The following is a 115,343-nucleotide window of genomic DNA, read 5'->3' on the forward strand; positions in this document are numbered from 1 at the left end:
GCGAGATTGCGCCGGTAGAACGCGTTGGACTCCTCGGCGGTCGAGAAGCCCGCGTACTGACGGATCGTCCACGGCTGATTGACGTACATCGTCGGATAAGGACCCCGAAGATACGGCGCGATCCCCGGATACGTCCCGAGGAAGTCCACGCCCGCCAGGTCCTGCGGCGTGTAGAGCGGTTTGACGTCGATGCCCTCGGGAGTGTTCCAGACGAGGTCGGCGTCGCTCCTGCCGGTGCTCTCCTTGACGGCGGCGCGCCACTGTTCCTCGTGTCCGCCGGTGGCCGTGGCGGGCCCCAGGTCGATGCCGGTGAAGTCGGGGACGGTCATCGCTCCACTCCCAGGTGGTCGAGGGCGACCGAGAGTACGGCGACGGCGTCGACGCCCACGGCGACGAACTCGTCGACTCCGGCCCGGATGAGGGTCTCGCGCTGTTCGCCGGGGCGGCCCGCGAGATAGACGCGGGTGGCGCCCGCCGCCTTGAGTGCGGCGGCGACCTGTTCGGCCTGCTCGGCGTAGAGCGGGTCGCTGGAGCAGAGACAGGCGAGGGTCGCGCCCGAGGCGGTGAGGGCGTCGGCCACCGTGGTGGCGTCGACGGTGACCGGGTCGTGGACCGGTTCGATGCCGCCGGACTGGAAGAGGTTGGACGCGAAGGTCACGCGCGCCGTGTGCGCGGCTGCCGGGCCCAGTGCGGCGAGCAGGACGCGGGGGCGGGCGCCGGTCGACGCGAGGTGCGCGTCGGAGCGGGCCCGCAGGGTCTCGAAGGCGTCGTCGCGGTGGACGGTGGGCAGTCCGCCGGTCGCGGCCGGGGGCGGTGCGTCGCGTACGACGGGTGTCTCGGCCAGTTGGGGGAACTCGCTGACGCCGGTGACCGGTTCACGTCGGCGGGCCAGCTTCTCGGAGCGGGTGGCCCAGGTCGCCGCGAGGCGTTCGGCGATCAGACCGTCGCGCAGCGCGGCGCGCTGGCCGCCGGCCCGTTCGATATCCTGGAACCAGGCCCAGGCGGCGTGCGCGAGGTCGTCGGTGAGGCGTTCGACGTACCAGGAGCCGCCGGCCGGGTCGATGACACGGCCGAGGTGGGACTCCTCGATGAGGATGGTCGAGGTGTTGCGGGCGATGCGGCGGGCGAAGCCGTCGGGGAGCCCGAGGGTGTGGTCGAAGGGCAGCACGGTCACGGCGTCGGCGCCGCCGACCCCGGCGGCCAGCGAGGCGACCGTGGTGCGCAGCATGTTCACCCACGGGTCCCGACGGGTCATCATCACCGAGGAGGTCACGGCGTGTTGGCGCTGGGCGGCGCCGGCCGATCCCGCTCCGCTGACCTCGGCGACCCGCGCCCACAGCCGGCGCGCGGCACGGAGTTTGGCGATGGTGAGGAACTGGTCGGCGGTGGCGGCGTATCTGAACTCCAGCTGGCCGCAGGCCGCTTCGACGGAGAGTCCGGCGGCGGTCAGGTCGCGCAGCGCGGCGACGCCCGCGGCGAGCGAGCAGCCGAGTTCCTGTGCGGGTGAGCCGCCGGCGTCGTGGTAGGGCAGGGCGTCGACGACCAGGGCGCGCAGCCCGGGGTACTCCCGGTGGCACAGCCCGGCGAGTTCGGCGGCGGCGTCCTGGAGTCCGGGGGTCTCGTCGCCGGTGCGGGCGAGGCGGCCGATCGGGTCGGCGCCGAGGGTGCCGCGCACCTCGCCGCGCGGGACGTCCCGTTCGTCGTACAGGCGCAGCAACTCGGCCGCCGCGCCGGGGAATTCGTCGCCCGCGTCGAGCGCGATCGGGGCGAGGTCGAGATAGACGCCGTCGAGTGCTTCGGCGAGTGCGGCGACGGGCACGCCCGCCGCGCCGACCGCGAGCCACAGCGAGGTGGCGCCGCCCGCCAGGTCGTCCAGGACGGCCTCGTTGGTGCGCGCGGGGTCGGTGCGCGCGTGGCGCTGGCGTACGTCCCAGCCGCCCGGCGCCGGGCCGCCGGGGGTGCCGCCCCGGGTGAAGGGCGCGAAGCCCGGCAGGCCGCCGTCGCCCGGGTCGTCGGTGGCGGTGTAGAGGGGACGGGTCGTCAGCCCGTCCTCAAGTGATGTCGAGAGTGCGTCCTCGGCGGCGGCCCCCGAGACGTCCCGACCGGATTTCCGGAGTACCCCGGCCACCAGACCCTGCCACTGCTCATGGGTCGGTGCGGGGAACTCGGCTGCCAGCGATAGCCCGCTGTCGGGCAGGAGCGTCATGCCGCGATGTTAGGACAGCGCGTTCGGCGGTCATCAGGTTGAACCGATGTGACCTTGCCCTCTCCCTCGTACGCCCCCTGACTGCCCCCCTATGCGCTCCCCCGCCGACCCCTCACCCCCCTAGGGGCGCCTTCGGTTCCGGGTCTCCCACGCCTGGGCAGGGGGTTGGCGCCGGAGCGTAATCCGCAGCGGCTACGCTGCCCCAGACCGGCGCGTGATGCCCCCTCCACACACCCGTACGGATGAGCGATTTCCGCGCGCCGATTTTTCAGTCCGAAACCCGCCACTGCCCCGTGTTCACACCGGCCGGTGCACGATCTTTTCTTGGATGGCGTAGCACCCAATGTCTTGGTTCGAATCACTCATCCTCGGACTCGTCCAGGGGCTGACCGAGTTCCTGCCCATCTCCTCCAGCGCGCACCTGCGGCTGACGGCCGCCTTCGCCGGCTGGCACGACCCGGGTGCGGCGTTCACCGCGATCACACAGATCGGCACGGAGGCGGCGGTCCTCATCTACTTCCGCAAGGACATCGCCCGGATCGTGTCGGCCTGGTTCCGGTCGCTGACGAACAAGGCGATGCGCTCCGACCATGACGCGAAGATGGGCTGGTTGGTCATCGTCGGCTCGATCCCGATCGGTGTGCTCGGGCTGGCGTTCAAGGACCAGATCGAGGGGCCGTTCCGTGATCTGCGGCTGATCGCGACGACGTTGATCGTGATGGGCATCATCCTCGGCATCGCGGACCGGCTGGCGGCGCGCGACGAGTCCGGCGGCAAGCACCGCGCCGTGAAGGAGCGCAAGTCGCTGAAGGAACTGGGCGTCAAGGACGGTCTGATCTTCGGTTTCTGCCAGGCCCTGGCGCTGGTTCCGGGTGTCTCGCGGTCGGGTGCGACGATCAGTGGTGGTCTGCTGATGGGCTACACCCGTGAGGCGGCGGCGCGTTACTCGTTCCTGCTGGCCGTCCCGGCCGTACTGGCCTCGGGGGCCTTCGAGTTGAAGGACGCGGGCGAGGGGCATGTCTCGTGGGGGCCGACGATCTTCGCGACGATCGTCGCCTTCTTCGTCGGATACGCCGTTATCGCGTGGTTCATGAAGTTCATCACCACGAAGAGCTTCATGCCGTTCGTGATCTACCGGATTCTGCTCGGCATCGCGCTGTTCGTCCTTGTCGGTACGGACACCCTGAGCCCGCACGCGGGCGAATCCGGCGGCTGACCGCACGTCCGGGGCCGTGCGGAGGGCCCGTACGAAAGGGGCGGTTGGCCGCCCGGTGTGCCGAAGGACACGTTTGCGTGACGCCCGGTCCAGGACGGCCGGGCGGTGGCCGAAACCCTTGGCGGGACTGGGATCGGAGCTGACACTCCGTGGGGTTGCCCTGTCGGCGTGTGAGGTATGACGCTCCCCGAACGGCCCGGGAGGTGCGCGGCGGCCCGTACGGTTGCCATATGTCCACCACTTCCTCCTCCGCTTCCGCGGCGTCCGGCGCCGTCGCGGCCAACGAGCGCATCCGCGCCCTGGTCGACGCGGCCGACGGCACCTGGCCGGCCGAGGAGTACGAAGTCCTGCTGCTGGAATGGGCGGCGGCCTTGCACGACTCGGTCGACGAAGCCGCCTAGCCCGGGAGCCCGTACGGCCCACGCGGGCCACGCGCGAAGGCGCGCGTATCGAACGTCAGACGTCAGGCCCGGTTACGCGGTGACACCGCGTGACCGGGCCTTCCGCATGGCTGGGTCCCTTTCCGTGACCGGGCCTCTCTCCGTGACCGGGCCCTTCTCCGTGGCCGGTGCCGCCGTCCTCGTACATGCACGGGGCGTGAACGCCGGGCGATATCCGGCCGATCTCATGGACCGGATGATCGACAGATCCGCTCAGCCCTTGGCCTGGGGCCTCCGCTGCCGGAGACTGACCCGATGACGCAGCGTGTGGATCTCGCGACCGTGATGGACCAACTGGCCATCGACGAGGTGATCAGCGGTTACGCGACAGCCGTTGACGACTCCGACTGGCCCGGCCTCCGTGCCCTCTTCACGCCCGACGGGCGCGCCGACCACCGGGCCGCCGGTGGCATCGAGGGACCGGCCGCCGAGGTCGCCGACTGGCTCGCGGGTGTGCTGGGCCGCTTTCCCGTACGCCAGCACCTGATCGGCAACCGGCGGCTCACCTTCCAGGACGGCGGCGGCTACCCGGGTGATCGCGCCGAGGTACGGGCCGACTGCCTGACCACGATGTTCCCGGAGTCCGGCGAGGTGACCTGCGCCATCAGCCGCTACACATTCGGCCTGTCCCGCACGGACGACGGCTGGCGGCTCCACCAGGTCGTGGCCCGGGAGCAGGCCCGGCGTGGTGCCGGTGCCACCGCGGAGGGCTGACACGGCGCGGCGCCGACGCGCCGTGGCCGCCCTGTTGCCGTCCGTCCCGTCTGCCGCAGACTGATCGGAAAGCGCCACCCGCCGGTGGGACGGGTGTACGGGCGCGGCAGGCGGACAGACTCCACGGCGGACGGGCGGCACGAGGAGGCGCGGCATGCGGGTTCCGGCCGACCGGGAGAGCTGGGTCCGCCGCTCCACCTCACCGGTGTGGCGGGGCGCCGCGGCCGTGACGGCCGGCGCGCTGCCCGCGCTCTCCTTCCCCGAACCGGGCCTCTGGTGGTTCGCGTACGGCGCGCTCGTCCCATGGATGCTGCTCATGCGTACGGCTCCGACGGGCCGCCGCGCAGCCCTGGACGGCTGGCTCGGCGGGCTGGGCTTCATGCTCGCCGTCCATCACTGGCTGATGCCGAGTCTGCATGTGTTCACTGTGTTGCTGGCCGGGCTGCTGGGGCTGCTGTGGGCGCCGTGGGGCTGGCTGGTGCGCCGGATGCTCGGCGGGCGCCCGTCAGCGCGCCGTACTGCCGCCGCGCTCGCCGTGCTGCCGTCGGGCTGGCTGCTGATCGAGACGGCGCGGTCCTTCGAGGGCCTGGGCGGTCCGTGGGGGCTGCTGGGCGCCAGTCAGTGGGAGGTCGCCCCCGCGCTGCGGCTCGCCTCGGTGGGCGGTGTGTGGCTGGTGACTCTTCTGGTGGTCGCGGTGAACACCGCCCTGACCGTGCTGCTGACGGTGTCCACGGCCCGTACGGCCGCCGTCGCGGGGCTCGTGGGGTCCGCCGTCGCCGTGACGTCCGCTTGGCTGTGGGCGCCGCGCCCGGAGCACTCGGGGCAGGCGCGTGTCGCCGTCGTCCAGCCGGGTGTCTTCGGCGGCCACGACAGCGTCGAGCGACGCTTCGACCACAGCGAGGAGCTGACCCGCTCGCTGGCCGGCCGGGATGTCGATCTCGTGGTGTGGGGCGAGAGCAGTGTGGGTCACGACCTGGCCACCCGGCCCGATCTGGCCGCGCGTATCGCCGTGCTCTCCCGCCGGGTCGGCGCCGAGATCCTGGTCAACGTGGACGCGTCCGGCTCGGACGCGGCGGGACGCACGGGGATCTTCAAGAGTGCGGTGCTGGTGGGTCCGAACGGTCCGACGGGCGACCGCTACGACAAGATGCGGCTGGTGCCCTTCGGCGAGTACGTCCCGGCGCGCTCGGCGCTCGGCTGGGCGACATCGGTGGGCAAGGCGGCGGGCGAGGACCGCAGGCGCGGCACCCGCCAGGTGGTCATGGTGCTGCCGGGCGAGGGGCGGGGCGGGCTGCGGCTCGGCCCGCTGATCTGCTTCGAGTCGGCCTTCCCCGACATGAGCCGGCGCCTCGCCAGGGACGGCGCGCAGTTGCTCGTCGCGCAGTCGTCGACATCGTCCTTCCAGCGGAGCTGGGCACCGGAGCAGCACGCGTCGCTGGCCGCGCTGCGGGCGGCCGAGACAGGCCGGCCCACCGTGCACGCCACCCTCACGGGCATGAGCGCGGTGTACGGCCCCGAGGGCGAGCGGGTCGGCAGCCCGCTCGGCACGGGCGGCGACGCGAGCGCCGTGTACGAGCTGCCGCTGGCGGGCGGCACCACCGCGTACGTCCGGTACGGCGACTGGCCGGTGTACGGCGCGCTGGCCGTGCTGGCGGCCCTGTGCGCCGCCGAGGGCGCCCGCGCGCTCAGGCGGCCTGTGCCCGTACCGCCAGAACCACCCGTTCACACAGCTCGTGCGTCAGCAGAGCATCCCGGGCGCTGAGCGTCTTCCCGGCGCGTACGGCGTCCAGGAACGTCAGCACGCACTGCTCGATGCCGCGCTGCCGGGCCACCGGCACCCAGTCGCCGCGCCTGCGGACACTGGGCTGGCCCTTGTGGTCGATGATCTCGGCGAGGTTGTGGACGGCCCGCTTGGTGTCCTGGCCGGAGACTTCGAGGATCTCCTCGGTCGAGCCGTTCATCCGGTTCATCATGCCGATGGCGGTGAAGCCGTCGCCGGAGAGCTGGAGCACGACGTGGTGGGCCAGGCCCTCGCGGGTCCGGGCGCGGACGTCGATGTGCTCGACGGGGCCGGGGAGCAGGAAGCGCAGGGTGTCGACGACATGGATGAAGTCGTCCAGGACGAGGGTGCGGGCGTCCTCGGGCAGGCCGACGCGGTTCTTCTGCATGAGGATCAGGTCGCGCGGATGTTCCAGGCACTGCGCGTAGCCGGGCGCGAAACGCCGGTTGAAACCGACGGCCAGGCTCGTCCCGCGCTCCTCGGCGAGGGCCACCAGCCGCTCGGAGTCCGCCAGTTCGTACGCGAGGGGCTTGTCGACGAAGGTCGGTACGCCCGCTTCGAGCAGCCGGGTGACGATCTCGGCGTGGGCGGACGTCGGCGCGTGCACGAACGCGGCGTCCAGGTCCTGGGCGAGCAGGGCGTCGAGGTCGGCGTGGCGCCGCTCGGCGGGGATGTGGTGGGTGTCGCCGACCCGCGTGAGGGTGGCCGGGGTCCGCGTCTGTAGATGCAGCTCGGTCCCGGGCAGCGTGGTGAGCACCGGCAGATACGCCTTCTGGGCGATGTCGCCGAGCCCTATGCAGCCGACCTTCACGTGGGTCTCCCTGTCGCCTTGCCGCGGTCCTGAGTTCCCGCGCGCCCGTGCGCGAGGGCCTCACCTGCGGACCCTTCCTCGCAGCATACGGGCGTGGCGGGGGCCGCCGGTCGGCAACACCTGGGTCCGCCGCGTCACCCGTGCGGGTCACACCCCCGCGGTTACCGCCCCGGCACGACGTGCGGTCAGCAGAGTTGACCGGGTGACGCGGCGGAGAAGAGCGACAGCGGTGGTCCTGTTCGGTGTGGCCGTCGGCGGGGTGTCGGCCTGTGTGGCGGTGGAGCCTCCGGTTGGCAGCGGCTCCGGCGCGTCCGGGTCGGGTGTCGGCGCCGTACGGGGGGCTCCGGCGCGGGCCGCCGTGGCGCCGCGCATCGTGCAGCCGCAGGCGCGCGAGGTGCTGGAGGCCGCGTCCCCGCCCCGTCGTACGCCCGCGCCGCGCCCGTCGCGCCAGGCCGGGACCGACGCCGTACGGCCACCGGCGGAGTCGCCCCGCCGTGTCACGGCCGTACGCCCGCCGGCGCCGCCCGAGCCGGCCGCGCCGACCGTCCCGGCGGTGCCGACCGCGCTGCCGGACCTGGGCGCCGGGCTGTGCGCGCTCGGTACGGGGTACGGGTCCTGGGCGCCGGGCGGTCCGGAGAGCCGTATCTGCCGGGAGGTGTACGGCGGCTGACGGTGCCTCTCGTCGCCACTCGGTGGCCGCTCAGTCGCCGCTCAGTCGTCCAGCAGGCGGCTCTCCAGCCGGCCGATGGCGGTCCGGACGCCGTTCCCGTAACCGTCGTCCCCCAGCACGTTCACCGCGGCGCGTGCCTGGGAGAGATGGAGCCGTGCGGCGTCGGGGCGCTGGAGCTTCAGATAGTCGGCGGCGAGGTTGAGATGGAGCGAGGGGTAGAACGCCCGTACCGCCGACGCCGTGCGGGCCGGGGCCGGACCCGGGTCCTGCGCCGCGGTCAGTGCGCGCAGGTCCCAGGCCAGTTCGTCACCGGGGTCGTCCTGGGTGTCCGCCATGTAGTGCGCCAGTGTGCAGCGGTGGAGCGGGTCGCCCGACTCGCCGATCTCGGTCCACAGCTCGCCGAACCGGTTGCGCGCCTCCTCGCGGTCACCGCCGTGGAGCAGCATGACCGCCTGGCCGATCCTGGTCAGGACGGCGTCCTCCGACACTTCGCGCTGCTCCATCGTCTGCCGCCTCCCGCGCCCGTACGGTCGATCCCGTCCGGCCCGACGCTAACCGCAGCGACCGGCAATCCGGCACAGGCTCACCCGCCCGGCGCGGACCGCCGGGCGCGGGCGGGGTCCGGTCAGCCCAGGTCGGGGATGCGCCAGTCGATCGCCTTGTGTCCCTGCGCGGCGATGGCCTCGTTGATCTGGGTGAACGGGCGCGAGCCGAAGAACTTCTTCGCCGACAGCGGCGACGGGTGCGCGCCCTTCACCACCACGTGCCGTGTCTCGTCGATCAGCGGCAGCTTCTTCTGCGCGTAGGCACCCCAGAGCACGAAGACCGCGGGATCCGGCCGGGCGTCCACGGCGCGGATCACCGCGTCCGTCACCTGCTCCCAGCCCTTGCCCTTGTGCGAGTTGGCCTCGCCCGCCCGCACCGTCAGGACCGCGTTGAGCAGCAGCACACCCTGCTCGGCCCACGGCATCAGATATCCGTTGTCCGGGATCGGGTGGCCCAGCTCCTCCTTCATCTCCTTGTAGATGTTCCGCAAGGAAGGGGGCGTGCGCACACCGGGCCGCACCGAGAAGCAGAGACCGTGTCCCTGGCCCTCGCCGTGGTACGGATCCTGGCCGAGGACCAGCACCTTCACCTGGTCGTACGGCGTGGCGTCGAGCGCGGCGAACACCTCGTCGCGCGGAGGGTAGACCGGTCCCTTCGCGCGCTCGTCCTCGACGAACTCGGTGAGCTCCTTGAAATAGGGCTTCTGCAGCTCGTCGCCGAGGACGCCGCGCCAGGACGCGGGCAGCATGTCGGTGTCGGTCACGTCAACAACCTCCGGTAAGCGATCAGTTGGTCCACTCCTGAACCTACCGGTGACCACTGACAATCGCCGTCGCGGGACGGCTACCAGCTGGCCTTGCGGCTGAACTCCCACAGCTGCATGACCGTCTGCGGGTCGAGCGCCCGCTCGCCGCCGCTGATCTCCTCGGACGCCGCCACGTAGAGCTTGCCCTGCCACAGGGGCAGCAGCCGGACGTCCTCGACGAGGATCTCCTGGGCCCGTTCGAACTGCTCGATCACCGCGCCGCGGTCGCTCTCGCGCCGCGACTGCGGCAGCAGTTCGTCGGTGATCTCGGAGCTCTCGTAGGGGGTGCTGAGCGCGTTGTTCTTGCCGACGAAGGGGGCCACGAAGTTGTCCGGGTCCGGGAAGTCGGGGAACCAGCCTCGGCCGAAGACCGGGTACTCGCCCTTCTGGAAGCCCGCCTGGAAGTCCTTCCAGGGCTTGCTCTTCAGTGTGATCTTGAAGAGGCCGGAGGCTTCGAGCTGGCGCTTGAGTTCCGCGAACTCGGCCACCGTGCCGGAGCCGTAGCGGTCGGTCGTGAACCACAGGGTCAGCGGCACGGGTGTGTCGATGCCGGCGTCCTGGAGGATCCCGCGCGCCTTGTCGACGTCCGGGTCGCCGTACTCGTCGAAGAAGCTCGTGGCGTGCCCGGAGATGCCCTTGGGGACCATCGAGTACAGCGGCTCCGCCGTGCCCTGGTAGACCTTGGCCACCAGCGCGTCGCGGTCGACCACCTGGGCCACCGCCTGCCGTACCGGCAGCTTCGCCGCCGACTCGTCCTTGGGGTTGAACACCAGGTAGCGGATGTCGGCGCCGACGGTCTCGATCAGCTGAAGGTGGTCGTTCTCCTCCTTCTTCTGTTCCAGCTCGACGACTTCCTCCGAGGTCAGACCTCGGTAGATGACATCGATCTCCTTCTTCTTCAGGGCTCCGAACATCTTGTCAGAGTCCTGGAAGTACTGGATCGTGACGGCCTTGTTCTTGCGGTCGGCGAAGCCCTTGTAGCTGGTGTTCTCGGCGAGTTCGGCGTCGCTGCCCGGTGTGTACGACTGGAGCGTGTACGGGCCGGAGCCGGTGAGTTCGCCGTCGTCGCGGAGCTTGCCGGCCGGGTACTCCGCCGGGTCGACGATGGACATCGCGGGGGCGGCGAGGACGAACGGGAACGTGGCGTCGGGCTTGTTCAGATTGAACGTGACGATCAGATCGCCGTCCGTGGTGACGCTGTCGAGGGACGCGAGGAGTCCGTTGGGACCACCGTTCGCGTTGATCTTCACGATGCGGTCGAACGAGTGCTTGACGGCGTCGGCGTCGAGCTTGTGCCCGTTGGAGAACGTCAGGCCCTCGCGGAGCTCGCAGCGGTAGACCTTGTTGGTCGAGTCCGTGAACTTGCAGTCGTCGGCGGCGTCGGGCTGGGGAGTCGTGCTGCCGGTGGGGAAGGCGACGAGGGTCTGGAAAACGTTGCGGTACAGCTCCCAGGAGTTGTCCCACGCGGCGGCCGGATCGAGCGTGCTCGGCTCACTGGTGGTACCGATCGTGATCTTCTGATCCCCTTCGGCGCTGTCCGCCGAGAACAAGCCACATCCGGCCAGCAGGGATATGGACGCGAGGGCTGCAGCCGCCTGCAGACTGGTCCGGTTGAACACGTGCACGCTCCTTGTTCAGCCACGAGTCGGCCGACCATACCGCAGCGCCCCATCGGTTCAATATGCATGTCCGATGGGGCACTTAAAGCCATTTACCGACAAAGCGTGTCAGTGCACACCGGCATTGAGGAAAATTCCGCCGTCGACGACCAGTGTCTGCCCGGTGATCCAGTCCGACTGGTCGGACGTGAGGAACGCCGCCGCGCCGCCGACGTCCTCCGGCACCCCGAGGCGGCCCAGCGGGTAGGCGCCCGCGGCCTCGGCCTCCCGGCCCTCGTAGATCGCCTGCGCGAACTTCGTCTTCACCACGGCCGGCGCGATGGCGTTGACCCGCACGCCGGGCGCGAACTCGTGAGCCAGCTGGAGGGTCAGATTGACCATCGCGGCCTTGCTCATCCCGTACGCGCCGATGAACGGCGACGCGGACACCCCGGCGATCGACGCGATGTTCACAATCGCACCGCCGTGGTCCTTCTGCCAGGCGTGCCAGGTCCGCTGGGCGAAGCCCAGGGCCGAGATGACGTTGGTCTCGTAGACCTTGCGCGCCACGCCCAGGTCCAGCTCGGCCATCGGGCCGAACACCGGGTTCGTCCCGGCGTTGTTCACCAGATGGTCGACGCGGCCGAACTCCTCCATGACCCGGTCGACCGCGGCGGCCTGGTGGGCCTCGTCGTGGGCCTTGCCGGGGAAGCCGATGGCGCGGTCCGCGCCCAGACGCTCGACCGCCTCCTTGAGAGCGTCCTCGTTCCGTCCGGTGATGCACACCCGGTCGCCGCGGGCGACGAACGCCTCGGCGATGCCGTACCCGATGCCGCGGCTCGCACCGGTGATCAGTGCGACCTTGCCGCTGTCGGGCCAGCCGCCGTCGTTCGACTGCTGCGTCATGTCGCTCACTCTCCGCTTCAGTTGAGGGGTCCGCCGGCGACGTACAGCACCTGGCCGGAGACGAATCCGGCGTCCTCGCCCGTGAAGAAGGCGATCGCATTCGCGATGTCGTCGGGGACGCCGACCCGCTGGACGGGGATCTGGGTGGCCGCCGCCGCCTGGAAATCCTCGAAGCCCATGCCGACGCGGGCGGCGGTCTGGGCGGTCATCTCGGTGACGATGAACCCGGGGGCGACGGCGTTGGCGGTGACGCCGAACTTGCCCAGCTCCTTCGCCAGTGTCTTGGTGAAGCCCTGGAGTCCCGCCTTGACCGCGGCGTAGTTGGCCTGGCCGCGGTTGCCCAGCGCAGAGCTGGAGGACAGATTGACGATACGGCCGAACTTCGCGTCCACCATGTGCGCCTGGCACGCCCGCGCCATCAGGAAGGCGCCCTTGAGATGCACGTCCATCACGGTGTCCCAGTCGGACTCGCTCATCTTGAAGAGGAGGTTGTCCCGCAGCACGCCGGCGTTGTTGACGAGGACGGTGGGCGCGCCCAGCTCGGCCGCGACGCGCGCCACGGCGGCCTCCACCTGGGCGGCGTCGGAGACGTCGCAGCCGACGGCGAGGGCCTTGCCGCCGGCGGCGGTGATGGCGCCGACGGTCTCCGCGCAGGCCGCCTCGTCCAGGTCGAGTACGGCGACGGCCCGGCCCTCGGCCGCGAGACGTACCGCGGTCGCGGCGCCAATGCCCCGCGCCGCCCCGGTCACGACGGCGACACGCTGCTCGGTGGTGGACATGCTGCTTCTCCTCGTCCTTGGATCGCGGCGTCCGGCGCGAGCGCGCTGAGCGACCGCTTAGTATTCAGCTGCCGTGACGCTAGAAGCCCGGCCACCCGGTGTCAACGGCCCACGGGGGCGGCGAAGATATGTCACACCGCGAGGCGCTACCGCACCAGCAGGTCGAGCAGCCGCTCCACCTCGGCCGACGGGTCGAGAGTCAGACCCGTGTGTACGGGGCCGGGCTGGACGACCGTCGAGCGGGGCGCGATCAGCCAGCGGAACCGGCGCCCCGCGTCGTCGCGCGCCGCCGGCCCGGCGGGATCCCCGCCCGCGCAGACACCCTCGACGGCCCGCAGCGCGGCCCGTACGCCCGCCACGTCGGCGTCCGGCGCCAGCGCCGTGAGGCGGGACTCGTCCAGGTGCGTACGGGCGGCGACGAAGGACTTGGCGCGGCAGTAGACGAGCACACCCGCGTTGATGAACTCCCCGCGCTCGACCCTCGGCACCACGCGCAGCGGCGCGTACTCGAACACATCGCGTCCGTTCACCGGGCGTCGCCTCCGCTGTTCTTCTTCGTGGGATGCGGCCAGGGCGTGGCGTGTTCGGTCAGCCAGCCGGGGGCCTGGGAGGGGCGCTTCCCGGTGGGCGCGTCGAGCGTGAGGCGTTCGTGGATGGTGGCGGCGCGCGGCAGCAGCGCCTCGACGTAGGCGCGGCGCACCGCGTCGGTGGACTCGAACCCCGGCTCGTCGACGAGCCATTCGTCCGGCACATCGGCGGCGACCTCGGTCAGCAGCTCCTCGGTGACCAGCGGCGCGAGGTCCGCGGCGGCCGAGGCGATGTCGGGCCGGAACGGCGCGAGGACATGGTCGGACGCGTCGTACCCCTTCGCGGCCGACGCCTCGGCCCCCGGCCAGTTGTGGTGCCAGATCATGGTGGCGCCGTGGTCGATGAGCCAGACATCCCCGTGCCACACCAGCATGTTGGGGTTGCGCCAGGACCGGTCGACATTGTTGATGAGCGCGTCGAACCACACGATCCGCCCGGCCTCCGCCGGACCCACCTCGTACGCGAGCGGATCGAACCCGAGCGACCCGGGCAGAAAGTCCATCCCGAGGTTCAGCCCACCACTCGCCTTCAGCAGCTCCTGCACCTCCTGGTCGGGCTCCCCGAGACCGATCACGGGGTCGAGCTGCATGGTCACCAACTCCGGCACCCGCAGCCCGATCCGGCGCCCGAGCTGCCCGCAGATGACCTCGGCGACGAGCGTCTTGCGGCCCTGCCCGGCGCCGGTGAACTTCATGACATACGTTCCGAGATCGTCGGCCTCGACGATCCCCGGCAGCGAACCGCCCTCACGCAGCGGTGTGACATAGCGGGTCGCGATGACCTCACTCAGCATTCTCCCAGGCCACCCATCTCATCAACCTTGGAACCCACGGATGCCGTCCGGGACGGCAGCGGCCAGGAGTCCCCGTCGGCCCGTCGATCGCGCCGTGCCCCTGGTTCCGGCCTTGCTCCCGGCCTCCGGCATGAAGTGAGCATAGTAACCGAGGGTGACCGTGGGCGAGGAATGCCGCAGCGGCAGCGGCTGACGAGCCGTCACGCGAGCCCTGATGTGACGGCCGCCACATTGCCTCTGATCCAACAGTTGCCCTAGGGAAATTTTCGCCTTGTCACCTGCGGAAATACGCAGGTGGGGACCGGTGGGGGCAGGCCGCTGCGGTCGACGCCGGAATTCATTCTGGGCGGCAGGGTGTGTGAGGACCGGATCGTCGGGCACTCGCTGAGTCAGGGAAAGCGTTCGCCGTTGAACGGACGGAGCGCGAATTCCGCCCAGCTGTCAGTTTTTAGTGCTGGGAAAGCATTTCTATGTGTGAGGGAGACGTTTCATGAGTGACAACATCTGGGGTTACAAGCCGACCGCCGGCCACACCGCGGGCACCGACCTGATCGGTTACAAGGTCGAGGCGACCGACGGCAGCATCGGCAAGGTCGACAAGCACTCCGACGACGTCAGCTCCTCGTACCTCGTGGTCGACACGGGCGTCTGGATCTTCGGCAAGCACGTTCTGCTGCCGGCCGGCGTCGTACGCACGGTGGACCAGGCCGCGCGCACGGTTCTTGTCGATCTCACCAAGGACCAGATCAAGGACTCCCCGGAGTTCGACAAGGACAAGCACGTCGGCGACACGGGATATCACCAGCAGGTGGGCGGTTACTACGAGGGCCACCGCCCCCGCTGACGCGGAGCACCACATTCCGAGTGTGGGCGGACCGGGTACTTTCCGGTCCGCCCCACTCGTGTGTCCTCCAAAAGGAATTTCGCGGATCGACAGCGGGGAGCGGATTGACCATTTACTCAATTTCGAATTGGTTCAACAGCCGGTGCCCGGATTCGCGCGGAAGGCGCCCGTCGGTGGACCGGCCGGGCTTCGGTGGGGTGAATCTCGCTTCAACGCGCGGGCTTGGGGCACCCGCAGGACAGAGTGATCTTCGGGTTGTGAGCCCCGGCAGCTTCTCTTGGCCGTGCGCGGGCATCTCCCTCGCTGCGGGCTCTCAGCGATCGGCGGCGAAAGGGCAGTGATGGTGCGGAGTGTGGGTGTCGAGGAGGAACTTCTCCTGGTGGACGGGGAGAGTGGTGAGCCACGCGCGCTGGCGACGGCCGTGCTGGCAGCCGCCTCACGTGAGGCCGGCGGCGAGGAGGAGGTGTTCGAGGCCGAACTCCACCGCCAGCAGCTGGAGTTCGCCACCCGGCCCCAGACCGACATGGGCGAACTGGCGGAGGAGATCGACCGCTGCCGGGCCGAGGCCGCCCGGCACGCAGAAGGGCTGGGCGCGACGGTCGCCGCGCTCGCCACCTCACCGCTCCCCGTCAGCCCCTCCATCGGCTTCGGCGAAAGGCACCGCTGGCTGGCGGAGCACTTCGGACTGACCACCCAGGAGCAGCTCACCTGCGGCTGCCACGTTCATGTGTCGGTCGAGTCCGACGAGGAGGGCGTGGCGGTCCTCGACCGGATCCGCCCCTGGCTGGCCGTACTGCTCGCGGTCAGCTCGAACTCGCCCTTCTGGCAGGGCCAGGACAGCAAATACAGCAGCTACCGCAGCCGGGTGTGGGGAAGGTGGCCGTCGGCGGGACCGGTCGAACCCTTCGGCTCGGCCGACCGCTACCACCAGCAGGTACGCGAGATGATCGGCACCGGGGCCCTGCTGGACGAGGGAATGATCTACTTCGACGCGCGGCTCTCCCACTCCTTTCCGACCGTCGAGGTCCGGGTCGCCGACGTCTGCCTGGACTCCTCCACCACTGTGCTCCTGGCCACGTTGGTCCGCGCCCTGGTGGAGACGGCCTCCCGGCAGTGGAAAGCGGGCGAACCGCCGCCCCGGCACCGGGTGGAGCTGCTCCGGCTCGCCTCCTGGCGCTCCGCGCGGTCGGGGCTGGAGGACCAGCTGATCCACCCCCTCACCATGGAGCCCGCCCCCGCCGAAGCCGTCCTGCGCGCCCTGTTCGAACACGTACGGAGCGCGCTGGAGGACAGCAACGACACCCTGGCCGCGCAGGAAGCGCTGGCCACACTCCTGAAGACCGGCAGCGGGGCACGGGTCCAGCGCGAACTCCTGGCTCGGACGGGTGATCTGCGCTCCATGGTCACCGCCTGCGCCCGACGCACCCTTGGGGAGAGGTGAGCGGCTGACCGCGACCAGGCGGGCCGATTCCGCCAACTGTCGGCACGCCTGGTAGCGCGGGTCTTACGATGGGTGACCCGCGTCTCTGGAGTTCGTATGGCCGCCGAGCACCACCCGGACCATTCGCCCAAGACCCCGCCCCCGCCGGAACGTCCTGTTGAGCCGCCGCGACCAACACCGGGAGAACCGGTGAAGGCACGCGGTCGGCTACGAATGAGCATGGCGAACCGGCGAGCGGCGAACTGGGGTCTGGAGTCCGCCCTTTGGGCCCCCTCGAAGGCCCGCGGCCATGTGGTTGACCAGCTCCACGCATGGGGATTTGGGGAAGCCGACGACACGGCCGGGAGCATCGCCGAACTGCTCGTGTCGACGGCCGTGCACGACGGCGGCCGGCGAGTCAGTCTGCACCTGGCCGACCAGGACCGTCAGGCACTGATCGTGGTGCTCTCACACCGGGCCGGCCTCGCGGTGGCCGATGAACAGATCCTGCCCGCCGTCGCCGCGCTCGGCGCGTCGAGCTGCGGCGCCGACACGGCGGAAGACGGCCGTCGGCTCTGGGCCGTACTCGACCTGTAGGACCGGGCCACCACCACCGCCCCGCCGCGCCGCGTCACACCGCGCTGCACCCGCCGTCCACCGGCATCGCCGCTCCCGTGACGAAGGAGGAGCGCTCGCTGCACAGCCACAGGGCGGCCTGGGCCACCTCGTCCGGGTCGGCCAGTCTCGGCTGGATCGCGCGCGTGGTCATCGCCTCCACCGAGGTCTTGTCGATCACCGGGGCGAGGAGGTCGGTGTCCGTGCTGCCCGCCACGAGCGCGTTCACGCGGATGCTGTCAGGGCCGTACTCGGCAGCCGCGGCGCGGGTCAGACCGATGACCGCGTGCTTCGCGGCCACGTACGGCGCGGCGGCGCCGGTCGCGAACAGGCCCGCCGTGCTCGACATGTTGACTATCGCTCCGCCGGAGCCGCCGCTGAGCATCGCGGGGACTTGCAGACGCAGACAGTTCCAGACTCCGCGAACGTTGACGTCCATGATCGCGTCATAGGCGGAGTCGTCGAGTTCGTGCAGGCGGTCCCCGAACGTCCCCCAGCCGGCGTTGTTGAACGCGGCGTCCAGACCGCCGAATTCCCGCACGGTCGTGTCGACGGCCCGCCGCACGTCCTCCGCCACGGTGACATCGGCCGTCACCGCCAGCGCCACACCGCCCGCGGCCCGGATCCCGTCGGCGACTTCCTCCAGCCGGTCGCCCCGGCGGGCCACCAGGGTCACCGCGGCGCCCTCGGCCGCGAAGAGCCGTGCCGCCGCGGCGCCGATCCCGCTCGACGCGCCGGTGACCATCGCTGTTCTGCCGTGCAACATCCCCCGTGTTGTCATGCACCTCACTCAACACCAAGCGGCGGCGCGGGCGGAAGGCGTCTCTTCCGCCCGCGGAGGCATCCACCCAAGCCGTCCCCGCACGTCGGGTGTCAGAGCGCGGAACTCTCCCTGTCGCCGCTCCACCGGATGCCGGATCCGGCCTCGGGGGTGGCCACCAGTGGCAGCATCAGCCGCCACATCTCCTCTATTCGCTCGGGCAAGTCCTGTCGGCGAGTGGCGAGTTGGGCATGCATCTGGGCTCCGGTGCACGCGTTCACTATCACTCGCGCCAGCGCGTCCACATCGATGCCGGGCAGCAACTCACCGTCGTCGCAGGCGCGTCGCAGGGCGACCGCGATCAACTCGCCCCACTGGTGGTACGAGTTCTCCTGCTCGTCGCTGACGAAGTACTCCTGGTCCATCACCAGCCGTGCGCCCGCCAGCAGAATCGGGTCGTCCAGCAGATTCTGGGCCCAGGTCAGCGTGGTGTCGACGGCGCTTTGCAGACCGGTCGAGTCCCCGGCGAGCTTGAGCTGAGCCGGCTGCTGCCGCACTATCTCCCGCGCCAGCTCCTCCTTCGACGGGAAGTGCCAGTACAGCGCGCCGAGGGTCACCCCGGCGTGTTTGGTGATCCGGTGCACGCTCGATCCCGCGAACCCGCGAGCCGCGAACACTTCCGCCGCCGCCCGGAGAAGAGCTGTGCGTGTACGCATCCCGCGATCCTGTGGCACTTCAGTATCACTCCGCCTCTTAAGAAACACTCGACAAGCATTTGGGGCGCTCTTTACCTTGTGCTCGACGGGGAACCCACGCCTTCGACCCAACAGTCCCAGCTCAACACCCGCCCCCGGATTCCGCTGCGCACAATGCTGTCCAAGAAAGAGGACGCACCATGGCAACGACCGCAGGATCCACCATCGAACCGCGCCCGACCAGCGCGGTCCTCTTGAAGTACACACGGAAGACCGTCCGGGAGGAGATGCTCCTGGAGGACTGGCGGCATCTCGCCGGAACTACCCACACCGTCAACTCGCGGTGGCCCGACACCCATTCCTTCTACACCTCCGGCCCGGATTCCTACAATCCTCTGATCTTCGCCGAGACCATCCGGCAAGCTCTGTCTCTGCTGTCCCACACGGCCCATGACATACCCCTCAGCCACCGGCTGAGCTGGGAGTACTTCCACACGTCCCTGGCGCCCGCGGCGCTGCGCGGTGACCCTGAGGGCGCCGCGGTGGAGTTGACCGTCACACACACCGAGCCCGTGCGCCGCCGTCTCGGGTCCACCCACCTCACGGCGCACATCGCGGCCACGCGCGACGGCGAGCCGCTGGGCGCGGCGAAGGTCCACTACACCGCCCACCCGCCGGCGATCTACGATCGGCTGCGCGGCACCTACGCGAACGCGCTGGAGGCGACGTCCCGTGCGCTGCCTCCCGGCGCGCCGCTGTCCCCGCCGACGACCGTCGGCTGCCTCCGCCCGGCGGACGTACTGCTCTCGCCCACCGAACTCACGCGCCGCTGGCGGTTACGGGCGGACACCTCTCACCCGGTTCTCTTCGACCACCCGCACGACCACATGCCCGGGATGGTGCTGCTGGGGGCCTCTGCCCAGGCCCTGCGCGGTCTCGTGGACTCCGGACCCGCCGTGATCACCGGGCTGGACGCCGGCTTCAAGCGCTACACCGAGCTGGACGAGCCCTGCTGGATCGAGGCGTCCCCACTGACCCGCGTACGGCCGGGGGTGGTGTCCACCGAAGTCTCCGCCCGGCAGCACGACCGCACGGTCTTCACCTGCCTGGTGAGCGCGCACGTCCCGCGGCAATGACGAGTGCGGCCGGTCACCACCACCGTGTGGTGGTGACCGGCCGAACGCACGCCCCTCAGCGCACCAGCGCCTCCAGCGCCGGGACCACGGCAGGCGGCGGGGTGAGCCGGGCGATCTCCGCGGCGAGGAGTCCGGCGCGCTCCCGGTATCGGGGCTGTCCCAGCAGTTCCGCACAGGCGTCCCGGACGACGTCGGCGGACGCGGCGGACCGTGCGATGTTCAGTGCGGCACCGAAGTCCGCGACGCGCTGGCCCAGTTCGAACGTGGCGTCCTCCTCGGGGAGGATCAGCTGCGGCAACGCGGCATCGAGCGAGGTCAGTGACGTCATGCCGCCCGCGTGGTGCACGATCGCGTCACAGGTCGGGGCCACCACGTCCAGGGGCGTCCATCCGACGTGCGCGCCGGGGAAGTCCGCACGCAGCGCGTCCGCCATCGAGTCGGGGACGGCGAGGACGAGTTCGACGTCCAGCGCGCCGACGGCCTCGGCCAGATAGCGCACGTACGCGAGGTGGTTCTCGGGTGTGGCCCGGCTCCCCGGAGTCACACAGACCCGTGGCCGCGGGCCGGCGGTGTACATCCACCGCTTCACCTCGCGCTGACCGCCTCCGGGGCGCCAGCGCATCAGCGTCGCGGGCGAGGCGTTCTGGGGGCGGAGGCTGGGCGGGTAGATCTCGATCGGCAGATCGGGGGCGGGGAACCCGTCCAGCCCGGCGTCCTTCAGCTCGACCCGCAGCTCTTCGGCGGCGCCCTCGTCGACCTCGCTCCACTCCCCCATGTCGACGGCCTGCCGTACGAAGGGGACGCCCAGCCGGGTGGCGAGGATCGGCGCCGCGTAGTCGAGCCTGCCGCCCACCACCAGGTCAGGACGCCAGTCGTCGGCCAGCTCGAAGAGCCGGTCGAGACTTGAGGCCGCGAGCCTCCCGTACCAGCCGCCCGCGAACAGCCGCTGTTCGCGGGCGCCTTGGGCGGGGAAGGTCAACGGACCGCCGAACCGGTCGTGTTCACCGAAGTGGTCTTCGGTGAAGGGGGAGACTCCGACTCCCGGCAGACCGACGGACGCGACGACCGGTGTCATGGTCTCGGTCGAGGTCATCAGGACCACGTGCCCGGCGTTCCTGGCGGATGTCGCCAGCGGAACGAGCCCGAATATGGAGGCCGGATTGCCTCGGGCGATGAACAGAATTCGCACGTCTTCTCCTCGTTCGGGCACCGCGGTCAGCCGGCCTTCGGAAATATCTCCATGATCTTGAAGGTGACGTCGTGCCCCACCAGTCGCCTGGTCGCGCTGTCGAGCGGCTTGAGGGTGGTGCCGGCCTGCTCGGCCACCTCACGCAGCCGGTCGCTGTCGCCGAGGGAGTTGAACGTGACGAGTGCCCTGCCGTTCGGCGTCAGCCATGAGTGCACCTCGCTCAGATAGCGGCCCAGCGCCCCGTAACCACGGTCGAATATGGCCCATTCGACGTCCCGGGTGAATTCGAATTCCTGTGGCGCCTCGATGACGCTGCAATTCCAGAAGACGGTGTCGAACCGTTCGCCCTCGTCGAGGCCGGAGAAGACGTCGCTGCGCAGCACTCTGACGCGGTCGCTCACGCCGTGCCGAACGGCGTTGCGGGCGGCGTTCTCCACCGCGGATTCCGTGATGTCCGTGGCGGTGACGTGCGCGCACCCGTGCCGCGCGGCCCACACCGCGGTGACGCCGGCGCCGCAGCCGATCTCCAGGAAGCGGCCGTTCCTCGGATACGGGATGGTCCCGGTGTACCACTCCGTGCCCGTACCGGGACGCGGGGCGTACGCGCCGGGCAGCAGCTCCCACTCCATGCCCAGCAGTTCGAACGTGGACGACTCCCCTGTCGTGCCCAGCTCGTCGGCGAGCCGGCGGCCGAGTCGGTAGCGCTCTTCCGCCACATCGATTTTCTCCACCTTGGACACCTCTCATGTGTCGTCGACGCTGTGACTCGGCCTTGTTCCGAAGACGGCTGAGCCTGTTGCCGGAGAGAAAATCTCTCAGCCAGAGGTGCCACTGTGACCTTCGCGTATCGGCCCGTCAAAGAGAAGCCGGGAGGCCGGCGCCAAATCCCTTACGCGGCGCCGCTTTCCGCAATTGGGAGAGCATCCCGCGGTTGATGCCGGGCAGTTCTGAGCCACCGCCCGTATCCGAATTCGGGCGGGTACGCGAAGAGGTCCGGCGGCCTTGTACGGCTGCCGGACCCCGGGTGACGCGGTGTCAGTACTTGGCGGACACGCCCTCCGTGTCTCCGGAGGACTCCACCCGGATCTGCCCGGTGGTCTTGTCCATGCCGCCGTCTCGGCCGCCGTCCCCCTTCCCGTCGCCGTCGCCCTCGCCGTCGCCTTCGTCCGACGGTGGTGCCTCCGGTGCGTCCTTGGTGGCGGGCAGCGCACGAAGGAACAGTCCCGCGAGCAGCGCCGCGCCGGCCAGGCCCACCGCGCTGAGCAGGGTGGCGGCCTGGAGTCCTCCGGCGAACGCGTTCTGCGCGGCCTCCCGCAGCGCTGACCCGACCCCCTCGGGCAGCCGCTCGGCCGCGGCCAGGGCACCACCCACGGTCTCCCGTGCCTGGTCCCGCGCCGCGGCGGCCACTCCGTCCGGCATGCTGTCGGAGAGCCCGCCCTGATAGGTCACCATGGAGACGGTGCCGAAGAACGCCATCCCGCCCGCCAGCCCCAACTCGGCGCCGCTCTGGGAGATTCCGGAGGCCAGGCCCGCCTGTTCGGTGGGGGCGGAGCCCACGATCGCGTCCGTTGTCAGCGCCAGCGTCGGCGTCACGCCCGTGTACAGAATCGTGAAGCTGACCACCGTCCAGGCCAGACTGCTCTGCCCCGCGGTCACGCTGATCATCGCCGCTCCCACGGCGGCCATGCCGAGCCCCGCACCGATCACGACGGCCGGCCGCACCCGGCGTACCAGCCTCGGCGCCAGCAGCGTCGCACCGATACCGAACAGCACCGACGGCACCGTCCACAGTCCGGCGGCCAACGGGGACAGACCGATCACCGCCTGCAAGTACTGCATCACCAGCAGCTGCGAGCCCGCCATCGCCGCGACCGCGAGGGTCTGCGTGGCCAGTCCCGCGCTGAACGCGGACCGCCGGAACAGCCCGAGATCCACCAGGGGGTTCTCGATCCGGCGCTGACGGCGCAGGAACAGCGCGCCCACCACCAGACCGCCCAGCAGGAACGCCCCGGCCTGCACCGACAGCCCCGAGGACGCCGCGTGCTTGGCGCCGTAGACGACGCCCAGCACGGCCGCCAGGGACAGCGCGGCACCGGCCACGTCGAATCGCCCGGTCGCCTTCTCCCGCTGCTCCGGGAGCAGTACGGGACCGGTGACCAGCAGGAGCACCATGACCGGCACACCGATCAGGAACACCGAGCCCCACCAGAAGTACTGGAGCAGTGCCCCGCCCACGAGCGGGCCGATGGCCTCACCCGCGGTGAAGCACGTCATCCAGACCGCGAAGGCGAACGTCCGCTGGCCCGAATCGCGGAACATGCCCGACAGCAGCGCCAGCGTCGACGGCATCACCGTGGATCCGGCGATCCCCAGCAAGGCGCGGGCCACGATCAGCAGTTCGGCCGTCGGGGCGAACGCGGCCACCGCGGAGGCGACAGCGAACGCCGCCGCGCCAAGGAGCAGCAGCCTGCGCCGGCCGATCCGGTCGCCCAGCGTGCCCATGGTCATCAGGAATCCCGCGACGAGGAATCCGTAGATGTCCAGGATCCACAGCAACTGGCCGCCGGTCGGCGCGAGATCGGCGCTGAGGCTGGGCGCCGCCAGGTGCAGCACCGTCAGATCCATCGACAGCACCATGGTCGGCAGGGCCAGCACTCCCAGGCCGATCCACTCCCGCCGTCCGGCCCGAGCCGGAGCCTCTCTGGACACGTCGCATTCCTCCTCCGACCTTCCGGTCGTCACATAGTCAAATGACGTACGTGAGCCCCGCGTCGCGCTGCGGGACGTCGCACAGCGCGCGCCCGCACGGGACCTCTCCCGGTCCGTGACGGGGCGTCACACACCGGTGACGCTAGACCTTCTCATCAATGTGAGAGTCAACTCGCGACGATGACGGGAGGGCCGCGCGTGCCGGCGTACGCACGCCGCGCGTGCCCGGGTTACGCGCACAGGTACGCGGCACCCGAAAGCGACGCGTCCACCGCGCAGGAGCCTCGGCGCGGGCCGCGTTCCGCACAAGGGGAAGTGCGGAACTCTTCAGCAACCTACGACCCGTTTGGCGAATTCCGCATTTCCCGGCCACCCTCCGGGCCGCGTTTGACGCTGCCATGACCCTCTGAAAGGTTGGCCGACAGCCGTTCGATCCAGCTCCCCGGGCCAGCTTTTCACGTAATTCCTTTCTCTCCACGGCAGACCCCCGAGAGGTGATCCACATATGCGTGTCCTGGTTACCGGAGGTGCCGGCTTCATCGGATCGCATTTCGTACGCGAGGTGCTGAACGACACCTATCCGGCGCTGACGGGTGCCCGGGTGACGGTGCTGGACAAGCTGACCTATGCGGGAAACCTCGCGAACCTGGCCCCTGTGGCCGACAGCCCACGCCATGAATTCGTCCTCGGGGACATCTGCGACGCCCCACTGGTCCACCGACTCGTGGGCGCGGCGGACCTGGTGGTGCATTTCGCCGCCGAGTCCCATGTGGACCGGTCGATCGACGCCTCCGGCGACTTCGTCAGGACCAACGTGCTGGGCACGGACACCCTGCTGACCGCCGCGGTCGCCGCGGGCTCCGTCCGGTTCGTCCATGTGTCGACGGACGAGGTGTACGGCTCCATCGACGAGGGGTCCTGGCCCGAGGACCATCCGCTGAGCCCCAATTCCCCCTACTCCGCCTCCAAGGCGTCGTCGGATCTGCTGGCACTGGCCTATCACCGCACGCACGGTGTCGATGTGCGGGTGACGCGGTGTTCCAACAACTACGGGCCCTATCAGCATCCCGAGAAAGCGATACCCCTCTTCACCACCAACCTGATGAGCGGCCTCGACATCCCCCTCTACGGGGACGGAAAGAACTCACGCGACTGGCTGTATGTGGACGACCACTGCCGTGCCGTCGCGCTGGCGGCGGAGAAGGGGCGCCCCGGTCAGATCTACAACATCGGCGGCGGCACCGAGATGACCAACTCCGAACTGGTCTCCCACATTCTCCGGCTGTCAGGAAAGGGATGGGACGCGGTCCAGCGGGTGACGGACCGCAAGGCTCACGACCGCCGCTATTCGGTCGACCCGCGCAAGGCCCTTACGGAACTCGGTTACGAGCCCCGGATCCCCTTCGAGGAGGGAATAGCCCGGACGGTTCGCTGGTACCACGACAATCCCGACTGGTGGCGGCCCCTGCGATTCTCCCGATCCGCGGCGCAGACGCCTTCGTGACATCCGCTTCAGGAGGAAGCATGGAAGATGCTCTGTCATACATCTCCCAGAAGCCCGCCGCCCAGCAGCCCTCATGGGAAGGAGCCGCCGAACTCGCCATGGCCCGGGAGCAGTTGGCCCGCCGGCCCCCGCTCGTCACGCCCGGTCAGATCCGCGATCTGCGGACGCAGCTCGCGAGTGTCGCGGACGACGGTGCCCGCGTGGTCCAGGCGGGCGACTGCGCCGAGGATCCCGCCGAGAGCACCCGGGCCCATGTGGTGCGCAAGGCCGCGCTGCTGGACCTGCTGGCGGGCACGCTCTCCCTGGCGACGCACCGCCCGGTGATCAGGGTCGGCCGGATGGCGGGACAGTACGGCAAGCCGCGCTCCAGCCCCGTGGAGTACGTCGACGGCGTGGAACTGCCCGTCTTCCGCGGCCATTTGGTGAACGGCCCGGAGCCCGATCCCCTCAGCCGAAGGGCCGACCCCCGGCGCCTGTTGACGGCCTTCCGGGCCGCGGGCAGCGTCATGGGCCACCTCGGCTGGCTCCCCGGGGCCCCGGGACCACGGGTCGGCGCCCCGGTCTGGACGAGCCACGAAGCCCTGGTCCTCGACTACGAGATCCCGCAGGTCCGCAGGGACGTCGACGGCCGGCACTATCTGTCGTCCACCCACTGGCCGTGGGTCGGCAAGAGAACCGCCCAACCCGACGGTGCCCACATCGATCTGCTGTCGGCCGTCGCGAACCCGGTCTCCGTGAAGATCGGCCCGGATCTCACCGCCGACGAGCTGCTCACCCTGTGCCGACGGCTCGATCCCCGACGCGAGCCCGGACGGCTCACGCTCATAGCCCGGATGGGCGCGGACCTCGCGCTGGACCGCCTTCCGCCCCTGGTGACCGCCGTCCGCTCGGCGGGCCACCCCGCCATCTGGCTCTGCGACCCCATGCACGGCAACACCGTCCCGGGCCCCGGCGGCCGGAAGACCCGCTACCTGTCGCACCTCACCCAGGAACTGACCGACTTTCAGAAGGCCCTCGCCTCCGCCGGCGGTGTCGCCGGCGGAGTGCACCTGGAGGCCACTCCCGACGACGTCGCCGAGTGCCTCAACGACACGTCGCGCGGCGAAGTCGTCGGGCACTACACGAGCCTGTGCGACCCGAGGCTCAACGCACGCCAGGCCGTCGAGGTCCTCGCCGCCTGGCGCGGATGAGGCCGACGCCCCCCAGGGCCTGTCAGAGGAGTGTCATGACCGGAATACCCCCCATCGCCCCCTACCCCCTCCCGGCCGCCGACGACCTCCCCGCCGGCCCCGCCCGGTGGACCGTGGACCCGGACCGGGCCGTCCTGCTGCTCCACGACATGCAGCGGTACTTCCTCCGCCCCTTCGACCGCTCGCGGGACCCGCTGCACGGACTCCTGCGCAACTGCGTGGCGTTGCGCGAGGCCTGCGTCGCCCGCGGCGTCCCCGTGGCCTACACCGCCCAGCCCGGCGGCATGGACAGGGAACAGCGCGGCCTGCTCCACGACGTGTGGGGGCCGGGCATGGAAGCCGCCCCGGAGCACCGCGAGATCGTGCCCGAGCTGGCGCCCGGACCGGGCGACCGGGTCTTCACCAAGTGGCGCTACAGCGCCTTTCACCGATCCTCGCTGCTGGAGTACCTGCTCTCGCACGGCCGCGACCAGCTCGTCATCGGCGGCGTCTACGGTCATGTCGGCGTACTCATGACCGCGGTCGACTCCTTCTCGCACGACATCGAGACGTTCCTGGCCGCCGACGCCATCGCCGACTTCGACCGGGGAAGCCACGACTTCGCCCTGCGGTACGCGGCGCGGCGCTGCGCCGTGGTGGTCGCCACGTCCGACGTACTGCGACGGCTCGGCTCCACCGGTGAGCCGCCGCGGCTGTCCGCGCCCCCGGAGACGGTCCGATGACGGGGCCGGCGGGACACGAAGTCCCGGGCCCTGGCGTCGAGTTGCTCCGGCGGATGATCTCGGGGGCCGTCGACGCCTTCGCGCTCCTGCACCGCCCCGGCACGGACCCCGACCGGCTGGAGCTGCTGACCGGCCCCGTCGAGACCCCGGGCAAGCTCGCCGACATCCCCCTCCCGGTCGCTCCGCGTCCCGGCTCCGCCGGACACGACGTGCTGGTGGTCATGCCGTACCGGCAGATCGCGGAGCGCGGTTTCGACCATGTGGACGACGGCGCCCCGCTGCTGGCGATGCCGGTCACCGAGCAGTCCTGGATCTCGCTCGCGGAGGCGTTCGCCCGGATCCCGGACACCCCGATCGCGCTGACCGACGCCGGCTTCGACATCGGCGACGAGGAGTACGCGCAGGTCGTGGACCGGATCAGGAAGAACGAGATCAACCGCGGGGAGGGCGCCAACTTCGTCATCAAGCGCTCCTACGTCGCCGACATCCCGGGCTACTCGACCGACAGGGCTCTCACGCTGTTCCGGCGGCTCCTCGCGCACGAGACGGGAGCGCACTGGACCTTCCTCGTGCACACCGGCGACCGCACGTTCGTCGGCTCCACCCCGGAGCGCCACGTGAGCATGCGGGGCGCGCGCGCCGTGATGAACCCCGTGAGCGGCACCTACCGGTATCCGCCCACGGGACCCAGCGTGCGGGGGGCCATGGAGTTCCTCTCCGACGACAAGGAGACCGACGAGCTCTACATGGTCGTCGACGAGGAGCTGAAGATGATGGCCCGGATCTGCGACCGGGACATCGCCCTCTCGGGCCCGCATCTCAAGGAGATGTCCCGGCTGGCGCACACCGAGTACCTCATCTCCGGCACCTGCCGCCTCGATCCCCGCGAGGTGCTGCGCGAGACGATGTTCGCGCCGACGGTCACCGGGAGCCCGCTGGAGAGCGCCTGCTCCGTGATCAGCCGTTACGAGCCGGGCGGACGCGGTTACTACAGCGGGGCCCTCGCCCTCGTCGGCCACGACGAGGACGGGGCGCCGACCCTGGACTCCGGGATCCTGATACGCACCGCCGACATCGACGCGGCGGGCCGTATGCGCATCGGCGTCGGGGCCACCCTCGTACGGCACTCCGTCCCCGCCTCGGAGGTCCTGGAGACCCGTTCGAAGGCCGCGGCGCTGCTCAGCGCGCTCGGCGGGGAGCAGACACGGCGGCAGCTCAGCGACGACCCCGGCGTCCGCCGGGCACTGGCCCGGCGGAACGAGGGCATCTCCCGGTTCTGGCTGGAGGGCGGCGACCGGTCGCGCGGGCCCGCCCTGGCCACCACCAGCGTCCTGGTCGTGGACGGGGAGGACACGTTCACGGCGATGCTCGCGCACCAACTGCGGTCGCTGCGCCTCACGGTGGACATCCGGAGATTCGACGAGCCCTACGACACCGCCGCGTACGACCTCGTCGTCATGGGTCCCGGTCCCGGTGACCCGTGCGATCCGGGGCACCCCAAGATCATGCGCATGCGGGGCGCGCTCCGACGACTGCTGGCGGAGCGGCGGCGGTTCCTCGCCGTCTGCCTCAGCCATCAGCTCCTCAGTCTCGAACTCGGGCTGCCGGTCGGCCCGCGCGACGTACCCAACCAGGGGCTGCGGAAGCCGATCGACCTGTTCGGGCACTCCGAGCACGTCGGCTTCTACAACTCCTTCGCCGCTCGCGCCGGCGACCCGGAGCTGGTGCTGCCGGGCCTCGGCCGGGTCGAGATCAGCCGGGACGCCACCACGGGCGAGGTGCACGCGCTGCGCGGCCCCGGCTTCGTGTCCATGCAGTTCCACCCCGAGTCGGTACTCACCGAGAACGGCGTCGGCATCCTCGAACGGGCGCTGCACGAGGCGTTGTCGGCCGACCTGCCACCCGGTATCGCACAGCCCAGGAACGACACGCCCACGGAGGTCTCCGCACTGTGAAAGGGATCATTCTCGCCGGCGGAAGCGGCACTCGGCTGCGGCCCCTCACCACGACGCTGTCCAAGCAGGTGCTGCCCGTCTACGACAAGCCCATGGTCTACTACCCGCTCTCGGTGCTGATGCTGGCCGGGATCAGGGACATTCTGATCATCTCCTCCCGGCAGCATCTGGCGCTGTTCCAGGAGCTGTTCGGCGACGGCGGCCGGCTGGGGCTGCACGTGGAGTACGCCGAGCAGGAGAAGCCCCGGGGTATCGCCGAGGCGTTCGTCATCGGCGAGGACCACATCGGCGACGACGATGTGGCACTCATCCTCGGTGACAACTTCTTCCACGGCCCCGGCTTCTCCCTGCTGCTCCAGAACCGGGTGGCCGACCTGCGGGGCTGCACCCTGTTCGGCTACCCGGTCACCGACCCCGGGCGGTACGGCGTGGGCGAGACGGACCCGTCGGGCCGTCTCGTCTCGCTCCAGGAGAAGCCGGAGCGGCCCCGCTCCAACCTCGCGGTCACCGGGCTCTACCTCTACGACAGCGAGGTGGTGGACATCGCGAAGGGCCTCTCGCCGTCGGGCCGGGGGGAGTTGGAGATCACCGACGTCAACAAGGCCTATCTGGAGCGGGGAAGGGCCCGGCTCCAGCGGCTGGGACGCGGCTTCGCGTGGATGGACATGGGCACCCACGAGTCGCTGCTCCAGTCCGGGCAGTACGTGCAGCTGCTGGAGCAGCGACAGGGCGAACGCATCGCCTGTATCGAGGAGATCGCGCTGCGCATGGGATTCATCACGGCGGACGAGTGCCACCGGCTGGGCCGCGAGAACGCCGGATCCGGCTACGGCGCGTATCTGGTGGAGATCGCCGTCCGGCACAGCGTCACGGCCGTCTCCTGAGCCGCCGTCTTCCAGAACTTCCCCCTGCCCGGCCCCCGTTCCGGCCGCCATCTGCCATCCGCCCGTCCGGACGGGACTTTCCGAACCGAGAGGACTATGAGTTCGCATCCGATCGCCCCAACGGCGGCCCCCTCCAGGGGCAGCGCCTCGGTGGCACGCCGGCTGTCCGAGTCGGCGTGCACGACCCCCGGCCTGGACGGCTTCCTGCGACGCCTGCACAGCGCCCGGCAGAGTCAGTACACCCTGACCGAGCGCGTTCCCCTCGACCGTCTCGACGGCTGGGAGTACGACCCGGGACAGGGCGCTCTCGTACATCACAGCGGTCGCTTCTTCAGCGTCGTCGGGCTGCGGGTGGAAGCGCCGGAGCAGCCGGAGCCCGCGTGGCACCAGCCCATCATCGACCAGCCGGAGGTGGGGCTCCTCGGTTTCCTGGCCAAGGAGTTCGACGGCGTTCTGCACTTCCTCACCCAGCTCAAGGCCGAACCGGGCAACCGCAACGGCATCCAGCTCTCCCCCACCGTGCAGGCCACCAGGAGCAACTACACGGGGGTGCACGGCGGCAGCCGGGTCCCGTATCTGGAGTTCTTCCAGGAGACCGGCCCCCACCGGGTGATCGCCGACGTGCGCCAGTCCGAGCAGGGCGACTGGTTTCTCCGTAAACGCAATCGCAACATGGTCGTCGAGACCACGCGGGACGTATCGGTCCGAGACGGCTTCGTCTGGCTGACGCTCGGTCAGCTGCACCAACTGCTCGGCGTGGACGACCTGGTGAACATGGACAGCCGCTCGGTACTCGGCTGCCTGCCCGTCCCCCACGGGCACCGGAGCCCGGCCGTGGACGACGGCACCTTCCGGGCCGCGCTGCTGCGGTCGTCGGCGCCCGACGCGCCCACCGCGCACTCCATGACCGACCTGCTCAGCTGGATCACCGACGCCAGGATCCGCTCCGGCCTGGTGGCGCGGCAGGTCCCGCTGGCCGGCCTGCCCGCGTGGCGGGAGACCGACGGGCGGATCAGCCATCACAGCGGTCGGTACTTCGACGTGATCGGCGTACGGGTCGAGGCGGTGGGCCGAGAGGTCGGCCGATGGTGCCAGCCGATGATCACCGCCCGCGCGGACGGGCTGCTGGCCTTCCTCGTCACCCGGGTCGACGGAGTGCTGCACGTCCTCATGCACATCCGCGCCGAACCCGGCCTGACCGATGTCGCCGAACTGGCGCCCACCGTCCAGTGCTTCCCCCACGACCACGCCCAACTGCCGCCCTCGGCTCAGCCGCCGTTCCTGGAGCGGGTACTGGGCGCCGCCCCGGACGCCGTCCGGTTCGACACGGTGCTGTCGGACGAGGGCGGGCGCTTCCACCACACGGGCAGCAGACACGTCGTGGTGGAGACCAAGTGGCTGCGCCCACCCGCCGACTACCGCTGGATGACGCTGCGCCAGCTCGGCGACCTCGTACAGCACAGCCACTACCTCAACATGCAGGCGCGGAGCCTCCTGGCCTGTCTGCGCTCCCTGGAGACAGAGCAGGACTCCCCTCCCGGAGGAACACGATGAACACACCCGCCGACGGCGCCCCGCTCCACACCACGCTGGGCCGTACCGCCCTGCGCGTCAGCCGGATCTGCCTGGGCACCGTGAACTTCGGCGGTCGCGTCGACGAGCCCGGCGCCCGGGACATCATGGACCACGCCTTCGACGCCGGCCTCAACTTCATCGACACCGCCAACATGTACGGCTGGCGTGAGTACAAGGGCTACACCGAGGAGGTCATCGGCCGCTGGTTCGCGGACCGTCCGGGCCGCCGGGACCGGGTGGTGCTCGCGACGAAGGTCGGCAACCCGATGAGCGAGCACCCCAACGAACAGGGGCTCTCCGCGCGCCACATCATCTCCGCCTGCGAGGCGTCGCTGCGCAGGCTCGATACCGACTGGATCGACCTCTACCAGATGCACCACGTCGACCGGTCGGCACGCTGGGAGGAGGTGTGGGAGGCCATGGAGACCCTCGTGCGGCAGGGCAAGGTCCGCTACGTCGGCTCGTCGAACTTCGCGGGCTGGGACGTGGCGTCGGCGCAGGAGGCGGCCGATCGGCGCCATTTCCTGGGGCTGGTCTCCGAGCAGTGCCTCTACAACCTCACGGTCCGCTATCCGGAGCTGGAGCTGCTGCCCGCGGCCCGTGCGTACGGTCTGGCCGTGCTGCCCTGGTCACCACTGCACGGCGGACTCCTCGGCGGCGTGCTGCGCAAGAGCGCCGAGGGACGCGCGGTCAAGTCGGCGCAGGGCCGGGCCGCGGCGGCGCTGGCCGGCATGCGCGGGACCATCGAGGCCTACGAACGGTTCTGCGCGGACGCCGGACGCGACCCGGCGCAGGTCGGTCTCGCCTGGGTGATGTCGCGCCCCGGGGTCACCTCCACCGTCATCGGGCCCCGGACGCCGGGCCACATCAAGGACGCGCTCGAAGCGCTGGACACGCCCCTGACCGAGGCCGAACTGGCGCGGCTGGACGAACTCTTCCCACCGGTGGGGCACGGAGGCAGCGCCCCCGACGCCTGGCTGACCTGACCGCACCACGCCTGCCCACCACCCGAAAGGACTCCATGACCGGCACCGAGCACACGGACCCGCGCATCCTCCCGCACGAGTCGGAGCAGGAACGTACCGCCCGGGAACGGCTGACCAAGCTCATGGTCGACACGCCCGTACCGCCCGAGTACCTCATCGACCACCTCGGTATCTACATGCGACGGCACCAGGTGGCCGACCTGCTGTCCATGGACGCCCTGTACCGCATGTGCCGGGACATCCCGGGCGAGATCATGGAGTTCGGGGTGCTGCACGGGCGCCACCTCGCCGCGCTCACCGCCCTGCGCGGCATCCACGAGCCGTACAACTCGACGCGCCGGATCATCGGCTTCGACACCTTCACCGGTTTCCCCGAGGTCGCGGACGTGGACCGGGTCAGCCCGAGCGCGGTCTCCGGCCGGTTCGCCACCGCCGACGGCTTCCCCGGCCACCTGCGCGAGGTGCTCGACTGCCACGAGAGTGTCGAACCGCTCGGGCACATCCGGCGGACCTTCGTCGTCGAGGGCGATGTGCGGGAGACCGTGCCCGCGCATCTGCGGAACAACCCGCAAACCGTCATCGCGCTCGCCTACTTCGACCTCGATCTGTACGAGCCGACCAGGGACGTACTCGAAGCGATCCGTCCCCGGCTGGCCCGGGGCGGCGTCGTCGCCTTCGACGAGTTCGCCCACCCCAAGTGGCCCGGGGAGACCGTCGCGCTCCAGGAGACCCTGGGCCTGGACACCACGGAGCTGCGCTGGCTCGACGTGCCGGGCCGTGACGCGCCGATCGCGTATCTGCGCTGGCAGGGCTGAACGGCGCGGACGACGACCACGAAGCAGGGCGGGCACGTCACCGTGCCCGCCCTGCCGCTTCGTTCCCGGAGACACCGAATCGCCGGATCAGCCGGCGGCCCGCTGTCCGTTCAGCGACGCCACCGTACGAGTCAGCCCCTCGGTCAGCGCGACCCGAGGACGCCATCCGGTGATCCGCCGGAACTTCGAGGCGTCCACCTCCACACTGTGGAAATCACCGCGCTCCGCGTACTGCGGCGGCGGCACCGAATCGACCGGGACGGCTTCCCCGCCCGTGTGCGCGGCCACCGCCGTGGAGATGCCGCCGAACAGCTCGCGCAACGACACGCTCAACCCACTGCCCACGACCCAGTGGCGACCACGCAGGCCGGTGGCGTGGTCAAGGCTCCCCACGAACGCCCGGGCCACGTCCTCGACATGGACCAGGTCACGCCGTACGGCCCCGTCATTCCACATCGTCAGCCCCTGACCCGACAGTGCCCGGCGCACCATCACCGAGACCACGCCCAGATCCCCGGCCGCCGACCCGGGTACGTGCCCGTACACCGTGGGAAGGCGCAGCGAGATCCCGTGCAGCACACCGTCGGCGTCGGCCTGTTTCAGCAACCGCTCCGCGGCGAGCTTCTGCCGGGGATACGGGGTTTCCGGCCGGTCCGGCTCGGAACCGTCGATCCGGGTGGTGGCGGCCAGCCCCGCCTGCATCGTCGTCCCGGCGAACACCACCACCGGCGGCGGGCCGTGCCTCGGCGCGTCACGAAGCGCGTCGGTGAGGGACCGCAAAGGGGCGAGGTTGACGCGTACGGCCTCGGGGTCGTCCTCGGCCGCGCGCCAGCCGGACGGCCCGGTGATATGAGCGACCAGATAGATGACCGCGTCGGCGTCCGCGACGGCCGACGCCATGGCCCCGGCCTCCGTCAGATCGGCGGTCAGATGCTCGTGCTCGGCGACGGCGGCCCGTGGAAGCACCACCCGGCGGCGTGCGACGGTCCTCAACCGTACGGCGCGGCCGGCGAGTTCACGGACGACGGCGGACCCGATGAAGCCGGAGGCGCCGAGCACCGCGACCAGTGGTGGCTGCCGCTGATCCATCAGAGCGTCCCCTCGTTCCGTACGCACGCGGCGTAGTCCGGGAGCATGCCGTTCGCGGCCTGGTCGGCCAGACGGGGCGCCGTGCGGTCCCGGTCCGACATGACCGGTTCGAGGTCGGCCGGTATGGGCAGCGCGAGATCGGGGTCCAGCGGGGAGACCGACAGCTCGTTCTCCGGGACGTAGGCGCCCGACATCGCGTAGGACATCAGGGTGTCGTCCTGGAGCGCCAGGAAGGCGTGCCCGATGCCGACGGGAAGATAGAGCGCGCGCTTGCTCTCCCCGTCCAGCCGTACGGACTCCCAACGGCCGAAGGTGGGGGATCCCTGTCTGAGGTCGACGACGAAGTCGAGCGCCGCGCCCCGCAGACAGCACACGTACTTGGCCATACCGGGCGGGTGGCGGGTAAAGTGGATGCCGCGCACGGTGCCGCGACTCGATGTGCTGTAACTGATCTGCGCCACCGGGAAGTCGGGACGGCCGGTCGCGCCGGAGAAGTCCGGCGCCGTGAACGGGGAGACGAAGTCGCCGCGCTCGTCCCGGTGGACGGGCGGACGGAACTCCACGGCCCCGTCCAGGTCCAGTTGCCGTGTCCGCATGGTCTGCTCCTGGTCCGAGGGAAGGATGACGAAGAGGGGGCACGGGCGAGCGGATCACACGTGGCCGCACAGCGTTCCGGAGTGCGGTGACCGCGCCGGGGGCTGGGTGACGCGCAGTACCGCGTGGGCGAACATCGCGAGGGTCATGTGCCGGTACCAGGCACGCCATTTCCGGACCGAGTAACGAGCGAGGCCGGCCTCCGCGCGCGCCGAGACGAAGTGCGAGCGCACGACGTGCCCTTGGGACGCGGCCGGGATCAGATCGCTGAGTCCGGTCCACGACGGGGCGTAGCACAGGTAGGAGCCGCCGCCGCCGCGCGCGAGGCGCCAGCGGACGAAGCCGTCCCGCGTGTCCTCCTTCGCCACCGGCGGCCCCGCGGAATTGCTCGCCAGCACATAGGGCATACGGCGGCGTTCCAGTGCCTCGCGGAATGATCCGCTGTCCCCGTAATACGGGGCGTCCGCGATCACCCAAGAGGCCGGTACGGACCGGTCGAGCGCCCGCTCCACCATGGCCAGGGCCGACAGCTCGCGCGAGTACAGCTGTTCCCGTCCGGGTATTCCGGCGCGCCTTCGGCCGACCGGGTTCTCCGACCAGCAAGGGGACAGCAGCAGTTCCCGGTCGATGGCAGCGGCATTCCCGGTCCTGTCCGCGTACAACAGGAACAGTCCGATCTGGTAGTTGTCCACCCGTCCGGACGACTCGCAGTACTGTCTGCCGACCCCCGCCGAAGTCTTCCCCTTCTTCACGAATCCGTCCTCGGCGAGGATGAGATACGAGTCGCGCATTCCGAAGTTCTCCACCACCAGGTCGCGCACGCGGTCGCGCACCGCGTCCTCGTCCCACTGCGCCGTGGTCAGCAGCCTGTTCCGGCCGTCCTCCCCTCCCCCCACGTGTCGCTCCCTGCCCGCCCGTTGTCCCGGAATCGCGAGGAGATCGCACAGGTAGTTGTAGGCGTGCGCGCGTGGCTCGGTGCGGATGAATTGATCTTCCAGACATTGGAAGAAATAGCTCAGCGGTCCTGGTCCGGGACTATGAACAGGAGTTTCCAGCATTTCGGTGAAATCCTCCGTGCGCCGGCGATTGTCCATACAGATGATGTCGCGTGCCCTCACATCATGCGCGACCCCGGGCCGCCTATCAACTGCCGCAGGACTGCGGGGAAAAGAAAAAGCGGAGTTCTCCCGGCCGGGAGAACTCCGCTTGAATTACACGGAAGTACCGCATCAATTATGCGGTCTTGCGTAACCTGTGATTGATCATTTCGGCGAAGTTCCGCCATTCCTCGGCACGTTGACGGGCCAGCTCGTCGACCCGGTCCAGGCAGTGCGGCGGCAGATTGTCCGCGATCTGCTGCCACTGCTGCGGCCCCAGCGGCGGCAGGGCGTCCAGCATCCGTATCAAAGTCCGACCGGTCTCCGAGAGCCGGAGTGAGGGATCCTTGCGCAGGGCGTACGCGGCGCCGGCGACGTCCCGGACACCCGGCCTCCGCAGCGCCCGTACCGAGGTCACCTCGGCCGGGGCGGCGCCGTCGCCCTGTTCGGCCGGCCGCGTGACGCCGCGCCGCGGTGCGACGGGCGCCTCCCCGCGCCGCAGCCGCGCCTGCACGTCGCGCGCGGTGGTGGTGGAGATACCCGCCGTCCGTGCCACCTGGCGCATCGAGATTCCGGGCTGCTCCCGGAAGAGCCGCGAGGCCACCTCACGGCCCGCCGTGGCATCGCTGGAGGAGGGGCGCCCGTCACGGCCCAGCCGGGTGTGCGACTGAGGAACTTCCTCACTCGCACACCGCTCTTGACGGATCCGGCCGACGGTCTTCGGCGACAGCGCCGTGATGGCGGCTATGCCCCGGTCGGACCACTGGGGGTGACTGTCGACGATGCGCGCGGCAGCCGCCTTGCGCTCCGCGAGTGTGAGGGGCAGGCCGTGCGCGTTGTTCGCCCGCACCGCCTGGACGAACAGCTCGGCCTCGGAACCGTCGTAGAGGCGCACCTCGATCGTGTCGTCCCCGCGCAGCCTGGCCGCCTGCACCCGATGCGCCCCGTCGATGACGCGCATGGTGCGACGGTGCACCGCGATGGGCGGGAGTCCCCCGCCGGACTCCGCCAGGGCCTTGGCGTGGCCGATGTCCACGCCCCCCAGCCGAGGCGAGTCGACCACCGCCAGATCGTCCAGCGGGACCCGCTCGGACACGGGAAGGCCCCCATCCCCACACTCCTTGGCTGTCGTCACCGAACGTCCTCCCCTGATGAACTCGACGGCGACCTCTCGGATGCTGCCCGAGGCAGCGGTCCAGGCACTGCGGCAGTCCGGAGCGTAACAAAACAATTGTTACGGAATCCAGGGTCCGCCCCCAACTCCCGTCCCAGCAGCGGTGTTTCAGCCCCGGCGAGGTCGTCGGCGGTGCCGCGAAAGGGCCGCCCGCCGCCCGGCCCGGCGCAACGCCGAGAGGCAGGGGTGAGAGCCAAGGGGTGAGAGCCAAGGGGTGAGAGGCGGCGGCGAGCACGGTGTCCGGATCCTCGGCCGCCTCCCGGTACGGGCGCCGCTACGACGCTTCCGCCACCGACGGGGCCGACGCGATGACCGCGTCCAACTTGTCGCGGGACTCGTGGAGTTCGTCGATCGCGCGGGTCATCCGGTCCCGTGCCTCATGCAGGTCGTCGAGCATCTCCGCGCAGGTGGGCACGAGATGGTCGCCGTCCTCCCGCATACAGGGAAGCACCCCGGCGATCAGGGACGTGCCCAGGCCGGCCGCCAACAGGGCGCGGATCTGCCGCACCGCGGCGACATCCCCCTCGCGGTACTCCCGGTAGCCGCTGGTGCGCCGCTGCGGATACAACAGCCCCTGCTCCTCGTAGTACCGCAGGAGCCGTTCGCTGACTCCCGTACGCCGGGAGAGCTCGCCGATCCGCACCCGCACCTCCACTGCCCGCCGGTCGCCTCACGCTCCTTCGAGCCTACCCATCCGGGCGGACACAACGGGCATCTTCTCCACGGGTCCACCCCATCGGTGTCCGAGAATCGCCCTGAGCCGGCGACGGAAGCCGACGGGAGCCGACGGGGCGTCAACGGCCCGGCGGAGCAAGGTCCTTCAGCATGTGCTCCTGGTGCCGGTGGCCGATCGTCTCGTAGCCGATCACCGTGACATAGGGGACGAGCATGACCACGAGCAGGCACACCGCGATGGCGACACCGGCCGTGGCCATGAGTACCGCCGCGGCCAGCAGCGCGAGGGTGAGGGAGACGAGCAGGAGGTGGAACGGGTCCGCCGTGGCGAGCAGCAGGATGTGCAGGAGATACACCATCAGCAGATAGAGACCGATGGGAAGGGCCAGGGACAGGACGACGGCGCCGTCGCCGAGCTTCGAGTGGTGTTCGAGATGCAGTCCGGCCACGTGCAGTCCCGCGCCGGCCCCGGCGATGGCGATGTACACGAGGATGTGGCCGTATCCGAAGAGGTACCCACGGCCACGGCGGCGGGCGAGGATGTCGCCGAAGGGGACGGCGAAGTACACCCACCACATCCCGAACGTCAGTCCGACACCGGCGACGACGATCGCGACGGCATTCGTACTCCATTCCGTTCCGTCCGCGCCGCCGAGGAGATCACCGGACGAGGCGACCGTGCCGACGACGCTCTCCCCCAGGGTGATGATGGCGAACAGGCCGTACCGCTCGGCGACATGGTGAGGATGCCAGGGCGTTCCCCCGGCGCCGCCCTGGGTGAGCAGTGGCAGCGCCAGTTCCAGGACGCCGAGCACGATGAAGGCGGCGAGTACGGCGGCGAGCGGCAGTGCCACGAAGCCGGCCACGATCCAGCCGGCCTGGGCGATCACCGTCCAGCGGATGTTGGCCATACCGACCGTGTGGAAGGACGGTGACTGCCGGGCCGCGCGCCACCATTGCAGCACGATCGCGATCCGCATCACGACGTAGCCGATCACCATCGCCCGCAGTTCGAGACGGCCGCCCTCCTCGACGGAGTGGAACATGGCCGGCAGGCCGAGCGCGAAGACGACGACACCGATCATCTGGAGCATCGTCAGGACACGGTCCAGCCAGTCGTCGGTGCCGAACGCGGACGCGAACCAGGTGAAGCTGATCCAGGCCACGCAGATCGCGAACATCGCGAGGACGAACGCGGTGATCGCGTGAGCCGTGTGTCCCTCGGCGAGCATCTCGGCGAACTGGGCCGCCGCGGTGCCGACGGCGACCACGAAGGTCAGGTCGAACAGCAGCTCCAGCGGTGAGGAGACCCGGCCGGGCTCTTCCGGATCGCGACCGGTCATCGGCACCAGGCGGTGCGCCAGCTTTCCCGTGATACTCATGCGCAGCATGATGCTGGTGCGGGCCCCGTTCGGAGCCGCACGGCACGGCCGGCCGCCGCGCGCCGAAAAATCCCCGGGACATGTCGCGGCCCTGCGGTACCGTCTCGCGGATGAGCGAGCGTACGACGCACACGGCGCACCGTGTCTGCCGATCCCGCCTGGCCCGGGGCCGAGTTGAGCCCGGGTCCGACATGCCGAGCCGCCGATGAGCGGCGACCTGGTGGTTGTCGGCGCCGGCATCGTGGGCGCCTCGGTGGCCTATCACGCCGCGCGGGCGGGCGCCGCTGTGACCCTCGTCGACGCAGGCCGGCCGGGCGCCGGTGTGACGGCGGGCTCGTTCGCCTGGATCGGGGCGTCCGGCGTACGTACCGGTCCGGCAGCCGCGCTGCGGGCGACCTCGACGGACGAGTACCACCGGCTTGAGACCGAGCTGCCCGGACTCCCGGTGACCTGGTCCGGCTCGCTGTCCTGGGGCACGACGGACGAGGCGCCGGAGGCGGGGCCCGGGCAGGAGATTGTCGACGCGGCCACCGCGGCGAGGCTCGAACCCGCCCTGCGGCAGCCTCCGGAGTGGGCCGTCTGGGCGGCCGGTGACGGCGCCGCCGATCCGGTGGGCGTGACCGAACACCTGGTCGCGGGTGCCCGCGCCCATGGCGCCCGCGTCCGTCCGGACGCCCAGGTCACGGCGGTCCGGCGGGACGCCTCGGGCCGGGTGACCGGGGTCGAGACGGCCGCGGGGCCAATCTCCGGTGACACCGTGGTCCTCGCGGCCGGGGTGGCCACGGCCGCGCTGGGCGCGCCGCTCGGCGTACGTGTCCCGGTCGACCCGTCACCGGCGACGCTCTTCCGCTTCAGCGCTCCGGCCGGTCTGGTCCGCACCGTGGTCAACAACCTGGACTTCGATCTCCGGCAGGTCGCCGCGGACCGGCTGATCGCCGCCGCGGACTCGCCCGAACTCACTCTCGCCGCCGTCCGGTCCACCTTCCACGGCGCCGCGAATGTCGAGCTGCTCGACTCCCGGATCAGCGCACGCCCCATGCCGGCCGACGGTGAGCCGATCGTCGGTCCGGTCACCGGGGTGCCCGGCCTGTACGTGGCGGTGCTGCACGCCGCGATCACACTCGGCCCGGCCGTGGGCCGCCTGATCGCACGGGAGTTGACCGACGGCACGGCCGAACCGCTGCTGGCGGGCTGCCGTCTCGACCGCTTCCGGGACGCGTCCGGAAAGTAGCGCCGCGCCATCCGTGGGGCGGGCGGCGCGGCGCGTGGTCCTTCAGGCGCCGGGGGTCCGGTGGTCCTCGGTGGTGTACGGGTTGGCGGCCGTGCCCTCGGTGTTGAGCAGCACGACCACCGACGACGCGTCGAGTCCCAGTGCCGTACGGCGTTCCTCACCGCCCGTACCGGCGAGCACCGCGCGCAGGCCGGCCAGCGACGCGGCGCCACAGGGACCCGAGGAGACACCGAGGGCGGCGAGATCGCCGGCCGCGCCCGCGCTGTCGACGTCGGCGACGGCCACCGCGCCGTCGAGTCCGCCGCGCAGGACGGGCCAGGCGATGCCGGACGGGGTGCCGCAGTTCAGCCCGGCCATGATGGTGTCACCGGTGCTGACGCCGACCCGTTCGCCGAGGCGCAGGCTTTCGAGGACGCACGCCGCGGTCTCCGGTTCCACCGACAGCAGCGCCGGAGCCCGCCCGGAGCGGCGACCGCGGTAGTGCGTGACGACGGCCTGGGCCAGTGAGCCCACCCCCACGGGGATGGCGACGAGATCGGGGCCCGGGGCGTGCCCTCCTTCCGTCAACTGCTCGTCGATCTCCGCGCAGAGGGTGGAGTAGCCCTCGACGATCCACCCCGGGATCCGCTCGTAGCCCTCCCACGCCGTGTCCTGGACGAGGACCGCGTCCGGCCCGGCAGCCGCCTCGGCCGCCAGGCGTACGGCCTCGTCGTACTCCCCCGCGACCTCCGTGACCGCCGCTCCCTCGGCGGCGATGGCGGCCACGGCCCCCGGATGCACGCCTCGCGGCACGAAGACATGGGCGCGCTGTCCGAGCAGTCGTGCCGTACGGGCCACGGCCCGGCCGTGGTTGCCGTCGGTGGCCGTCACCAGGGTGACCGGGCGCGCTCCCTCCCCGCTCGCGGCCCGTTCGGCGAGGACGCGGTGGACCGCCCAGGAGGCACCCAGCGCCTTGAACGCGGGCAGCCCGAGACGGGACGACTCGTCCTTGACGAAGACCCGGCCCACGCCCAACTCCTCCGCCAGTCGCGGGAGTTCGGTGAGCGGGGTGGGTGAGTAGCCGGGCAGCGCGGCGTGGAAGTCCCGCACCTCGGCGGGTGCGGGGGCACACCGCCAGGTACGGGCGCCGGGCCGTATCAAGTACGACGGCGTACGCGGGGAGGAGGAAGCGTTGTCAGTCACCCGGTCAGGGTCCGACGTTCACCCGCGATCGGTCCAGCGGCGCCGCCGCAGGGCCTACGGGCCTCAGCGGGTGGCCTGTTGGGGAATGCGCGCGTCGGCCCACCGTGAGAGGTCCGGTTCGGCGAGGGAGGAGACCCAGAGGTCGACCATCGCCGTGGTCCGCTCCCCGGGCCAGGGGCCGACGCCGAGGATGCGCATACCGGCCCGGGACGCCGCTTCGACGCCGCACAGCGAGTCCTCCACGGCGAGCGCGTCGGCCGGGTCCGCGCCGCAGCGGCGCGCGGCGGTCAGATAGACGTCGGGCTGCGGTTTGGGCCGGGTCTCGGCGTCGGGGACCACGATGTGGTCGAAGTAGTCGCGCAGCTCCGATGTGTCGAGGCAGGACTCGACGACCTCGCGCGGGCAGTTGCTCGCCACCGCCAGTGGGGCGAACGTGGCCGCCGACATGACCAGTTCACGGGCGCCGGGCATGGTCACCGGATTCTCGGCGACGAGTTCGAGGAAGATCCGGAGCAGACTGTCGGTCATCTCCGCGGCGAGGTCGGGGCGTCCGCTCTCCACGGCCATGAGCCGGCCGCATTCGGCGTAGTGCAGGCCCTTGGCGCGGTCCGCGAAACCCGGGGCCGCGGTCAGGCCGTACTCGCCGAGCGCGCTCTGTCTGGCGTCCTGCCAGTGCTTTTCGGTGTCCATGAGGGTGCCGTCGCAGTCGAAGACGATGGCCGACGGTGTCCAGGAGAGGACGCGTTCCGAGGTCATGCGATTGGTTTCCGTTCCGAAGTACCCGAGGACGGGGGAACGCCGAGCACCGTGCGCTCACGCACGGTCGCCGCGTTGATCGCCCGCTCCGGGGCGGGATCGGTTCCTGGTGGGCATGCGCGAAGAGGGAAGTCCCTCGGACTCAGCCAGGAACATAACGATCGCTACGTTATGTAGCTTCACGAAATGCGGTCAAGCAGGGACACATAGTGATGAAGGTGTGTCTACCGGTACTCAAGGGCGCCGAAGGCGACGTACCGGCCTCCCTGGAGGACACGAAAACCGCAGGTCCGGTGGTGCGGCACGCACAGCACTCGGGCCGCCGGCGCGAACTCGGCGAAGCTCACGGCTTTCAGCCGACCGGCGGTAGGGCGAAGGCGCCGGCCGTCGCTCGCCAGGGCACCGGCCTGCCGTGCCGCTTCCAGCAGGACCATGCCCGGCACATGGTCCGAGGGGTGGTCGAAGAAGAAGGGATGCCGCGGATCGGCCGGCCGCAGACGTATCGCACCGTCGTCGCCGACCGCGATCATCACATCGCGGGCGTGACCCGCCCCGATCCGCGCGAGGTCCGGCGGGACCCAGTGCCCGCCGGGTACGGGCGGCCGAGCCGCCGCTCCGGCACCTCGCAGGGCGGCGTACCGCGCCGGGCTCACGAAGCGCGCGCCGCCGCCCGCCCGGGCGAACACCCGGGCGCCGACGCGCAGGGAGACCTCCATCCGGAATCCGGTGACGATGCCGTCCGGCCCGGTGCGTATCGCGCTCACGGTGGCGCGGCAGCTGACATCGGTGGAGTTCGCGGTGGCGTGCGGTTCCAGTTCCGGATCGAGCCGGAAGAACAGGTCGGTGATCAGCAGCCGGAACCGGGGAGGCACCCCGTAGTAGGTCAGGGGCAGATAGATGCCGAGCTGCCGCATTGTCTCGACGAGGATCAGCGGGCTGTGCAGGGACGTGCCGTCCTGCGGGAATGTGGGATGCGACCGCGGCCAGGACGCCGCCGCGTCGAACACGTTCCGTTCAGGACTCGGACATACGTCGGTGAGCAGCACCTCGGCGACCGACGTACGGTGCACCAGCTCACGAGGGACCGTACGTGACCAGCTCAGCCGGGATTCACCGGTGAATACACCCGTTGCATTGTCCATGTAATCAGAAGAACTCATGCCTCATGGATTCGCACTCCCGCTTTATGATCATGGCGGCTTCATGGACTAGATTTCCCTGCGGTAAAACGACGGTGCGGCATCGGGGATGAATGTGCAGGGACGGGCAGAAGCAACACGACGTTCTCTTCTGGAGGCGGCTGCGCAATTGTTCGAGGAGCGCGGCTACGCGGGCACGAGTATCAGCGACATCAGCACGCTTTCCGGCCGCACCAGCGGCGCGATCTACTTCCACTACGCGGGCAAGGAGAAGCTCGCCCTCGCGGTGATGGAGGAACTGTTCGCGACCTGGCCCGCCCTGATCAGACGCCATCGCGAGACGGACATCCCCGCACTGGAGAAACTTGTCGCACTGAGTTTCTCGGTCGCCCGCGCGTTCCGGGACGACGTCGTCGTACGAGGCGGCTCACGGCTCTGGGCCGAACGCAAGTCCGTGGACGCCTCCCTGCCCTCCCCGTTCGAGGGCTGGATCCGAACGGTGGTCGCCCTGTTGGAGGATGCCCGTCGTGAAGGCGCGCTCGCCCCTTCCGTGATCCCCCAGAAGGCCGGGAACGCCGTCGTGTACGCGTTCTTCGGGCTGCACACCGTCTCCGACGCGCTGGACGGACGAGAGCACATCGAGGAGAGACTCCACGACCTGTGGCTCCTGCTACTGCCCGCCCTCCAGGCGGACCCCCGGGCCGCCTCGCTGCTCGACCGGGCGGCGCCGACGAGCCGGGGAGCGCGGTCGCACCAACCACCATGCGCGGAAAGCGCGTTGGGGTCGCCTACTTGATCAGGGCGTTCGCGATGATGATCACCACGCCGATCAACATGTCCATGGCTCCCGCCCGGCACGAGGACGGCCATCCGTGCCCGGCGGTACGGGCGGTCCAGACGCCCCAGCCGAACAGGGCGGCTGTGTTGAACACCAGGGCCGCGTCCACAGCGGCGGCTTCCGGCCACCACCCGGCCACCGCGGTCAGCAGCAGCACCACCGTGGGCAGCACGGCCGCGACCAGGGGCCACTCCGCGAGCACCAACCGCAGTCTGGTCCCGGTGGCCGCCCCGTCGACGGACGCCCGCCGGGCGATGACGTGCGCGTATCCATGGGCGGCGGCGGACGCCAGCGCGGTGAGCAGTACCCACAGCACGTCCGGACCGGGATCGGCCTTCTCACCCGTCGCGTCCAGCGCCGCCGCCAGGGCGCTGGCCAGCACCAGGCCGTAGATACCGCTGAACAGCGACTGCTCGGGCATCGCATCGCCTCGGTACGGGGAAGGGGGTCGGGTCCGCACATACTCACCGGCGTGACGTCGCGGAACAGGACGCCACGCGCAACGGAAGATCACTCGTGTCGGGAGCCGCGATTTCTCGTTGTTGGAATGCGGGCCGGGTCTGTCCGGCCGTGCCGAAGTGATCGCCACGGGCACCGGAACACGGTCCCGGGTGACGAAGGAGGAGCGCGATGAACGTGGAAACGCGGCGTGTGGGTGCGCGGGCGGCGGTACTGGGCGCGGTGGCCGGGGTGGCACTGCTGCCGGCCGGTGCCGCTCACGCCAATGTGGTCGGGATCGGGAACGCGGTGTTCGGCAACGCCTGCGTGAGCCAGGGCGGTGCTCAGGCCGCGGGATCCACGGTCGCCGGGAGCGGACTCGCGAACGGCAACCAGGCGGGCCTGCCGCTGGATCTGCGGCGTAACCAGTGCGGCAACAGCGGCATCATCTGCACGGTCCTGATCCGCGCCCTCTACTGAACGGGACGGTGAGCGCGAGATGACCGGGCGAACAGCCGTGATCGGGACACCGGTGGCGGACCGGGCCGTGGAGGCGTTGCTGTCCCTGAACGGGCAGGTGCTGCCTCTGCTGCGCCAGTGGGTCGGCTCGGATCCGGGCTGCGGTGTCGCGCGGGCGCTGCTCGCGCTGGCGACCGGTGACCGGTGGGACGACGCCGTACTGAAGGAGCAATTGTCGATCGCGCACCGGGACGCGCTGGCCGCCGGTGAGCGGGAGGCGAGTCTGGTCTACGGGGTCTTCCTCCACACCCATCGGCAGTACCGGCTGACGGCCGATCATCTGGTGGGGCACTTCGACCGGTGGCCCGCCGATGAACTGGCCGGGCTCATGCTGGGCGCGTTCTCCTCCTGCGAGGACGACGGCTACCGGGCGCGCGGCGACGCGCTGATGGAGCGGCAGGCGGCGGTGGCCGGACCGGACAGCTGGCCGTGGATGAGCTGGCTGGCCTCGACCCGGGCGGAGCAGGGCCGGTCACGGGAGGCGTACGAACTGGCCGAGCGTGTACTGGACCTGTATCCCCGCTCGGGAGTGGCCGCGCACGCCCTCGCGCACGCCGATCACGAGTTGGGGACCGGACGCGCCGGCGCCGACTTCCTGGACGAGTGGCTCCGGGCGGATCCGCAGGCGGCGCAGTCACGGCACCTGAACTGGCATGCCGCCCTCCAGTCCCTCGCCTGCGGCGACTTCCCGGACGCGCGCCGACGGGCGGACACCGCGCTGGCGCGTACGGATGTCGGCATGCGGGCCGCGACGAACTGGCGGCTGCTGCTGATCGGGCAGTCGCCGGCCGGCCTCAGCGAACCGGACCAGGTACGGGAGCTGCTTGCCGCACCCGGCGGCATGGCGGAGATCTTCCACACCTTCAACCTCGCCCTGGCGCTCGCCGTGGAGGCCGCCACCGACGACCTGCGCATCCTGGCAGGCCGGGCCGCCGCCGATGAACGACCCGACTTCCGCGATGTCCTGGCCCCTGTGGTGCGGGCGTTGGCGGAGATCACCGCGGGCCGCCCGCGCGTCGCGGCGGACCTGCTGACCGAACTGGGTGAGAAGGCGGAGCGGATCGGCGGAGTGCGGGTCGAGCGCGAGATCATCCAGGACACCCTTGCCCGCGCCCTCATGGACGCCGGCGAACACGAGCGCGCGGCCGGGCTGTTGCACCACCGCACCACCACCCGCCGGCATCACGCCTACGAAGATCTCCTCCTCACCGCCCGAATGCCGTGAGATTTCCAGGTGTTCGGGAATAGGCGTTCGGGGATAGACGTTCGAGGATCGGCGTCATTGAATCCCGATAGGCACTCAACTACCCTTATCTGTATGGCGAATCAGATTGCTGCCGGGACCGGACCCGAACTTCTCGCCTATGTGCGGGAGTTCTCGCTCCGGGAGGACGACATTCTGCGCGAGCTGCGCCGGACGACGGCGGATCTGCCCGGTGGGGAGGCCATGCAAGTCATGGCCGAGGAGGGGCAGTTCCTCGCTTTTCTGGTCGCCGTGACGGGGGTGACCGATGTGCTGGAGATCGGTACCTTCACCGGTTACAGCACTCTGTGCATGGCTCGTGCTCTGCCGCCGGGCGGGAAACTCATCACCTGTGACGTAACTGACCGTTGGCCCGAGATCGCCGCCGATTACTGGCGGCGGGCGGGTGTTTCCGAGCGGATCGAGGTGCGGGTCGGCCACGCGGTCGAGACGCTTGAGGAAATGCTCGCGGACGGTTGTTCGGACCGGTTCGGGCTCGTATTCATCGACGCCGACAAGGCGAATTATCCGCGGTATTACGAGCTGGCTCTTCGGCTCGTACGGCCGGGTGGTCTCGTGGTGGTCGACAACACCCTGTTCTTCGGACGGGTCGTGGATCCCGCCGCCGACGACGCCGACACCGCCGGTGTGCGTGAGGTCAATGCCAGGATCCGGGACGACCGGCGGGTCGACGTGTCCATGCTTCCGATGGCCGACGGGATCACTCTGGTCCGCCGGCGGTGAGATCCGGCGCGCCGAGATCGGGTGAGCTGAGATCGGGTGAGCTGAGATCCGGCGCGACGAGGCGGGCCGTCGTGGGGGCGTCCCGGCGGGTGGCGAGCAGATGCAGCAGCTGGACGTCGGCGTCGGGCGCCGACGGGACGATTCCCCGGCAGTCGCAGGGCTGTTCGTCGAAGCCGGCGAAGCGGTAGGCGATCTCCATCATCCGGTTGCGGTCGGTGGGGCGGAAGTCCGCCAGTAGATGGACACCGGCGCGGGCGGCCTGGTCGGTCAGCCAGTTGAGGATCATCGTGCCGGTGCCGAAGGCCACCACACGGCACGAGGTGGCGAGCAGCTTGAGATGCCACGCCCTCCGGTGCTTCTCCACCAGCAGCACGCCCACGGCACCGTGCGATCCGAAACGGTCGGTGAGCGTGGTGACCAGGACCTCGTGGCCGGGGTCGGCGATGAGCGCGCGCAGCGCCTCGTCCGGGTAGTGCACCCCGGTCGCGTTCATCTGGCTGGTGCGCAGGGTCAGTTCCTCGACCCGTGTCAGGTCCTCCTCCGTGGCCCGCCCGATGCCCAGCACCATGTCCAGCGAGCGCAGGAAGTCCTCGTCCGAGCCGGTGAACCGGGTCTGTTCGTCCGTACGCCGGAAGCCCGCCTGGTACATCGTGCGGCGCCGGCGGGAGTCGACGGTCACCGACCTCGGGCTGAACTCGGGCAGGCCGAGCAGCGTCGTGGCGTCCGCCGCCGGATAGCAGCGCACGTCCGGCAGATGGTGGGCGACCTCGGCCCGTTCGGCCGGCTGGTCGTCGATGAAGGCGAGGGTGCCGGGCGCGAAGTTCAGCTGCTCGGAGATCCGGCGTACGGCGTCCGACTTGCGCCCCCAGCCGATCTGCGGCACGACGAAGTAGTCGGCGACGCCCAGGGCCTCCAGCCGGGCCCAGGCCAGGGCGTGGTCGTTGCGGCTGGACACCGACTGGAGGACGCCCCGGGTGTCCAGACCGACGATCACCTCGCGGATCGCCTCGGACAGGACGACCTTCTCGTCCTCCAGCAACGTGCCCTGCCAGAGTGTGTTGTCGAGGTCCCAGACCAGGCACTTCACAAGGGTGACGCCGCTCATGGCCGGCTCAGCGCGTGGTCGGCGAGGATCAGTTGGCACACCTCGTTGCTGCCTTCGATGATCTCCATGAGCTTCGCGTCGCGGTACGCCCGCGCGACGGCGTGGCCGTCCTGCGCGCCGGCCGACGCGAGCACCTGGACCGCCGCGGCGGCGCCCCTGGCCGCCTGGCCGGCGCTGACGTACTTCGCCAGCACGATCGCGGTGCCCAGATCGGCGGCGTTCTCGTCCCAGCTTCGGCTGGCGTGCTCACAGACCCGGGTGGCGATCTGCTCGGCGGTCCAGAGATCGGCCAGATGCCGGGCGACGAGTTGGTGACGCCCCAGCGGCCGGCCGAACTGGTGCCGGGAGCCCGCGTGTTCGACGGCCGCGGCGACACAGGCACGCAGGATTCCGACGCACCCCCAGGCGACCGAGATACGGCCGTAGGCCAGGGCCGTCGTCACGAGCAGCGACAGCGGCTGCCGCCCGCCGCCGAGCAGACCGCTCAGCGGCAGCCGCACCTCCTCCAGCCACAGGTCCGCGTGCCCGGCCGCGCGGCAGCCCAGTGGATCGGTCACCCGGCGCAGCCGGACCCCGGGGGCGGTCCGTGGGACGACGACCACAGCGCCGTCCTCGCCCATCCGTGCGACGACCAGGAAGAGATCGGCGTACTCGGCGGCGGTCACCCATTTCTTGCGGCCGGTGAGCACCAGGGTGTCCCCGTCGACGGTGACGGTGGTTCCGATGGCCGACAGGTCGCTGCCCGCCTGCGGTTCGCTGAAGGCCACCGCCGCCGTCTCCCCCGCCGCCAGCCGGGGCAGCAGTTCCGCCGACTGGGCCCGGTCACCGAGCCGTTCGACGGTCCACGCGGCCATGCCCGCCGAGGTCATGACGCTCCGCAGCGAGCTGCACAGACTGCCGACATGGGCGGTGAACTCGCCGCTGTCCACGCTGTTCCACCCCGGTCCGCCGTACGCCGCCGGGATCTGGGCCGTGAGGTGGCCGGCCGCGGCGAACCCCCGCACCACGTCGTCGGGCAGCCGGCCCGCGCGGTCCCAGCCGGCGGCCCGGTCGCCGACGAGCGCGGTGGCCGCCGCGACGGCTTCACGCACCGGAGCCACCGGCGGCCGGCTGTTGGAGCCGCTCGACCAGCGCGGTCATCCGGAGCACGGTGCGGAAGTTGTCCATCCGCAGATCGGCGCCGCGCACGGCGATGCCGTACGACCGCTCCAGGTGCACCACCAGTTCCATGGCGAAGAGGGAGGAGAGTCCCCCGGAGCCGAAGACGTCCGCGTCGGTCGCCCAGGTCCGGCCCGTACGTGTCGCCAGGAACCGCAGCAGATCCGCCTGGACGGTGTCGGATGACGTGGTCATGCGTGTTCTCCCTCGCAGTCGGACTCGTGCCCGTGCTCGTGCCCGTACTCGTACTCGTGCCCGTACTCGTAGAAGCCGCGCCCGCTCTTGCGGCCGAGCCGGCCGGCCTCCACCAGCTCCAGCAGCAGATCGCAGGGGCGGCAGCCCTCGTCGCCGGTCCTGCTGTGGAGCACCCACAGCGAGTCGACCAGGTTGTCCAGCCCGATGAGGTCGGCGGTCCGCAGTGGACCCGTCGGATGGCCGAGGCAGCCCTGCATCAGCAGATCGACCGACTCGGCGCTCGCGGTGCCCGCCGCGACCACCCGTACCGCGTCGTTGATCATGGGATGCAGGAGCCGGCTGGTGACGAAGCCGGGCGCGTCGTCGACCACGATCGACTCCCGGCGCAGCGCGCCGAGCAGCGCCCGCAGCGCGGCCAGGGTGGCGTCGCCGGTGTGGGTGCCCCGGATGACCTCGACGGTCCGGATCAGATAGGGCGGGTTCATGAAGTGGGTGCCGATCAGATCGGCCGGCCGTGCCAGCGCCCCCGCCAGTTCGTCGATGGGGATCGCGGAGGTGTTGGAGACGATCGGGGTGCCCGGCGCGACCAGTGAGCAGACGTCCGCGAGGACCTTCGCCTTGGCGTCGGGGTCCTCGGTGACCGCCTCGATCACCGCGGTGGGGGGCGGGTCGCCGGCCGTCACCAGATCGGCGAGGGACTGGCCGGTGACCAGGGCGCCGGGGCCGGTCCCGTCCGGCAGCGCGCCCATCAGCCGTGCCATGCGCACCTGTTGGGCGATCCGGGCCGGGGCCTCGTCCAGCCGGCGCCGGTCCAGGTCGATCAGCGACACCGCGACCCCGTGCCCGACCGCCAGTGCGGCGATGCCCGACCCCATCACCCCCGCGCCGAGCACAGCGAGCCGCTGTCCGCCGCCGGGCGTACCGTTCTGCGCTGTCATGTCGCCCTCCCTGTCGGTCCCGGCCCTCACTCCTCCGAACCGCGCGCCTCGGTCCGCGCGGGTCTCGACACGACGCCGCCCGTCGGTTCCGTGTAGAACTGCTGCGCCCACTGCCGGTAGCGGCCGATGGGACCGTCGCCCCTGGCGAGCTTCGGGTGCTCGACATGCTCCTGGTGGTGCCACATCAGCAGGTCCGCGCCGGTGTCGACGCTCGCGACCCGTTGCAGGACGGTGCTGAGCAGCCGGGCCGCGGGCATCGCCGCCGCGCGCCCGACCCTCGCCGGTACGCCGGGGATGCCGGTCAGCTCCAGCTTCGTGCCGAACCGGAGCTGGATACGCCCGAGGCTGGTCGGGGTCGCGTGGAGCATCACGTACAGATTTCCCGCGCCCCGGGGCAGGATCGTGCGCGCCGCGATGGTGGCCAGTCCGATGACGGTCAGGGTGTACGACTGGCGGGATCCGCGCATGACGGTGCCCCGGGCGGTCGCGGTGACGGTGCTGACCGGTTCCCCCGACACCGGCGGGCCGTCGATGAGGAGATCCTTCAGACCGTGCAGCGCCGGCAGATGACCCCAGTCGAAGGCGTTCTCGATGACGTCCTGCGGGTGTCCGGCGATGTCGAAGGTGTCGTGGCTGAACGGCTGCCGGTCGTCCAGGGGCAGGGCCGGGACCTCCCACTGCGGGGGCAGGCCGAGGGCGTGCCACCACACGTAGATCCCGCCGTTGGCCTCGCACACCGCGTACTGCGTGAGGGAGGCCTTGGGCGGTGGCTTGTCGTAGCCGGTACGTACGCAGACACCGGCCGGGTCGAAGGCGAACCGGTGGAAGGGGCAGACGATCTCCTCCCCCTCGACCGAGCCGCCGACCCCGAGGTGCGCGCCGAGGTGCGGGCACTGCGGCCGGACGGCCCGCAGGACACCCTTGGCCGTCCGGTAGAGGACGACCTCCCCGCCCGCGAGCGGTCTGGTGATGACGGATCCGCTGCGCAGTTCGTCGTTGAAGGCCAGACAGAACCACCCGTTCGGATACGGGCGGGAGGGGGCGTGCAGGGCGTCGGCCGGGGTCGCGCCGAGCAGATCGGCCTTGCGGGAGGCGAGAAGCCCCTTCACGAGCGGTTTCAGATGAGGCTTCACGGCATCACTCCTGGTGCGTCACCGGGCAGGTGGCCGCGCCCGGCTGCGTGGATGACTGGGTGTCCGCGGTCCGGGGTGCCTTGGCGCGGAGCGCGTCGGCGCCGGCCGTGCGGCGTTCGCTGAGGCGCAGGGTCAGCCCGCGTGAACTCAGGCTGGTCTCGACCTTGGGCTTGAACGGCTCGTCGCCCACGGGGGTCAGCTCCCAGCGGGCGACGATCGCGGTGAGGGCGAGGATCGACTCGGCGAGGGCGAACTGGTCCCCGATGCACTTGCGCGCGCCGGCGCCGAACGGGATGTAGGTGTTCCGGTCGGGAGAGGCGCCGATCCAGCGGTCCGGGTCGAACCGGTCGGGCTCGGTGTAGAGGTCGGGCCGGCGGTGCAGGAGGTACGGGCTGAGGACGATGGTGCTGCCGCCCTTGAGCTGTACGCCGCCGAGTTCGGTGTCCTGTCTGACGGCGCGCGTCATCATCCAGGCGGGCGGATACAGCCGCAGCGTCTCGGTCACGACCCGGGAGGCCAGGTCGAGCGAGGGCAGGTGCGACGCCTCCAGCCGTCCCGCCGCCAGGACGTCGTCCGTCTCGGTCTGGAGCCGGCGCTGGACGTCGGGGTTGGTGGCGAGCAGATGCATCGCCCAGGCCAGGGTGATGGCCGTGGTCTCCATCCCGCCGAGGAAGAACGTCAGTGCCTCGTCGGCGAGTTCGCCGTCGTTGAGCTGTTTCTGGCCGCCCTCGCTCTCCTCGTCGACGGCCGCGACGAGCGCGGAGAGCAGGTCGGCCCGGTCGGTCGGGTCGGCCCGCCGTTCGGCGACGATCTCCGCGATGGTGGCCGACAGCCGGCTGCGGGCCTCGTCGTACCGCCGCTTCTGCCGCGTCGGCAGCTTGCGCAGCAGGGCGGGGGTCATCATCCGGCGGAAGAACGCGCTGACGACGGTGGAGGTGTCGGTCAGGGACTGGCGCATGGTCTCCGCCGGGAGCGCGCCGCTGAACATCGTCTCCATGGTGGCGCGCGTCGTCAGCGTCATCATCTCCTGGGTGATGTCGATGACGTCGCCGTGCTGCCAGGACGCCGCCTTGAGCTGGGCGGCGCGAGCGAACACCGCCCCGTACCCGACGAGCCGGGTGGGGTGGAACGACGGCTGGCACAGCCGCCGTTGGCGCCGGTGCAGGGGGTACGCGCAGGTGGACAGGCCGTCGCCGATGACCTCGCTGATCCGGTCGTAGATCGGGCCGCCCTTGTCGAAGACGCGGTCGTTCAGGAACACCTGCCGGGTCAGGGCGGGGTCGCAGATCATCACGGCGGTGCTCGGGCCGAGCCGTACGCGGACCATTTTCCGGTACTCGGACAGGGACATGATGAACGCCAGCGGATCGCGCAGCAGCGGCAGCGCGTGGCCCAGCAGGGGCAGGGCACGCGGCGCCAGCGGAAGGGAGGCGGTGGTCGCCGTACTCGTTTCTGTCATGGACGACTTCCTTCTGTGTGGGGGTGACCGGCGGATGGCGCGACGGCGGCGCGGGCGCGGCCGACGGGATCGCGGGTGATCTCGAAGAGTGCGGTGGTCCAGCGGAAGCCGACGCCGAAACTCACGACGAGGACGTGCTGTCCCGCCCGTACCGCCTCGGAGCGGAACGTCCGGTCGAGGGCGAGCAGCACGTCGGAGGGGCCCGCGTGGCCGAGGTGCCGTCCGTAGGTCCAGCTGGTGTCGTCGGCGCGCAGGCCCAGCCGTGAGCCGGTCAGCAGCAGGTCGAGCACGACCGATCCGATCGCGATGGGCACCACGTGCGCGATGTCGGCCGGTTGCACGGCGGCCTCGTCGAGGACGGTCCCGATGCAGCGGTGGGTGGCCCGGCGCAGTACGTCGATGTGCGGCATGAACCCGGTCTCCTCGACGGGGAACCGCCGGGCGGCGCCGGTGTATCCCTCCCTGGCCCGGGTCTGTCCCTCCAGCTGCGGTTCGGTGACGTGGGCGGTGGCCACCAGGCGGGCGAAGCCCGTCCCCCGGGTGAGTACGGCGGCGGCGCCGGCGTCACCGGCGACATAGCCCAACTCCCTTGAATAGCCCCACCGTTCCTCGGGGAACCGGACCCCGGTGGTGACCAGCGCGGCTTTCGCGGCCGGGCGGGCGGTGAGGTGTTCGGCCGCCGTGACGAGCGCGACACCGCCGCCGTCACTGGCGGCGCCGACCTCGATCCCGGCGGTGTCCTTGCCGCCGAGCACCCGCAACAGGTAGGCGGCGGGCGTGTAGTGGTCCCCGTCCTGGAAACCGGCGTGCACGAGCAGGCTCAGGTCGGCACTGGCGACGTCCGCGTGCCGCAGCGCCTTGAGGCCGGCCCGTGCCGCCATCTGGGTCGCCGTGTTGTCCGTCGAGACGGCGGCCGAGGTGAATCCGTTGAGCGCCAGCGAGGACGGCTGCCCGTTGCCCGGTCCGCCGCTCGGCGCGTGCTCGGGTCTGATGGGGGGTACCCACGCGCCGGTCCCGGCGATCGTGATGTCCTGCCACAACACTGCTGTCTCCTTGGCTGTCACGTAACGGGCGACTGGGGAACGCGGGGACGTGGCCGGATCAACTCCCCGCTGTGGTCGAGGGGGTGGGCGGTGACCCCGGTGATCCGGGCCAGCACCCGGCCGTGTCCGGTCGTGGCGGTCAGGTCCCCGGTGGCGTAGTCGCAGTGCAGCCGGATGGCCGGGTCCTCGGCACTGAGCAGGCAGTCGTTGCCCGGTCCGCCGAGATCGACCTCTTCGAGGCCGGCCATCGGGCCGACGAGGGGCGGGGTGTCCCCGCGGGGTGGCAGCAGCAGCAGGTGCACCATCGCGTCCAGCAGGATGGTGGGGACGGTCATCCCGGCCAGGGCCGGGGCCCAGGCCTCGTGGTCCAGGCTGAAGCGGGCGCTGTTGCCGTCCGGCCCGCGCGCGTAGTCGCTCGTGCCGGCGAACGGGCCGGTGAGCGAGATCGGCGGATCGGGCGAGTAGACCGGCATCGCGAAGTCGGGTTCGGGTGCGTAGGAGGAGCAGTCGGGCGGTGCGGCGAGCGCGGGGTGGCGGTCGGCGAGCAGGACCGTGGTCTCGCACAGCAGGTCGTTGAAGCGCAGCACCTTGTCGTGTCTGCCGATCCGGTGCGCGGTCATCCTGACGGCCACCTCGGCCCGGCCGCGCGTGCGGTGGGTGACCCGGGCCTCCACGGCGACGGTGCGCGGCGGCCCCGCGAGTCTGACCGTGATCGATGTCCGGCAGGCGAGAGCGCGGAAGCCGGTGACCACCAGGCCGGGGCAGAGGGTCGCGGCGGCGCCGGCCGCCGCCTCCAGGGTGAAGGTGCCGGGCAGTGTGTACTCACCGTTGACCCGGTGGTGGCGCATCCACCGTCCGTCCCGCTCGGCCAGGGTGGCCGGGTCCCAGGTCTTGGTGAAGACGGCCCAGTTCCGGCCCCGGTACTGCACACCGTCGAGCAGCGGGCTGGTGAGGGCCGGATCCGGTGGGGCGGGCGGCGGGGCGTCCGGGGCGGGGATCCGCAGGTCGTCGTCGGCGGCTCCGTGGGTGGCGATCCCGCGCCGGGCCAGCAGGACGCGTTCCTCGTCGCGGATGAAGAAGGACACGCCGCCGGCCGGTGGCCGGGTCACGGCGGAGAGGAACTGCGCGCGCCCCTGCGCGGTGCTGATGTAGGCGTCCATCTGGTTGCGTTTGAGGGTTTCGCGCATGCTGACGCTGCTGGCGACACCGACCTCCCGCCAGCCGCTCCACAGGATCGTGGTCTCCCGATGGCCTCGCGGTGCGTGCCGCTGGGCGTGGGCGCCGGCGTACGCGAGGTATTCGTTGACGGCGCAGTAGTCGATGTCGCCCGGCGCGGGGGCGAGGGTCGCGAGGGTGCTGAAGTTGCACCAGACGCGGGGCGTGCGCCCGGCGAGCGCGCGTTTGAGGTTGCGGTATCCGGTCGCCTTGGTGGCGCGCACGGCACGGAAATCGGTCAGGGTCTTGGCGTGCAGCGCCCGTGAGCGCAGATCCAGGACGGTGTTGATGAGGAGGTCGATCCGGCCGTGCCGGTCGAGCACCTCGTCGAGGACGGCGGCGGTGCGGTCGGCGTCGAGTACGTCGCACACACGGTGGTGGACCCGGCCGGGGCCGCAGAGGTCCGTCAGCCGCCGTACCGTACGGTGCGCCTCCAGGCGCGCCTCGGCCTTCTCGTAGGCGGCGCGCAGCGCGCCGAGGGGCGCGTCGGGCCGTCTGCGGCGTTCGGCGGCGATGAACTCGGCCTGCGGGGGCAGGTCTTCGCCGGATTCGGGCAGCGGGGTGCGGCCGACGAGGTAGATGTGGGGCCGGTCGCTGGTGGCGGCGAGCGCGTGCAGGAGTTCGGGGGTGATGCCCCGGGCACCGCCGAAGGCGACCACGACCGCGCCGGGCGGCAGTGTCGGTTCGCCCGCCGGGGGCGGTGGCGCGTGGTCGTCGGTGACGGCGAGGGTGAGCCAGTCGTCGCCCCGGCGGACGAGGGTGTGGGTCGGCACCCGGCTGGTGCCGGCCCGCGCGAGCTGGTGCAGTGCGGTCACGGCGTCCACCGTGTCGCTGAGCAGGATCACTCCGCCGCACTGCGGGACTTCGGCCCGCACCGAGCGGACGAGTCCGGTGAACAGCCCGGCGAGTGGGGGCGGCAGCTCGTCCGGTACGGCTCCGAGCAGGACGGCGCTGAGCGTGCCGCCGGTGCGCAGGGCGGGCAGCGCCGCCTGGAGCGTGGTGAACGTGAGGTCCTGGAGGTCTTCCAGCCGGGTGGCCTCGGCGTCGTCGTCCCGACGGCCGGGGCCGGGCAGCCGGGACAGGACCCTGATGTGGCGTGGGATGAACGGCAGTTCGGCCAGTGCTCCGGCTGCTTCCTCGGGCGGCACATGGTCGGCGCCCGTGACACCGGGTCGTGGTGACCAGACGGCGACGTCGGGGTGGCCGGTGACCGCCGCGGCGAGATCCGCGGAGTCGGTGAGGACGACGGTGCCCGGCGGGATCGGCGGGGTGTCCCGGCCGCCGGGTGGCGGGGGTGTCGGGACGAGCCGGAAGGTCTGCCGGCGGCCGGTGAACTCCTCGGAGCGCTCGGGGCCCAGGTCGCGGAAGTCGCCTGATTCGCCGGAGCCGCCGGTGCGGTCGGGGACGGTCAACGCCGGTTCCCTGCGGGCGATTTGCGCCGGGACCGTACGGGCGCGCGGTACCGGTTCCCCGGTCCGTACGGTGTCCGCCGGTCCGGTACGGTCCGCCGGACGTGTGAAGCGGATCAGTGGTGATCCGGCGGCGGCGGGCGTCACGACGGTGTCCGTTCCGGTGACGACGCCCTTGAGGACCGCCAGCAGGGCGTCCAGCGACAGATAGGTGTGTCCGGCGCCGACCAGTACGGGCAACTCGTGCGCGGGCGTGGCCCGTTGCCGGGGGCCGATGCCCTCGACGGTGGTGGAGAGCGTGCCCAGGACGGGGAGTTGGTGTTCCAGGGCGGTGGAGCGCCGGGTGACCGCCAGGACGGCGGCGCCTTCCGCGATGGACCGGCCGTCCGGCACCAGGGTGTCGAGGTGGCGGTCCCAGCCGCTGATCGGCCGCAGGCATACGGCTCCGACGAGGGCCAGGTCGCAGGCCCGGTGCCGGAGTTGGCGCAGGGCCAGGTCGACGGCGGTGTGGGCGGAGTCCCGCTGGGAGTAGAGGCTGGCCCCCATGGCCTGGAAGTCGTAGTAGTTGGCGGCCCGGCCGGACAGGATGCAGGAGACGGCGCCGGTGAAGTCGTCCTCGTTGAGGTCTCCGGGGATCACCCCCTTGGCCTGCGCCATCCCCTTCTCCAGATACGTCCGCAGGGTCCGGGCCTGGAGCGGGTCGGGCAGGATGTCGAAGGTGGTGGCGCACTCGCGGGCGTGCACCCGCAGCGCCGCCTGGGTGTTGTGCGTGGTCGGCAGTGTCGATCCGACCATCACGGCCGTGCGGGGCCGCAGGCCGGTGCCCGGCTCGCCGAGCCGCTCCAGCAGCGGGCCGATTGCCTGCAGCATCATCAGGTGCGCCGCGTCCATATGACGCATCGTCAGTGGCGGGATGCGTACGTCACGCGGGGACGGCAGCGGGTACGGCGTACCGAAACCGGACTCGGGACGCGGCCTTTCGCCGCCCAGCCAGGCCGGCACCTGGGCGGCCTCCAGGCCGGGCAGGTGGGTGTTCCAGCCCACGACGACCAGGTCCTCCGTGTCCGTGGCCGCGCCGAGCCTGCGGGCGGCGGCGGCGGCCGATGGCACCCGGTCCGACAGGACCACGTGCGCGTCCGCGCCTCCGAGACCGAACGACGACACCCCGACCACGCGCGGCCTGCTCTCGTCCGCCGCCCAGGGCGCGTCCTTGACCGGTACGGTCAGCTGCTCACCGGCGCCGAGCAGGGGGTGCGGATCGGTGACGACGGGCTGACCGGGGACCGCCCCGCGTTCGAGCGCGACCAGGGCGTGCGCGACCGAGACCAGGCCGGCCAGCACCCCGGTGTGTCCGAAGACCTGTTTGTTCGACGTCAGCAGGCAGGCCCGCTCCCGCGGCCCCAACTTGGCCAGCAGCGACCGCAGTTCGATCTCGTCGCCCACCGGTGTGCCGGTGCCGTGGGCCACGACCCAGTCCACGTCGTCGGCCTCCACGCCGGCGTCGGCCCAGGCCCGGGAGATGGCCAGCTCCTGCCCCCGGGTGGCCGGGGCGTGGATGCCCTTGCCCCGGCCGTCGGCGGCGAGGCCGGTGCCCCGGATGACGCCGAGCACCCGGTCGCCGTCCGCGACGGCCCGCGCGTAGGTCTTGAGGGTGAGCACGACGGCGCCCTCGCCGATCAGGGTCCCGTCGGCCGCCCGGTCGAAGGGACGCACCCGGCCGCTCATCGAGATGCCCTGGGCCCGGCAGAAGAGGGTGAATCCGATCGGCTCGATCACCGACGTACCACCGGCGAGCGCCACGTCGCACGAGCCGTCGCGCAGGGCCTTCACCGCCGCGTCGATGGCGAACAGTCCGCTGGCGCAGGCCGCGTCGAGTGTCAGATGCTGCGACTCGGCGGGGATGAGCCCGCGCAGCGCGTCGCGGGAGACGGACGCGGGGAGGTACGCCTTGGGGTCGCCGCCGTCGCCGCCGTAGTGCGCGCTGATCGCGTGGTCGGCCAACTCGGCCAGCCAGTCGCCGTCCTGGCCGTCGGGGATCGCCTCGCGCACCATGCGGCGGTATTCGTCACCGAGCACGACGCCCTGGGTGCCGAGACCCGTCTGGTCGTGGATGCCGGTGGTCGCGGCGAGCCACCGGTCCGTCGGGTGCTGGCGTACTCCGGCCAGGGCCTGGACGGCGCAGTGCCGCAGCCATCGGGTGGTGCGGGGCCATCCGGGGTGGCCGATGTTCCCGTCGGGTTCGGTGAGGGAGGCGGGGTCGGGTACGAAGTCGTGGAGGTATCCGGCCTCGCGTACGTAGAAGGCGTCGGTCTCCGCCCGGGTGGGGGCCCAGAAGTGCTTCAGGTCGAAGGCGGACGGCTCGCTGGAGAGCAGCGCGCCCTCGCGCAGGCGGTCCCAGAACTCCGACGTGTTGTTGGCGCCGGGCAGGGCCAGTCCGAGTCCGACCACCGCGACGGCTCCGGGGTCGGACTCGGGGTCGGCCGCCTGGGCGGGGGCCGGGGTGGGGAGTTGGGCCGGCTCCGGGAGGGGTGTCGGAGCCGGTGTCTGGGTGCGTACGTGCTCACGCTCCGGGGCCGGGGTCGGGGCCGGCTCCTGCGCCGACTCCCGGACGGGCGGGGCCGGTTGGCGCCGGGCGGGCGTCGTCACCTGGTCCGCGAGCCTGCTGTTCAGCCGCAGGCCCTGCATGCCGCCGATGCCGATGCCGCCGTCCGCGACGATGGTCTGCCCGGTGATGAAGCCGCTGTCCTCGTGCAGGAGATGGACGATGAGTCGGGCGGCGTCCGGCGTCGAGATCGTGCGGCTCATCAGTTCGGCGCCCCTGACCGGGTCGGCGAGCACCGCCGCCGGATCGTCGAGATTGACGACGATCTCGCTGGCGACGGAGCCCAGCAGCACCGTGTTGACGCGGACACCCTGGTCGACCAGTTCGAGCGCCAGATAGCGGACCAGCGACTCCATGGCGGCCTTGGTGACCCCGCCGGGGCCGTAGCCGGGGACCGGCTGGTGCGCGCCGACGCTGGACAGGCAGAGGATGTTCGCGCCCGGTCTTCCCTTCATCAGCTCGGCCGCACGGCGCGAACAGTGATAAGCCCCCATGACATTGGTGGACCACGCCCGCTGCCAGTAGGTGTCGTCGATGTCGAACAGCGGCAGGAACGCCCCGCCTGCCGCGTTGTTGATCAGAATGTCCAAGCCGCCGTGCCGCTCCCGGATCTCGTCGAACATCCGGTCGATCTCGCCGGTCTTGGCCACCGAGGCACGGATGAACTCGCAGCTGTGTCCCGCCTCTTCCAGCTCCGCCCGCAGCGACTTCGCCTGGTCCGCCGAGTGGAAGTAGTTGACGATCACATGGGCACCGCCCAGCGCCAGACGGCGCACGATGTCCGCGCCGAGGCTCTTCGCCGCCCCGGTCACGAGCGCGACCCGGCCCCGCAGATTGTCGGAGGTCATCGCCCGGCAGCCTCCGCCCGGCCCGCGACGACGGATTCCGCGATCCGGCGCAGGGTGCCGACGGACAGCAGGGAGGAGTTCGAGCGCAGATCGGGCAGCTCGAACTGGTCGGACACCCGCCCGAGGAGAACGACCTGCTTGAGCGATTCCACCCCCAGCTCGGACTCCAGACCGTCGTCCTCGCCGAGCAGGTCCGGTGGGTAGCCGAGGAAATCGCCGTAGAGCGTCTGCAACGTGGCCAGCACCGTTTCGTAGGTGAGCCCGTCGGACACCGCCGAGTCGGCCGGGGCGTCGGGGGCCGGGGCGGTCTCGACGAGGGCGGTCTCGACGGGGGCGTCCGGGGCCGGGGCCTCGGGTGCCACGTACGGCTTCGGGGCCGAGGGGGCGGGCACGGTGGCGCGCGCCGGCGGAGCGGGCACGGGCGCCGACGCGCGCTCACTCAGCCGAACCGGGCGCGGGCGCGGCGGGCCGAGTTCGGCGGACTCGGCGGCCAGCGCGCGGACGGTCTCGACCGGATCTCTCTCGCTGAGCGGGACGACGCACCGAACACCCGGGATCGACGCCTCGACGAACTTGGTGACGACGGCCCACTCCCCGCACTCGACGAAGGCGTCCGCGCCCGCCGCGTGCAACTCCCGGATCGTGTGCAGCATCCGGACCCGTGCGGTGAGCGCGCCGGCGACCAGATCGACCGGATCGTCGTCGGCGACGTCCCGTCCCATCCAGGGGGAGCGCACCCGCCAGCGCCCGGCGCCGTACGGAACCCGTGGCGCGGACGCCCGCAGATCGCGCGCGGCCCCCGCCATCGCCGGCGTGTGGGTCGGATGCGGCACGTCCAGCGGCAGGCTCGGCCAGCCGAACGCGTCGGCGACCCGCTCCACCTGCTCGATGAGCTGCTTGGGACCGCTGATGACACTCTGCCGGGGGGCGTTCTCACAGGCCAGTACGAGGTTGGGATGGTTCATCAGCCCCGCCAGCGACTCCGCCCGGCGGCCGTCGACCCCCACCGCGAGCATCTTTCCGTCCCAGCCCCGCCGGGTGAGCACCTCGGACCGTGCCACGGCCAGCCGGGCGGCGTCCTCCACGGACAGATGCCCGGCGGCGGCCAGGGCCCACAGTTCGCCGATGCTCTGCCCGACGATCGCGACGGGCTCGACGCCCTCGGCGACCAGCATGTGGTGCGTCGCGATACTGACCGCGAAGATCTCCAGATACTGGACCTCCGGGCCGCGCCGGTCGCTCGTGTCGTTGTGTTCGATCAGCCGGGTGCTGATGTTGGGCAGCCCCATGTCGCGGGCGGCCTTGTCGATGCGGGACAGCGCTTCACGTACGGTCTCGTAACGGTTGTGCGGATCGCGCAGGATGCCTCCGCGCGGGGCAGCCACCGTGCCGGGCATGACAAAGACAGAATCCACGTGCATCACTCTCATCTCCGGCCCGATCGCCGGCGTTGTCGCACCAGCTCAGCGGGGCCCAACAGATCACGTTCATGACCACCGAATAACGTGGCGCCGGGTCCATCGAAAGGCACCGAAAAGCATTCGGCGGCACCGGAGAAGGGCGCACTGAACCCCTCGACAGAATGGCCGGACTTCCGCGATCCGTATCGCCGAATGCCCTCAGTGTGTTCCCGTACGGAACGGCCTGACAAGCTTTTCAGTACTGCTCGAAAGGAGCGCACAATTAGGCGGGAACGGACTGACGGCGCACGCCCCCGCGAATATCAGTTTCGCCAATTCAAACTCGCTCGGACGTTCCCACACGGGAACGGAAAGCCGGGCATCAGCCGGGGCCTTCCATACCGTGGGCGTCCAGGACGGCGTGTCCCAGCGGGGTGACGGAGTGGTGGACGCTGCCGCCGGTGCGGCGCGTGGTGATCAGTCCCGACCGGCGCAGCACCGACGCGTGTTGCGACACCGTGGCCGCCGAGACACCCAGCCGGTGTACGAGATCGGTCGCCGTCGCGGTGGGATCGGCGGCGACGTGCAGCAGCACCCGCGCCCGGGTGGTGCCCAGGAGCGCCGCCAGCGCCTCCCCGCCCGCCGCCTCCGGCCGACTCGCCCGGTAACCGCCGCACACGCCGTCCTCCATGTCCGCCGCCGGGGCCGTCGGCCGCCCTCGCGGACGGTGTGGCCGGTCCGCTCGCCGCCCGCCACACCCGAGCCCTGCCTCCCCGGCCCGTGTCCCAACCCGCTTGATCATCAACTGGCCTTAACAGAGCGCCATATGACGCATCAGGCAGCCTGGACCAAAACACACCACTCCGGTATAAGCCGCCGACTTCGCCCCGCGTAAGCCCGTGGATGAAGAACGCTCCGTGACCGTCGGACGGTCACGGAGCGCTCGCAGCGGGCGAGTTGGGCGGGACGACCCCGAGGTGGCCCGGGTGTTCAGCCCAGCAGCAGGGACCGGGGCTGGGCGGAGAGAGCCTGGTCGAGGACCAGGGACGCGGCGCCCACGGCGGCCACGTTCTCGCCCAGCGTGGTGGAGACGACCGTGGTCGGATGGGTCGCCCTGACGAACGGGGACCGGGCGACCATCGGTTCGATGGTCGCGAGGAGACGGTGGGACAGGACGAGCCAGGTCGGTCCGCCGAAGACGATGGTGTCGACGTCCAGGAGCGTGCCCGCCGCGCAGACTCCCCGGCCGATACGGATGGCCAGCCGCTCGATGATGCCGTCCGCCTGGACGTCGCCCTCGGCCGCCAGTTCCGCCAGCCGCTCCAGACCGCGCTGGGCGTCGGCCGGATCGAGCACCGTGTACTCGGCGCCGAGCACACCCAGCGCGATGGCCTCGTCCACGAGCGTCCGGGTGGAGGACGCGGCGCCGAGCCCGCCGACCTCACCGGCGTTCCCCGAGACACCGCGCAGCACGGTGTCCTCCACCACCAGCCCCATCCCGGAGCCGGTACCGAGGTAGAAGAAGAGCAGGTTGCGGCTCTCGGTGGCCGCTCCCGCCCAGCGCTCCGCGACGACGGACGCGGTGACGTCCTTGTCGAGGAGCGCCGGGAGTCCGGTCGCCTCGCTGAGCCGGTCGCGCAGCGGATAGCGGCCCCAGCCGGGCAGCTCCGGCGGATCGACCACCCAGCCCGCGGCGGCGTCTATCGGCCCCGGCGCGGCGATGCCCAGGCCCAGCACCCGCTCCTCGTCGATGCCCGACTCCGCCACGAGCGAGCGCACGGAGGCGGCCATGTCCGCGACGGTCCCGTCGGTGTCCGCGCCGCTGGGGGTCCGCTGGCTGTGATGGCCCACGACGGTGCCGAGAAGGTCGACCAGGACGCAGGTGATCACGGCGGGATCGAGGTGCACTCCCACGGCGTATCGCGACGTCGGGACGATCTCCAGGAGGGTGCGGGGTTTTCCGCTGCCGGTGTTCTGCTTGCCGGACTCACGTGCCACACCCTGGTCGAGCAGCCGGCGGGTGATGTTCGAGACGGTCTGCGCGGACAGGCCGGTGGCCTGCGCGAGTTCGACCCGGCTCAGGCCCGTCGGGTGCCGGCGGATGGCGTCCAGGATCACGGACTCGTTGAAGTCCCCCATGCGCGGCAGATTGGTGCCGCGCCGGATCGTGCGCTTCTCGGATCGCTCCGTGTTCGTGGTCAACGTGTCTCCCAGCCCCGGGGCGAGCGGCGGCGGTGCCGCGCCGCCGCCCTCCGAGGGCAACTGATCGATGGAATCGTACGACGCGGGGCCGTGCCGAGCGCGCGACGTGCTCAGCCGCCCGTCGGTTCGTCGGGCCTCGCCCGGTCCGCGGCGGGACGCAGTCGCAGGGTGCGGATCTGGAACGGCCGGAAGGCGAGGTCCACTTCGCCGGACGCGTGTCCCGGCTCCCGCTCGGGCCGCTCCAGCAGGTCGCAGTCGAAGACGGCGGCGAGGGGGAATCCCGTGGACAGGCGTGCCGCGACCGCTCCGCCGCACGCTTCGTAGAGCCGTACGACGACATCTCCGCTGCGGTCGTCCGCCAGCTTCACCGACTCCACCACCACGTCGGTGGTGTCGACCTCGACCAGTGCCTGAGCACGCGCCGGGGCGGGACGCAGGGGCAGGTTCAGCGCGTACCCCCCGGCGATCGCCTCCTCGATCCCGGCGCCGGCGAGCAGCGCGTAGCTGAAGCGGTGCCGTCCCCGGTCGGCCTCCGGGTCGGGGCTGTGCGGGGACCGGAGCAGGGAGAGCCGTACGGTCGTGGTGGTGCCGCCGTGTTCCCGGGTGTCGCGGCGGACGTCGTGCCCGTAGGTGGAGTCGTTGAGGAGGGCGGCGCCCCAGTGCCGCTCGCCGACGTGCACCCAGCGGTGCGCCCACAGTTCGAAGCGGGCCGCGTCCCAGCTGGTGTTCTCGTGGGTGGGGCGCTGCACATGGCCGAACTGGATCTCGGCGCTCTCCCGTTCCGCGTGGACGTCGAGCGGCCAGGCCGCCTTGAGTACGGTGTCGCGCTCCTGCCAGTCGATGTCGTTGCGGACGGTCACCTGCCGGCTCTCGGCGGCGACCTCGATGTGCTGCACGAACCGGGAGGATCCGTGGACGCGCTCGACCCGGACCGACGCCAGCAGCGGTCCCTCGTCCACGAGCGTCACCGATTCGGCCTCGTCCAGGTCGCGCACGGTGTCGCGGTAGTACGAGTCGATGTTCCACGCCGACCACAGGTTGGGGTCGTCGGGGTGGAGCTGGAGGAGGTTGCCCGCGGCCCCGGGCGCGATGGCCTCCCGCCCCGCGGTGCGGTCGTAGACGGAGGTGAGCAGGCCGCGCCGGTCCACGACGACGGTCAGCAGTCCGTTGCCGAGGACGAAACCGCCGTCCTGGGCGCGGGCGGTGACGGCGTCGGCGGGCGCGCCGGCCGCGGTGCCGGAGGCGAGGGGGGCGACCTCGGCGAGGACCGCCGTACGCCCGTCGGACAGGCGCTGCCCGCCGGCGATCGTGTCATCGGCGACGACGGCGACCTCGCGGCGCGCGTACGGTCCGGCGTTGAGGAGCGCGGGAGTCCCGGGCAGGTGCCCGGTCGCCTCGGCGATCAGCGTCTCCAACTCGCCGTGGATCTCGGCGTATTCGCGCTCGGCCTGCCGGTGCACCCAGGCGATCGAGGAGCCCGGCAGGATGTCGTGGAACTGGTTGAGCAGGACCCGCCGCCACAGCGATTCCAACGGCTCGTACGGGTAGGGCGCCCCGGTCCGGACGGCGGCGGTGGCGGCCCAGAGTTCGGCCTCGCGCAGCAGCGCCTCGGCGCGCCGGTTGCCGCGCTTGGTGCGGGCCTGGCTGGTGTAGGTGCCGCGATGGTTCTCCAGATACAACTCTCCCCGCCATACGGGGAGTTGGTCCCGTTCGGCGCGGGCCGCCGCGAAGAACGTGTCGGGCGCCTCGACGACGACCTTCGGTGAGCCTTCGAGGTCGCGCAGCCGGCGGGCCTTCTCCAGCATCGAGCGGGTGGGGCCACCGCCGCCGTCGCCGTATCCGAAGGGGACCAGCGAGCGGGTGGCCACTCCCTTGTCGGCGAAGTTGGCCTCGGCGTGGGCGAGTTCGGCCGCCGTGAGGGACGCGTTGTAGCTGTCGACGGGCGGGAAGTGGGTGAAGATGCGGGTGCCGTCGATGCCTTCCCAGTCGAAGGTGTGGTGCGGCAGCTTGTTCGTCTCGTTCCAGGAGAGCTTCTGGGTGAGGAACCACTCGGCGCCCGCCAGCTTGGCGAGTTGGGGGTACGCGGCGGTGTAGCCGAACGAGTCGGGCAGCCATACGCCGCGCTGCTCGACACCGAACTCCTCCGCGAAGAAGCGCCGGCCGTGGACGAGTTGGCGGGCCAGTGCCTCACCGCCGGGAAGATTGCCGTCGGCCTCGACCCACATGCCGCCGACCGGGGCCCAGGTGCCCTCGGCCGCCGCCTCCTTCATCCGGGCGAAGATCTCCGGACGCTGCTCCTTCATCCACGCGTACTGCTGCGCCGAGGAGCAGGCGAAGACGAGTTCGGGGTACTCCCGTGCCAGCGTGGTCATGTTGGTGAACGTGCGCGCGCACTTGCGGACGGTCTCCCGGACCGGCCAGAGCCACGCCGAGTCGATATGGGCGTGCCCGACGGCCGCGAGGGTGTGCGCCGAGGCGTGCGCGGGCCGGGACAGCGCATCGGCGAGCCGGCTCCGGGCCTCGGCCGCGCTGTTCGCCACGTCGCCCGGTACGACGGCGTCGGCGGCGTGGCGCAGGGCGCGCAGGATCTCGTGGCGCCGGGACGAGCCGAGGGGCAGCTCGTGCATCAGCTCGTCGAGCACCTCGATGTCGTGGATGAGATGCCAGACGTCGTCCTCGCGCACCGCGATCTCGGCCTGCCGCAGCCGGTAGATGTGCTCGGTGCCGGCGGTGTCGGGCGAACCGTGGTGGATGTGCAGGCCCGCGCTGGCGACGATGGGCGGGTTGGCGGCCAGCTCGATCAGCAGGTCGACCCGGTCGCCGCCGGTGGCGGCCTCGGCGAGCAGTGCGGAGCGGCTGTAGGGGTGCAGGCCCTGGAGCGGGGCGCCCTGCGCGTCGTGCACCAGGCCTTCCGCCTGGCCGCCGGGTCCCTTGGTCAGATCGAACCCGAGGTCGAAGACGGCTTCGACTCGGCGCCCCGACCACTCCGGGGGGATCTCGGCGCTCGCCCGCAGCCAGGTCGTCGCCCAGGGGCCGCCCCAGGTGGAGCCGAGCGTGAAGGGCTCGTAGTCGGCGCGCAGGGCGTCGGCGACGGGGACCGGTTCGCCCTCGACGTACCAGGCGCTCAGGGTGAGGGGGCGTACGGCGCCGTAGAGGGCGGGGCGGATCACCCGGTCGAGGAGCTTACGGATCCGCGTCTCGATGATCCGGCGGTCGTCATGCACGGCGGGGGTCCTTCCAGGGGTCGTGGCTGAGGTCGGGGGCCGGCAGCCGGACGGTGTCGCGGGTGCCGTCCGGCCAGTCGACGTCCACGAGCAGGGTGGTGTCCTCGGCCCGCGCGGTGACCCCGGGCAGGGCGGCGGGGTCGGTGCCGCCGAGGTGGACGAGGGCGACATGGGCGGTGCCGTGGGCGACGGGTCCCTCGCTCTCCACGACGGGGGTGGCGGACGCGGCACCGATGGCGTTGCTGTCGGTGCCGGCCACCACCGAGTGGCGCGGCAGCCGTTGGGCGCCGACGACGACGGAGACCAGTCCGTCGGCGCCCCGCACCCGGGCGGTGGCGGCGTCGGCGGGCGCGGACCCTGGATCGACCGCCAGCGCCCAGCCGCCGACGCGCAGCACATGTCCGGTCCCCGGGTCGCCGTCGACCCGGACGGCCCGTACCTCCACCGATCCGCGCAGCGCGGAGCCGACCGTGATCCACGGGCCGAGTGTGTACGAGGTGTCGGGGCCGCCGAACGGGTCCCAGGTGGCGTCCCGGGGCCAGTGCGCGCGGGAGCGCGAGACGGCCGTGGCCCCGTCGGCGGAGAGCCTGGTGGCCGGACGCCGGTGGGAGGCGCGCCCCGCCGCGTCCAGCAGGACGACCGAGTTGTCCAGCGGGTCGGTGTCCGCGCACGCGGCGCGCCCCGCCGTGGGGTCGCCGGGGGTCTCGGGCGCGGTGTGCGTCGAGTAGGCGAACCGCGCGTAGCAGGGGTCGTCGGTGTGCGGGCGGGCCGGATCGGCGTGGTCTCCGCCGTGGTTGACGACGCGTACGACTCCGTCGGAAGCGGTGCCGGAGACGAGCCAGCCGGGCGCGGACAACGACCGTGTGAAGTCGCCCTGTTCGACGGCGAGCGGGGTCGCCTCCTCGGTCCACACCGGGTGCTCCGGCGGCAGCGCGAGACCGGCGAAGCCCTTGCTCGCCCAGTACGGCGAGGCGGGCCCCGAGTAGACCTGGAGGACGCCCCGGTACGGCCGGTGCCAGCCGAGTGTGAGCAGCCCGTGCTCGTCGGTCGCGCCGTGGTCGGTGAAGTGGTCGAGCATCCGGCTCGCGACGGCGCGGGTCTCCCCCGGCGACAGGGGTGTGGCGTCGAACAGGGCACCGGTCCACACCGGGGCGAGCGCGGCGTGCCGGTAGGTGAGGGAGCGGCCCTGGACGAGGGGTGAGCCGTTGGCCCCGACCAACAGCCGCTGGTCCTCCAGGAATCGGCGCAGCCGGGCCCGGTAGCGGTCGAGCAGCCCGCTCGGCGCGGCGTCGCCGAGGATGCGGCAGAACCACAGCGGGTACAGGTGCATGGCCCAGCCGTTGTAGTGGTCGAAGTTTCGGTGCTCGCCGCCGGTGAGTCCGTCGGAGTACCAGCCGTCGCCCGCGTACCAGCCGTCGGTGAGCGCGATGACGCGGTCGAGGTCCTGCTGGCGCCACTGTCCCCCGGCGGTACGGGCGAACGCCTCGGTGACGCCCTGGAACCAGACCCAGTTGTTGCCGGGCATCGGGTCGCCGACCATCGGGGCGAGCCAGTCGAGGACCTGGCTTCTGACCCGGTCGTCGAGCCGGTCCCAGATCCACGGCCGGGTCTCGTGCAGGGCGAGCGCGATGGAGGCGGCCTCGACCTTGGCCTGCCCGCGCTCGGCGAACGTGGGCCAGCGTTCCGGGCTCGACGGGTCGGTGCCCGCGGCCAGGCCCGCCGCGTACCACCCGGCGATGTCGTGCGGGTCGGCGCCGCCCGCTCCGGCGAGCCGGAAGCCGGCCAGCAGGAAGGTGCGGGCGAAGCCTTCGAGGCCGTCGCTGTGCGCGCCGCTGCGGCTCGGGGTGCCGGGCAGCCGGATCAGGGCGTGGGCGTCGGTGGCGTACGGCCGTACGGCGAGCAGCAGCCGGTCGGCGGTCCGTTCCCAGCGGGCGCGGTCCTCGGCGGGGGTGCGTGTCATGAGCTGCGGGTCTCCCATGCCTGTTCGAACTCGGCGCGGATCCGGTCGCCGGCCTCCTTGCGCCAGTTCTTGATGACGTCGTCCCACTCGCTGAGCGGGACCCGGCCCTGCATGATCCCCTTGCGGGTGTCGTCGATGGTCGTCTGGAGCAGCTTGGACATCTTGGAGTCGGTCGGCGAGTACAGCGGTTCGGCGTCGTTGGGGATCAGCCGCTTGACGGCTTCCTTCTGGAAGGCGTACTGGTCCGGCACGATCTCCGGCTTCGACGGGTAGTAGAGGGTGCCCGGCGCGTCGGTGGCGAAGATGGTGGGCAGGTACACCTCGGACTGGCCCTGTGCGGTGAGAACCGGGTCGCTGCCCTTCAAGGTGTGGCCGGGGCCCTGGACTCCGTACTTGCGCAGCAGATATCCGTCGGTGCCGAACGGCGAGGCGAGGGCGTTCATGGCGCGCAGAATCTGCTTGATGCGGGCCTTGGGCGCCTTCTTGATGATGAGCGTGGCGAAGTTGACCGAGCCCTGCCACTGGCCGCCGGTGCCGCCCTCCCAGCCGGGCGCCATCATGTAGCCGATCTCGAAGCCCTTGGTGCCCGCGGCGTACGTGGTGTAGTAGTCGTTCCACGCGACCGGGGCGTCGGGGTTCATGACGGTGCGGCCGGTGCCGAACCACTCCTTGTGCTTGCCGAGGACGCTGTAGGCGTCCGGGTGCATGAGGCCGGCCTTGGTCAGCCTGCGGACCGCGTCCATGGCCTGCTTGGCTTCCTCGGTCTCGTACATCCAGATGAACTTGCCCCCCTCCTGCCGCCACTTGTTGGGGGCCTTCAGCGACTGCATCGCGAAGTTCCACGCGGTGACGGGGTCGCTCATGGCGTACCGGTTGCTCTTCTCGTCCGTCACGTCCTCGCAGAGCTTGGCGAACTCGCTCCAGGTCGTCGGATTCGGGTCGAGCCCCAGCTTGTTGATCACATCGAGCCGGGTGTAGGTGGGTCCGCCGGAGACCGGGCGGGGCATCGGGAGCGCGTAGATGCCGCCGTTGCGGACGCAGGGGGCCCAGGAGGCGGTGGGGATGTTGGCGAGATACGGGTAGTCCCGGATGTTGTCGCCGGCCAGATGCTCGGTGAGGTCTTCGAAGAGGGCGTCCAGCATGTCCGGCGTGGCCGCGGAGTTCTGGTCCGGGGGCAGCATCAGCATCGCGTCGGGGAGGTCGCCCCCGGCGATGGTGACCGCGAACTTGTTGGGGTAGTCCTGGACGGGCGTGATCTGGAAGTTGATGTCGCAGCCGAGGCTCTTGTTGAGCGCCTGCCACATGACGTTGCTGTCCACCGGCGGCGGCACCGGGTTGAAGATCAGGGTCATGATGTCGATGGCGTCGCCCTTGGCGGGCGGGCCGTCCGGGAAGGCCTTGACGGGATCGGCGGGGTAGTGCAGATATCCGGCGGCCACGCCGTCCGCCGTGGCGGGCATCGAGGTCCGCGCGCCCTTGTACGGGATGTACGTGGGCAGTTGGGCCTTCGCGTTGGCGTCACGGGCCGTGGCGGGCTTGTAGTCGCCGCAGCCGGCCAGGGTCAGCCCGGCCGCGACACCGGCGGCGGAGGCGAGGAAGCCCCGGCGGTTCATTCCTGGATTCATGGCAGTCCTCATCCCTTCACCGCTCCGACCATTACGCCCTTGTTCATGTGCCGCTGGAGGAAGGGGTAGACGATCACGATGGGCACGATCGAGAGCACCAGGATCGCGGCCTGGAGCGACTGGGCCGGCGGCACCGGCGCGCCGGCGGCGACATCGATCTGGCCGCCGCTGATCGCGGCGTTGTTGACGACGTAGGAGCGCAGTACGAGCTGCATGGGCCACTTCGCCGCGTCGTTGATGTACAGCAGGGCGTTGAAGAACGCGTTCCAGTAGGTCACCGCGTAGAAGAGCCCGATGACGGCGACGGACGCCTTGGAGAGGGGCAGCACGATCTTCGTCAGGATCTTCAGTTCCGAGGCGCCGTCGATCCGGGCCGCGTCGATGAGTTCCTTGGGCAGATTCATGAAGAAGGAACGCAGCACGATCACGTTGAACGCGTTGATCATGGTCGGCAGGATCAGCGACCAGTAGCTGTTGATCATGCCGAGTTGCTTGACCATCAGATAGCTGGGGATGATGCCCGGCGCGAACAGCATGGACATCAGCAGCAGCATGAGTACGGGCTTGTGGCCGAACGAGCCGGGCCGGCTGAGTCCGTACGCCAGCATGATGGAGCTGATGAGGCTCAGCGCCGTGCCGACGACGGTGACACCGACGCTGACGAACATGGCCTTGGACACCAACCCGCCCGAGAGCAGGGCCTGGTAGGACGAGAACGTGATGTCGTCGGGCCACAGCACGTAGCCGCCGGCCTTGGTGACCTGCTCGGCATCGGCCAGCGACGTCGCGATGATCGCGACGAAGGGCAGGACGACCGCGATCACGCACACCAGCAGGATCAGCGACTTCAGGGTGCGCCAGGGCAGGGAACCGGGGGTCTCCCCGGGGATGGCGCTGTAGACCTTGCGCGCCTTGGGGCGTCCGGGATGCGTGGGAGACATCGTTGTCATGAGCGGTACACGCCTTCCTCGCCGAACAGATGGGCGATCTTGTTGGCGCCCAGGACCAGCGCGACTCCGACGATGCCCTTGACGAGCCCGACGGCGGCGCTCACACCCCAGTCCCCGCCGATGAGACCGTGGTTGAACACATAGGTGTCCATGACTTCGCTGTTCTCCAGCCCGACACCCTGCTGCTGGAGCAGGATCTGTTCGAAGCCGACGGACAGGGCGTCGCCGAGGCGCAGGATGAGCAGCAGGATCACCAGGCCGCGCAGGGCGGGCAGGGTGACGTGCCAGGTCTGCCGCCAGCGGCTGGCGCCGTCCATGGCGGCGGCCTCGTAGAGGTTGTGGTCGACGCGGGACAGGGCCGCCAGGAAGAGGATCGTGCCCCAGCCGGTGTCCTTCCAGATGACCTGGGAGGTCAGCAGCGCCTTGAACGTCTCGGGGTTGCCGATGATGCTCCAGCTGCCCATGTCGTGAGCGCTGAGGAACAGATTGAGCATGCCGTCGTTGCCCAGCATCTGCTGGAAGAGGGAGACGACGACCACCCAGGACAGGAAGTGCGGCAGATACAGGACGTTCTGCACCCACTTCTTGACGCGCTCGCTGACCAGGCTGTTCAGCGCCAGCGCCAGCAGGATCGGCGCGGGGAAGACGAACACGACCTGGATCAGCGTCAGTTCGAGGGTGTTGACCAGTGCGTGGAGGAACTGCTGGTCGCCGTTGAAGATGACGTCGAAGTTGGCGAGCCCGCTCCACGGGCTGTGCAGGATCCCGATGTACGGCTGGTAGTCCTGGAAGGCGATGACATTGCCGAGCAGCGGGATGTAGTGGAAGAGGAGCAGGACCACGATGCCCGGTATCAGGAACCAGAACAGGGCCATGTCCCGGCGGCGCCGGGTGCGTGGTCGTCGCGGTGAGCCCTTGTCCGCCGGCCCGGCCTGCGCGGCGGGACGGGCGGAGGGTTGGTCGAGCGTTGTCATGATGTGGAGCCCTTTCACCGGGAGGCGGGCTTCTTCGGCCACTCCCGGGGTTGGCAGGTCATGCGGTGGATCGATGGGCGGTCCGGCCTCCTTCTCCGTCTCGGCGTACGGGTTCTCTGCTTAGGCGTGCGGGCTCTCTGGTTCGGAGTGCGGGCTCCCCGCTCAGGCGTACGGGCTCGCGCCGCCCGTCAGGCGAGGCGCGGCAGCGCTTCACGGGTGACCTCGCCGAGCAGCGGCTCCCCGGCCACCCACCGGGCGACCTCGGCGACCGCGTACTGGCCGAGCCTTCGTACTTCGCTTCCCTGTGCGCCGGCTATGTGCGGTGTGACCAGCACATTCGGCAGGGACAGCAGCGAATGGCCGGGCGGCAGCGGTTCGGGGTCCGTCACATCGAGATACGCCTCCAGCCGGCCGGAGGCGCACTCGGCCGTCAGGGCGTCCGTATCGACGATGGCCCCTCGTGCGGTGTTGACGAGCGCGCCTCCGTCGGGGATGAGCGCGAGCGCCGCCGCGTCGAGCAGCCCCGTGGTCTGCGGCAGCAGCGGGGCATGGACGCTGACCACCGCCGACCGCCGGCACAGATCGGAGAGTTCGACCCGTTCGGCGCCCAGTCGGCGCGCTTCGTCGTCCGTGATGTACGGATCACTCAGCAGCACCCGGAAACCCGCGTCGGACCTGGCCAGTTCGGCGATCACCCGGCGTCCGATACGCGAGGCGCCGATGATCCCGACGGTGAGCCCGTCGGCGCCCGAACGATCGGCGAAGTCGGGCCATCCGGCGGCGTAACCGGCGGCCATGGTGAGCGTGCGGCGCGCGGCGAGCGTGATGAGGGCGACCGTGCAGGAGGCGACGGGGCCCGCGTTGGCGTCGGCCGCCGACGACACGACGATCCCACGCTCCCAGACGGCCTCGCTGACGAGCGGCTTGACGGTGCCGGCGGCGTGCATCACGGCGCGCAGCCGGGGTGCCTCCGCCAGCACCTCGGCCGTCAGCCGGGGGCAGCCCCAGCCGCTGACCAGGATCTCCGCGTCGGCGAGGGCGGCCCGGAGATCGACACCGACAGGGGCGGGGTCGAGTCGTACGAGGGTGGCGAGCCGGGCGCGTACGTCCTCGGGGAGTACGAGCGCGGCGGTACCGGGATCCATGACGCAGACCGCCGTCGGGCGATCGGGGGGCTCGGGCGGTTCGGGGGGTGCGGCTCGGGCTGTCATGCGGGGGGCCTCTCTCGCTGCGGGCGGGTCGCTGTGGGGCTTTCGCCGGGTGGGTGTCGGTCACGGATACGCGCTCTGGTCGGCCGCCGTCCCGGGCGGCCCCCCGTCAGGCGCGCGGCAGGCGCAGGGTCACCATCTGGAAGGGGCGCAGGGCCAGTACGACCCCGCCGTCGGCAGCCGTGACCGGTCCGGCGTCCGCGAGCGGGCGTTCGAGCAGATCCGTCAGGACGGCCCGGCCGGTGGCGAAGCCGTCGACGCGGACGGTGGCGCGGGCCCGGCCGCCGTGTGCCTCGTAGAGACGTACCACCAGGTCGCCGCCGCGGTCGTCGGCCAGCTTCACCGCGCTGACCACGACGGTGTCGTTGTCGACGCTCACCAGCGGAGCGACCTCGGCGGCGGATCCGGTGACGCGGCGCTCAGGCAGATTGACCCGGTGGCCCTCGCGGACGGCGTCGCCGATCGTCGCGCCCGGCGCGAGCGCGTGCCGGAACCGGTGAAGGCCCTGGTCGGTCTCGGGGTCGGGGTAGCGGGGGGCGCGGAGCAGGGAGGCGCGCACGGTGGTCGTCGTGCCCGCGTCGGCTCCGGTCCGTACCGCGCGGGTCACGTCGTGGCCGTAGGTCGCGTCGTTGACGACGGCGACGCCCCAGCCCGGTTCGTCGACATGCACGAACCGGTGGTTGCACGCCTCGAACTTGGCCCACTCCCAGCTCGTGTTCTGGTGGGTGGGCCGGTACACATGGCCGAACTGGGTCTCGGAGGCGTACCGGTCGGCCTTCACGTCCAGCGGGAAGGCCAGCTTCAGGAAGCGTTCCCTCTCGTGCCAGTCCACCTCGGTGTCGATGTCGAGCCGCTTGGCGTCCGCCGGTACGGACAGCAGCTGGGTGACCCGGGACGCTCCGAAGGCCCGCTCGACGCGCACCGACGTGCCGTCGATCCGCAGCTCGGCCACCTCGGTGAGGTCGCTGCCGACGTTGCGGTAGAAGGCGTCGACGTCCCACGCGTCCCACTGGTTGGGGAAGTCGGGGTGGAGCTGGAGCAGGTTGCCCGCCTGACCGGGCGCTATCGCCTCCCGGTCCGCGACCCGGTCGTACGCGGAGACCACAAGGCCCCGCGCGTCGATCTCGACCCGCAGCAGGCCGTTGTCGAGGAGGTAGCCGCCGCCCTCGCGCGGGACGGGGATCACCGCGCCGCTGTCGGGGCGCCGGGCCGCCGCACCTCCGGCGGGGGCCGAACCGCGCTCGTGCGGAGCCGAGTTGAACACCAGCTCGGCGCCGCCGGAGCTGTCACCGGCGAGTGCGCGCTGCGCGCCCGCGATGATGGCCTCCAGCTCCTCGGCGACGCGCGCGTACGTCGCGCGTGCCTCGCGGTGCACCCAGGCGATGGAGGAGCCGGGCAGGATGTCATGGAACTGATGCAGCAGCACCGTCTTCCAGATCCGGTCCAACTCCTCGTACGGGTAAGGCATATCGGTGCGCGCCGCAGCCGTGGCGGCCCACAGCTCGGCCTCGCCCAGCAGCGACTCGGCGCGCCGGTTGCCGCGCTTGGTGCCCGCCTGGCTGGTGAGCGTGGCGCGGTGCAGTTCGAGGTACAACTCGCCGACCCACACGGGCGGGTCGGGATACTCGGCCTCGGCCTTGGCGAAGAAGGCGGCCGGGGTCTCCCACTCGACGGTGGCCGCGCCCTCCAGGCTGCGCATACGGGCGGCCTTGGCGACCATCTCGCGCGTGGTGCCGCCTCCGCCGTCCCCGTAACCGGTCGGCGCGAGGGAGCGGGTGGCGGCGCCCTTCTCCTTGAAGTTCCGCGCCGCGTGCGCGATCTGACGGCCCGTCATCTCGCAGTTGTACGAGTCGACGGGCGGGAAGTGGGTGAAGATCCGGGTGCCGTCGATGCCCTCCCAGGAGAAGGTGTGGTGCGGGAAGGTGTTGGTCCGGCTCCACGAGATCTTCTGGGTGAGCAGCCGCGTGGCGCCCGCCGCCTTGATGATCTGCGGCAGGCCTGCGGCGAAGCCGAAGGTGTCCGGCAGCCACGCCTCGTCGTTCTCGATGCCGAACTCTTCGATGAAGAAGCGTTTGCCGTGCACGAACTGACGGGCCATCGCCTCGGATCCCGGCATGTTGGTGTCGGACTCCACCCACATCCCGCCGGTGGGGACGAACCTGCCGTCCGCGACGGCCTTCTTGACCCGGGCGTAGACCTCGGGCCGGTGCTCCTTGATCCAGGCGTACTGCTGGGCCTGCGACATGGCGAAGACGAAGTCCGGGTCGTCGTCCAGCAGGGCCGTCATGTTCGACGCCGTACGGGCCACCTTGCGGACGGTCTCGCGCAGCGGCCACAGCCACGCGGAGTCGATGTGGGCGTGCCCGACGGCGCTGATGCGGTGCGCGGCGGGGACGGCGGGCGCGGCGAGCACAGCGGCGAGTTCGTCGCGTGCCGCCGGTGCCGTGCCGTTCACGTCCTGGAGGTCGACGGCGTCCAGGGCGCGGCCGACCGCGCGCAGGATCTCCCAGCGGCGCGCCCCGTCGACAGGCAGTTCCGCCATCAGCTCGCCGAGGACCTCCAGGTCCATGACCAGGTTCCACACGGTCTCGTCGAAGACGGCCAGCCGCAGTTCGCCGAGCACGTACTGGGGCGCTTCACCGGCGGTCGCCCGGTCGCCCATCGGCGTCGGCTGGAAGGGCACCCCGCTCGCGTCGAGGTCGGGGTTGGATGCGGCCTCGATCCGCCAGTGGACCTGCTCCCCGCCGGCGACCGGTGAGCCGACGCGTACGTAGGAGTTACGCGGGTGGAGCCCCTTGACCGGGGTGCCGTCGGGCCGGTAGACGAGGCCCTCGCACTGGAAGCCCGGGGTGCGGGGGGTGAATCCGAGGTCGAGTACGGCCTCGACGGTACGGCCCGCCCACTCGGCCGGCACGGTGCCGGTGACCGTGAACCAGCTGGTGCCCCACGGCATGCCCCACGGCGTGCCGGGGGCGATGGGCGTGGTCGGTGCCGCCAGCCCCTCGGCCACGGGGACGGGTTCGCCCGCCGTGGACCAGATCTCCACGGACAGGGGGGTCGAGACGGGGTGGACGGCCGGCCGGATGCGTTCCCTGAGGACGCGTTCCAGACGTGCTTCGACCAGCTTCCGGTCGTCATGCATGAACGGGGTCTCCTGTTGCTGCGAGCGGGTGCGGGCAGTCGAGGTGGGGCGAACGGCGCGGCCGGTCGGGCCGGGCGCCGGTCGGTGATCGGGCCGGAGCGGTGCCGGGGGACGGCCGGTGTGAAGGCCTGGCCGGTTTCAGGACCCGGGCGGCGCCGTGCGAGGGTCTGGCCGTGTCAGGACCCGGGCGGTGTCGCGGCCCGGTCGGTGGCCGGTCCGGTCACCGGCGCGGGGCGCTCGCAGGTGCTTGTCACCGGGAGCGCGCGGCCCTGGTCCGCGGCCTCCATGAGGGTGAGCATGGTGTCGAGGACATGCGCGGCGAGTTCGGCCGACGCCCGGTGCGGACGCCCTTCGGACAGCGCCTCGGCCAGATCGGCGAGGCCGGCGCCCCGCCCGGCGTCCGGGTAACCGGCGGAGACCGGCAGCGTCTCCCAGCCGTCACCGCGGTGGATCTCCACGGCGCCCTCGAAGTTGTTGGGGTCGGGCACCGACAGCGACGCGTCGGTGCCGTGCACCTCGATGCGCGGCAGCCGCGCCGCCCGCACGTCGAAGCTCATGACCAGCGTGGACAGGGCGCCCCCGGCGTGCTCCAGGACACCGGTGATATGCGTGTCCACCTCCACGGGGAAGGTCTGCCCCGCCCGGGGACCGCTACCGATGGTCCGCTCCGTACGGGGCCGCGAGGACGCCCCGGTCACCTTGACCACCGGGCCCAGGAGATGGACCAGGGCCGAGAGGTAGTACGGCCCCATGTCGAGCAACGGCCCGCCGCCCGGCCGGTAGTAGAACTCCGGGTCCGGGTGCCACCGCTCGTGGCCCGCTCCGGTCATGAAGGCGGTGGCCGCGACGGGCCTGCCGATCAGACCGTCGTCCACCGCCTTGCGGGCGGTCTGGGTGCCGGTGCCGAGGACGGTGTCGGGCGCGCAGCCGACCCGCAGTCCGGCCGCGCGGGCCGCGGCCAGCACGGCTTCGGCCTCCGCGCGGTCGGCCGCGAGGGGCTTCTCCCCGTACACGTGCTTGCCCGCGCGGAGCGCCGCCAGCGCGACGTCCGCGTGGGCGGCCGGGATCGTGAGGTTGAGTACGGCGTCCACGTCGTCCCTGGCCACCAGGGCGGCCACGGACGGCACCACGGCCACCTCTCCCCCGGCCGGCGCCTGGTCCGCGACGGCTCGCGCGCGGCTCGGGTCGAGGTCGGTGACGGCGGTCAGCCGTACGGACGTCAGCCGCTCCAGGGTGGAGAGATAGGCGCCGCTGATCTTTCCCGCGCCCACGATGCCGATGTTCAGCGGCTTCAGCGGCTCGCCCACAGCAGCCCCCTCTCGGTCAGCGTGCGGACTTCCGGCACGTCGAAGTCGTCGGGCTTGTGCCCGATGGTCGAGACGAACACCCGCCCCGCGCCCCAGGTCCTGGTCCACACGGCGGGCATCACCGTGGGCCCGCCGTCCCGCAGTTCCTCCGGGAGCTTGTCGGCCGCGAAGGTGGTGGTGGCGAGGACGTCCACACGCGGGTCGGTGAACATCCAGTACTGCTCGGTGTGTACGGCGAAGTCGTCGAGCCCCGCGATGACGGGGTGGTCGGCGCGCTCGGGCACCAGCCGCACCGTGTGATCGTGGAAACCGGGCGGGTGCATGATGAACTTGCCGCCGGTCAGCAGGTGGTAGCCGTGATCGTGGAAGCAGTCGACGATGCCGCCGTGCCAGCCGGCCAGGCCGGTGCCGGCGCGTACCGCGGCGGCGAGATTGGCACTCCGCTCACGGGTGATGGTCCCCATGGTCCAGCACTGCACGATCAGGTCGGTGGCGGCCAGGCGCTCCGTGTCGTCGTACACCGCGAGGTCCTCGGAGGTCTCGACGGTGAATCCCCGCTCCTCGAGGAAGGGGACGAACGCGTCGCTGATCGTCACGGGCTGATGCCCGTCCCAACCGCCGCGGACGACGAGTGCTCGCCTGTTGTCGCTGGTCAAGGTGGTTGCACGCTCCCATCGGCGCCGCACGGCGGGTGCGGCGGTCGGGGTCGGGTGAGATCGGCCAACAGGGTCGGCGTCGAGGTCATACCCCGGCTCGGACGGTGCTGGACCGGCTGCCATGTGAACGTATGAACCAGCACGGAAGTTTGTCAATATGCTGGACGAACTCCGGAAAAGAAGCGGCCCGTCGACCATCACGTCACGACGGGACCGCGCACGGGTCGAATCACCCTGAACCCCTGCACACGCGCCATGCCGAGACCGCCCCTCGCCTCAATACCCCGCCACCGCACCGGCGTTCAGGCCGTCCAACGTCTTGACTAACCCCACTCGATGGATTTACACGGCGTTCACCTCTGCCGGAAGAACTTCTGCGCGAAGCATTGACGTAACAGATGCCCGGTCCTAACTTCATCGCGTCGTACTTCGTACGTCATATATGAGACGCGATACGCGAGATGTGAGAGCGCCCATGGCCTTCGCTCCGAGTCCGATTCCCTCCCGCACCCAGTTCGTTCTGGAAGCGATCAAACACGGCATCCTGACCGGTGGTCTCAGCCCCGGTCAGGCCCTGGTCGAGACCGAACTGGCCGCGCGTTTCGGGGTGTCGAAAACTCCGGTACGAGAAGCGCTCAAGACCCTCGCCGGTACCGGCCTCGTCGTGATGAGCCAGTTCAAGGGCGTCACCGTGCGCACCGTCGACGCGGCCATGGCCCACGAGGTCTACGACGTACGGCTGTTGCTGGAACCGGAGGCGCTGCGGCGCTCCCTCGCCCGGCACGCCTCGCTGGACGCCGCCCGCGACGCCCTGCTCAGGGCCGACGAGGCGGTGGACCAGGCCGAACGGTCCCTGGCCAACCGGGCGTTCCACCGCGAGCTGTATCTCTCCTGCGGCAACCCGCTGCTGACCCGGATGCTCGACGAGGTACGCGACCAGGCCGCGCTCGTCTCGACCGTCGCCTGGGCCGCCGACCCCTCCTGGGCGCGGGAGGCCGACGAGCACCGGGAGATCCTGCGCCTCGCGCTGGCGGGTGACGCCGCCGGCGCCGCACTCGCCCTGCACGACCACATCGCCTCGTTCGTACGGCGGGCGTTCCCCGAGGGAGAGCAGCTATGACCAGCGGTACGACCGGCCCCGGTCTCGACGCGGCGCGGGACGCCCTCGCCGATGTCGTGGCGATCCCCGTCACGCCGTTCGCCGCCGACGGGACCATCGACACCAAGGCTCATCGGGTCCTGCTGCGCCGGCTGATCGACGGCGGGGTGCGCACGCTCACGCCGAACGGCAACACCGGTGAGTACTACGCCCTCAGCCCCGACGAGCGCCGCGCGGTCACCGAGCTGACCATCGAGGAGACCGCCGGACAGGCCGTCGTCGTGGTGGGCGTCGGCCTGGAGGTGCCGACCGCCGTGGCCGCCGCCGAGCACGCCCGAAGGGCCGGCGCCGCGATGGTGATGGTCCATCAGCCGGTGCATCCGTACGTCTCCGAGGACGGCTGGATCGACTACCACCGCGCCATCGCCGAGGCCGTCCCCGAGTTGGGCGTCGTCCCGTACATCCGCGATCCGCGGCTGCGCGGCGAGAGCCTCGCGGAGCTGGGGCGGCTGTGCCCCAACGTGATCGGCGCGAAGTACGCCGTACCGGACGCCGCGCACTTCGCGGCCTTCGCGCGGGACGCGGGGCTGGAGCGGTTCGTCTGGGTCGCGGGACTCGCCGAGCTGTACGCCCCCTCGTACTTCGCGGGCGGCGCCACCGGCTTCACCTCGGGGCTCGTCAATGTCGCCCCGGCCGTGTCGCTGGGCATGCTGGAGGCGCTGCGCGCCGCGGACTACGACACCGCGATGAAGGTCTTCGAGCGGATCCGGCCCTTCGAGGAACTGCGCGCGGCACGGCGGTCGGCCGACAACGTGACCGTCGTCAAGGAGGCGCTGGCGGCGCTGGGGCTCTGCCGTCGCGACGTACGCCCGCCGAGCCGGGTGCTGCCCGAGCCGGTACGCGCCGAGGTCGCCGCCCTGATAGCGGGGTGGCCGACATGACGACACCCGACGCGACCACGCCCGACGCGACCGCACCCGAAGCAATCGCTCCAGAAGCGACCACGTCCGACGCCACCACCCCCGGCACGATCGCCCCCGAGGATCTCCGCAGTCACCAGTGGTACGGCACGGACGGGCTGCGCTCCTTCAGCCACCGGGCCCGCACCCGCCAGCTCGGCTATCTCCCCGAGGAACATCTCGGCAAGCCCGTCATCGCGATCCTCAACACCTGGTCCGACATCAACCCCTGCCATGTCCATCTGCGCGAACGCGCCCAGGCCGTCAAGCGCGGTGTCTGGCAGGCGGGCGGATTCCCGCTGGAATTCCCGGTGTCCACGCTCTCCGAGACATTCCAGAAGCCGACCCCGATGCTCTACCGCAACATGCTCGCGATGGAGACCGAGGAACTGCTCCGCTCCTACCCCGTGGACGGCGCCGTCCTGATGGGCGGCTGCGACAAGACGACACCGGCGCTGCTGATGGGCGCCGCGTCGGTGGACCTGCCGGCGGTCTTCCTGCCGGCCGGGCCGATGCTCCCCGGGCACTGGCGGAACGAAGTCCTCGGCTCCGGCACCGACATGTGGAAGTACTGGGACGACAAGCGCGCCGGGCTCATCGGCGACTGCGAGCTGGCCGAGCTGGAGAACGGCCTCGCCCGCTCCCCCGGCCACTGCATGACCATGGGCACCGCGTCGACCCTGACCGCCGCCGCCGAGGCGCTGGGCGTCACGGTCCCCGGCGCCTCCTCGATCCCGGCCGTCGACTCCGGACACGAACGGATGGCCGCCGAGTCCGGACGGCGGATCGTGGACCTCGTACGGCGCGGTCTCACGCTCTCGAAGATCCTCACCGCCGACGCCTACGAGGACGCCGTCGCCACCGTCCTCGCCCTCGGCGGCTCCACCAACGCCGTCATCCATCTGATCGCGATGGCCGGCCGCTCCGGCGTCACGCTCACCCTGGACGACTTCGACCGCGTCGCCCGTACCGTCCCGGTGCTCGCCAACCTCCGTCCCGGCGGCGCGTACTTGATGGAGGACTTCCACTTCGCCGGCGGGCTGCCCGGCTTCCTGTCCCGGCTCACCGACGTCCTGCATCTGGACCGCCCGACCGTCTCGCACGACACCCTGCGCGAACAGCTCCACGGCGCCCTCGTCCACAACGACGACGTCATCCGGACACGCGACAACCCCCTCGCCGACGAGGGCGGCGTCGCCGTGCTGCACGGCAACCTCTGCCCGGACGGCGCCGTCATCAAGCACATCGCCGCCGAACCCCGTCTGCTGCGCCACACCGGACCCGCCGTCGTCTTCGACGACTACCGGCAGCTCCAGAGCACCATCAACGACCCCGCACTCGGCCTCACCCCGGACCATGTGCTGGTCCTGCGGGGCTCCGGACCCAAGGGCGGCCCCGGGATGCCCGAGTACGGCATGCTCCCGATCCCCGACCACCTGCTCAAGCAGGGCGTACGGGACATGGTCCGGCTCTCCGACGCCCGGATGAGCGGCACGAGTTACGGCGCGTGCGTGCTGCACATCGCGCCCGAGTCGTACGTCGGCGGCCCGCTCGCCCTCGTCCGCTCCGGCGACCTCATCACCCTCGACGTGGAGGCGCGCACCCTCCATCTCCACGTGGACGACGAGGAGTTGGCGAGGCGCCGGGCCGACTGGACCCCACCGCCCGCCCGCTACCAGCGCGGTTACGGCGCCCTCTACCAGGACCAGATCACCCAGGCCGACACCGGCTGCGACTTCACCTTCCTGGCCCGGCCCGGAGACGTACCCGATCCGTACGTGGGCTGACACGCGCGTCGGCACGGCAGGAACACACTTCACCGAAGGAACGGAGAACCGGTCATGGCCTCAGCTGTGGCGCAGGACTCGTCAGGCGCCCCACCAGGGGCTCCGAAGAAGCCGGGGTCCCGCAGAAAAGGCACGGGGCTCTCACCACGCCGGCTCCCGTATCTGCTGATCGCCCCCGCCGTACTGCTGATGGTGGGCTTCATCGCGTACCCGATGCTCAGCGTCTTCTACTACAGCCTCCAGAACTACAACGCCACCAAGCCCTGGCGGAACGGATTCGCGGGTCTCGACAACTTCAAGCGGATCTTCACCGAGGACCCGCTGTTCTGGGACAGTCTCGTCTTCTCCGGCAAGTGGGTCTTCACCGAGGTCACGCTCCAGCTCGCCCTCGGACTGATCCTCGCGCTCCTCGTCAACCAGACGTTCGTGGGCCGCGCCGCCGCCCGTGCGCTGGTCTTCTCGCCCTGGGCGGTCTCCGGTGTCCTGACGACCACCATCTGGCTGCTGCTCTACAACCCCTCGACGGGCGTGGGCCGTTATCTCGCCGACGCGGGCATCGGCACCTACGGCTCGTCCGTGCTCTCCGACACCGGCACCGTTTTCTGGGCCGCCGTGCTGGCCGAACTCTGGCGCGGGGTGCCGTTCTTCGCGATCCTCATCCTCGCCGATCTCCAGTCCATCCCCGGGGATCTGTACGAGGCGGCGTCCGTCGACGGGGCGAGCAGGTTCCGCCAGTTCTTCCACATCACGCTGCCGCATCTGCGGGACGCGATCATCCTCTCCACGCTGCTGCGCGCCGTCTGGGAGTTCAACAACGTCGACCTGCTGCTGACCCTCACCGAGGGCGGTCCGGCGGGAGTGACGACCACACTCCCGCTGTATGTGGCGGTCACCGGGTTCGAGGCGCACGACTTCGGCTACGCCACCGCGCTGACGACCGTCGCCTTCGGGATCCTCCTCTTCTGCTCGATCCTCTATCTGCGCCTGAGCAAGTTCGGAGGCGATCACAAGTGACCGCGGTCATGACCGAGAAGGGCGCTCCCCCGGTGCCCGCCGGCGGCAGCCGTAAGCCACCCTCCATAAGGAGGAAGCGGCGCGAGCGCGCCTTCGACGAGGTGCCCCGGTGGCAGATCTATCTGCCGCTCGGGCTGTATCTCCTCTTCACCCTCGTCCCCTTCTACTGGATGGTGCTGTTCTCGCTGCGGCCCGCGGGCTCCACCTCGCTGGTGCCCTGGCCGATGACCTTCGACCACTTCGAGAAGGTCTGGAACGAGCGCAGCTTCTCCGTCTTCTTCCAGAACAGCGCGCTCATCGGCGTGTTCACCCTGATCTGTACGACGGGGGTCGCGCTGGCCGGCGGCTACGCCCTGGCGCGCTTCAACTTCCGGATCAAGCAGGGCTTCATGCTGGCGCTGCTGTGCTCGCAGTTCATCCCGGGCGCGCTGATGCTGGTGCCGCTCTTCCAGATCTTCAAGAATCTCTCGCTCATCAACTCACCCCTGAGCGTGGTCATCGCGGAGACCGTCTTCCAACTGCCGCTCTCCATCATCCTGATCAGCGGCTTCATCAAGAACGTGCCGTACTCCCTGGAGGAGGCGGCCTGGGTCGACGGCTGTTCCCGGCTCCAGGCGTTCCGTATCGTCGTGCTGCCGATGCTGCGGCCCGGACTGATCGCCGTCGGCTCCTTCGCCTTCGTACACAGCTGGAACCACTTCCTCTTCGCCCTGATGTTCCTGATGGACCAGGACAAGCAGACGATCCCGGTCGGTCTCTCCACCCTGATCGGGGCGGACAGTGTCGACTTCGGCGCGCTGGCGGCGGGCGGTGTGATCTCCGCCGTGCCGGTGGTCATCGTCTTCGCCTTCATACAGAAGTGGCTGATCACCGGCTTCAGCGCGGGGGCGGTGAAGGGATGAGCCTTCCCGTGGTGCTGGCGGGGGCCCGTGGTCACGGCCGCTCGCATCTGCGCAACATCCACCGGCTCCAACAGGCGGGCCTGGTACGGCTCGTGGGCGTCTGCGAGCTGACCCCGCTGGCCCCGGACGAGCTGGCCGGCTTCGACGCCCCCGCGCAGTCCGCCGACTTCGGGGAACTGCTGGACCGTACGGGTGCGGCGGTGGCCGTCATCTGCACCCCCATCCACACGCACACGGATCTCGCGCTCACCGCCGCCGCCCGGGGTGTGCACACCCTCCTGGAGAAGCCGACCACCGCCTCGTACGCGGAGTACGAGCGGCTGCTCGCCGGGCTGGCGGAGCACGGCACGGTCTGCCAGATCGGGTTCCAGTCGCTCGGCTCCCATGCCCTGGGCGCGATGGGTGAGTTGGTGCGCGGCGGCGCGATCGGCGAGCCGCGCGGGATCGGCGCGGCGGGCGCGTGGGTACGCGACGAGGCCTATTACCGCCGTGTCCCGTGGGCCGGGCGCCGCACGCTGGACGGCCGGGACGTCGTGGACGGGGTGCTCACCAACCCACTGGCGCACGCGGTCGCGACAGCCCTGCGTATCGACGGCAGCGACCTGGCCGGGTCCGTCGCCGGGATCGAACTGGAGCAGTTCCGGGCCAACGACATCGAGGCCGACGACACGAGCTGTCTGCGGCTGACGACGGCCGCGGACACCCGGATCACCGTCGCCGTCACCCTGTGCGCGGAGCGGAACGCCGAGCCGTACATCGTGGTCCACGCCGCCGCCGGCCGCGCGACCTTCTGGTACAAGCAGGACCGGATACGGCTGGAACGCGCGGGACGGGAGCCGGAGGAGACCGGGTACGGGCGCACGGACCTGCTGGAGAATCTGATCGCGCATCTGCGCGGGGACGCGGACCTTCTGGTGCCGCCGGAGCGTACCGGCGCCTTCATGCGGGTCCTGGAGGCCGTCAGGACCGGTCCGCCGCCCACGCCGCTGCCGGCGGACGCCTGGTACGGCGCGCCGGGCGCGACCGGGCCGCGCCGGATCGTCAGGGGTGTGGACGCGCTCGTCGCGCGCGGCGCCGAGACCCTGGCCACGTTCTCGGAGCTGGGCGCGGGCTGGGCCGCGCGCCCGAACGAGCCGACGACCGTGCTGCGCTGCGCGGGACGCGAGGTCGCCACCCACGCACTCCGGCCGCGCCTGCCCGGCCAGTTGTCGCCGCGCCCGTATCTGCACCCCGTAAGGACCTTCGGCGGCGTGGTCGTCACCGAGCTGCGGCCCGCCGACCACGCGCACCACCTCGGGGTCTCCCTGGCCGTACCTGACGTGTCGGGCGTCAACTTCTGGGGCGGTCGCACCTACGTACGAGGTCAGGGCCCGGTGGCGCTCGACAACCACGGCACGCAGCAGCACACGGGCTGGCTGCGGCGGGAGCCCGACCGCTCCGTACAGCAGCTCTCGTGGTCCCGCGAGGGACGCGAACTCCTCAGGGAGCGGCGCGAGATCAGCACCCGCGCGCTCTCCGACGACGCCTGGGCCCTCCACTTCGCCTCGACGCTGACGAACGTGTCGGGCGAGGACCTGTCCATCGGCAGCCCGGCCACGAACGGCCGGCCGGGGGCCGGTTACGGCGGGTTCTTCTGGCGGGCTCCCAAGGAGGACGCGTCGGACCCACCGCCGGAGGCGTTCACCGACACCGCGAGCGGCGAGGACGCGGTGCACGGGAGCACCGCCCGTTGGCTGGCGCTGGCGGGCCGGGACTGGACGCTGGTGTTCGCCGGCGCGGACGAGGAGACCCGGCGGGACCCGTGGTTCGTCCGTACCGGCTCCTACCCGGGCGTCGGCTCCTCGCTGGCCTGGGAGCGGCGGCTGCCGCTGGCGGCGGGCGCGGCTGTCTCACGGCGGATCGTCACGGTCGTGTCGGACGGCCGGCTCGACCGCCCGGCGGCGGCTGCCCTCGCCCGTAAGGCGCTGTCGGCATGAGCGCGAAGCACTGCGGAACCCCTGGAAAAACCCTCGGAGAACAGACCCTCAGAGAGAAGAGCCGATCATGACAGTCTCGAAGGTGAACAGAGGGCGGACGGCCGTGGCCGTCTCCCTGACGACGGTGCTCGCCCTGGCGGCCACCGCGTGTGGCGACGACGGCAGCGGCGGAAGCGGCAGCGAAGGTTCCGGCAAGGGGGAGATCACCCTCTGGGACAACAACACGGGCGAGCGCCGGGACATCTGGGCGCAGATCATCAAGGACTTCGAGTCGCAGAACAAGGACATCAAGGTCAAGTACGTCGGTCTGCCCATCGACCAGGTCCAGCAGAAGTACGACACGGCGATCGACGGCGGCGGGCTGCCGGACGTCGGCGGCGTCGGCACCGCCTATCTCTCCAACCTCGTGGTCCGCGAGGTCCTGGAGCCGGTCGGCGACCGTGTCGACGCCGGCCCGCTCAAGGGCAAACTCGTCCCGTCGATGGTGGAGAGCGTGAAGGCGGCGGGCGGTCGCGGCGACGAGATGTACTCGGTGCCGAGTTCCACCAACAACGGCACGCTGTGGTACCGCACGGATCTGTTCGCGCGGGCGGATCTCGAGCCGCCGACCACCTGGCCGGCCTTCTACGAGGCCGCCGAGAAGCTCACCGAGCCGGGGACGGACAAGTTCGGTTACACGATCCGCGGCGGCGCGGGGTCGATCGCCCCGGCGCTGGACGCGATGTACGGGCAGTCCGGCATCACGTCCTTCTGGAAGGGCGACAGGACGACGGTCAACGACCCGAAGAACGTCGCGGCACTGGAGAAGTACGTCGCCCTCTACAAGAAGGTGACGCCGTCGGCGGACGTCAACAACGACTTCATCAAGATGGTCGCCCAGTACGACAACGGCAGCATCGGCATGCTGATGCACAACCTCGCCTCGTACCAGGACCATGTGAAGTCGCTCGGCAAGGAGAAGTTCAAGGGCCTGCCCTATCCGTCCCAGGCGAACGGCGAGCGCGTCCAGGTCTCCAACCCCGTGGACGGGCTCGGTCTGTTCAAGAACAGCAAGAACAAGGCGGCGGCCTGGAAGTTCATCGAGTTCGCCGCGTCCCACAAGTCGAACAGCGCGTGGAACGAGTCGGCGGGCTCCATACCGGCGAACATCGACGCCGCGTCCGACGAATGGATCCAGCAGGCGGAGCCGACGGCGGCGGCGATGAAGGCGCTCAGCGACGGCTCCACGAAGATCGTCGATCTGCCGTACTACCTGCCCGACTGGAACACGATCAGCAAGTCAGGCAACGAGCCGAACTTCCAGAAGGTGCTTCTCGGGGACATGTCCGCCCAGGAGTTCGCGGACAAGGTCGCCAAGGAACTCAACGCGGCCCAGGCGGAGTGGAACGAGCAGATGAAGAAGTGACCCCGGGGCGCCCGTGTCGCCCTGTGTCCGTGTACGCCGTGTACGCCGTCTGCCTGTGCCCCTGTGTCCCCGGACGCGTGAACGAGTGATCACTTGATGGGGTATCCGGGGCGCGGCGGCGCCGTCCGCCAGGCACTCTGCTGTCAGGACCGGGCATGAAGGTGCCCGGCCGAGCGGCGGAGGGGTGGGGACCGTGGACTTACCGAGTGACGTCGGCCGGGACGGGGACGGCGGGGGCCGGCCGGTGCTTCTGCTGGCCGGTCTGGCGGATCTGGCGCTGAGTACGTGCGGGTCGGCGCTGAAGGCGGCGCACGGTCTGCTGGACCGCTCCGACCTCGGCGACCTGGTCGCGCAGGGCCGCCAGGACCTCCAGGCACGCGGCCGGCTGGCCCTCGACCGGCTGGGCACGGACCTGTCGGGCGCCGGCTTCCTGGGAACCGCCGGCGGCGGCGAGGCGCACATGGAAGTGCTCGCGCGCCACGCGCAGCGCCGGGCCGCCGCCACCTCCTCCGCCACTTCCGCCGCCGCCCCGGACGGTTCCGATGAGTGAGCCGCGCGACCAGGCGGCGCTCAAGTCCCGCGTCGACCGGGAGCTGGACCGATTCGTCCGTACGGAGGCCGAGGCGCTGCTCGCGCTGGACGACGAGCTGGCGCCCCTCGTCGACGTACTGACATCGGTGACCGCCCGTGGCAAACGGCTCCGCTCGGCCTTCTGCTACTGGGGCTGGCGGGCGGCGGGCCGGCCGGACAGCGACGCGATGGTCCGCGCGGCGGCGAGCATGGAACTGGTCCACGCGGCGGCCGTGGTCCACGACGACATCATCGACGACAGCGCCCTGCGCCACGGACTGCCGACCGCCCAGGTGGCCCTGCGCGACGCCTTCGGGGCCGGGTCGCGCCCCAAGGCCCGCGCACGGTCGCTGGCGATGCTGGCCGGCGATCTGCTGATGGCGTGGGCCGGGCAGATGTTCACCGGCTGCGGTCTGCCCGCCGCGTATCTGGCGCAGGCCCGAGGCCTGTGGGCGGTGCTGGCCCGCGAGTTGATCGCCGGGGAGGCGCTGGAGGTCCTGCATCCCGAGGGCGAGTCCGACGTACGGCGGTCGCTGAAGGTGATCCGCTACAAGACGGCCAAGTACACCGTCGAACATCCGCTGCACATCGGTGCCGGACTCGCCGGCGCCGATCCGGTCCTGCGCGAGGTGTTCACCGACTACGGGCTCCCGCTGGGTGAGGCGTTCCAGCTGCGGGACGATCTGATCGGGCTGTTCGGCGAGCCCGCGACGACGGGGAAGTCGAACACGGACGACATCTCCGGCGCCCGTCCCACCGCGCTCATCGCCCTCGCCCGGCAGGCGGCCACCCCGGCCGAACGGCGCGAGTTGAAGGCTCTCCTCGGCCGCCGCACCCTGACCGCCGCGCAGTTGGGCCAGGTGCGCGCCGTCGTGGAGCGCACCGGTGCGCGCGAGCGCGTCGAGGACATGATCGGCGAACGGGTCAGGGTCGCGGTCGGCGCACTGGGCGGCGCCGGGATTCCCGACCTCGCCCATCACTCGCTGACCCGGCTGGCCGGCGCCGCCACCAACCGGCCCGACTGACCGCCGTACAACCGCCGGTTCCGCAGCCCCCCACCTCTCGAAAGGGTCGACCGTGGCCGCCTACACCGAACAGTCCCTCGACGCCCTGCGCGGGCACGGTGACGAACTCGCCGACGCCACCGTCGCGACCCTCTTCGAGCGCGGCGAGGTGGGCACGTTCAACTCCCTCATGCGCTACGTCTCCACCGTCGGCCAGGAACTCCCCGACGGGCTGCCGGAGGTGGCCCGTGAGTATCTGAACGAGACGAGCGGGCCGCCCGCCTGGGTGGACTGGGACGAGATGGAGAAGGCGCGGCTGTTCTTCATCGACAACAACGTGCACATCTCCACCGCGCTCTCCTTCGCCTCCATGCCCGCGTGTTACGTCGTACCGCACATCGCGAAGCTGCTGTCGGCGACGCACTCGCTCAAGTACCCCTCCAAACGGATGGCGGAGACCGGGCAGTTCACCGTCTATCTGATGCGGCCCGACGCCTTCGAGGCGGGCAGCCGGTTCATCCCCGCCGCCCAGAAGGTCCGGCTGCTGCACGCGTCGATCCGTCATCACCTCGCGCGCGAGGGCCGCTGGGACGTGGCGGCTCTGGGTACGCCGATCTGTCAGGAGGACATGATCGGCGGGCAGATGATGTTCTCCGTCCAGGTCCTGGACGCCCTGCACCGCCTCGGCGTCCATATGAGCGTGGACGGAGCGGAGTCGTACTACTACGCGTGGCGTGTCGTGGGCGCCATGCTCGGCGTCGACCAGGCCCACGCGCCGGCCGATCTCGACGCGGCACGCCACTTCTCCGATCTGTACATGACGCGCCACATGGGACCGAGCCAGGAAGGCGCCGAACTCACACGGCAGTTGATCGACCTGTACGAGGAGGTGGTGCCCGGCACCCTGCTCGACCCGGTCGTCTCCGCCCTCATCCGGCATCTGATCGGTGACACGAGCGCCGACTGGCTTCAGGTGCCGCGCTCCAGGTGGGACACGCTCGTGAAGGCGGCCCCCGTACTGCTGAATCTGCTGGAGACCGTCGAGGACCGCTCGCCCCTCGGGGCCTGGGCACTGGACCGCGTCGGCCATCTCACCACCGTGCTCGAACTCTCCTCGCTCACGCGCGGCCGGGTCATGCACTACGCCATCCCTGAGCAGCTCAAGAAGGAGTACGGCCTCTCCTCCGCCGTGCCGCGCACCCGTCGCTGGACTCCCCAGCCGCCTGCAACTGATCCACTGGGCCGTTCGTCTTGATGAGCACGGTCGAGCGGATGGGATGCCACGGTGGAGCGGGTGCGGGAGGACGAGAAGGCGGACGCGGAACTGGGCGCCGGGGGCCGGTCCCCCTGGTGGGTCCGGCGGCGGGGACGGGTGCTCGCGGCCCTCGCCGTACTGACCGCGGCGCTGCTGGCGTTCCACCGGGCCGTCCCCAATCACGGCCCGCGCCTGGGCAGTTCGCTGGAGGCGTTCCTGCCGTGGCTCGGCCTGGCGGCCGTGGCGCTGCTCGTCCTGGCGCTGCTGCGCCGTTCGGTCGTCGCGCTGGTGGCCCTGCTGCTGCCGGTGGCCGCGTGGACGTATCTCTTCGGCGGGCTGTTCCTGCCGGGTGCGGAGGCCGGCTCGTACGACCTGCTCGTCGTACAGCACAACGTCAGCGACGAGAACGAGGATCCGGCGGGCACGGCCCGCGCCCTGGCCGCGGCCGGGCCCGACCTCATCGCGCTGGAGGAGTTGGTCTCCCCGGCGTCGGCGGTCTACGGGAAGACCCTCGGTCCCGACTACCCGTACCACGCGGTCCGGGGCACCGTCGGCCTCTGGTCGAGGCATCCGCTGTCCGGCACCCGGCCGGTGGACATCAGGCCCCGGGGGATCGCGGAGGGCTGGAGTCGCGGCCTGCGTACGGTCGTCGCCACACCGCACGGCGATGTCGCGGCGTATGTCGCGCACCTGCCCTCGGTCCGCTTCCGCGCCACCGGCCTCGCGTCGTCGGCGCGTGACGAGAGCGCCGGACTGCTGGGCGGGGCGGTGGCCGCCGAGCGGACCGACGCCGTCATCCTGCTGGGCGACCTCAACGGCACGGTGGACGATCGCGGGCTGGCCCCGCTGACCTCACGGATGGGCGTGGCGGAACGGGGCTTCGCCCTCAGCTTCCCCGCCGCCTTCCCGCTGGCCCGGATCGACCAGGTGATGGCCCGCTCGGCGACCGTCGCCCATATCCGTACGCTGCCCGCGACCGGCAGCGACCATCTGCCGGTCGCCGCCGGGATCACCGGTCTCGGCAAGGCCTCCGCCGACAACTGACACGCCGGCGCGCCCGCGCGTCGGCGCACCCCCGTCCGCCTCGTCCGCTGTCCCTCTCATTCACGCCGTTCGCCTGGTGAATCAGCGTTCATTCGTCGCGCCCGGCCGGAGTCTTCCGCCCGTCGCGGCCCCTGTCAACGGGACGCTCACAGGTTTCCGCCCTTCCGGACCAGCCCTGTCAGAACCCTTGTCATCCGTTCGGAACGCAATGTATACATTGCGCTCAACGCTAGTGGGCAGGCCCAGCCGCCGCCCTCCCCAACCGCCGGCCAGAGGTGAGTGCCATGCCAAGAAGTGGTCCCAGGGGGCTCCGGATCAGGAAGCTGACAGCGCCGGTCGCGCTGTCCGTGACGCTGCTCGTCGCCACGGCCTGCGGTTCGGGACAGAGTTCCGGAGCCGGGGACGGGGCGATCAAGGTCGGCGCCTCGCTGCCGCTGTCCGGCCCCGTCGCCGACTCCTCGAAGCCCGCCTACGAGGCGTACAAACTCTGGCGCGACGAGGTGAACGCGGAGGGCGGACTGCTCGGCCGCGACGTCGAACTCAACGTCCTCGACGACGGTTTCGACCAGAACACCGTCGTCACGAACTACAACCGCCTCATCGCGCAGGACCGTGTCGACCTGCTCCTCGGCACCTTCTCCTCCAAGCTCAACCTGCCCGCCTCGTCGGTGGCCGAGCGCAACAAGATGCTCTACGTCGAGCCGTCGGGCGGCGCCGAGGAGATCTTCAACCGCGGCTACGACTATCTCTTCTTCGCGCAGCCGAGTACGTCGCTGAGCCTGCCCGACCAGTTCATCCAGCTCATCGAGTCGCTGCCGGCCGACCAGCGGCCGAAGACCGCCGCCTATCCCACCCAGGACGACCCCAACACGGATGTGGCGATCGAGGCGTTCCGCACGGCGCTCACCAAGCTGGGCGTGAAGAGCGTCTACCACGAGAAGTACGCGCCGGAGACCGTCAACTTCGACCCGATCGCCGATTCGGTGGCCCGCGCCGAGCCGGATCTGATCGTGCACGGCGCCGTCAGCGCGGACGGAGTCGGCTTCGTCAAGGCGCTCCAGAAGCAGCAGTTCAGCCCCAAGATGCTCTTCCAGACCAACAGCCCCAGTGTCGTCCAGACGTTCGGCAAGGGCGTCGGCGAGAAGAACACCGAGGGCGTGTTCACGATCACGGCCTGGAGCCCGAAGGCCACCTACCCGGGCAACGAGCGCTTCGTGAAGGACTACACGGCGAAGTTCGGTACGGCTCCGACGGAGGACGCCGCGAACGCGTACACCGCCGGACAGGTGCTGGAGGCCGCGGTCAAGGCCGTGGGCAGTCTCGACCAGGACAAGCTCCGCGACTGGCTGCGCTCGCACACCGTGCAGACGATCGTCGGCCCGCTGAAGTGGGACGACCGGGGTGTGCCGGACGGCGACATGCTGCTCGCCCAGTGGCAGGGCGGCAACCTCGAATTCGTCCTGCCCGAGAGCCAGCGGACCGTCGACGGCATCGTCAACCCGAAACCCGGGTGGTCGTGATGGGGCAACTCGCCCAGGCGCTGATCCTCGGACTGCTGGTCGGCGGCGTGTACGCGCTCGCGTCGTCCGGCATGAATCTGATCTTCGGCGTGATGAAGGTGGCCAACCTCGCGCAGGGCTCGATGCTGATCCTCAGCTCGTACCTCACCTACTCGCTGTGGGAGGCCACCGGTCTCGACCCACTGGTCCTGGTGCTGCTGACGACGCCGTCCCTGCTGCTGGTGGGCTGGGTGACGTACTACCTGGTCGTCGAGCGCTCCCGGACGACCGACGCGTCGATGGCCCTGGTGACCACCTTCGGACTCGCGCTGGTGACCAAGGGCGTGGTGGCGCTCGTCTGGGGCAACGACCTGCACTCCGTCTCGCCGGGCTACGCCAACCGCTCCTTCTCCGTGCTCGGGATGAAGCTTCCGCAGGCGCAGGTGTACGCGACGCTGGTCGCCGCCGTCGTCCTCCTCGCCCTCTACGTGCTGCTGACCCGCACTTGGCTGGGCCGCTCCATCCGGGCCACCGCCACGAGTTCGGAGGGCGCCCGGCTGATCGGTATCGACGTACGACGGACCTGGGCGGCCTCGTACGCGATCGGAATCGCCGCCGCCGGCGCGGGCGGGTCGCTGCTGAGCGTGCTCTATCCGTTCATGCCCAGTACGTCCGACCACTGGATCGGGCTGCTGCTCTCCATCATCGTGCTCGGCGGCATGGGCAGCCTGCCGGGCAGCATCCTCGGCGCGCTGGTCATCGCGGTCGCCGAGTCGCTGACCACCACCTATATCTCACCGGACTGGGCGACCGCCGTGCCGTACGTGGCGATCATCGCGGTGCTCGTCGTCCGGCCCCAAGGCCTGCTGGGCGCCCGGCTGCGAGAGGACATGAGCCGCGCATGAACGTGCCACGCATCAACACGGGGACCACCCGGGCGACCCCGCGCCGGCTCCAGGCGCTCGCCATCGCGGTCGCGGTGACGGTCCTGGCCCTCTTCCCCGTCGTCTCCGACAACGCGTACTACCAGAACATGGCGATCATGGCTTTCCTGCTGGCCGTCATGGCGTCCGGCTGGAACATCATCTCCGGCTACACCGGCTACATCTCCCTCGGGCAGAGCGCCTTCCTCGGCATCGGCGCCTATACGACGGCCCTGCTGTCGATCCATCTGGGCTGGTCGCCGCTGCTGGCCGCGCCGGTCGGCGGACTCACCTCGACCGCCGCCGCCCTGCTGCTCGGTCTGGTCGGACGGCGTACGCGCGGCATCGCCTTCGTCATCGTCAGCTTCGCGTTCCTGGAGTTCGCCGCCCTACTGGTCTCCAACTGGTCGTCGGTGACCAACGGCAACCACGGGCTGGCCCTGCCGCTGCCGTCGTGGGACCGCGACCTGCTCAACATCCCCTTCTACTACGCCCTGTTGGTGCTGCTGGTGCTCACGGTCTGGGCGTCGTGGGCGATCCGGCGGTCCACCTTCGGCATCGGGCTGCTCGCGATCCGCGACGACGAGTCGAAGGCCGACGGCGTCGGTGTGCGCACCGACCGGTACAAGATGCTGGCCTTCGCTGCCAGCGCGCTGCCCATCGGGATCGCGGGCGGCGTCTACGGCTACTACATCTCGTTCCTGGAGCCGGCCGCGATGTTCGACATCGTCATCGCGATGCAGATCCTGCTCGCCGCGCACCTGGGCGGGGTGGGCACGCTGTGGGGCCCCGTGCTGGGCGCGTTCCTGCTGGAGCCGCTCAACCAGTTCACCAACCAGACGCTCAGCGGACCCGACGCCGGATCCTGGCGGATGATCATGTACGGGACGCTGCTGGCGGTGATCGTCCTCTTCCTGCCCCGGGGCATCATCACGGAGACCCGCGCCTGGTTGTCCCGGCGCCGGGGCACGGCTCCGCGGGCACGGGCGGGGGTGCGGCTCGCCGACGTACCGGCCGCTCTGCCGGCGCCCGCGCGGCCTCGGCCACCGGACGAACTCCCGTCCGGTGAAACGCTGTTGCGGGTGAGCGGGCTGGGGAAGGCGTTCGGCGGTGTCAAGGCGGTCGACGACTGCTCGTTCACCGTGCGGAAAGGCTCCATCACCGGGCTCATCGGCCCCAACGGGTCCGGAAAGACCACCGTGTTCAACCTTCTCGACGGCGGCATCGGCGCGGACAGCGGCACGATCGAGCTGGCGGGGCGGCGCCTGGACCGGCTGCCGCGCTGGCAGCGCGCGCACGCCGGGCTCGCGCGTACGTACCAGGCGACACGTGTCTTCCCCCGGCTGACGGCGCTGGAGAATCTGGCCGTGCCGAGCCGGTCCTACTCGACCCGCGGGCTGCGCGCGGGGGTGTTCAGCGGCGAGGAGGCCGAACGCGCCCAGGCGTGGCTGGAGTTCGTCGGCATGGGCGCCTACTCCCATCATCCGGCGGGTGAACTGTCCTACGGGCAGCAGAAGTTGATCGAGCTGGCGCAGGCGCTGGTCCTGGAGCCCCGGCTGCTGCTCCTGGACGAGCCCGCGGCGGGCATCAACCCGGCGCTCGTCGAGCGGATCTCCGACATCGTCCGCAAGCTCAACGCGGCGGGCACGACGGTCGTGATCGTCGAGCACAACATGCCGCTGGTGCTGTCGCTGTGCGACCACATCCACGTACTGGCGCAGGGGCGGGTCATCGCGAGCGGCCCGCCGCACGAGATCGAACGGGACCCGGCCGTCCTGGACGCGTACCTCGGAGACAACCAAGCGGTCATGGCGGGCACGACGGGAGCGACCCAGTGATCACCTTCAAGGGCCTGGTGGCCGGCTACGGACGCGCCGGAGACATCCTGCGCGGGGTCGACTTCACCGCCGCCGAGGCCGCCATCACCTGTGTCGTCGGCCCCAACGGGGCGGGCAAGTCAACGGTGTTGAAAGTGTGCAGCGGTCTGCTGACGCCGCGCGGCGGCCAGGTGACGCTCGACGGTGAGGAGATCGGTCATCTCCCGCCCGCGCGGATCCTGCGGCAGGGAGTCGTCCACGTACCGCAGCACCACGGTCTGTTCCCGTCGCTGTCCGTCCGCGAGAACGTGCTGCTCGGCGCGTACGTACGCAGGAAGGAACGCGACCGCAACCGGCGCCGGTTCGACGAGATCGCCGAGATCTTCCCCATCGTCGCCGAGCGGGCGGCGGAGAAGGCCGCCGCGCTCTCCGGCGGTCAGCGGCGCATCGTGGAGTTCGCCCGCTCCCTGATGCTCAGTCCGCGTGTGGTCCTGCTCGACGAGCCGACCCTCGGTCTCGACCCGAAGGCGTGCGCGCTGATCGAGGAGTCGGTGCTGCGGCTCAAGGAGCAGGGGGTGACGGTGCTGATGGTCGAGCAGAACGTACGCTTCGGGCTGGCCCTCGCGGACGACGCCGTCGTCATGGAGGGCGGCCGGGTGATCCACACCGGACCGGCGAGCGGTCTTCTCGCGGACCCGGACATGGCGCAGCTGTTCTTCGGCGGGACGGCGCGGACCGACGGCGCCGGCCTCTCCGACGGCCCTGACCGCGCCGGCGGCCCCGACCTCCCCGACCGTGCCACGCTGACCGAGATCCAGACGCTGCCGACCTCCGGTGCCCGCGCGGCGCAGCCCTTCCGGATCGGCGACGACGAGTTCCTGGCGATCCCCCAACTCGCGTACGACATCCCGGGCGCGCCCGCGCACATGAACGGCGGCGACAGTGAGACGCGGCTGCGGCTGCTGCGCCGCGCGGGTGAACGGTTCGTGCCATGGGGCGAGTTGGCCGCGCCCGGCGGGGAGGACGCCGAGTTCTTCATGGTCGGCGAGCGGGCGTTCCTTGCGGTGGCGAGCATCCGTACGGGGGCGGGGCCGTACAACTACACCGCGCCGTCAACGGTGTTCGAATGGGACGGTACGGGCTTCGCGCCGTTCCAGGTCTTCGACACCTACGCCGCCAAGCAGTGGCGGCACTTCACCATCGGTGACCGGCAGTTCCTCGCGCTGGCACAGGGCGTGGCAGTGCCGGGACACGACGAGAGCGAGAACCGGCCCTCCGTGATCTTCGAGTGGGACGGCGGGCGCTTCGCCCACTTCCAGGACATCCCCTCCCGATGGGCCTACAACTGGCACGCGTTCACCGTGGACGGCGTCCACTTCCTCGCGCACGCCGACCATGTCTCGGCGAGCGTGCTGTACCGCTGGGACGGCGAGCGGTTCACCCCGCACCAGGAACTCGCCGACACCGCGGGCCGGGCGTTCACGACCTTCACCGGCCCGGCGGACGGCGCCACGTATCTCGTCGTCGCCCGCATCGACGACGGAAGCCGGGTACTGCGCTGGGACACCGGCGCCGGGCGCTTCGTGGAACACCAGCGACTGGCGGGGGCGGGCGCCCGTGAACTGGCGGTGGTCCGGACCCCGGACGGGCTCCATGTCGTCCGGATCAACTTCATCCACGGCACACCGGCCGATCCGACGACCGCGCTGCTGTCGCAGATCTACCGCTGGGACGGGACCCGGCTGGAGACGGTGCTGGAGTTCCCCACCACCGGCGGGACCGATGTCTGCGTGCTGGAAGACGGCTCGGCGAACCCGCTGCTGGTGGTGACCAACTCCCTCAGCGCCGACCGGCGTTTCGCCGCCGAGAGCGCCGTCTACCGCTTCACGGGCTGAGCCCGCCGCGTACGCCGCAGGGCCGTACGCGGCGAGTGCCGCCCCGACCGCCCGTCCCCCACGCCGCAGCAACCGGAGAGAACGCACCATGGCCGTATACGAGAGTCCCGAACTCATCGACCTGTTCACCACCTACACCGCCGGCCCCGACTCCATCGGCGCGCATCTGCGCGAGGCCGCCACGCGTGCCGCCGACAGCGATCCGCTGCTCGTCGTGACCGGCGCGGACATGGCGCTCTACCCGGGCGACGGCCGCCCGCCGACCGTGCTCGGCTTCCGGCTGTCCACCCGGGGTTTCAAGGAACTCGCCGCCGTCTCCCATCTCGGCCCCGCGCTGGCCTCACTGGCGGCCCTGCGTGAACAGGAAGCGACGACGCCCGGCGACGGCACTCCGCTCTGGCGGTCGGACGCCGAGCGGCTGCTGAGCCAGGTGCGGCGCTCGCGCGCGGCGAACAGTCCCCGGCTGTGGCGCGATGTCATCGCCGCGCCCGCCTACGCGGGCCGGGAGCGGGCCATCGCGGCGATGGTCGACCACTCCTGCGCCATGACCGAGCGCTTTCTGCTGCGGAGCCTCGACGATCCCTCGTATCTCAACCACCGCACGCTGCGCGAGAGTTACCTGGAGGACAGCGACGATCCCGACCGGCCGGTCTCCTTCAACCGTGTCATGGTCGCCACGTTCTTCCTCGTCGGCATGGACACCGCCCACCGCCTGATCGCCTGGTGCGACAGCCAGGCGATCGACTGGTCCCGCACGATGGTGGTCATCGCCGGCCAGCAGGGCCGGCCGACGGCGGGGGTGACCTGGCGCACGAGCAGTGTGGCGGCGATCGTGCTGGCCGCCTCGCGTGCCGAACTGCCCCTGGACCGCCTGTACATGGCGCCGCACGCCCCCGTGTTCCGTACTCCCGTCGACGGGGATCTCAGCGAGGTGGCCGCGCTGGAACCGGTCATGCGCGCCCTGTGGTCGGGGACGCGGGCGACCGTGGAACTCGGCTCCTCGATGTTCGACGGCTATCCGGCGTTCTCGCCCGGCGGGCCAGGCGCGTCGGGTGGGTCTGGCGACGCCCTCGTACGCCACGGGACCGACGGGGCCGACGGGAGCGACGGGAGCGCCACGGTCGCCGAGATGCCCGCGATCCGCTCGGCCGACGACTGGTTCACGCTGGTCACCCGGCTGCGGCTGGTCATGGAGGACCCCCGCCAGCTGCTCTCCGGCGCCGTCAGCGACTACGCCGCCCAGCAGCTCGTCGCCCACGCCAACGACCCCCTCGCCATCGTCGTGCCGGGTCTCGACGGCGAGCCGTATCCCGAACCACGGTACGGCCGGGGCGAGTTCGAGGACGACCACGCCACGAGCGGAGCCGAGTCATGAGCCCGACCCCGCCCCCGGCAACGCCCCCGAACCCGGCCCGCGGCCCGTTTCTGGACCGCCTCCACGCGGGCGAGCTGACCCTGATGCTGGGCATCCGTACGAGCCGTACGGCCGACATCGTCCAGATCGCGCACTCGACCGGCCACCACAGCATCATGGTCGACCTCGAACACTCCGCCATGTCGACCGATGTGGCGGCCCAGCTCTGCGCCACCGCCGGCCTCCTCGGCATGACCGCGCTCGTACGCGTCCCCGAGCGCGAGTACGGCATGATCGGCCGTCTGCTGGACGGCGGCGCGCACGGTGTCGTCGCCCCCCGCGTCGAGACGCCCGAGGAGGCCGAGCGGATCGCCCGCGCGTGCCGCTTCCCCCCGCGCGGCCAGCGGTCGCAGACCACGACGGTCCCCCATCTGGGCATGCGGCCCACGCCCGCCCGGGAGTTGAACCCGGCGCTCGACGACGCCGCCGTCGTCCAGGTGCTCCTCGAAACACCCACCGGCATCGCGAACGCCGACGCCATCGCACGGCTGGACGGGGTGGACATGCTCGGCATCGGCGCGAACGACTTCACCGCGGAGCTGGGCGTGCCGGGCCGGTACGGGGATCCACGGCTGCGTGAGGCGGTCGTGACCGTCGCCGAGGCGTGCCGCCGGCACGGAAAGCTGATGATGATCGGCGGTGTCGCCGACCGGGCGGTCCTCAACTCCCTTCACACGATCGGCGGTTGCCCGCTCCGGCTGACCGGGACCGACACCGCGCTGCTGTATCAGGCGGCCGACGCCAACGCCCGAACCGAAAGGGAGACCCACCATGGCTCCATCGCCCCTTGAGACCACCCCCATGCGCGCCGCGGAGTCCAACACCAGGCCGCGCTTCACGGTCCCGCCGGACAGCTGCGACACGCATTTCCATGTCTTCGAGCCCGGTTACGCCCATGTGCCCGAGCCGCTCTACACCTTCCCGGACGGCACGCTGGAGCAGTATCTGGCCGTGACGCGACATCTCGGCATCCGGCGCACGGTGCTGGTCCAGCCGACGTACTACGGCACCGACAACACCCTGCTGCTCGACGTGCTGCGCGCGGCCGGGCCCGACTGCCGGGGTGTCGCGCGCGTCGAGGAGGACGTGGACGCCCGCGAACTCGACCGTCTGCACACGGCGGGGGTCCGCGCGATCCGCCTCGACCTGTTCGCCCGCGCCGGCTGGCCGACCGCCGACATCGTCGCGTACGTCCGGCGGATGGCGGCCCTCGCGCGGCCACGCGGCTGGCATCTCCAGTTCTACGCGCCCGGCACGGTGGTCCGGGACCTGCTGCCCTTCCTCGCCGATCTGGAGGACCGGTTCGTCATCGATCACATGGGCTACATGAAGGAGTCGGACGGGCTGACCCGCGCCGACTTCGACCGGCTGCTGCGGGTCATGGACGGGGGCCGGTGCTACATCAAGCTGTCCGGGCCGTACCGGATCGCCAAGGACCGGCCGCTGTCGGTGGTGGAGCCCATCGGCCGGGCGCTGGTCGCGGCGCGCCCCGACCGGCTGGTCTGGGGGTCGGACTGGCCCCATCTGCCCGACGGCGGGCGCGACACGGGCGAGTTGCTGAACCTGCTCGCCGACTGGGCGCCCGACGAGGCCGACCGTCACCGGATACTGGTCGAGACGCCCGCGAGTCTGTTCTTCGCCGACTGACTCCCGCGTGTCACCCGACGCCTCGGCGTCGCCCGGCAGGGCCCCGCGTTGCCGTGAGGACAGAATGCAATGTATACATACATCATGCCTTCAGCCCGCGACCGTTCCACCGAGCGACCAGGGATGCACAACCAGGCCGAACTCGCCTACCGGCGACTGCGCGAGCGACTGCTGTCCGGCCAGCACGACCCCGGCGACCGGCTCACCGAACTCGACCTCTGCGAAGAACTGGGCATGAGCCGCACCCCGGTCCGCGAGGCGCTGCGGCGTCTCCAGAGCGACGGGCTCGTCACCTCGACGGGCCGGGGCGTGGTGGTCAGCTCGCTCTCCGCGCAGGAGATGCGGCACGCCATGCAGCTCCACGGCGCGCTGGACGCGCTCGCCGCGAAGCTCGCCGCGACCGCCCAGCGCGACGGCCAACTGTCGCCCGCCCAGCTCACCGCGCTCAAGGACGCGTCCCGTCACGCGGCGAGGAACGCCGGCGACGGCGTCACCCCCGCCGACGCCTGGCGCGCCAATCTCGACTTCCACATGCTGCTCGCGCGACTGTCGGGCAACCCCCTGCTGGAGGACGCCCTCGACCGGATCTGGGCCCGGTTCGCGATCGTCAGCCGCACCAACATCAACCGGCGCCGGGACCTGTCGCCCGGTCAGCACGACGCGATCGTCCGGGCCATCGTCGCGGGGGATCCGGAGGCGGCCGAGGCCGCGGCGGCCGAGCACGTGCACGAGGCGGCCACGGCGTCCGACGCGGCGGACGAGGCCCACCACGCCGACCACCCGGCCGACGAATCCACCTCCCCCGGAGCCTGATGTCCCCACGAAGTCCTTGAAACCTTGAGAAAGTTGTCCCGGGCTTGAACACCGCGTCCCAGCGGTGCGTACCCCCTTGAGGAACCGGCCGCCGGAGCCGGTCACGGGACAGCGACCAGCGATCAGGGAGCAGATCATGACGGGAACGCAGGGCACCGCCCCGACGGCCACCGGCCGGACGGTGGCACGCCGTACGGTCGTCGCGGCGGCGGGCGCCGTCGGTCTGGGCGCGGCACTCGTCGCGTGCGGCTCGGACGACCCGGCGGACTCCGCCGAGCGGACGCCGACCACCGACGGCGCGAACGGCGACAGCGGCAGTGGTGAGGGCGGATCCGGCGGGCAGGGAGAAGTGCTCGCCAAGACCGCCGACATCCCGGAGGGCGGCGGCAAGGTCTTCGAGGACAAGGGCGTCGTGGTCACCCAGCCGGCGGCCGGTGAGTTCAAGGCCTTCTCCTCCGTGTGCACACACTCCGGATGCACGGTGGGGGACATCTCCAACGGCACCATCACCTGTCCCTGCCACGGCAGTCAGTTCGACGCGGCCAACGGCAGCGTGAAGAAGGGCCCGGCGACCAAACCGCTGGGTGCCACCGCGATCACCGTCGAGGGCGACTCGATCTCCCTCGCCTGACGAGCCGTCAACTCCGCTGCGGCTCGGCGGACTTCACGACCCGGGCCGCCTCTTCGAGCGCCTCGACCGCCGCCCTGATCGACGGGCGGCGGTCGGCGTCGGCGCGCCACACCGCGTAGACGTGCCGGAACATCTTCTGCCGTACGGGCACGGCCACGACGCTGTCGGGCAGTCGTCCGCGCCCCAGCCGTGGCGCGACACAAACCCCCAACCCGCCGCCGACCAGCTCAAGTTGGGTGTGCTGTTCGCCGGCCATGTGCTCGATCCGTGGCTCGATCCCCTTCGACCGCAGCGTGAACACCAGCCATTCGTGGCAGAACTCGCCTGTCGGCCAGGACACCCACGAGTCGTGCGCGAACTCCTCCAGATCGACCTCCCGCCGGTCCGCCAGCGGGTGATCGGCCGGCATCGCGACATCGGCGGCGTCCTCCAGCAGGGACGCGGTCGCCAGTCCGCCGGGCACCGGCAGCCGTTTGTTGTTCCAGTCGAGCACGACGGCGAGATCGAGATCGCCGCGCAGGACCTGCCGGACCGCGCCGTCGGGCTCCAACTCCAGTGAGCGCACCCGCAGATCGGGGTGCGCCTTGCGCAGTGCGGCGAGCGCGACGGGGAACAGCCCGCGGGCCGCCGTGGGAAAGGCGGAGAGCCGCACCTCGCCGACGGCCTGACCGCGCTGCGCCTCGATGTCCGACTGGGCGAGTTCCACCTGGGAGATGATCCGCGCGGCGTGGTCGGCGAGCAGTCGTCCCGCGTCGGTGAGCCGGACGCCGCGCCCGTGCTTGGCGAGGAGTTGCTGGCCGACCTCCCGCTCCAGCTTGGCCAGCTGCTGCGAGACGGCCGACGTGGTCACATGGAGGCCGTCGGCGGCGCCGCTGACGGAGCCGTGCCGGGCGAGCGCGTCCAGGATCCGCAGTCTCTCCAGATTCAACATGTAAGCGATGCTACGTGAACGGGTCGAGTTATTCTCGCTTGTCCTTAGAGGTCGCGACCCTCATCGTTGCCGTATGAGCACAGCGACCCCGCCTCCGGGCACCACGACATCCCCCCGCCGCCCTCCGATCGACTGGCGTATCCGGTTCGGCGTGCTCTCGCTGATCTGGGGCTTCAGCTTCCTGCTCATCAAGGTCGGCACCCAGAGCTACGCGCCGTTCCAGGTGACCTTCGGCCGGCTGTTCTTCGGCACGGCGGTCCTCGCCGTCGCCATCGCGGTACGGCGCGAGCGGCTGCCCCGTGGCCTGCGCACCTGGGGTCACCTCACGGTGGCGGCGTTCATCCTCAACGCCGTGCCGTTCTCGCTCTTCTCGTACGCGGAGCTGACCATCCCGTCGACCCTCGCGGGCATCTGCAACGCCACCTCCCCGCTGTGGGGCATGCTGCTGTCGCTCGTGGCGCTGTCCGAGGACCGCCCCACCCGGCGCCGGGTCGGCGGTCTGGGCCTCGGCTTCATCGGCGTACTGACCGTGCTCGGCGCCTGGCAGGGATTCTCCGGGCTGGACTTCACCGGTACGGCCATGGCGCTGCTGGCCTCGCTGAGCTACGCCGTCGGCTGGATCTATGTACGCCGCACCCTGGCGGGCAACAGCAGCTCGCATCTGTCCCTCACCGGGGCGCAGTTGTTCATGGCGACCCTGCAACTGGCCGTGGTGACGCCCCTGTTCACCGATCTGCCGACGTCCTTCCCCGTGGTGCCGCTGCTGGCCGTGGTCGCCCTCGGCAGCCTCGGGACAGGGCTGGCCCTGCTCATCCAGTACGGTCTGGTCGCCGAAGTCGGCCCGACCACCGGTCAGATGGTCACGTACTTCGTCCCGGTCATCGCGACGGCCGCCGGGGTGGCCGTCCTGGGTGAGCCGCTGCACTGGAACACCCCGGTCGGCGCGGTCGTCGTGCTCGTCGGCGCCGCGCTCACCCAGAACAGGAGCGGCGGCTCCCGCACCGCGCGTACGTCCCGGCCGAAGCCCGCCGCCGCGCCCCCGGTCCCGGCCTCGGCCCCGGTCCCGACTCCCGCGCCGGTCACCGCCGATCAGCCGTAGCTGCGCGCCGGCGCGGCCCCCGCCGCGTCGGCCACCGCGTCCGCGACCGCCTCGATCTCCCCGCCCGTCATGGCGGACACCGTCAGCCGTACGGCGGGTCCCGACGCCAGCCGGAAGCGGGCCCCCGGCGCGACCGCCCACCCCGCGTGCAGCAGCCGCGCCACCGCACCGGTCTCCTCGGCCACCGGCACCCACACATTCATCCCGCTCCGCCCCCGCGCCTCGATCCCCCGGTCTGCCAGCGCCCGTACGAGGGCGTCGCGCCGCGCGCCGTAGGAGCGGGCAACGTCAAGGGTGTCGACCGCGTCCGCCGTCCACAGCTCCACGACCGCCCGTTGCAGCAGTCTGCTCACCCAGCCGGGCCCGAGCCCCTGACGTCCCGTCACCCGGTCGACGGTCACCGCGTCCCCGGTCAGCACCGCGAGCCGCAGGTCGGGGCCGTACGCCTTCGCCGTGGACCGGACGAGCACCCAGCTGTCGGTGACCCCGGCCAGCGGGTGGAGCGGCAGATCGACGATGCGGTGCCCGTGGTCGTCCTCGATGAGAAGTACGTGGGGATGGGCCGCCAGTACCGTACGCAACTCCCGCGCGCGAGCGGCGCCCACCGCCGCCCCGGTCGGATTCTGCGCCCGGTCGGTGACGACGACCGCCCGCGCCCCACCCCGCAGCGCCCGCTCCAGCCCCCCCGGCAGCGGCCCGTCGTCGTCCAGCGCCATCGGCACGGGCCGCAGCCCGAGCGCGGGCACCAGGTCGAGCAGGGCGCCCCACCCCGGATCCTCGACGGCCACGACGTCCCCCGGGCGCAGATGCGCGGCCAGGACCCGCTCGATCGCGTCCAGCGAACCGGAGGTGACGGCCACGGGCCCGTCGGGCACACCGTCCTCGTCCAGCCCGGCGCGGGCGAGCCGGGCCAGCTCGGGAAGGACGGTCGCGTCCCCGTACCGCCCCGGCCGCGCCGCGTGGTCCCGCGCAGCAGCGGCGAGGGCTTCGTGCAGCGGCGGCAGCAGGCCGGGATCGGGATTGCCGTCCGACACCTCCCGCACTCCGGCGGGCGCGTCGACGCGGATCGAGCCGCGCGACGTGCTCGACGGGCGTGCGCGTACGCGACTGCCCCTGCGGCCGGCCGTCTCGATCACGCCCCGGTCGCGCAGGGTGCGGTAGGCGGCGGCCACCGTATTCGGATTGACCCCCAGCTCCAGCGCCAACTCCCGCAGCGGTGGCAGCGGTTGGCCGGGCGCGAGGTCTCCCGCGCCGATCCCCCGTTCCACGCTCGCGGCGATCTCGGCGGCGCGCCGCCCTTCGATCCGATACTCTCCTAGCACAAAGGGAACTATGCACTAGTACATAGGAGAACGCAATGCCGGAGCCCGCGTCCGCCGCCTACCGCCCCACCGACCGCACCGTCCCCACCCGCTCCGCCGACCGAGCGTCCTACGACCGCGAGTTGGTGCACGGAATACTGGACGAGACCTACCTCTGCCATCTCGGGTTCGTCCGCGACGGCGCGCCCGTCGTCCTCCCCACCCTCTACGCCAGGGTCGGCGAACGGCTGTACGTCCACGGGTCCACCGGCTCCCGCCCGCTGCGGATGGCGGGCGACAAGCAGGACCCGGGACTCGCGGTCTGTCTCACGGTCACCCATGTCGACGGTCTGGTGCTGGCGCGCTCCGCCTTCCACCACTCGATCAACTACCGCTCCGTCGTGGTGCACGGCACCGCCCACCAGGTGACCGACCTCGACGAGCGGCGCGCCGCACTCGACGCCGTGGTCGACCACGTGGTGCCGGGCCGCTCCTTCGACTCCCGGCCCGCCAACGCGAAGGAGCTGGCGGCCACCGCCGTACTGCGCCTCGACCTCGCCGAGGTGTCCGCCAAGGTCCGCACCGGCGGCCCCAACGACGAGCCCGAGGACCTGTCCCTCCCGCACTGGACCGGTGTGGTGCCCGTCGTACGCGGACACGGCACACCGGTCCCGGCCGACGACCTGGACCCGGCCGTCGGCCTGCCGGACTATCTCTCCGTGCTCTGAGTCACGCCCGGACTATCTCTCCGTGCTCTGAGTCACGCGAGGACCGCCGCCTTCCGGCGGTCGGACGCGAGGCGCGCCTCGGCGGTGGCGAGCCCCACCACGGCTGCCAGCAGCATCAGGGTCCCCACCACCGTCGCGGCGGTCAGCCGCTCGTCGAGCAGCGAGACCGCGATGACCGCCGCACTCACCGGCTCCAGCAGCATGATCACGGAGACCGTCGCGGCGCGGACGACCGCCGCGCCCGCGAAGTACAGGGCGTACGCGAGAGCGGTCGGCACGGCGGCGACGTACAGCAACAGCCAGAGCACCTGGGCGGGTTCGGGCGTGTGCGGCAGCAGTCCCTCGGCGCCCGCGAGCGGCACGAGGCACAGCCCCGCGACGGCGAACGCCCAGGCGGTGGTGGAGAGCGCGTCGGCCTTGCCGCCGTCCTGCCCGAGCCACCGCGTGAGCAGGGTGATCGCCGCGTAACCGGCCGCCGCCAGCACGGCGTACGCGACACCGAGCGGACGCACCGTCGCCCCGTCGCCGCCGAGCACCAGGACGGCGAGGCCGGCCAGCGCGCCGACGACGGCGAACAGCCCGCTGCCGCCGAGCCGTTCGCCCATGGTCAGCCGCGCGCCGAGCGCGATGAGCACAGGTCCGGCGCCGAGCGTGACCACGGTGCCGACGGCGAGCCCGGTCTCCTCGACGGCGGCGAAGTACGCGCTCTGGAAGACGGCGAGGCCGATGCCCGTACCGAGGATCCGGACCAGCCTGCGGCGGCGCGGCTCGGCGGCGGAAGCCGGCACACCGGCCGCCGCCGCGCGCCCGCGGCGCAGCGCCAGCGCGCCGAGCAGCAGGACGAGTCCGCCGACGCAGCGCCAGAAGGAGAGGGAGAGCGGACCGATGTCGCTGACGCGGTAGAGCAGCGAGGCGGCGCCGCCGGCGGTCCCCCAGGCGACACCGGCGACGACGAGATAGATCAGGCTGCGTCCGACGGACAGGCCGGGAGCAGCAGGCATTGCGGAAATCGACACGTGACTTCTCCGTGTGAAGAACGGGTTGGTGGTCGCTCACTGCGTGTCGCGGGCAGCGACGAGCCGCTCGGGGACTGCCCGAGCCCGGTCTTCGTCAGCGGATGGCCGCCCGCGGTCAGGCGGCGGGAGGCGGAAGTACGGTCAGTCGCATGATCGGCAGACTACGTCGCCGTCCGTCCGGCGGACAACCCGTCCCCCTCGCCGACCACGTCGTCCGTCCCGCCCGCGCCGGTGGGCGGCAGTTCGGTACCGCCCACTCCCCCGACCCCCGCCGCCGGCCTGGACGTCTGGGCGATGAACGCACCGACGAGCACGACGAGACCGCCCAGGATCTGCGGCGCCGAAAGGTGCTCGCCCAGCAGCACCCACGCCAGCACGGTCGCGATGACCGCCTCCAGACAGGCCACGACCACGGCCACCTGCGGCGACAGCCTTCGTACGCTGACCACGCCCGTGCCGTACGCGAGCACGGTCGCCACGAGCACGATCCAGCCGAGCAGCAGCGGCGCGGCGACCCGCGACCCGCCCATGTCGACGCCGCCCGCCAGCAGGGAGAGGTCCATGCCCCAGGGCCGGGCGACGAAGGTGAGGACGACCGTGCCGATGAGCAGCCCGTACGCGATGACGCCCAGCGGATCGACGGCGTCGGCCGGGTCCGCCGGATCGCCGCCCTGGTCGGAGAGGAGGAAGTAGCCGACCTGGCAGCAGGCCGCGCCGAGCGCGAGGAGCAGGCCGAGCACGTCGAAGGAGAGGCCGGCCCACACCTCGACCACACAGGCGAGTCCGCCGACGGCCAGGACGACACCGATGGCGGCGGCGCGGCTGACCGGCCTGCGCCGGACGAAACGCACCCAGAGCAGGACCAGCGCGGGCGCCAGATACTCGACGAGCAGCGCGACCCCGACGGGGATGCGGGAGATCGAGGCGAAGTAGAAGGCCTGCACACCCGCCACGGCGAACAGCCCGAAGCCCGCCAGCAGCGCAGGCCTGCGGCGGAGAAGATCGCGGTGGCGCCAGGCGAGCGGCAGCATCACGAGCGCCGCTCCCGCGACCCGGAGCCAGACCACATGGAGTGGGTCGAGCCCCGCCTCGATCAGCGGCTTGGCCGCGACACCTGATCCACCGAACGCGAAGGCCGACAAGAGCGCGAGTCCCAGGCCGACGCTTCTCCCCTGAGACGCGTGCATGGGCACATCATGTCAGTCGGCGTCAGGAGCTACGGCACGTTCACGCCTGTCGAGACAGGCGGTCACTTTCGGCGCGACACGCGGTCACATTCCGTGAGCGGCGTCCGCGATACGGCTGGTGAGGGCCCGCGCCTCCACCCCGGCCCGCTCCAGCACCTCGACCGCGCGGCAGGCCGGGTCGGACGCGAGCGCGGTGAGCAGATCGAGGCCGCCGGCGCGCGGCTCGCCGCGCCGCCGGGCACGCTCGACGGTGGCTTCCATGACCAGGACGGCCGACGGCGACCAGCCGGCGACCCCGGGCGCCGACACGATGGGGACCGCGCCCGATTCCTCCACCGTTCCCTGCCAGCGCAGCCCGTATCCGATGCTCCGCTGGACGAGATAGCCGAGGACACGGGCGACCTGCGGCCCGCTCTCGAACGCCGCGCGCACCTCGGAGTCCGACTCCAGGAGCGAGTGGAGGAGATGCGCGGTGTCGATGTGCCGGTCACCGTCACGGTGCGCCCGCCTGCGCGCTCCCGACACGACGGCCGCGAGCGCGGCGGAGAGTCCGGCGTCGATGTCCGCGCGGATCGATACGGCGGAGACAACGGTCGAATCGGACTGTTCGGGCAACCACGGGGTAGGGCTCTGCACTCTCCCACCCCATCACCCGACCGGTGGGGAGAACATCCCCGGCGGGGAGCATTCGAGCATCCCACCGAAGTCGTGCACAGACGTGCGACCTCTCCTCCTTACGAATGAGATCCGGCACCAACACGCCGCGGGGGCGCGCGCCGTATTGCCTCGCGCCGCGTCCGCAACCGTCGCACCGGGGCCGCTCGTCCCTCTGGTACGACGATGCCGCGACGACCGCCGGGGGGCAGATCCGATGTGCTGGATGGTGGCCCTGCTTGCGGTCGACGGGCTCCAGTACGTGTACCGCGTGTACGCCCCCGCCGACGCCCTGCGCGGCGATGTGTTCTGGGCCGCGTTCCACTGCCACGACGAGGGCCCGCACCCCCGGGCGAGCGACCGTTTCGACTCGGCGGAGTTCTGGCAGCTCCTGCCCGCGGCCCGGACATGACGAAGGCCCTGTGACGATCGCGGTGATCGTCACAGGGCCCTCGGGCGTACGGCACTGATGCCCGTACACACCCCCGTCACTCGGACTTCGTCGGACCGTCGTCGTCGGCGAGGATCAGATAGAGCTTCTTACGGGTGTCGTTGATGACGGCGAGAGCCTTCTGGCGCTGGTCGGCGGAGCCGGTCTTCCAGACCTGCCCGAACGCCTCCATCAGACCGAAGCCGGCCTGCCGGATCTCGTTCATCGTGTCCCAGTCGACACCGCGCCCAGCCTCTTCCCACGGGGCGTCGGGGCCGGATTCGGCCTCGCCGCGACCGGCGTCGGTCAGCGTGAAGAGGTTCTTGCCGCCCTCGCTCCGGCTGGCGATGAGACCCTCGTCCTCCAGCAGCTGGAGGGTCGGGTAGACCGAGCCGGGGCTGGGGCGCCAGGCGCCTCCGCTGCGCTCGCCGATCTCCTGGATCATCTCGTAGCCGTGCATCGGCCGGTCCTTCAGCAGCGCCAGGATCGACGCGCGTACATCGCCGCGCCGCGCCCTGCCCCTGCCTCCGCCGCGGCCTCGGCCGCCGCCTCCGAAGGGCCCTCCGAACGGCGGTCCGAAGTTCGGCCCGAACGGCCCGAAGGCCCCGCGCCGTCCCTCGGAGTCGCCCCGGCCTCGATGGCCGGGCCCGCACTGCCCATGTCCGTGATCGTGTTCGTGTCCATGTGAACGCATCGCTACGCTCCTTCCATCGGTGATCAGTCGCGAATCTATCGCGATGCCTCAACGATATATCGGAACAGTTCGTTACGCAACACTCTTCGGGGCCAGCCGTCGCGAATTGGCCTTGGCCTGCGCCTTCGCGCCTCTCCTACGGTCTGAGGCATGCGAATCCGAATCGTCGACGCGTTCACCGACCGCCCCTTCGCCGGCAACCCGGCGGGCGTGCTGATCCTTCAGTCGGGCCCGTTCCCCGATGACGTCTGGCTCCAGCGGGTCGCCACGGAGGTGAACCTCTCGGAGACGGCGTTCGCCCATCCCCTGCCGCCCGGCGGCGCGGCCGACTGGGCCCTGCGCTGGTTCACCCCGGCGACCGAGGTCGACATGTGCGGGCACGCCACCCTCGCCACCGCGCATGTCCTGCACACCACCGGCCTCGCGACCGGGACGATCCGTTTCGCGGCGCGCTGCGGCGTCCTCGGCGCGACGGCGCACGACGACGGAGGGCTGACGCTCGACTTCCCGACGTCGCCACTGACCCCGGTCACGATCCCGGACGGCGTCGCGGCGGCCCTGGGCGCCACCCCGGTCTCGGTGCACGACACCGGGGAGCACATCGGGGATCTGCTGGTGGAACTGGCCGACGAGCGGACCGTACGGGAGCTGTCACCGGACCTGCCGTCCCTCGCCGCCCTCTCGCGGCGCGGCATCGTCGTCACGGCGGCGGCCGAGGACCCGGCGGGCGGCTACGACTTCGTGTCGCGCGGCTTCTTCCCCGGTGTCGGCATCGACGAGGATCCGGTCACCGGCAGCGCGCACACGGCGCTCGCCCCGTTCTGGTCGGCGCGGCTCGGCCGCACCGAGCTGACCGGCCGCCAGGGCTCGGCCCGTACCGGCCTCGTGCGCACCTCACTGCGCGGCGACCGGACCCTGCTGACGGGCCACGCGGTCACCGTCATCGACGGCGAACTCCTCGCCGCCCCCTGAGGCACCCGATGTCACGGCGTGGGCAGCCAGCTCACATGACCGGCGAGCAGCGCGTATCCGACGAACGCCACGATGTCGAGCAGCGCGTGCGCCACCACCAGTGGCCCGACCCGCCCCCAGCGCCGGTAGACCAGCACGAACACCACACCCATGACCATGTTCCCGATGAAGCCGCCGATGCCCTGGTACAGGTGGTACGACCCGCGCAGCACCGAACTGGCCACCAGGGCGGCCATCGGTGTCCACCCCAACTGCCCGAGCCTGCGCAGCAGATACCCGACGACAATGACCTCTTCGAGTACGGAGTTCTGCACGGCCGACAGGATCAGCACCGGGAACTTCCACCACACGTCGGGCAGCGATTCCGGCACCACGGTGAGGTTGGCACCGGCCGCGCGTGAGGCGATGTAGAAGGCGAGACCGGCGCTGCCGATACCGGCGGCGAGCAGCGTGCCGCGGCCGAGATCGAACCATGGCCGGCGCCGGTCGAACCCCAGATCGCGGAGTCCGCTGCCCTCCCTGAGCAACAGGTGCGCCACCAGTACCACAGGCACCAGCGAGCTGGCGATGCCGAACAGTTGCCAGGCGAGATCCAGCCAGGGCCGACCCGGCGCGTGCGAACCGTTGAGGTTGGCGGCCTGCTCGCTGAGGCCACCGGGCTTGGTCACCGATCCGACAAAGCTGATCAGGGCGGACACCCCGCTCGCCCCCAGCGAGAGGGCCAGCACGATCAGTACCTCGGACCGCAACATCCTGCGCGACAGGCCTTCTTGGGGAAGAGAATCGGCCACGCGGCCCGCCTCCGTCTGCACAGCTGCCTCCAGTTGACTAATCGCGCCTCAAGCCCCTTCCCGTCCCGCTAGGGTCTCGAATGCGGGTACGAAGATCGCGCGCGACAGGCCGGGGGACGGGCGTCATTCAGCGGGCCGGAATCCCCCATTTTCCTTGTTCAGGTCAAGGAGGGGCACCACCGCCATGGAACGTCACAGCTTGCCCGACGACGAAGCGCCGGACAGCACCAGGGGCCGTCGTCCGCGCCGTCGCAACGTTCTGATCGCCACGGCGCTCGTCCTGAGTCTGGCAGCGGGGACCGGCGTCGCCGCGCGCAGCGGTCTGCTGTCCTTCGCCGACGGCTGTACGGGCTCCGTCGTACGGATCGATCTGGCCGCCTCCCCCGACATCGCCCCCGCCGTGCGCGCCGTCGCCGAGGACGCCCGGCGCGACGACGTCACCTCCGACGGCCGCTGTATCGACGTCCAGGTCGAGGCCCGCGAGAACCACGAGATCGCCGACGAACTCGCCACCGGCACGGCCGCCCCCGAGTACGAGGTCTGGCTGCCCGACTCGGACGTCTGGGTCGAGCGCGCGCTGGACGCCGACGACGGCATCACACTGACGCCCGCGGGCAACGCGGCGACCACACCGGTCGCCCTGGCGGCGGTCCCCTCCGCCGGCACGAAGCTCGGCTGGCCCGGCAAGACGTACACCTGGGCCGAGTTGGCGGCTTCGCCCACGGGCGACGAACCGCTACGGATCGGCTCCGCCGATCCGGCGCGCAGCGCCACCGGACTGCTCGGATTCAGCAGCGTCGTCGCGTCCGCGCGGAAGGCCGATCCGGACGGCGACGCCCGGATCGCGGCGACGGCCGAGGCGCTGGCCACGCGGGTGTCCGGCTCCGACGACCAGGTCGTCGGCTCCCTCGCGTGGGGCGGGACGGACGACGGCGAGGGAAATCAGGCGCTCTTCCTCACCGAACAGGCCGCGTTCACCCACAACTCCGCCGACGGCGCATCCGATCTCCAGCTCTTCTATCCCACGGACGCGGCACCGGTCCTGGACTACCCGCTGAACCTCGTCGACGAGCCCGAGCTGACCACGGACGAGAGCCGGGCGGCGATGCGGTTCATCTCCCTCCTCAACGAGGAGGGGGCCCAGCGCACCATGGCCGGGCACGGGTTCCGTACGGCCCACTCCTCGGTCTCCGCCGGCCTGGTCCGCGCCGCCGGTGGGCGCGCTCCGCAGCCGTACGCCCTGACGAAGGCGCAGCCGCCGACCACGGACATGGTCAAGGAATCGCTCGGCATGTGGACGGTCACCGTGCAGAACGCCCGGCTGACCGTCGTCGTCGACACCTCGGGCTCGATGGCCGGACCCGTGCCGGGGCGCGACGGCGAGTCCCGGATGGATGTCACCAAGGCGTCGATGCTCCAGACCCTGAAGCAGTTCACGCCGGCGGACGAGGTCGGCCTGTGGGACTTCGCGGCCGGTCTCGACGGGACGAAGGACTTCCGCAAACTGGCCGAGACGGCGCCGCTCGGCGAGCGCGCCAAGGACGGCGCCACACACCGCGAAAGCCTCTCGGACGCCGTGTCCGAACTGACGCCGGTGGATACGGGGTCGGCGGCGGCGACCGGGATGTACGACACGACGCTGGCCGCCTTCAAGGAGGCCCAGGCGTCGTACGTGAGCGGCAAGTGCAACGCGGTCGTCCTGCTCACCGGTGGGCCGGACACCGACGGCGCGGCCCGCACGGCGCTGGCGGACGAACTGCGGAGTCTCGCCGACCCCAGGCGCCCGGTCCCGATCATCGCGATCGCGGTCGGCCCGGAGGCGGACCGCGACGAGGTGCACGAGATCGCGAAGATCACCGGCGGCGCGGGGTACGAGGTGAGCGACCCGGCCGACATCCAGGCGGTGATGATCGAGGCGATCATGTCGCTGGGCGGAACCGAGCGGTAGCCCTCACGCGGTCGGCGCCCGCCCGGCGCGAGCCCGGCGCGGTTGACCACAGGTCAAAGACGAGCCCGTCGCCCGTCCGACGTGGATCTGTCGCAGATCCGGTGCGGGACCGACAGAGGCCGGCCCGGATCCGACGCGGGCGGGCGCCCGCCCGGCACGGGCCCGACGCCGGGCAACCGGGCATGTCGCGGAACCAGCGGCGCGCCCTCGCGCCCCGGTGTCACACGGTCAGATCCGGCATCCGCGACGGCGCGGGAAAGCCCACCGGCCAGGTGTGCACCGGCTCCCCCTGGTGCATCAGCTCGGCGTAGCGCCGGGTCGTGGCGGCGAGCGCGGCCTCCCGGCGCAGCCCCGCCTCCTGCGCCCGGTGGAAGGTGTCCACCTGCCACGACGCCCCGTTCACGCGGCGCTCGCAGCGCCCCTCGATGACCCCGAGGTAGAAGTCGCGGTCGGCCGGCTCCACGTTCCAGGCGTCGAGCCCGGCCGCCGCGAGCGGCAGCAGCTCGTCGAGGACGAGCCGGACCGCCGACACCTCGGCGACGCTGTTGCCGGTCCGGCCGTTGCGCGGCCACTTCAGCCGTGCCTCGATGCCGTCGCGGCACGCCGTCTCGAAGTTCCGCTCTGCGGTGGCGAACGGCAGCCGCGTCCAGACGGGCCTGTCCTCCTCTGCGAGCGCGCGAACGAGCCCGTAGTAGAAGGCGGCGTTGGCGACGACATCGGTGACGGTCGGCCCGGCGGGCAGCACCCTGTTCTCGACCCGCAGATGGGGCTGTCCGTCGGCGACGTCGTACACGGGCCTGTTCCACCGGTAGACGGTGCCGTTGTGCAGCACCAGCTCCGCGAGGCGCGGCGTACCGCCCTCGTCCAGGACCTGGAGCGGGTCCTCGTCGTCGATCATCGGCAGCAACGGCGGGAAAAAGCGCAGATTCTCCTCGAACAGGTCGTAGGCGGAGTCGATCCAGCGTTCGCCGAACCAGGTCCGGGGCCGTACTCCCTGCGCCTGGAGCTCCGGCGGCCGGGTGTCGGTCGCCTGGAGGAAGAGCGGCGGCCGGGACTCGCGCCACAGCTCCTTTCCGAACAGGAACGGGGCGTTCGCGCCGACGGCGATCTGTACGGCGGCGACGCACTGCGCCGCGTTCCACACGTCGGCGAAGCGGTCGGGCGTCACCTGGAGATGCAATTGCACGGAGGTGCAGGCGGCCTCGGGGGCGATCGAGGGTGAACTGCAGGTGA

At 71.1% G+C, this 115,343-nt stretch carries 99 protein-coding genes and 2 pseudogenes (1 of these 101 running past the window's edge); 48 read left to right on the forward strand and 53 right to left on the reverse strand.

The genetic code is table 11. The annotated features are described in order from the left end of the window. Together ACFYNU_RS32110 and ACFYNU_RS32115 are read right to left on the reverse strand one after the other, a co-directional pair. A partial coding sequence (locus ACFYNU_RS32110; RefSeq protein ID WP_356593153.1) for a methylmalonyl-CoA mutase family protein occupies positions 1-329 on the reverse strand: 329 nt, incomplete at its 3' end. Next, positions 326-2,206 (reverse strand): methylmalonyl-CoA mutase subunit beta, encoded by a 1,881-nt coding sequence (locus ACFYNU_RS32115; RefSeq protein ID WP_356593155.1) that lies wholly within the window; start codon positions 2,204-2,206, stop codon positions 326-328. The genes ACFYNU_RS32110 and ACFYNU_RS32115, both read right to left, overlap by 4 nt. Before the next feature lie 343 nt (positions 2,207-2,549). Here ACFYNU_RS32115 and ACFYNU_RS32120 point away from each other — a divergent pair, with 343 nt between their 5' ends. From ACFYNU_RS32120 to lnt, 4 genes are all read left to right on the forward strand, one after another. After that, positions 2,550-3,422, forward strand: coding sequence for an undecaprenyl-diphosphate phosphatase (locus ACFYNU_RS32120; protein ID WP_356593157.1), 873 nt, complete (start codon positions 2,550-2,552; stop codon positions 3,420-3,422). Positions 3,423-3,652: 230 nt separating this feature from the next. Continuing rightward, the gene (locus tag ACFYNU_RS32125; protein ID WP_356593159.1) at positions 3,653-3,823 is read left to right on the forward strand and encodes a hypothetical protein; all 171 of its coding nucleotides are present in this window, start codon (positions 3,653-3,655) and stop codon (positions 3,821-3,823) included. Positions 3,824-4,117: 294 nt separating this feature from the next. Further along, positions 4,118-4,576, forward strand: coding sequence for a nuclear transport factor 2 family protein (locus tag ACFYNU_RS32130; protein WP_356593161.1), 459 nt, complete (start codon positions 4,118-4,120; stop codon positions 4,574-4,576). A 154-nt stretch (positions 4,577-4,730) separates the two neighbouring features. Next, positions 4,731-6,338 carry an apolipoprotein N-acyltransferase gene (lnt, locus tag ACFYNU_RS32135; RefSeq protein ID WP_356593163.1) on the forward strand — a complete coding sequence of 536 codons (1,608 nt, stop codon included), beginning with the start codon at positions 4,731-4,733 and terminating at the stop codon, positions 6,336-6,338. Here the strand turns inward: lnt and ACFYNU_RS32140 are convergent. Then, on the reverse strand, positions 6,262-7,167 hold the full coding sequence (locus ACFYNU_RS32140; protein ID WP_356593165.1) for a Gfo/Idh/MocA family oxidoreductase: 906 nt from the start codon (positions 7,165-7,167) through the stop codon (positions 6,262-6,264). The two genes, lnt and ACFYNU_RS32140, sit on opposite strands and share 77 nt — an antisense overlap. A gap of 202 nt (positions 7,168-7,369) precedes the next feature. On the opposite strand from ACFYNU_RS32140, the gene ACFYNU_RS32145 reads away from it, so the two are divergent. Further along, positions 7,370-7,837 (forward strand): hypothetical protein, encoded by a 468-nt coding sequence (locus ACFYNU_RS32145; protein ID WP_388768037.1) that lies wholly within the window; start codon positions 7,370-7,372, stop codon positions 7,835-7,837. A 41-nt stretch (positions 7,838-7,878) separates the two neighbouring features. Here ACFYNU_RS32145 and ACFYNU_RS32150 read toward each other — a convergent pair whose 3' ends face one another. The 7 genes from ACFYNU_RS32150 to ACFYNU_RS32180 form a co-directional block, all read right to left on the reverse strand. Beyond that, on the reverse strand, positions 7,879-8,340 hold the full coding sequence (locus tag ACFYNU_RS32150) for a hypothetical protein (RefSeq protein WP_356593169.1): 462 nt from the start codon (positions 8,338-8,340) through the stop codon (positions 7,879-7,881). A gap of 122 nt (positions 8,341-8,462) precedes the next feature. Then, positions 8,463-9,146 carry a uracil-DNA glycosylase gene (locus ACFYNU_RS32155; protein ID WP_356593171.1) on the reverse strand — a complete coding sequence of 228 codons (684 nt, stop codon included), beginning with the start codon at positions 9,144-9,146 and terminating at the stop codon, positions 8,463-8,465. 80 nt (positions 9,147-9,226) lie between these two features. After that, complete coding sequence (locus tag ACFYNU_RS32160) at positions 9,227-10,807, reverse strand: ABC transporter substrate-binding protein (RefSeq protein ID WP_356593173.1); 1,581 nt, start codon at positions 10,805-10,807, stop codon at positions 9,227-9,229. Positions 10,808-10,915: 108 nt separating this feature from the next. Next, positions 10,916-11,692 (reverse strand): SDR family oxidoreductase, encoded by a 777-nt coding sequence (locus tag ACFYNU_RS32165; RefSeq protein WP_356593175.1) that lies wholly within the window; start codon positions 11,690-11,692, stop codon positions 10,916-10,918. Positions 11,693-11,709: 17 nt separating this feature from the next. Further along, positions 11,710-12,471 (reverse strand): 3-oxoacyl-ACP reductase FabG, encoded by a 762-nt coding sequence (fabG, locus tag ACFYNU_RS32170; protein WP_356593177.1) that lies wholly within the window; start codon positions 12,469-12,471, stop codon positions 11,710-11,712. A gap of 146 nt (positions 12,472-12,617) precedes the next feature. Next, the gene (locus tag ACFYNU_RS32175; protein ID WP_356593179.1) at positions 12,618-13,001 is read right to left on the reverse strand and encodes a DUF3037 domain-containing protein; all 384 of its coding nucleotides are present in this window, start codon (positions 12,999-13,001) and stop codon (positions 12,618-12,620) included. After that, on the reverse strand, positions 12,998-13,852 hold the full coding sequence (locus ACFYNU_RS32180) for a HipA family kinase (RefSeq protein WP_356593181.1): 855 nt from the start codon (positions 13,850-13,852) through the stop codon (positions 12,998-13,000). Before ACFYNU_RS32180 ends, ACFYNU_RS32175 begins: the two co-directional genes overlap by 4 nt. A 490-nt stretch (positions 13,853-14,342) precedes the next feature. On the opposite strand from ACFYNU_RS32180, the gene ACFYNU_RS32185 reads away from it, so the two are divergent. The 3 genes from ACFYNU_RS32185 (at position 14,343) to ACFYNU_RS32195 (ending at position 16,713) form a co-directional block, all read left to right on the forward strand. Continuing rightward, complete coding sequence (locus ACFYNU_RS32185; protein WP_356593183.1) at positions 14,343-14,696, forward strand: PRC-barrel domain-containing protein; 354 nt, start codon at positions 14,343-14,345, stop codon at positions 14,694-14,696. A gap of 343 nt (positions 14,697-15,039) precedes the next feature. Then, the gene (locus tag ACFYNU_RS32190; protein ID WP_356593362.1) at positions 15,040-16,137 is read left to right on the forward strand and encodes a glutamate--cysteine ligase; all 1,098 of its coding nucleotides are present in this window, start codon (positions 15,040-15,042) and stop codon (positions 16,135-16,137) included. A 219-nt stretch (positions 16,138-16,356) separates the two neighbouring features. Continuing rightward, entirely contained in the window at positions 16,357-16,713 is a 357-nt protein-coding gene (locus ACFYNU_RS32195) for a hypothetical protein (protein WP_356593185.1), read from the forward strand. 34 nt (positions 16,714-16,747) lie between these two features. On the opposite strand, the gene ACFYNU_RS32200 is transcribed toward ACFYNU_RS32195, so the two are convergent. Next, positions 16,748-17,512, reverse strand: a complete 765-nt coding sequence (locus ACFYNU_RS32200; RefSeq protein WP_356593187.1) for a glucose 1-dehydrogenase — start codon at positions 17,510-17,512, stop codon at positions 16,748-16,750. A gap of 92 nt (positions 17,513-17,604) precedes the next feature. Next, positions 17,605-18,207: a ScbR family autoregulator-binding transcription factor gene (locus tag ACFYNU_RS32205; RefSeq protein WP_356593189.1), complete on the reverse strand. Its 603-nt coding sequence runs from the start codon at positions 18,205-18,207 to the stop codon at positions 17,605-17,607. Positions 18,208-18,386: 179 nt separating this feature from the next. Between ACFYNU_RS32205 and ACFYNU_RS32210 the strand changes: the two genes are divergently transcribed. Beyond that, a complete protein-coding gene (locus ACFYNU_RS32210) occupies positions 18,387-19,322 on the forward strand; it encodes a ScbA/BarX family gamma-butyrolactone biosynthesis protein (protein ID WP_356593191.1) in 936 nt (311 codons plus the stop codon). Between the two features lie 55 nt (positions 19,323-19,377). Here the strand turns inward: ACFYNU_RS32210 and ACFYNU_RS32215 are convergent, their stop codons facing one another. From ACFYNU_RS32215 to ACFYNU_RS32225, 3 genes are all read right to left on the reverse strand, one after another. After that, entirely contained in the window at positions 19,378-20,511 is a 1,134-nt protein-coding gene (locus ACFYNU_RS32215; protein WP_356593193.1) for a nucleotide disphospho-sugar-binding domain-containing protein, read from the reverse strand. Between the two features lie 26 nt (positions 20,512-20,537). Further along, positions 20,538-21,242, reverse strand: a complete 705-nt coding sequence (locus ACFYNU_RS32220; protein WP_356593195.1) for a methyltransferase domain-containing protein — start codon at positions 21,240-21,242, stop codon at positions 20,538-20,540. Between the two features lie 304 nt (positions 21,243-21,546). Then, positions 21,547-23,148 (reverse strand): MFS transporter, encoded by a 1,602-nt coding sequence (locus ACFYNU_RS32225; RefSeq protein WP_388768112.1) that lies wholly within the window; start codon positions 23,146-23,148, stop codon positions 21,547-21,549. A gap of 577 nt (positions 23,149-23,725) precedes the next feature. Between ACFYNU_RS32225 and rfbB the strand changes: the two genes are divergently transcribed. The 8 genes from rfbB (at position 23,726) to ACFYNU_RS32265 (ending at position 32,851) form a co-directional block, all read left to right on the forward strand. After that, positions 23,726-24,724: a dTDP-glucose 4,6-dehydratase gene (gene rfbB, locus ACFYNU_RS32230; RefSeq protein ID WP_356593199.1), complete on the forward strand. Its 999-nt coding sequence runs from the start codon at positions 23,726-23,728 to the stop codon at positions 24,722-24,724. A gap of 20 nt (positions 24,725-24,744) precedes the next feature. After that, entirely contained in the window at positions 24,745-25,914 is a 1,170-nt protein-coding gene (locus ACFYNU_RS32235) for a 3-deoxy-7-phosphoheptulonate synthase (protein ID WP_356593201.1), read from the forward strand. A gap of 35 nt (positions 25,915-25,949) precedes the next feature. Beyond that, positions 25,950-26,636 (forward strand): isochorismatase family protein, encoded by a 687-nt coding sequence (locus ACFYNU_RS32240; protein ID WP_356593203.1) that lies wholly within the window; start codon positions 25,950-25,952, stop codon positions 26,634-26,636. 53 nt (positions 26,637-26,689) lie between these two features. Continuing rightward, the gene (locus ACFYNU_RS32245; protein ID WP_356593205.1) at positions 26,690-28,591 is read left to right on the forward strand and encodes an anthranilate synthase family protein; all 1,902 of its coding nucleotides are present in this window, start codon (positions 26,690-26,692) and stop codon (positions 28,589-28,591) included. After that, positions 28,588-29,475 carry a glucose-1-phosphate thymidylyltransferase RfbA gene (rfbA, locus tag ACFYNU_RS32250; protein WP_356593207.1) on the forward strand — a complete coding sequence of 296 codons (888 nt, stop codon included), beginning with the start codon at positions 28,588-28,590 and terminating at the stop codon, positions 29,473-29,475. Before ACFYNU_RS32245 ends, rfbA begins: the two co-directional genes overlap by 4 nt. A gap of 96 nt (positions 29,476-29,571) precedes the next feature. After that, positions 29,572-31,029 carry an NDP-hexose 2,3-dehydratase family protein gene (locus tag ACFYNU_RS32255; RefSeq protein ID WP_356593209.1) on the forward strand — a complete coding sequence of 486 codons (1,458 nt, stop codon included), beginning with the start codon at positions 29,572-29,574 and terminating at the stop codon, positions 31,027-31,029. Next, complete coding sequence (locus tag ACFYNU_RS32260; protein WP_356593211.1) at positions 31,026-32,036, forward strand: aldo/keto reductase; 1,011 nt, start codon at positions 31,026-31,028, stop codon at positions 32,034-32,036. The genes ACFYNU_RS32255 and ACFYNU_RS32260 overlap by 4 nt, the downstream gene beginning before the upstream one ends. A gap of 35 nt (positions 32,037-32,071) precedes the next feature. After that, a complete protein-coding gene (locus tag ACFYNU_RS32265; protein WP_356593213.1) occupies positions 32,072-32,851 on the forward strand; it encodes a TylF/MycF/NovP-related O-methyltransferase in 780 nt (259 codons plus the stop codon). Positions 32,852-32,938: 87 nt separating this feature from the next. On the opposite strand, the gene ACFYNU_RS32270 is transcribed toward ACFYNU_RS32265, so the two are convergent. From ACFYNU_RS32270 to ACFYNU_RS32295, 6 genes are all read right to left on the reverse strand, one after another. Beyond that, positions 32,939-33,940: an NAD-dependent epimerase/dehydratase gene (locus ACFYNU_RS32270; RefSeq protein WP_356593215.1), complete on the reverse strand. Its 1,002-nt coding sequence runs from the start codon at positions 33,938-33,940 to the stop codon at positions 32,939-32,941. Beyond that, positions 33,940-34,536: a dTDP-4-dehydrorhamnose 3,5-epimerase family protein gene (locus tag ACFYNU_RS32275; protein WP_356593217.1), complete on the reverse strand. Its 597-nt coding sequence runs from the start codon at positions 34,534-34,536 to the stop codon at positions 33,940-33,942. Before ACFYNU_RS32275 ends, ACFYNU_RS32270 begins: the two co-directional genes overlap by 1 nt. A 54-nt stretch (positions 34,537-34,590) precedes the next feature. After that, positions 34,591-35,628 (reverse strand): transposase, encoded by a 1,038-nt coding sequence (locus ACFYNU_RS32280; protein WP_356593219.1) that lies wholly within the window; start codon positions 35,626-35,628, stop codon positions 34,591-34,593. 139 nt (positions 35,629-35,767) lie between these two features. After that, the gene (locus ACFYNU_RS32285) at positions 35,768-36,727 is read right to left on the reverse strand and encodes a hypothetical protein (RefSeq protein ID WP_356593221.1); all 960 of its coding nucleotides are present in this window, start codon (positions 36,725-36,727) and stop codon (positions 35,768-35,770) included. Positions 36,728-37,079: 352 nt separating this feature from the next. Then, on the reverse strand, positions 37,080-37,448 hold the full coding sequence (locus ACFYNU_RS32290; RefSeq protein WP_356593223.1) for a MerR family transcriptional regulator: 369 nt from the start codon (positions 37,446-37,448) through the stop codon (positions 37,080-37,082). Positions 37,449-37,599: 151 nt separating this feature from the next. After that, positions 37,600-38,862 (reverse strand): low temperature requirement protein A, encoded by a 1,263-nt coding sequence (locus ACFYNU_RS32295; RefSeq protein ID WP_356593225.1) that lies wholly within the window; start codon positions 38,860-38,862, stop codon positions 37,600-37,602. A gap of 205 nt (positions 38,863-39,067) precedes the next feature. On the opposite strand from ACFYNU_RS32295, the gene ACFYNU_RS32300 reads away from it, so the two are divergent. Then, the gene (locus ACFYNU_RS32300) at positions 39,068-40,093 is read left to right on the forward strand and encodes an FAD-binding oxidoreductase (RefSeq protein ID WP_356593227.1); all 1,026 of its coding nucleotides are present in this window, start codon (positions 39,068-39,070) and stop codon (positions 40,091-40,093) included. A gap of 42 nt (positions 40,094-40,135) precedes the next feature. Here ACFYNU_RS32300 and ACFYNU_RS32305 read toward each other — a convergent pair whose 3' ends face one another. From ACFYNU_RS32305 to ACFYNU_RS32315, 3 genes are all read right to left on the reverse strand, one after another. After that, positions 40,136-41,275, reverse strand: coding sequence for a diaminopropionate ammonia-lyase (locus tag ACFYNU_RS32305; RefSeq protein ID WP_356593229.1), 1,140 nt, complete (start codon positions 41,273-41,275; stop codon positions 40,136-40,138). 63 nt (positions 41,276-41,338) lie between these two features. Beyond that, a complete protein-coding gene (locus tag ACFYNU_RS32310) occupies positions 41,339-42,031 on the reverse strand; it encodes an HAD family phosphatase (RefSeq protein WP_356593231.1) in 693 nt (230 codons plus the stop codon). 224 nt (positions 42,032-42,255) lie between these two features. Beyond that, entirely contained in the window at positions 42,256-43,173 is a 918-nt protein-coding gene (locus ACFYNU_RS32315; protein ID WP_356593233.1) for a ScbA/BarX family gamma-butyrolactone biosynthesis protein, read from the reverse strand. Positions 43,174-43,285: 112 nt separating this feature from the next. Here ACFYNU_RS32315 and ACFYNU_RS32320 point away from each other — a divergent pair, with 112 nt between their 5' ends. Beyond that, positions 43,286-43,966: a ScbR family autoregulator-binding transcription factor gene (locus tag ACFYNU_RS32320; RefSeq protein WP_388768115.1), complete on the forward strand. Its 681-nt coding sequence runs from the start codon at positions 43,286-43,288 to the stop codon at positions 43,964-43,966. Here ACFYNU_RS32320 and ACFYNU_RS32325 read toward each other — a convergent pair. Next, entirely contained in the window at positions 43,959-44,429 is a 471-nt protein-coding gene (locus ACFYNU_RS32325; RefSeq protein ID WP_356593237.1) for a hypothetical protein, read from the reverse strand. The genes ACFYNU_RS32320 and ACFYNU_RS32325 overlap by 8 nt on opposite strands. 209 nt (positions 44,430-44,638) lie before the next feature. Between ACFYNU_RS32325 and ACFYNU_RS32330 the strand changes: the two genes are divergently transcribed. The 3 genes from ACFYNU_RS32330 to ACFYNU_RS32340 all read left to right on the forward strand — a co-directional run bounded on the left by ACFYNU_RS32330 (position 44,639) and on the right by ACFYNU_RS32340 (position 46,952). Continuing rightward, a complete protein-coding gene (locus ACFYNU_RS32330; protein ID WP_356593239.1) occupies positions 44,639-44,926 on the forward strand; it encodes a chaplin family protein in 288 nt (95 codons plus the stop codon). A 19-nt stretch (positions 44,927-44,945) separates the two neighbouring features. Then, entirely contained in the window at positions 44,946-46,190 is a 1,245-nt protein-coding gene (locus ACFYNU_RS32335) for a hypothetical protein (protein ID WP_356593241.1), read from the forward strand. Positions 46,191-46,283: 93 nt separating this feature from the next. Next, positions 46,284-46,952: a class I SAM-dependent methyltransferase gene (locus ACFYNU_RS32340; protein ID WP_356593243.1), complete on the forward strand. Its 669-nt coding sequence runs from the start codon at positions 46,284-46,286 to the stop codon at positions 46,950-46,952. On the opposite strand, the gene ACFYNU_RS32345 is transcribed toward ACFYNU_RS32340, so the two are convergent. The 20 genes from ACFYNU_RS32345 to ACFYNU_RS32440 all read right to left on the reverse strand — a co-directional run bounded on the left by ACFYNU_RS32345 (position 46,930) and on the right by ACFYNU_RS32440 (position 78,705). Then, on the reverse strand, positions 46,930-48,057 hold the full coding sequence (locus ACFYNU_RS32345) for an HAD-IIIC family phosphatase (protein ID WP_356593245.1): 1,128 nt from the start codon (positions 48,055-48,057) through the stop codon (positions 46,930-46,932). The two genes, ACFYNU_RS32340 and ACFYNU_RS32345, sit on opposite strands and share 23 nt — an antisense overlap. Continuing rightward, the gene (locus ACFYNU_RS32350; protein ID WP_356593247.1) at positions 48,054-49,148 is read right to left on the reverse strand and encodes an acyl-CoA dehydrogenase family protein; all 1,095 of its coding nucleotides are present in this window, start codon (positions 49,146-49,148) and stop codon (positions 48,054-48,056) included. Before ACFYNU_RS32350 ends, ACFYNU_RS32345 begins: the two co-directional genes overlap by 4 nt. After that, positions 49,141-49,410 carry an acyl carrier protein gene (locus ACFYNU_RS32355; RefSeq protein WP_356593249.1) on the reverse strand — a complete coding sequence of 90 codons (270 nt, stop codon included), beginning with the start codon at positions 49,408-49,410 and terminating at the stop codon, positions 49,141-49,143. Before ACFYNU_RS32355 ends, ACFYNU_RS32350 begins: the two co-directional genes overlap by 8 nt. Then, positions 49,407-50,348, reverse strand: a complete 942-nt coding sequence (locus ACFYNU_RS32360; RefSeq protein ID WP_356593251.1) for a 3-hydroxyacyl-CoA dehydrogenase family protein — start codon at positions 50,346-50,348, stop codon at positions 49,407-49,409. The genes ACFYNU_RS32355 and ACFYNU_RS32360 overlap by 4 nt, the downstream gene beginning before the upstream one ends. A 26-nt stretch (positions 50,349-50,374) precedes the next feature. After that, a complete protein-coding gene (locus ACFYNU_RS32365) occupies positions 50,375-51,481 on the reverse strand; it encodes a Rieske 2Fe-2S domain-containing protein (RefSeq protein WP_356593253.1) in 1,107 nt (368 codons plus the stop codon). Between the two features lie 4 nt (positions 51,482-51,485). Then, positions 51,486-52,940, reverse strand: a complete 1,455-nt coding sequence (locus tag ACFYNU_RS32370; RefSeq protein WP_356593255.1) for a cytochrome P450 — start codon at positions 52,938-52,940, stop codon at positions 51,486-51,488. Beyond that, positions 52,937-53,983 (reverse strand): 3-oxoacyl-[acyl-carrier-protein] synthase III C-terminal domain-containing protein, encoded by a 1,047-nt coding sequence (locus ACFYNU_RS32375; RefSeq protein ID WP_356593257.1) that lies wholly within the window; start codon positions 53,981-53,983, stop codon positions 52,937-52,939. Before ACFYNU_RS32375 ends, ACFYNU_RS32370 begins: the two co-directional genes overlap by 4 nt. Positions 53,984-54,000: 17 nt before the next feature. After that, entirely contained in the window at positions 54,001-60,057 is a 6,057-nt protein-coding gene (locus ACFYNU_RS32380; protein WP_356593259.1) for an SDR family oxidoreductase, read from the reverse strand. Continuing rightward, positions 60,054-61,472 (reverse strand): acyltransferase domain-containing protein, encoded by a 1,419-nt coding sequence (locus ACFYNU_RS32385; protein ID WP_356593261.1) that lies wholly within the window; start codon positions 61,470-61,472, stop codon positions 60,054-60,056. The genes ACFYNU_RS32380 and ACFYNU_RS32385 overlap by 4 nt, the downstream gene beginning before the upstream one ends. A 367-nt stretch (positions 61,473-61,839) precedes the next feature. Continuing rightward, complete coding sequence (locus ACFYNU_RS32390) at positions 61,840-62,148, reverse strand: helix-turn-helix domain-containing protein (RefSeq protein WP_356593263.1); 309 nt, start codon at positions 62,146-62,148, stop codon at positions 61,840-61,842. Positions 62,149-62,447: 299 nt separating this feature from the next. Next, positions 62,448-63,596 carry an ROK family transcriptional regulator gene (locus tag ACFYNU_RS32395; RefSeq protein ID WP_356593364.1) on the reverse strand — a complete coding sequence of 383 codons (1,149 nt, stop codon included), beginning with the start codon at positions 63,594-63,596 and terminating at the stop codon, positions 62,448-62,450. A 173-nt stretch (positions 63,597-63,769) separates the two neighbouring features. Beyond that, a complete protein-coding gene (locus ACFYNU_RS32400) occupies positions 63,770-66,883 on the reverse strand; it encodes a glycoside hydrolase family 38 C-terminal domain-containing protein (RefSeq protein WP_356593265.1) in 3,114 nt (1,037 codons plus the stop codon). Beyond that, positions 66,876-68,843: a DUF2264 domain-containing protein gene (locus ACFYNU_RS32405; RefSeq protein WP_356593267.1), complete on the reverse strand. Its 1,968-nt coding sequence runs from the start codon at positions 68,841-68,843 to the stop codon at positions 66,876-66,878. Before ACFYNU_RS32405 ends, ACFYNU_RS32400 begins: the two co-directional genes overlap by 8 nt. After that, entirely contained in the window at positions 68,840-70,468 is a 1,629-nt protein-coding gene (locus tag ACFYNU_RS32410; RefSeq protein ID WP_356593269.1) for a substrate-binding domain-containing protein, read from the reverse strand. Before ACFYNU_RS32410 ends, ACFYNU_RS32405 begins: the two co-directional genes overlap by 4 nt. A gap of 8 nt (positions 70,469-70,476) precedes the next feature. After that, positions 70,477-71,418 carry a carbohydrate ABC transporter permease gene (locus tag ACFYNU_RS32415; RefSeq protein WP_356593271.1) on the reverse strand — a complete coding sequence of 314 codons (942 nt, stop codon included), beginning with the start codon at positions 71,416-71,418 and terminating at the stop codon, positions 70,477-70,479. After that, positions 71,415-72,392 (reverse strand): ABC transporter permease subunit, encoded by a 978-nt coding sequence (locus ACFYNU_RS32420; protein WP_356593273.1) that lies wholly within the window; start codon positions 72,390-72,392, stop codon positions 71,415-71,417. The genes ACFYNU_RS32415 and ACFYNU_RS32420 overlap by 4 nt, the downstream gene beginning before the upstream one ends. Before the next feature lie 188 nt (positions 72,393-72,580). Next, the gene (locus ACFYNU_RS32425; RefSeq protein WP_356593275.1) at positions 72,581-73,537 is read right to left on the reverse strand and encodes a hydroxyacid dehydrogenase; all 957 of its coding nucleotides are present in this window, start codon (positions 73,535-73,537) and stop codon (positions 72,581-72,583) included. Positions 73,538-73,709: 172 nt separating this feature from the next. Then, the gene (locus tag ACFYNU_RS32430; RefSeq protein ID WP_356593277.1) at positions 73,710-76,742 is read right to left on the reverse strand and encodes a glycoside hydrolase family 38 C-terminal domain-containing protein; all 3,033 of its coding nucleotides are present in this window, start codon (positions 76,740-76,742) and stop codon (positions 73,710-73,712) included. Positions 76,743-76,918: 176 nt separating this feature from the next. Next, a complete protein-coding gene (locus tag ACFYNU_RS32435; protein WP_356593279.1) occupies positions 76,919-78,049 on the reverse strand; it encodes a Gfo/Idh/MocA family oxidoreductase in 1,131 nt (376 codons plus the stop codon). Beyond that, on the reverse strand, positions 78,034-78,705 hold the full coding sequence (locus ACFYNU_RS32440; protein WP_356593281.1) for a ThuA domain-containing protein: 672 nt from the start codon (positions 78,703-78,705) through the stop codon (positions 78,034-78,036). Before ACFYNU_RS32440 ends, ACFYNU_RS32435 begins: the two co-directional genes overlap by 16 nt. Positions 78,706-79,180: 475 nt before the next feature. Between ACFYNU_RS32440 and ACFYNU_RS32445 the strand changes: the two genes are divergently transcribed. The 21 genes and pseudogenes from ACFYNU_RS32445 (at position 79,181) to ACFYNU_RS32545 (ending at position 102,359) form a co-directional block, all read left to right on the forward strand. Beyond that, on the forward strand, positions 79,181-79,825 hold the full coding sequence (locus ACFYNU_RS32445) for a GntR family transcriptional regulator (RefSeq protein WP_356593283.1): 645 nt from the start codon (positions 79,181-79,183) through the stop codon (positions 79,823-79,825). Next, on the forward strand, positions 79,822-80,745 hold the full coding sequence (locus tag ACFYNU_RS32450) for a dihydrodipicolinate synthase family protein (RefSeq protein ID WP_356593285.1): 924 nt from the start codon (positions 79,822-79,824) through the stop codon (positions 80,743-80,745). The genes ACFYNU_RS32445 and ACFYNU_RS32450 overlap by 4 nt, the downstream gene beginning before the upstream one ends. Beyond that, positions 80,742-82,550, forward strand: a complete 1,809-nt coding sequence (araD, locus tag ACFYNU_RS32455; RefSeq protein ID WP_356593287.1) for an L-arabinonate dehydratase — start codon at positions 80,742-80,744, stop codon at positions 82,548-82,550. The genes ACFYNU_RS32450 and araD overlap by 4 nt, the downstream gene beginning before the upstream one ends. A 66-nt stretch (positions 82,551-82,616) precedes the next feature. Further along, positions 82,617-83,564 (forward strand): carbohydrate ABC transporter permease, encoded by a 948-nt coding sequence (locus ACFYNU_RS32460; protein ID WP_388768119.1) that lies wholly within the window; start codon positions 82,617-82,619, stop codon positions 83,562-83,564. Between the two features lie 8 nt (positions 83,565-83,572). Continuing rightward, a complete protein-coding gene (locus ACFYNU_RS32465; RefSeq protein ID WP_356593366.1) occupies positions 83,573-84,466 on the forward strand; it encodes a carbohydrate ABC transporter permease in 894 nt (297 codons plus the stop codon). Beyond that, positions 84,463-85,602 (forward strand): annotated as a pseudogene (locus ACFYNU_RS32470) (Gfo/Idh/MocA family protein); the annotation flags it as partial. The gene ACFYNU_RS32465 and the pseudogene ACFYNU_RS32470, both read left to right, overlap by 4 nt. Positions 85,603-85,620: 18 nt before the next feature. Continuing rightward, positions 85,621-86,442, forward strand: a pseudogene (locus ACFYNU_RS32475) (PmoA family protein); the annotation flags it as partial. A 67-nt stretch (positions 86,443-86,509) separates the two neighbouring features. Continuing rightward, positions 86,510-87,847: a sugar ABC transporter substrate-binding protein gene (locus tag ACFYNU_RS32480; protein ID WP_356593291.1), complete on the forward strand. Its 1,338-nt coding sequence runs from the start codon at positions 86,510-86,512 to the stop codon at positions 87,845-87,847. A 193-nt stretch (positions 87,848-88,040) separates the two neighbouring features. Then, entirely contained in the window at positions 88,041-88,397 is a 357-nt protein-coding gene (locus ACFYNU_RS32485) for a polyprenyl synthetase (protein WP_356593293.1), read from the forward strand. Further along, positions 88,390-89,442, forward strand: a complete 1,053-nt coding sequence (locus tag ACFYNU_RS32490; protein ID WP_356593295.1) for a polyprenyl synthetase family protein — start codon at positions 88,390-88,392, stop codon at positions 89,440-89,442. The genes ACFYNU_RS32485 and ACFYNU_RS32490 overlap by 8 nt, the downstream gene beginning before the upstream one ends. 52 nt (positions 89,443-89,494) lie before the next feature. Next, positions 89,495-90,676: an oxygenase MpaB family protein gene (locus ACFYNU_RS32495; protein ID WP_356593297.1), complete on the forward strand. Its 1,182-nt coding sequence runs from the start codon at positions 89,495-89,497 to the stop codon at positions 90,674-90,676. 69 nt (positions 90,677-90,745) lie between these two features. Continuing rightward, positions 90,746-91,720: an endonuclease/exonuclease/phosphatase family protein gene (locus ACFYNU_RS32500; protein ID WP_356593368.1), complete on the forward strand. Its 975-nt coding sequence runs from the start codon at positions 90,746-90,748 to the stop codon at positions 91,718-91,720. A 284-nt stretch (positions 91,721-92,004) separates the two neighbouring features. Further along, positions 92,005-93,240, forward strand: coding sequence for an amino acid ABC transporter substrate-binding protein (locus ACFYNU_RS32505; RefSeq protein ID WP_356593299.1), 1,236 nt, complete (start codon positions 92,005-92,007; stop codon positions 93,238-93,240). Continuing rightward, complete coding sequence (locus ACFYNU_RS32510; RefSeq protein ID WP_356593301.1) at positions 93,240-94,124, forward strand: branched-chain amino acid ABC transporter permease; 885 nt, start codon at positions 93,240-93,242, stop codon at positions 94,122-94,124. Before ACFYNU_RS32505 ends, ACFYNU_RS32510 begins: the two co-directional genes overlap by 1 nt. Further along, complete coding sequence (locus ACFYNU_RS32515; protein ID WP_356593303.1) at positions 94,121-95,980, forward strand: branched-chain amino acid ABC transporter ATP-binding protein/permease; 1,860 nt, start codon at positions 94,121-94,123, stop codon at positions 95,978-95,980. The genes ACFYNU_RS32510 and ACFYNU_RS32515 overlap by 4 nt, the downstream gene beginning before the upstream one ends. Then, complete coding sequence (locus tag ACFYNU_RS32520; protein ID WP_356593305.1) at positions 95,977-97,854, forward strand: ATP-binding cassette domain-containing protein; 1,878 nt, start codon at positions 95,977-95,979, stop codon at positions 97,852-97,854. Before ACFYNU_RS32515 ends, ACFYNU_RS32520 begins: the two co-directional genes overlap by 4 nt. 88 nt (positions 97,855-97,942) lie before the next feature. Next, positions 97,943-99,229: a DUF5624 domain-containing protein gene (locus tag ACFYNU_RS32525; RefSeq protein ID WP_356593307.1), complete on the forward strand. Its 1,287-nt coding sequence runs from the start codon at positions 97,943-97,945 to the stop codon at positions 99,227-99,229. Continuing rightward, a complete protein-coding gene (locus ACFYNU_RS32530) occupies positions 99,226-100,059 on the forward strand; it encodes an aldolase/citrate lyase family protein (protein WP_356593309.1) in 834 nt (277 codons plus the stop codon). The genes ACFYNU_RS32525 and ACFYNU_RS32530 overlap by 4 nt, the downstream gene beginning before the upstream one ends. After that, a complete protein-coding gene (locus ACFYNU_RS32535) occupies positions 100,040-100,915 on the forward strand; it encodes an amidohydrolase family protein (protein ID WP_356593311.1) in 876 nt (291 codons plus the stop codon). The genes ACFYNU_RS32530 and ACFYNU_RS32535 overlap by 20 nt, the downstream gene beginning before the upstream one ends. 84 nt (positions 100,916-100,999) lie before the next feature. Continuing rightward, complete coding sequence (locus ACFYNU_RS32540; RefSeq protein ID WP_356593313.1) at positions 101,000-101,728, forward strand: GntR family transcriptional regulator; 729 nt, start codon at positions 101,000-101,002, stop codon at positions 101,726-101,728. Positions 101,729-101,864: 136 nt separating this feature from the next. Next, on the forward strand, positions 101,865-102,359 hold the full coding sequence (locus ACFYNU_RS32545) for a Rieske (2Fe-2S) protein (protein ID WP_356593315.1): 495 nt from the start codon (positions 101,865-101,867) through the stop codon (positions 102,357-102,359). 7 nt (positions 102,360-102,366) lie between these two features. On the opposite strand, the gene ACFYNU_RS32550 is transcribed toward ACFYNU_RS32545, so the two are convergent. Further along, positions 102,367-103,290 carry a LysR family transcriptional regulator gene (locus ACFYNU_RS32550; protein WP_356593318.1) on the reverse strand — a complete coding sequence of 308 codons (924 nt, stop codon included), beginning with the start codon at positions 103,288-103,290 and terminating at the stop codon, positions 102,367-102,369. Positions 103,291-103,363: 73 nt separating this feature from the next. Here ACFYNU_RS32550 and ACFYNU_RS32555 point away from each other — a divergent pair, with 73 nt between their 5' ends. Then, the gene (locus tag ACFYNU_RS32555) at positions 103,364-104,389 is read left to right on the forward strand and encodes a DMT family transporter (RefSeq protein ID WP_356593320.1); all 1,026 of its coding nucleotides are present in this window, start codon (positions 103,364-103,366) and stop codon (positions 104,387-104,389) included. Here the strand turns inward: ACFYNU_RS32555 and ACFYNU_RS32560 are convergent. Further along, positions 104,380-105,711 carry an aminotransferase class I/II-fold pyridoxal phosphate-dependent enzyme gene (locus ACFYNU_RS32560; protein ID WP_356593322.1) on the reverse strand — a complete coding sequence of 444 codons (1,332 nt, stop codon included), beginning with the start codon at positions 105,709-105,711 and terminating at the stop codon, positions 104,380-104,382. The genes ACFYNU_RS32555 and ACFYNU_RS32560 overlap by 10 nt on opposite strands. A 35-nt stretch (positions 105,712-105,746) precedes the next feature. Here ACFYNU_RS32560 and ACFYNU_RS32565 point away from each other — a divergent pair, with 35 nt between their 5' ends. Then, positions 105,747-106,418: a pyridoxamine 5'-phosphate oxidase family protein gene (locus ACFYNU_RS32565; protein WP_356593324.1), complete on the forward strand. Its 672-nt coding sequence runs from the start codon at positions 105,747-105,749 to the stop codon at positions 106,416-106,418. Positions 106,419-106,450: 32 nt separating this feature from the next. Here ACFYNU_RS32565 and ACFYNU_RS32570 read toward each other — a convergent pair whose 3' ends face one another. The 3 genes from ACFYNU_RS32570 to ACFYNU_RS32580 form a co-directional block, all read right to left on the reverse strand. Further along, positions 106,451-107,419, reverse strand: a complete 969-nt coding sequence (locus tag ACFYNU_RS32570) for an EamA family transporter (RefSeq protein ID WP_356593370.1) — start codon at positions 107,417-107,419, stop codon at positions 106,451-106,453. A 176-nt stretch (positions 107,420-107,595) separates the two neighbouring features. Further along, positions 107,596-108,621 carry an EamA family transporter gene (locus ACFYNU_RS32575; RefSeq protein ID WP_356593326.1) on the reverse strand — a complete coding sequence of 342 codons (1,026 nt, stop codon included), beginning with the start codon at positions 108,619-108,621 and terminating at the stop codon, positions 107,596-107,598. A gap of 84 nt (positions 108,622-108,705) precedes the next feature. After that, a complete protein-coding gene (locus ACFYNU_RS32580; RefSeq protein ID WP_388768094.1) occupies positions 108,706-109,257 on the reverse strand; it encodes a Clp protease N-terminal domain-containing protein in 552 nt (183 codons plus the stop codon). A 235-nt stretch (positions 109,258-109,492) separates the two neighbouring features. Between ACFYNU_RS32580 and ACFYNU_RS32585 the strand changes: the two genes are divergently transcribed. Further along, positions 109,493-109,687, forward strand: coding sequence for a hypothetical protein (locus tag ACFYNU_RS32585; protein ID WP_356593328.1), 195 nt, complete (start codon positions 109,493-109,495; stop codon positions 109,685-109,687). A 76-nt stretch (positions 109,688-109,763) separates the two neighbouring features. On the opposite strand, the gene ACFYNU_RS32590 is transcribed toward ACFYNU_RS32585, so the two are convergent. Next, complete coding sequence (locus ACFYNU_RS32590) at positions 109,764-110,399, reverse strand: PadR family transcriptional regulator (protein WP_356593330.1); 636 nt, start codon at positions 110,397-110,399, stop codon at positions 109,764-109,766. A 150-nt stretch (positions 110,400-110,549) separates the two neighbouring features. Here ACFYNU_RS32590 and ACFYNU_RS32595 point away from each other — a divergent pair, with 150 nt between their 5' ends. Then, on the forward strand, positions 110,550-111,371 hold the full coding sequence (locus tag ACFYNU_RS32595) for a PhzF family phenazine biosynthesis protein (protein WP_356593332.1): 822 nt from the start codon (positions 110,550-110,552) through the stop codon (positions 111,369-111,371). Positions 111,372-111,382: 11 nt separating this feature from the next. Here the strand turns inward: ACFYNU_RS32595 and ACFYNU_RS32600 are convergent, their stop codons facing one another. Beyond that, positions 111,383-112,123, reverse strand: a complete 741-nt coding sequence (locus ACFYNU_RS32600; protein WP_388768099.1) for a CPBP family intramembrane glutamic endopeptidase — start codon at positions 112,121-112,123, stop codon at positions 111,383-111,385. Positions 112,124-112,346: 223 nt separating this feature from the next. Here ACFYNU_RS32600 and ACFYNU_RS32605 point away from each other — a divergent pair, with 223 nt between their 5' ends. Continuing rightward, entirely contained in the window at positions 112,347-114,110 is a 1,764-nt protein-coding gene (locus tag ACFYNU_RS32605; protein ID WP_356593337.1) for a substrate-binding domain-containing protein, read from the forward strand. A 220-nt stretch (positions 114,111-114,330) separates the two neighbouring features. Here ACFYNU_RS32605 and ACFYNU_RS32610 read toward each other — a convergent pair whose 3' ends face one another. Continuing rightward, positions 114,331-115,343 carry the 3' portion of a glutamate--cysteine ligase gene (locus ACFYNU_RS32610; RefSeq protein ID WP_356593339.1) on the reverse strand. It continues 520 nt past the right edge of the window, so only the last 1,013 of its 1,533 coding nucleotides appear in the window; its start codon lies off the right edge, out of view; its stop codon occupies positions 114,331-114,333.

Origin of the sequence: Streptomyces sp. NPDC006643 (assembly GCF_042870175.1) — a bacterium.
Lineage (GTDB): Bacteria > Actinomycetota > Actinomycetes > Streptomycetales > Streptomycetaceae > Streptomyces.

Coding starts and splice junctions, on each gene's coding strand:
- ACFYNU_RS32115 (WP_356593155.1), bottom strand. CDS start 2,206: ATGACGCTCCTGCCCGACAGCGGGCTATCGCTGGCAGCCGAGTTCCCC.
- ACFYNU_RS32120 (WP_356593157.1), top strand. CDS start 2,550: ATGTCTTGGTTCGAATCACTCATCCTCGGACTCGTCCAGGGGCTGACC.
- ACFYNU_RS32125 (WP_356593159.1), top strand. CDS start 3,653: ATGTCCACCACTTCCTCCTCCGCTTCCGCGGCGTCCGGCGCCGTCGCG.
- ACFYNU_RS32130 (WP_356593161.1), top strand. CDS start 4,118: ATGACGCAGCGTGTGGATCTCGCGACCGTGATGGACCAACTGGCCATC.
- lnt (WP_356593163.1), top strand. CDS start 4,731: ATGCGGGTTCCGGCCGACCGGGAGAGCTGGGTCCGCCGCTCCACCTCA.
- ACFYNU_RS32150 (WP_356593169.1), bottom strand. CDS start 8,340: ATGGAGCAGCGCGAAGTGTCGGAGGACGCCGTCCTGACCAGGATCGGC.
- ACFYNU_RS32165 (WP_356593175.1), bottom strand. CDS start 11,692: ATGACGCAGCAGTCGAACGACGGCGGCTGGCCCGACAGCGGCAAGGTC.
- fabG (WP_356593177.1), bottom strand. CDS start 12,471: ATGTCCACCACCGAGCAGCGTGTCGCCGTCGTGACCGGGGCGGCGCGG.
- ACFYNU_RS32180 (WP_356593181.1), bottom strand. CDS start 13,852: ATGCTGAGTGAGGTCATCGCGACCCGCTATGTCACACCGCTGCGTGAG.
- ACFYNU_RS32185 (WP_356593183.1), top strand. CDS start 14,343: ATGAGTGACAACATCTGGGGTTACAAGCCGACCGCCGGCCACACCGCG.
- ACFYNU_RS32195 (WP_356593185.1), top strand. CDS start 16,357: ATGGCGAACCGGCGAGCGGCGAACTGGGGTCTGGAGTCCGCCCTTTGG.
- ACFYNU_RS32200 (WP_356593187.1), bottom strand. CDS start 17,512: ATGACAACACGGGGGATGTTGCACGGCAGAACAGCGATGGTCACCGGC.
- ACFYNU_RS32205 (WP_356593189.1), bottom strand. CDS start 18,207: ATGCGTACACGCACAGCTCTTCTCCGGGCGGCGGCGGAAGTGTTCGCG.
- ACFYNU_RS32210 (WP_356593191.1), top strand. CDS start 18,387: ATGGCAACGACCGCAGGATCCACCATCGAACCGCGCCCGACCAGCGCG.
- ACFYNU_RS32225 (WP_388768112.1), bottom strand. CDS start 23,148: ATGGTGCTGTCGATGGATCTGACGGTGCTGCACCTGGCGGCGCCCAGC.
- rfbB (WP_356593199.1), top strand. CDS start 23,726: ATGCGTGTCCTGGTTACCGGAGGTGCCGGCTTCATCGGATCGCATTTC.
- ACFYNU_RS32235 (WP_356593201.1), top strand. CDS start 24,745: ATGGAAGATGCTCTGTCATACATCTCCCAGAAGCCCGCCGCCCAGCAG.
- ACFYNU_RS32240 (WP_356593203.1), top strand. CDS start 25,950: ATGACCGGAATACCCCCCATCGCCCCCTACCCCCTCCCGGCCGCCGAC.
- ACFYNU_RS32245 (WP_356593205.1), top strand. CDS start 26,690: ATGATCTCGGGGGCCGTCGACGCCTTCGCGCTCCTGCACCGCCCCGGC.
- ACFYNU_RS32255 (WP_356593209.1), top strand. CDS start 29,572: ATGAGTTCGCATCCGATCGCCCCAACGGCGGCCCCCTCCAGGGGCAGC.
- ACFYNU_RS32260 (WP_356593211.1), top strand. CDS start 31,026: ATGAACACACCCGCCGACGGCGCCCCGCTCCACACCACGCTGGGCCGT.
- ACFYNU_RS32265 (WP_356593213.1), top strand. CDS start 32,072: ATGACCGGCACCGAGCACACGGACCCGCGCATCCTCCCGCACGAGTCG.
- ACFYNU_RS32270 (WP_356593215.1), bottom strand. CDS start 33,940: ATGGATCAGCGGCAGCCACCACTGGTCGCGGTGCTCGGCGCCTCCGGC.
- ACFYNU_RS32275 (WP_356593217.1), bottom strand. CDS start 34,536: ATGCGGACACGGCAACTGGACCTGGACGGGGCCGTGGAGTTCCGTCCG.
- ACFYNU_RS32280 (WP_356593219.1), bottom strand. CDS start 35,628: ATGGACAATCGCCGGCGCACGGAGGATTTCACCGAAATGCTGGAAACT.
- ACFYNU_RS32295 (WP_356593225.1), bottom strand. CDS start 38,862: ATGAGTATCACGGGAAAGCTGGCGCACCGCCTGGTGCCGATGACCGGT.
- ACFYNU_RS32300 (WP_356593227.1), top strand. CDS start 39,068: ATGAGCGGCGACCTGGTGGTTGTCGGCGCCGGCATCGTGGGCGCCTCG.
- ACFYNU_RS32310 (WP_356593231.1), bottom strand. CDS start 42,031: ATGACCTCGGAACGCGTCCTCTCCTGGACACCGTCGGCCATCGTCTTC.
- ACFYNU_RS32315 (WP_356593233.1), bottom strand. CDS start 43,173: ATGGACAATGCAACGGGTGTATTCACCGGTGAATCCCGGCTGAGCTGG.
- ACFYNU_RS32325 (WP_356593237.1), bottom strand. CDS start 44,429: ATGCCCGAGCAGTCGCTGTTCAGCGGTATCTACGGCCTGGTGCTGGCC.
- ACFYNU_RS32330 (WP_356593239.1), top strand. CDS start 44,639: ATGAACGTGGAAACGCGGCGTGTGGGTGCGCGGGCGGCGGTACTGGGC.
- ACFYNU_RS32335 (WP_356593241.1), top strand. CDS start 44,946: ATGACCGGGCGAACAGCCGTGATCGGGACACCGGTGGCGGACCGGGCC.
- ACFYNU_RS32340 (WP_356593243.1), top strand. CDS start 46,284: ATGGCGAATCAGATTGCTGCCGGGACCGGACCCGAACTTCTCGCCTAT.
- ACFYNU_RS32345 (WP_356593245.1), bottom strand. CDS start 48,057: ATGAGCGGCGTCACCCTTGTGAAGTGCCTGGTCTGGGACCTCGACAAC.
- ACFYNU_RS32355 (WP_356593249.1), bottom strand. CDS start 49,410: ATGACCACGTCATCCGACACCGTCCAGGCGGATCTGCTGCGGTTCCTG.
- ACFYNU_RS32360 (WP_356593251.1), bottom strand. CDS start 50,348: ATGACAGCGCAGAACGGTACGCCCGGCGGCGGACAGCGGCTCGCTGTG.
- ACFYNU_RS32370 (WP_356593255.1), bottom strand. CDS start 52,940: ATGACAGAAACGAGTACGGCGACCACCGCCTCCCTTCCGCTGGCGCCG.
- ACFYNU_RS32380 (WP_356593259.1), bottom strand. CDS start 60,057: ATGACCTCCGACAATCTGCGGGGCCGGGTCGCGCTCGTGACCGGGGCG.
- ACFYNU_RS32390 (WP_356593263.1), bottom strand. CDS start 62,148: ATGGAGGACGGCGTGTGCGGCGGTTACCGGGCGAGTCGGCCGGAGGCG.
- ACFYNU_RS32395 (WP_356593364.1), bottom strand. CDS start 63,596: ATGGGGGACTTCAACGAGTCCGTGATCCTGGACGCCATCCGCCGGCAC.
- ACFYNU_RS32405 (WP_356593267.1), bottom strand. CDS start 68,843: ATGACACGCACCCCCGCCGAGGACCGCGCCCGCTGGGAACGGACCGCC.
- ACFYNU_RS32410 (WP_356593269.1), bottom strand. CDS start 70,468: ATGAATCCAGGAATGAACCGCCGGGGCTTCCTCGCCTCCGCCGCCGGT.
- ACFYNU_RS32415 (WP_356593271.1), bottom strand. CDS start 71,418: ATGACAACGATGTCTCCCACGCATCCCGGACGCCCCAAGGCGCGCAAG.
- ACFYNU_RS32420 (WP_356593273.1), bottom strand. CDS start 72,392: ATGACAACGCTCGACCAACCCTCCGCCCGTCCCGCCGCGCAGGCCGGG.
- ACFYNU_RS32425 (WP_356593275.1), bottom strand. CDS start 73,537: ATGGATCCCGGTACCGCCGCGCTCGTACTCCCCGAGGACGTACGCGCC.
- ACFYNU_RS32430 (WP_356593277.1), bottom strand. CDS start 76,742: ATGCATGACGACCGGAAGCTGGTCGAAGCACGTCTGGAACGCGTCCTC.
- ACFYNU_RS32445 (WP_356593283.1), top strand. CDS start 79,181: ATGGCCTTCGCTCCGAGTCCGATTCCCTCCCGCACCCAGTTCGTTCTG.
- ACFYNU_RS32450 (WP_356593285.1), top strand. CDS start 79,822: ATGACCAGCGGTACGACCGGCCCCGGTCTCGACGCGGCGCGGGACGCC.
- araD (WP_356593287.1), top strand. CDS start 80,742: ATGACGACACCCGACGCGACCACGCCCGACGCGACCGCACCCGAAGCA.
- ACFYNU_RS32465 (WP_356593366.1), top strand. CDS start 83,573: ATGACCGAGAAGGGCGCTCCCCCGGTGCCCGCCGGCGGCAGCCGTAAG.
- ACFYNU_RS32480 (WP_356593291.1), top strand. CDS start 86,510: ATGACAGTCTCGAAGGTGAACAGAGGGCGGACGGCCGTGGCCGTCTCC.
- ACFYNU_RS32490 (WP_356593295.1), top strand. CDS start 88,390: ATGAGTGAGCCGCGCGACCAGGCGGCGCTCAAGTCCCGCGTCGACCGG.
- ACFYNU_RS32505 (WP_356593299.1), top strand. CDS start 92,005: ATGCCAAGAAGTGGTCCCAGGGGGCTCCGGATCAGGAAGCTGACAGCG.
- ACFYNU_RS32510 (WP_356593301.1), top strand. CDS start 93,240: ATGGGGCAACTCGCCCAGGCGCTGATCCTCGGACTGCTGGTCGGCGGC.
- ACFYNU_RS32515 (WP_356593303.1), top strand. CDS start 94,121: ATGAACGTGCCACGCATCAACACGGGGACCACCCGGGCGACCCCGCGC.
- ACFYNU_RS32525 (WP_356593307.1), top strand. CDS start 97,943: ATGGCCGTATACGAGAGTCCCGAACTCATCGACCTGTTCACCACCTAC.
- ACFYNU_RS32530 (WP_356593309.1), top strand. CDS start 99,226: ATGAGCCCGACCCCGCCCCCGGCAACGCCCCCGAACCCGGCCCGCGGC.
- ACFYNU_RS32535 (WP_356593311.1), top strand. CDS start 100,040: ATGGCTCCATCGCCCCTTGAGACCACCCCCATGCGCGCCGCGGAGTCC.
- ACFYNU_RS32540 (WP_356593313.1), top strand. CDS start 101,000: ATGCCTTCAGCCCGCGACCGTTCCACCGAGCGACCAGGGATGCACAAC.
- ACFYNU_RS32545 (WP_356593315.1), top strand. CDS start 101,865: ATGACGGGAACGCAGGGCACCGCCCCGACGGCCACCGGCCGGACGGTG.
- ACFYNU_RS32550 (WP_356593318.1), bottom strand. CDS start 103,290: ATGTTGAATCTGGAGAGACTGCGGATCCTGGACGCGCTCGCCCGGCAC.
- ACFYNU_RS32555 (WP_356593320.1), top strand. CDS start 103,364: ATGAGCACAGCGACCCCGCCTCCGGGCACCACGACATCCCCCCGCCGC.
- ACFYNU_RS32565 (WP_356593324.1), top strand. CDS start 105,747: ATGCCGGAGCCCGCGTCCGCCGCCTACCGCCCCACCGACCGCACCGTC.
- ACFYNU_RS32570 (WP_356593370.1), bottom strand. CDS start 107,419: ATGCCTGCTGCTCCCGGCCTGTCCGTCGGACGCAGCCTGATCTATCTC.
- ACFYNU_RS32575 (WP_356593326.1), bottom strand. CDS start 108,621: ATGCACGCGTCTCAGGGGAGAAGCGTCGGCCTGGGACTCGCGCTCTTG.
- ACFYNU_RS32585 (WP_356593328.1), top strand. CDS start 109,493: ATGTGCTGGATGGTGGCCCTGCTTGCGGTCGACGGGCTCCAGTACGTG.
- ACFYNU_RS32590 (WP_356593330.1), bottom strand. CDS start 110,399: ATGCGTTCACATGGACACGAACACGATCACGGACATGGGCAGTGCGGG.
- ACFYNU_RS32595 (WP_356593332.1), top strand. CDS start 110,550: ATGCGAATCCGAATCGTCGACGCGTTCACCGACCGCCCCTTCGCCGGC.
- ACFYNU_RS32600 (WP_388768099.1), bottom strand. CDS start 112,123: ATGTTGCGGTCCGAGGTACTGATCGTGCTGGCCCTCTCGCTGGGGGCG.
- ACFYNU_RS32605 (WP_356593337.1), top strand. CDS start 112,347: ATGGAACGTCACAGCTTGCCCGACGACGAAGCGCCGGACAGCACCAGG.